The following is a 115,343-nucleotide window of genomic DNA, read 5'->3' as shown; positions in this document are numbered from 1 at the left end:
CTCAATTAGCTCATCACTTTTTCCATCAACTAAATTTACTTTTATCCCTGTATCAGATTCAAAATCTTTAAATAATTGCTTATCTATATCATAATGTCTTGATGAATAAACATTGACAATTTTCTCTCCTGATCCGGTTTCTTCTCCCTTAGCTTCCTGATTTTTTTGTCCACACCCAGCTAAAACTCCCATAGATACTAAAGCAGTTAATGTTAAGGCTAATAATTTTTTTCTTTTTAACATTTTCTTTTCCCCCTTAAATTTACAAATAATTAAGCTATTTTTTATAACAACTTAAAAAATTCACTTTATCTTTATGTATATTTAATAAATTTAAAAACCTCAAGAATAATGATATCGGTTATCATTTTTAAAGTCAATGATTTTTAGTATTATTAAATAATTATTTTCATTTAATATATATTATCACCTTTTTTTCATTAAAATTATATCCTTTCTAAATTTAATAAACTTAAAGGGCAATGAACTTATTAGCTCATTGCCCTATTATTTATAATTTTAATTGTTTAATATAACATCTGAATTGAAACTAGTTGAATTATTTAAATAAATTTTTAATTTTTCAATTCTCTTCTTATTTGTTTTACAAACTTGGAAAGAAAGATTGTCATATTCAATCATTTGATTTTCACTTTGCGGAATATTTCCTATTAAGTTAACAACAAAACCACCAATAGTCTCTATATTTTGACTTTCAAGATTTAGGTTTAAATAATCATTTAACTTATCTAATGTTAATAAACCATCAACTACATAGGTATTATTATCTATTTTATCTATATAGTTTTCTGAATCGTCATACTCATCTAATATATCACCCATAACTTCTTCAATTAAGTCTTCTATAGTAACAATTCCAGAAAAACCACCATATTCATCTATTATTACAGCCATATGTTGCTTACTATCTTGAAGCTCTTTAAATAAATCATCTATAGCTTTATTTTCAAGAACAAAGTAAGCTGGACGTATTAATTGATCTAATTTAATGTTATCTACTCCAACCTTTACAACGGCTTCAAAGAAGTCTTTTAAATAAAGTATTCCTACTATATTATCCCTAGTTTCATTATAAACAGGAACTCTTGAAAATTGCTCACTTATAAGTTTCTTAGCAATTGTTTCATTTGGAGTTGTTGATTTTATAGCAAAGACTTCTCCCCTAGGAGTCATAACTTCTTTAACAACTTTATGATCAAATTCAAATATATTATCTAACATATCCTTTTCAGTTTTATCGATTACACCACTCTCTTGTCCAATACTTATCATGGATTTTATTTCATCCTTAGATACAGTTTCTTTATCTTCAGACTTATTTAAACCTAATATTTTTATAAATAAGTTTGTTGAAGCTGAAAGAATCTTTACAAATGGTGTTGATATTTTAGAAATAACATTGATTGGTCTTATAGCCATTAAAGCAATTTCTTCTGGCTTTTGTAATGCAATTCTCTTTGGAAGTAATTCTCCAAAAACTAAAGTTATATAAGACAAAAGCACAGTTATAAGTATAACTGATATCTCATTACCATAAGGAATATTTAGCTTGTACATGAATTGCGCTAGAGTTTCTGAAATGCTAGTGGCTGCTGATGCACTGGCAAAAAATCCTGCAAATGTTATTCCTATTTGAATAGTAGATAAAAAGTTGCCAGGTGATTTTAAAACCTTTTTTAATAAAAGGGCTTTTTTGTTCCCTTTCTCTGCAAGCATCTTTATCTTAGATTTATTTACAGATACCATTGCCATCTCTGCAGCTGCAAAGAACGCATTAATTAAGATAAGAACTAATATTAGAATAATTTTTGGTAAAATACTGGGACTCGGGTCCATTCTTTAACTCCTCCTCTAAAAAAATGAATTTTCTTCTTTATCTTATAGATTAATTTGAAATAAAATGTCATATAAGATAACCAATTTTAGACCATAATACCACACTGGTACCTTTTATTCAATTATATAATATGCACAATTTAGCCTAAATTATACTAAATAAATAATTTAAGTCACTTATCTTATTTATTACATATATTTGAAAAATAATACTATAATATTTAACTTTTAAGCCCTTTTCTACATATGATAAAGAAGGCAAATTTAAGCTTTAATATTAAGTAAGGTGATTTATTGTGAAAGAAAATTTGAATCTTTTTAAATTTCTTTTTGGAACAACTATTCTTTTATGTTGTTGCAGTAAAGATATAATCTTAAATTCCATAAGATACACAAAAACAACTTTTAAAGCTAAAATTCACAAAAATAAATAAAATAAGTTTCTGTAAGATAAATATATTAACTAATAATTATTATTGATTTTTTTATACTATATAGTATAATTTAATTAAACGATATGAATAATTTATTGGGAGGTATGGATTATGAGTTTAGCAAAATTAATAGACGAAAAAAGAAAAGCTAAAGCTAGAGCTGAAAGAAATAAAAAAGCTAAAGTTGCTGTAACCGGAGCTGCCGTTGGTACATTAGCAGGAGTATTAGGTGGTTTACTATTTGCTCCTAAATCTGGAAAAGAAACAAGAAATGATATAAAAGAGGGTTCAAAAAAGGCTGCTCAAAAATTAAATGATAAAAGTGTTGAGTTAAAAGAAAATTTAAATACACAAGTTGCAAAAGGAAAAGAAAATATTTCTGATGCAAAAAGTAAAATAAAAGAATATCTTAATAGTAAGAAATGTAAAAACATTGAAGAGGCTGTAGAAGAAAACTTAAATGTTCCTGTTGAGGTTGCAGATGAAGCTACTTCTTTAGAAACTGAAGAAGTTAAAGAATCTAACTAATAATTATGTATATAGATTTAAATTTTATTTACCTATTATTAGCTTTATTAGGTTGTGTGGCTATTGTTTATTTGATACTAACATTAAACAAAGTTTTAAAGTTAGTATCAAATATAAATAGTCTTTTAGATCAAAATAAGGACAACCTTACTAAGACTATTAACGATTTACCTACAATAGCTAATAATGTGAATGATGCTTGTCAGAACATTAAGGATATATCTGATGTTGCAACTGAAACTACAGCTGACTTAATTGTTGCTAAAGAGAATATAGAATCTAATGTTGAAACAGTTAAAGAAATTGCTAAGATAATTAATCAAGTTTTCTTTAAAAAATAAAAAAACTCATTCCAATCTAAATCTTTTAAGATTTTTTTGGAATGAGTTTTTTTAATTATCATGATCTTTCAAACCCTAAATTCTCAAAAAGAACTATAGATTTATCATTATAAGCTTCTAAATTAATTCTAGTAGCTCCTTCTACATCATCAACCATTTTATATGCCTTTGATATAAGAAGTTTGCCTAAACCCTGCTCTTGATATTTAGGAAGAAGTGCTAAATATTTAATCTCTTGAACTCCCGCTTCCTCTGAAAGACTTGGAACAATCATTATAGTTCCAATTCTCTCTCCATTTTCATTTTCAAGAAATACGCAACGATTTTTAAAATTTCCTTTTAAGCTATTTTCCTCTTTAAAAATCATTCTAATTGCTAATTGATAATCTTTAAAAACACCTGCTGAATACTGAATATATGCCCAGTTGTTCTCATCACCAATTCTAAAATCAGTAAATCTATATCCATCAGGCAGGGAAGTACTATAAATTTTTTCTAGTTTATTCTTTGCTTCTGAAGACTTTTTACTATTTTCTTTACTCTCCATTTTCAATCCTCCCTATAAAGCTTTATATTAAGGTTTTAGCATATTCCTATTTCTCTTATAATTTTACCCAATAATTTCATTTTATTAGTTACAACAATATTATTTTATATAACTACTTATACTAAATTATAGAATTCTTTTTGTAATATTTCCAGTAACTTATTCTTCATTTCTCCCCATTAATGCTTATATTAGATATATATATCCAATATATCCACTAATAATGTATTAGATAAAAAATAAGCCATATTAAAACCCTTAAATAAAAGTTTTAATATGACTTTAATACTTTTCTATATCTTAAACTATTTTCGAAATTAATCTGAATCTATATTTAACTAAAAATCAAAATTCACCTAAAACATAGCCCAATATTTAATATAATGTTTTTCCTGTTGAATCAATATATGAATATGTTCCTTCCTTATCTACTAAAATAACATCCTTTGATATAACTCTTATATCATTATACTCTTCTTCTAAAATTACACTTCCGTCCTCTTTAAGTAAACCTTTTTTCCCCTCTTGATTCACAGAAACTATTAATCCACTTGAATAAACCTCTAAGGCTGAGTAGTCTTTCTTTTCAAGATTTTTAATTTCTTCACCCTTAGTATTTATAACAGACATATATTTTGATTCTCCATCTAATATATCAACTACTGCTAAGCCACTATCACTAAATCCATTTATAGATACTTTATTCTCAAAGTTTATCTTAGTTTCTACTTCTTTCCCATCTTTATCAATTATTATATGCTTATTATCTTTTCTAGCAAAAGCAACCCCATTATTCATTGCTGTTACTCCATCAAAGTCTGGCATTATTGCCCAAGATCCCTCTTTATTTAAAAATCCTATCCCAGACTCATCTAATCTTGCTGGAGCTACCCCCTCATTCATAGAGCCAACATAGAAATATTCTATTGGCACTATAATTTCTCCTTTTTCATTAAGTGCTCCACAAAGATTACCCTTTGATACAGGAATGAATCCCTCATTTATTTCTCCTATTGATGTGTATTCACAAGGGATTATCTCATTTCCCTCAGCATTTAAAAGACCATACATTTTATTCTTTTTAACTAATATATATCCCTCTCCAATATCCTTTATAATTTCATCATATCTTCCTGGTTCTACAATAACTTCACCCTTAGTATTTAGTATTCCAGTAGTTTTTAAAGTCTTACCAGATTGAGCTAAGCTTTCAATTGCTTCTGTAGTATTTTCATTAGTTAAAATCTCATTGGCTAACTTTTCATATCTTATAAGATTATTATTTAAAGGTGATAATACCCCATCTTCTTTTTCTACTAAGGTCTTACCCTTCTGGTTTATTATCTTGTAAGTATTTCCCTCCTTAACTCCAGCTATTCCATAAGAAAACTCACTACCTTTATCAAATTTAAAACCTATAGATTTTTTTCCCTTTTTATCTATATAAGCAACTTTTCCTTCATATCCTTTTTCCATAAATATTTCTCCATCTTCAGTGACTCCAAACATACCTGGTTTAGAATTGCTTAAAGATATTGAAGATTTATCTTCTGTTATAATATAAAGTTCATTATCTGAATCTTCCTTTGCACTACTTGTACCACATCCTGTTAATACTGAGGTGCATAATATGGTAGCCATAGCCATGAAGCAAATATTTTTTAGTCTCATACTAAAATCCCCCTTTAAATATCTACTTATTATTAATTAAACACTCTCTTTAATTTTCCTCTCAAAATATCACAGAATATATTTTATGTAAAGTTATACTTATAAACATATTTTCTTCTTTCTTTTGCTCCAAACATATATCCGTGATTATTTATTAAAAAGTTTAATGTAAGATGATTAAAAGTTTTAAAAGAATCAATATTGCATATATGCCCACAATTTTTTATTACAACAATATCTTCTTCTGGTACAAACTTTTTTATAGTAGGAAGAAAAACATGGTCTTGATCTCCCATAATAAAGATTTTCTTTACATTATTTTTTACATACTTATAATTCTCTAAATGTTCCCTCATAAGCTCAACCCATCTAAAACATTCATTTTTATCTAACTTTTCAGCAGCCTTTAAAAATATATTTCTTGAAAGCTTATGATTTTTACATGGCATTGACATATAAGCTACAATTTTATAAAATATTTCCCTTGGAATAATATTCTTTGTAACTAAGGCTAAATTCAAGAAAAATTTAGACTTTAAGTTCATACCTACAATTCCTCCCCCTAATATCATAGAAGAAACTCTATTAGGGAAATATTTTTCAAATTGCATTCCAACTATAGTACCAAGGGATATACCTAATACGTTTACTTTTTCTATATTTAACTTATCTAATATCTCTACAATATCTTCACAAATATATTTAAAAGATATTTCACCTTTAGTTTTTTTCATATTTTTCAAAGTGTAATTTTGTGAATTTCCATGGCCATGAAGGTCTACTAAAAGTAAGTTATAATTTTCTGACAGTACATCTATTTGCTTTTTAAATATATTTAAATTTCCACCTATTCCATGAAGCATCAGAATCCATTCTTTATCTTTATGGAGATATTTATTATTTACTACTTTATAATATAGCATTTATATTGCACTCCTTAATACTCTGATTTAAAAACTTTCACATTCATCTTATGAGTTAATAGCTTACTCTCTTTAGCAGAAAAATTTTAAGTCATATATTTTTAGGGGTATCAAAATAAAGTTTTATTTATTATTTTGATACATTCCCTTTTAAAGCTATTTTAAATTACGTCTAATTATGTTTCTTAAATTCTATCACCTTTTCATGCACTATATTCTACTGTCTATGGATATTTGAATAAAATTTTACACAGCATTAACATTGTTTAAACCTAAGCAATATTACCTTATTGTAATCAAGGTTATTTCTGGTCTATTCATAATTCTCATTTTAAAAAAATCATTTCCAAGCCCTCTACTTAAAATCATAGATGAATCTTTTTCTATGAAAATCCCCTTTTTTCTCTCCATTAAGTTATTAAATATATATCTATTTATGGCTCTAGTATATCCTGAAAAAGTAATGTCACTTCCCCACTTTACATAGGCCTCAAAATTTATTACATCATTTGCTAGCACAATATTAAATTCACTTCTATTAGGACTTCCTAATTTATTTACTACATCTTCTTTTGAAAATATCTTTTCCTTCTTAAATCCTTCTTTAAGAGAAAAAGACTTTATTTCATCCTCTATGTAAATTCCATAAATATTTAACTTATCTTCCTTTTTTATAAGTGAAACCTTACTATTATTTAAAAGTATCACCCCTATATCCACTAACCCCTTTAAATAATCTCTATATTTTTCATACTTTTTCCCAATTAAATTTTTGCATCCTTCTATAGAATAATAAATTGGATAAAAGCTCCTTAAATTTTTGCATAGTTCTAAAAAAACAAAATCCTTATCTAAGGATGAAGTTAACATATTCCCAGTTGTAACAATAATATCTGGTTTTAAAGAATTTATTTTTTCTATAAGCCTATAATTTTCACTTCCAAAGGTTTTTCCATATAAATTATTTAAATGTAAAATCTTAAATCCTCTAAAGGAATTAGGAGTTTTTCTAGTAAATAATTCATATTCATTTATAAAAATACTATTATTTTCATAGACTAAATAAGTGGTAGCAGCAATTCCTAAAATTGAAGTTATCTTTGCCAAATCTGAAATCTCATTCATATGAATACTAATCCTTTAAATTTTTGCTCTTATATTTTATATATGAATATAAAAATATAATTAAAACCCCTCAATTTATTTACTTTTATTTCTTTTATTTCCAAATATTGGTTTTTATGGTATGATTATCTTAAGATAGGAGGTGTCCTTGTTGCAAATTTAGTTAAATTTAATGAAATATAGTACCTAAGGCAACATAATATATTTATGAATTTATTATCTGAAAGCAATATATCTACATTAAATAAAAAATCACACTTAAAAATAAAAAATTTAATACTCTTTTCTGTAATAGTTTTTTTATGCTCTTATTTTTTAACCAATTACCTAATTTTCAAAGCTTATATTCCTACTGGTTCTATGAGACCTACAATAATGGAAGAAGATGAAGTAATTGTGAGTAAAATTTACACTAGTATAAATAGAGGGGATATCTTTGTATTCAGTCATGAATCCTCCGAAGAATTGCTTATAAAAAGAGTTGTTGGTCTTCCTGGCGAAAAAGTTGAAGTAAAAGATGGGCTTTTATATGTAAATGATGTTTTTATTGATGAACCTTATGTGAAAAATAACGAATCAATGAATAAAACTTTTTATGTTCCTGAAGGAAACTACCTATTTTTTGGTGATAATAGAGCAAGATCAGAAGATGCAAGAAGATGGGAAAATCCCTATGTTCCTAAAAAAAATTTAGATGGGAAAGCTCTTTTTACTGTATACCCTAAAGACAGAATTGGATTTTTAAAATAAATCTCTATTTTAAGCTATTGTTGATTTTCAATTAATAAACTTAGTTAAAAATCAACAATAACTTAAAACATCTCTAAAACTTTAATCTTACTTTTCATTTATAAAAACAATAGTCATATAAATTGCATATATGCTTAAAACCAGCATTAATGCAGTAAATACTGACATTAGCATTTTCATCCAATATATATAAGATGAATTTTTCTCTAAGTTTTCATTTACTCCCTCTTTTATCTGTTTAACACATTGATTTACTTCTATTTTTTCATCTTCATTAAGTTTCGCTCCATTTTTTTCATTATTTTTGGATAAAACATATTTTTCAACTTCAGGCAAAACTTCTTCTATGTTATATCCCTTAGTATTTGCTAAAACATCTAAAGTCATCATTTCTTCTGGAGTTAAAGAATTATATTTATAATAAATATTAGGAACTCCTGTTAAATTCTTTTCCTTAATATAGTCTCTATATACCTTCCCTCTTTTAACAACCTTAGAATTTATATCCCAACTTGAATTTAAATAATAAAGATCATAAACTCTAAAAGTTATAGGTACCAATATTAAAATTAATAAAAATATTTTTGCTAGTATGCCAAACTTTTCATTCACCATAATAAAGCCTCCATTAATTTTCAATATATAACAAAAAGTCCTATAAGCTAAGGGATACTTATAGGACAAATGCATATATATATGAAATATAGGGAAATTAGGTTTATGCTTTAACCTGTTAATATTATATTAACATACTGTTACTTATTATTCAAGTATTTTTTCAAAAATTAAACATTTTTTGATTCTAATTCCTATAAATAAAGGAAGTTTTTTTATTTAAGCTTTCTTTTCTATATTTCACAAGTGAACTACTCTCCACTTATAGAAGTGGGAGCTTCCTGGTCAATATACCCAACGGTACAAGTTTTCTCAAGCTAACCCCGTCGTACCAACGTTTTATACAAAACTAATATATGACTTTAATATAGAAGATTATATGTTAGTTTATGTGAGGACTTTGGAATCCTTCTCTCTTTACAGAATGTTTTTTTGCTGTTCTATTATGATTTTTTCCTTCTTCGCTAGTTATTGGAGTTTGAAAGTTACATTTCTCCATTCTTGCTACCTTATTATCTGGTTGACTATCCTTTGGCATAAATATATTCCTCCTTAGTTAGTTAAATTCAATTTTATTTTTCTCATAAAAAGAAAATATTATTATGGTAAATAATGAAATAACACTAATATAAATATTCTCTTTTAAATTATAAAATTAAATTTTTTATGTATAATAAGTTTTTTATCTTTAAATTATTAGTATAATATCTTCATAAAAATCTACAAAATAATTAATGTTTAAGTAGAATATATTTTTCAAACAAATTTTATTTTAAACTATATTTATCTTTATAAAATATATCAGAAGAATCCTTATATACTCCAATTACTAATACTTCATCAAATCTTTTTAATTCCATTGCCTCCTGAGCTTCCATATCTAAATTTTCTCCTTCTTCACATAAGTAAGCTATGGCATAAGCTTCTCTATCATTAAAGTTAACAGTGTCTATTATAACTGGGAATTTAACTATGTCCTCTCCTATTAACATATCTACTGACCTAAAGGCATCAGAAATATCCTTAGCACTTTCACCTCTATCTCTAGCCATATTTATAAACCAATTTTCATATTCCTCTATGGTCTTCTTTGGAACTTCAAAATCTTTTAAGGTTTTATCATTATGAAAATAAGTTTTTAAATCTTCTTTCTTTATTTTCGTATTACTATTTCTAAACTGTTTATACTTATCTTTCGATTGTATTGTTATATCTCTTTTCTCATTTTCTTCAACTTCAATTTCATTATCAATAAAATTTATGGCAATTTCATTTCCTTGTGCTCCACAAGCTATTAAGTTACATACTAAGATTATATTTATTAAAATTAGGCTTACCTTTTTCATAAATTCACCTCAGTATATTTTTACCTTTTTACCCAAACTCTATTCAAATAAAAAAACTCAAAAGAAAAAGCTTTAAAAATAATAAAAAGCTGTATAAAAACAACTATAAAACTTATAAATATATTCCGAGAATTACTGAATTTCGCTAAGAATTTATAGCAATTACTCCGAAGATTTTACTAAAGCGAAAAACTCCCTTCGGTCAAACAGTTTCGCTTCTTAACGTAAAATCTTCTACGTAATAGCTTAAATTCTAAAGCTTATTCAGATATTCTCTTCATACTATTTATAAGTTTTAATGTAAGTTATTTTTTATACAGCTTATTAAAATCTATAAATATATATTTAACTTAATTAGAGGATTATTAAGAGTAATAAAATTTTATATTTTAAACAACACTGGAGATAGTATTAAAGAGTATAACTCTTTAAAATAACCACTAATTAAGTTAAAACAAGCAAATTTATTATTTTTTATTTATAACTTTCTCATAGATAAAGTGTGAGAATAATGAGTTTGACCATGCAAACCAATCTCTTGTAAACTTAGTAGGGTCATCTACATGGAAACCTTCATGCATGTATCCAGTCCCTGCATCAGTTTCTTTTAATAATTTAATTAACTGATCTATTTCCTCTTGATTATTTGTTGTTAACCCTTGCATTGATAAAGCTATGTGCCAAATATACTGATCTGGAGTATGTGGACTTCCAATTCCTTTAGCAGCTTTTCCTTCAAAGAAGAATCTATTATTTTCACTTAATATAAACTTTCTAGTATTTTGGTAAACTTCATCTTCAATTCCTTTGTACTCTAAATAAGGAATTGATAAAAGGCTTGGTACGTTAGCATCATCCATGAAGTTATAGTTACCCATGCCATCAGTTTCATATGCATAAACTTCTCCAAATCCTTCTTTATAGACTTTTCCATGTTTTTCTATAGCATTATCTATTTCTTCTCTTAAACTATCAGCTTTTTCTTTAAGCTCTTCATCCTTATAAACCTTCTCTGCAATTTCTGAAATATATCTTAAGGCAACTACAGCGAACATGTTTGCTGGAATTAAGTATCCATATTCACACGCATCATCACTTGGTCTAAATCCTGACCATGTCATTCCTGTGTAAGTAACTGGAGTTCCTAACCCTTCATGGCTTAAAGTGTCAGTTACTGAACAATTTAATCTTTGGAAGCTATAATCTGATTTTTCCCTATGATATTGCTCCACTCTCCAAAGATCTATTATCATGTTGAAAGCTTTTTTAATATCATCATTAAAGAAAGTTTCATCGCCAGATTCTTTCCAATACTTATGTATTAATCTAACTGGATAACATAGTGAATCTATTTCATACTTTCTTTCCCAAACCCAAGGACTATCCTTAGTTATATCATTGTCCCATTTTTGTCCATTAGGCTCTTTATTAAAGGCATTTGCATATGGATCTATGAATATACATTTTATTTGTCTATTTATTAATCCAGTAAAAATAGCCTTTAATTCTGGATATTCCTTAACAAATGGTAAGTAATGCTCTACTTGAGAAGTGGAATCTCTAAGCCACATTGCAGGAATATCACCAGTAATTACAAAGGCATCTCCCTCTGAAACCTCTACAGTTGTATCCATTGTATTTATAAAGCAATTATAAAATAATTCTTGTAACTTCTTGTCCTCTATTTTAGCTGATAAATCTTTACCAATTTTTCTTACAATCTCTTTTAATTCGTTAGTTGATAAACTCATTTTCTTTACCCCCAAGTTCAAGTATTTATTATTTAGTTATTTCCTAAATTAAAACTAAATTTTAATTTAATGTGCTTCTTAAGTTATAATTAAAAACTAAGTAACTTTTTAATCAACACTAATTAAAAACTAAATTTATTTAAATTCTATGCTTTACTATTTAACTAAAAGTTGACTTAATTTTATAGAATTCCTAAGCAACTTCAGATACATTGTATACCATTTCATCTTTGTAATAAATATACTTTTTTAAAGTTCTTTATGTTTCTAAAATTTATCACTTAAATCTAGAAACTAGACAAGTTCAGAATAAACAACTTATAAATAAAACTTATAAATAAATTTCGAGAATTACTGAATTTCGCTAAGAATTTATAGCAATTACTCCGAAGATTTTACTAAAGCGAAAAACTCCCTTCGGTCAAACAGTTTCGCTTCTTAACGTAAAATCTTCTACGTAATAGCTTAAATTCTAAAGCTTATTCAGATATTCTCTTCATACTATTTATAAGTTTTATACACATCAGTTTAAAAAATATGTTTTTTGTATAAAACTATATTATAATTAAAATATAAATATTTTATATAAAACTATTGAAAGGAGTAATTGAAAATTATGTATAGAACATTATTAAATCCGCAAATAGACTTTGTATTTAAAAAGATATTTGGTACTGAAAAAAACAAGCCTATATTGATTAATTTTTTAAATGCAGTAATAAAGCCAACAACTCCAATAAAAGATGTAGAAATTAAAAATAACGATATAGATAAAGATTTTTTAGAAGATAAATTTAGTAGATTAGATGTAAAAGCTACAACTAGCAATAAGGAACATATAAATATTGAAATTCAAGTAAAAAATGAATATAACATGATACAAAGAACTTTATACTACTGGAGCAAAATGTACTCAGAACAAATACAAAATAGGGACAACTATAGCAAATTAGAAAGAACTGTTTGTATAAATATATTAAATTTTAAATACTTAAAGAATGATAAGTATCATAATGCATATAGACTAAAAGAAATAACTTCAAATGAAGAACTTACAGATCTTCAAGAAATACATTTCATTGAATTACCTAAGTTTAATGAAATAGGTAATAAAGAAAATGTTGATATTGAAAAAATGGATGCCTTAGAAAAATGGTTAGAGTTCTTAGTTGAACCAGAAAGTAATACTGTAAGGCAGCTAGAACTGAGTAATGAAGAAATTAAACTAGCAAAATCTGAACTATATAGACTTAGTATGGATAGTAAAGAAAGAGAACAATATAATATGCGTGAAAAAGCTATATATGATAGAATATCTGCCTTAGAAAGTTCAAAAGAAGAAGGTAAATTAGAAGAAAAATTAGAAGTAGCTAAAAAACTTTTAATTGCCAATGTAGATATTGATATTATAAATTCATCAACAGGATTAAGTAAAGATGAACTATTAAAGATTAAAAATAGTCTTAAATAAAAAGTAAAGAAAATTATTCATATTCTAATTCAATATAAATTACTAATAAATATTCATAAAAAACAGTAGATAGTTTTGTGTAAAAACAAAACTATCTACTATGCTAAATATTTTAAGTCTCATATTTAATTCTTACGCTCTAATATTCTTAAGTAAAATTATAACTTTTTAGCTATTAAGAACTTTATTTTTATTCCTTGTTTTGAGAACATTTCTTCATGCTCTGTTACTACATTATATTCATATCCACTATTATGTAGATCACGAGTTATGTAAGTTATCTCAAAATTACACTCTTTAAAATACTCTAAAGATTCTTCAAAAAGCTCATCATCATCAGTTTTAAAATGAATTTCTCCGCCATCAACTAGGAAATCTCTATATTTTGTTAACTGTCTTGTGTGAGTTAATCTTCTCTTCTTGTGTCTATCTTTAGGCCATGGATTACAGAAGTTTATATAAATTCTTTCTATCTTGTCATTGCTATCTAATATAGTATCTATTAAAGCAATCTCTTGAGGCATTAATTTAACATTATCTAAGGCTTTATTTTTCTCCTCATATGCTTTTTCTATATTTCTTTTAGCTAAAACAAGAACTTCATCTTTTATGTCTATTGCTATATAGTTTATATTTGGATTGTCAGAACCATGTACAGCCATAAATGTTCCTTTTCCACATCCTAATTCTAAATATATTGGGTTTTCTGTATTTTTAAAAGTATTTTTCCAATTACCTTTATTCTCTTTTGGATTAGCTACAAAGAAGTCACATGCTTCTAATTCTGGTCTAGCCCAAGGCTTTCTTCTCATTCTCATCTTAAAATCCACTCCATCCTTTAGTTTCAGAATTATTATACAGATTTATATGAAGTATATCAACCTTAGGCTTTTCCTAACCTTCTAAAATTTATATATAATCCCTAATTACCTCTTAAAATAATCTTTCATCTAAAAAAATCAACAAACCTTTAAACAAAAGTCTATTATAAAAATTATATAATTTTAAAGAACTCCTTTGGAATATAATTTATGAACTGACTTATTTCATTTCTATGTCCATATTTCCCTTGAGAATTATAAGTTATTACTAACCTTTTCTTTGCACGAGTTATTGCCACATAAAATACTCTTTTTTCTTCTGCTAAATTTCCTTCTTTAATAGACATATAAGAAGGAAATGTGTTATTTTGAATCCCTGTTAAAAATACAGTATCAAACTCTAAGCCCTTTGCTTGATGCACAGTTATTATTGGTATCCTAGGCTTTTTAGTTCTATTTATTATTAAAGATTCTAACTCTCCATTAGAAAGACCTGTTATTCTTATAATATCTAACAAGGCATCTCTATTACCTTTACTCTTATCATCTAAATCTCTAAATAAAGCATATAAATCTCTTAATCTATTTAACTTTTCTTTATTTTCATCTCCAGCATACATACTCTTAATATTAAAGCCATTCATTACACAGGCAACTAATTCGTAAGGTCTTTTGCTTTCTGCTATTTGAAAAAGCTCATTTAATTTTTTGCTAATAGCCGTAAATGCTTTTAGATGTTTTGACATTAAAGCCATTCTTTCCATTGAAGTTTCCCTTATCTTTTCATTTATTGCCCTAACTAGAAGCTCACCTGTAGCAATAATATCATCCATAGCATCATGGCTTGGCTTATGTTTAGTATCATAAACCTTACTTAGATTTTCTAACTTATAATTTATATTTCCAGGATAAAATCTTCTATATATATCTAAAGTATCATAAAAAGTTTTAAACTTAGGCTTTCCTAAATTACTTCTTTCAAGCTCACTGCATAGGATATTTATATCATATTGAACATTGTGACCTACTATTATAGAATCCTTAGAATACTCCACAAATTCTTTTAAAACTTTTTCTTTGTCTTCTCCAATTCTTTGAAGCATTTCATCTGAAAAACCATGAACATAATAAGAATCCTTAACTGATTTCTTATTCTTTAGAAACTTTTCAAACTTATCTACTACTTCTCCCTTCTTATTTAATTTTATGGCTGCTATTTGAATTATCTCATCCTCTGTAACATCAACCCCTGTACTTTCCACATCAAAAACTATTATATTCTCTTTTTCAAACTCATTTATTAGTAGAGAAAATTTTTCTCCATATTTTAATACAAGAGGATCTATATAATCTGCTAATCTTATGCCAACCTCTTTGTACTTATAAGATTCTATAGTCTCTAAGGTTCTCATACCAATTCCTGTTGGAAGTCTATTAACTATTCTCTTTAAACTTAAAGAATCATATCTATTAGCTATTAATTTTAAAAAGGCTAATATATCTTTAACTTCTTGTCTCCTAAAAAACTTAAATTGATCTACAAGTATAAACTCAAAATCTGCTCCCTCATATCCACCGATTTGATAAAGCTCTTCACTAAGTCCTATATTATAGTTATTATCCCTTGTAAGAACACATACTCTTTTTAAATCTTCACCCTTTTCACATAGCTTATTTACATAATCAAAGATAAACCTAGCCTCTTCTCTTAATCCTCTAGTTTCCTTTAATAATATTTTCTCACCATCTTCTTTTGATTCTGCTAAAATACCATCTTTATACATAGTAGAAACTTTACTAGAAAAAGCATTGTTCAAAAATTCTAAGGAAGCTTTATTTAAATTTTTGGTTGCCCTATAATTCTTAGAAAAAACAATTTCTACAGGATTATATTTTTCTTTAAATTTATTAAAAATTATTTCTGGATCAGATCCACGCCAACTATATATGGTTTGAAAGAAATCTCCACATATAAGAACATTGTTTCCTTCAAAAATCTTCTCAATTATTGAATACTCTATAATGCTTGTATCTTGAACCTCATCTATATTTATATACTTAAATTTATTTTTAAGAGCCCTAACAACTTTTTCATCCTTAAATAATTCCTTAGTAAGTATTATTAAATCATTAAAGTCTAAAGCATGGTCCTCTCTAAGCTTAGAATCATATAGTGTTACTAATTCATGGCCATGAAATTTAATATAATTTTTAAGATTTAAATTTAAGTTTCCTTTGTTAGTACAAACTTGATTTATTTTTTCTTCTCTAAATTTAAAAATTTCATCAATTACAGTTTTATATTCATCTAAAACTCTATCCTCTAAAGTTTCTATTCTTGCTCTTTCAACCTTTATAAAATCAATAACCTTTTGAATTTGCATATTAGTAGCCATTAAATTGCTTGTAGCATAGTAATAACTTAATTTACTTATAACTTCCCTACAATCATCTTCATCAAATATTGTGAAATCTGAAAAAATATCTGTATTTCTCTTTGCATAAGTTCTAACTACATCAAAACAAAAGCTATGAAAAGTTCTTATGGTTATATCCTTCGCCTCTCCCCCAACTATTTTCATTACCCTATCACTCATCTCTTTACATGCCTTATTAGTAAAAGTGATACATAAAATTTCTGAAGGCTTTGAATTTTCATTTTTTATTATGGAAGTGACTCTCTCTGCTAAGGTATTAGTTTTTCCTGTTCCAGCAGAGGCAAGCAAAATAATATTATTTTTTTGTTCATTTACAACCTTTTGTTGCTCTTCATTTAAATTAATCATAATAGCCTTCCTTTCCATATAAAATTAGCTAAAAATTTTATTTATATATTATTAATTTTAAAATAAAAATCTTTATAAATAAAATTATATTCTTACATATAAAAAGGTTAGTTTATATTTATTATAGGCATAATTATGTATTTATTAAAATCTATGAACAATTGTTATATTTGATATATTTTTAAAAATGTAATAATCCCAAAAATTTCACAACAAATTTTATAAAATGTAAAACCATAATAAAATAAAAAAAAGGCGTGTATCAAAATAATTTTTTATAAAACTTACAAACATTATGAAGAGAATATCTAGATGAGCTTTAGAATTTAAATTATTACGTAGAAAATATCACGTTAAAAAGCTGAGACTGTTAATTCCTTAGGAATACAATCTCACAAAGTTCGATTGCATAAGTTCAATACTCCAAATTGAAAATTTGGACTTTCACTTAAGTTTCGAAGCTTTAGTGATATTTTCGAAGTAATGATTATAAATTCTTAGCGAAATCTAGTAATTCTCGGAATATGTTTGTAAGTTTTATTATATTTTGATACAACCCCTTTTTTATTATGAATTAAGCTTTGCTACTTCAAGCTCCTTTTCTCCTACACTTTCTTTTTTCTTAGAATAAACTAATTTATAAAGGACAATTCCACAAATTAATCCTATTACGCAAAGTGCTATCATTGATAAGAATATAAGATTATATCCCTTTATTCCTGGATGTGAATCAAGAAGTCCTCCATAGTAAGAGTTTATAAACATATCTGGTACATATCCTATAAATGAAACTATACCAGCTGCAATACCTGTATATTCTCTTGGAACTCTAACTTCATCAAGTGGTGCAAAGAACACACCCTTCATTCCAAGTAAAATTATTGATAAGATTAACATATTAATAAGCACAGGTATTATAAATGCACTTTTTCCTGGCATAAATACATATACTAAAGTGAATATTATTGATAAAGTAAGTCCTATTATCATAAATTTAATAGTTGAATGCATTTTATCTGCAATAACCCCTGATATAGGTGGAGCAAGCATCATAATTACATAACTTCTGATTATTCCTATAAATGCTCCTAAGGCTACTGACATACCAAATATTTCAGTTACATAAGGTGTTAAGAATGCAAGTCCTGAAAATGCTGCATAAGTTGTAAATACTAAGGCTGCTACTAACCAAACTTCTGGCATTTTTACAACCTTCTTTATACCATGAACAATATCTCCTCTTGTTTGTTTATTTATTTCCTTTTCTTCTTTAGAATCATCTAATAAGAAATAAGCTATAATTCCAATAACTATAAGTGCTACTGAGTAAAATATTATTATTGATCTAATTCCTAATAAACCTTCTCCAAGTTTTGCAAGCATTCCTAAAGCTATAAATGAAACAACTGTAGAAGCTGCTCCTCTACCCCCTTCTAAAATACCAAATAACTTACCTTGCTCTGAACTATCTCCAAGCATTCTGACAGCCTTAACCATAGTTGGCCAAAATGTAAATACTGTTGTTATTGCCCAAGCTCCATTTATGATTAAACATACTGTGTATGATGGTATTGTTGCATACCAAAATCCTAAAAGCCCTGTGGCTATAAGAGAAAATGGAACTAATATCTTATAAGAAAATTTATCTGCTATAACTCCACCAGGTATATATAGTAAAAAGTTAACTATTCCATACATACTTGTTAAAAAACCCATTTGAAAATTTGTTAAATGAAAAGCTTGTTGCATTGGTATATAAAAAACCTCTCTTAAATAAGGTAATCTATAAATAATTCCTCCACCAGCACACAAAACTAAAAGAGTAATCCATTTTTTAGCGTTATTATTTTTCATCCCTTTCTACCCCCTCTTTTGTTATTTCATCTACCATAGTTAAAATTTTATTTCTTAAATCTCTATAAAAAATAAATTATTAAACCCTTATTATATTTATTTATTTTTACTTTCTAAAACTTCTTTTAAAATATTAGGATAATTGGTTATTATCATATCAACGTTTAAATCTATCATTTTTTCCATATCTTTTTTCTCATTTACTGTGTACACATTTACTTGTTGAAAATCTTCATGGGCATCCCTAACTATTTCTTCTGTTATACTATTAAATTCAGGATGAAGTGCTGAAGAACCAACTACCTTACAATAATTATGTGGTTCAAAAATACAATCCCAATAAAGTATTCCTGTTTTTATATTTTTATTAAGTCTTATACATTTTCTTATTGAATAGTGATCAAAGGATGATATTATAACTCTATCCTCAAATCCATAATTCTCTATTTCTTTATATACCTTTTCTTCTAAACCTTCATAATGTATTATGCTATTTTTAAGCTCTATATTTATAAGTTTGTTATTATCCTTCATAAAATCAAAAAACTCTTTTAATGTAGGTATTTTTTCTCCCTTAAATTCATCAGAAAATTTTATTCCAGCATCTAAGTTACATAATTGTTCATAAGTAAAGTCCTTTACATACCCACTTCCATTAGTTGTTCTATCAACTTCTTCATCATGAATTACAACTGGAACTCCATCCCTTGTAAGATGAACATCCATTTCTATACCATCACAGTCTGCTTCTATTGCCTTCCTAAAAGCTATCATAGTATTTTCTGGATACAATCCACTTAATCCTCTGTGTGCTACGTTTAATATTTTTTTCATAGTTATTCCTCCTATACTTTTTCGATTATTACTGGAATTATATTTGAAGTTTATAGTTCCCTAAAAATAAATAAAGCTCAACCTAAATAATTTTAAGTTGAACTTTCTCTCAACATCTCTTAGTCTAACTTAATTTTGTCTTAAATGTTTAGTTACAATTTCATTATAACAGTTATGAAAACATTTACTAAAAATTCAAATTTATTTATATGTTAAAAAAAGGTACTATTTTCTTAAAATTTTACCTCTGAAATTATGTATGATTTTTAAATAATAAAAAATCTTTGTATTTTTTATTAAAATTTGTATTTTTAATACAAATTTTCAAAGAAAACTCATTATTATAAGGACATAAAATAAATTTTATGAATTAGAAATATTATTTTATCTTTCTTTAATTTCTAAAGTATTATAGTAATTTTTTTCTTTCCCATAAAAATTATTCTAAAAAAATAAAAAGTTTCTCTTAAAAACAAAAATAGTACAAGTAACTTTTATTACTTGTACTATCTTTCTTAAAACTATTTTCTAATACAATATTATATAGTTAAAACAGAATTAACAGAAATAATTTAATTTATATTTTCCAACAAAATATTATATTATTATACTAAAATCCAAATTTTACTTTCCACAATTAAAATTTTAAATCACTTTACATAGCTTCTATTTCTAATCCAAAATGATCTGATACAACTTCTTTATTTTTTCCATTAAATATAACCCTACTATCATAAACTTTTGTATTCTTATTAGTAAAAATTATATCTATTCTTAGTTCTCCAGTGTTATCTTCCCATCCAGCTATATTTTTATTAACTGTAACACCAGAATCCTTATTTTCCGCTAAATCATAAGTATCAATTAACCCATTACTCTTAAGAAAATCATATCCTTCATTCTTTAAAAAGGCATTATTATTGAAATCCCCCATAAAGAAGGCTCTATTTTTGCTTTCCTTAGCATGTGCAAGTAAGTTTTCAACCTGAAATGTGAAGCTTTCCTCTTTATCATGCCACCATCCCATGTGACAAGAATAAAAATCTATATTTTCATTTTTAATATCTATTGTTGCTTTTACTATTTTTCTTGATCTCCAAAAAGTTTTAGAGTGACTTTTTGATATATAAAAGCTTTCACTATTTACTATTTTATGCTTAGTTAATATGCACAAACCTTCCTCATATATATCGTATCCAATATGAGAGTAATCCCAAACTAGGTGGTATTCTTCTCCACCTAGTTTCTTTATTTCTTCAATTAATACTAATCCATAATTATCTTCTTTTAAATTTCCTTCTTTAACACTAGCCTTAATACTTTGGCTAGCCTCTTGAAGAGCTATAACATCATATTTCTCTTCAACTATTGTTTTTGCTAAGTATTTTATTTTGTATAATTGTTCTTCCTCTAGCCAAGAATGACAGTTTAAAGTAAGTAATTTCATTTTTAATCTCCTAAATACCTAAGATATCTTGAATATCTGATTTTAACACATCTGCTTTAGGACCATATATAGCTTGAACCCCTTTATCTTTAACTATAAGACCTAAGGCTTTATTATCTTTCCAAGCTTTTTCATCTCCAACATTTTCAATCTCTTTAACAGTAACACGAAGACGAGTCATACAAGCGTCTACATCTACTATGTTTTCTTTTCCACCTAGTAATTCAATAGCTTTAACTGCTAACTCATCCATTGAAGCCTTGCTATTTGATGAAGGTTTATTTGCATTTTCATCTTCATTATCAATATAGTTACCCATACGTCCTGGTGTAGCTATTTTGAATTTCTTAATTAGGAAGCTAAATACAAAGTAATTTAAGAAGAAGAATACTACTGCAACTATTATAAAGTTTATTAAATCCTTAGTTAAGCCTGCATTTATCATAAGTGGTGAACGAGTTACAAGCTCTATGAATCCAAAAGCATGAACCCTTAAGTTTATTATATCAGCTATGGCAAATCCTAAACCTGCAATTACTGCATAAACTACATATAATATTGGTGAAATAAACATAAACATAAATTCAATTGGTTCAGTTACACCAGTTAAGAATACTGCTATGGCTGCTGAGAAAAATACTGATTTATATTTTTTCTTCTTATCTGGATCAACATTTTTATACATAGCTAATGCTACCCCTATTAATGAAGCACTTGAAAGTATTACTTGTCCAGCTTTGAAACGAGCAGGTACCACTGACCCTATAAGTTGATTGTATGAGGTTATATCTCCTGCTTGCTTAAAGTTATTTAAATCAGTTATCCAAGCAAGCCATAATGGATCTTGTCCTGCAACTACTTGTCCTGCTGTTGGACCTGTAAGTATATGATAAACTCCACCAAGCTCTGTATAGTTTACTGGAACTGTAAGCATATGGTGTAATCCAAATGGTAATAATAAACGCTCTAATGTACCATATAAGAATGGTGCTATTATTGGAGCTGTATCCTTAGATGTAGCTATCCATTGACCAAAAGTATTTAATCCGTATTGTACAAATGGCCATACAAAAGAAAGTATTATTGCTGAAATTGTTGAGCCTATTATAACCATGAAAGGTACAAAACGTTTACCATTGAAGAATGCTAATGCATTAGGTAATTTATTATAATTATAGTACTTATTATATAATGCTGCTCCTAAGAACCCTGAAATAATACCAACAAATACACCCATATTAAGTGCTGGAGCACCTAACACTGAAACAAAGTAATCTTTAACTAAAAGTGTTTGCCCTGTAAAGGATTGAACTGTAGCAGTTGAGTCACCAGCTAACATAGCATTGCTTACGCTAAATATTACACCAGTGATTCTATTAATAAGAACAAATGCTATGGTACCTGCAAAAGCTCCCCCAGCACGTTCTTTAGCCCAAGATCCTCCTATTGCAACGGCAAATAGTAAGTTTAGGTTACCAATTATTGCCCAACCTATATCCTCCATAACTCTCGCTATAGTTTTTATGAAATCTACATCAATGTAAATTCCCATTACTTTACCTATTGAAATCATAAGTCCGGCAGCAGGCATTACAGCAACAACTACTAATAATGCCTTACCAAACTTTTGCCAGAAATCAAAAGACCCTAATTTAAACTTCTTCATTCTCAAAATCCCTCCATTTATTATTCTTATAATATTCATTCCAAGGTTATTGGTTATATAAACTCCAAATATTAAATTTTTTCTTTATATAGATCTAGCTAAAATACAAAACTAAAAATCAATCTTAAGTTTATTTTAATCTTTTTATATTTATTTTTATTTAATATAAAAACCTCTAAAAAAACTTAGATTACATTCATTTCTAAAGTTTTAATTTAAATTTTTAGAATTATTATAAATAAAAATATAATAATCTCTTTAAGAAAGCTTATATACTCTGCATTCATAAGGTTTTAATGTAAACTCTGTTAAGTTTTTATGTTCACAAACCTCATAATTGTTAAGAATTAAATCCTTAGAATTAAGTTTTTCTTTCTCATACATGTACTTGGCATTTTCTCCAGTTAAATTAGCCATTATCAAGAACTTTTCATTATTTAAAGTTCTTGTATAAGCAAAGATATTTTCATCCTCTTCAAGGATTAAATCATATACACCATAGATTAAAGCTTCATTAGACTTTTTAAGTTTTATAAGCTTTTTATAGAAGTTTAAAACTGAATTTTCATCCCTTTCTTCAACTTCTACATTTATTGTTTTATAATTTTCATTAACTCCTATCCAAGGTTTTCCACAAGTAAACCCTGCATTCTCACTTGAATTCCATTGCATAGGTGTTCTTGAATTATCTCTTGAAGTTACCCAAGCTTCTTTTAATGCTATTTCCTCTAAAACACCACTTTCAATTCTTTCATTGTAAGTATTTATAGTTTTAACATCATCATACTCAGATATGCTATGATATTTAACATTTGTCATACCAAGTTCTTGCCCTTGGTATATGAAAGGGGTTCCCTTTTGTAAGAAATAAATTGCTCCAAAAGCTTTTGCACATTCAGTTAAATATTCCTTGTCATTTCCCCAAGTTGAAACAACTCTAGGTATATCATGATTTTCAATGAAAAGTGCATTCCATCCTTTACCTTCTAAAGAATTTTGCCAATTTGTTAAAACATCTTTGTATGCCTTCACATCAAATCCTTGTCCCTCTTCATAATTCCAAAGATTAAGATGCTCAAATTGGAATATCATATTAAATGTTCCCTCATCTTCAGCTACCCAGTGATCAGCTTCATTGGCACTAACTCCATTTGCTTCTCCAACTGTAACTATATTATACTTTGAAAAAGTTTCTTCTTTTAGTTCTTTAAGATGAGAATTTATTCCCTCTACATTCATATGCTTTTCAAAGGATGAAACATATTTAAGTCCCTCTGGATTATCCATATCCTTAAGACCCTCTTCTTTTTTTATGTGACTTATGGCATCAACTCTAAACCCATCAATACCCTTATCAAGCCACCAGTTTATCATTTTATATAGTTCATTTCTTACCTCTTTATTCTCCCAGTTTAAATCTGGTTGCTCTTTAGCAAATAAATGTAGGTAATACTCTTCACTATTCTCACAGAATTCCCAAGCTGAACCTTTAAATATACTTTCCCAGTTATTAGGTTCCTCATCCCCTTTACCTTCTCTCCAAATATACCAATCTCTTTTAGGATTATCCCTAGAAGATCTTGATTCTATAAACCATGGATGTTCATGACTAGTATGATTTATTACTAAATCTATAATAAGCTTCATCCCTCTATTATGAACCTCATTAAGCAATTCATTAAAATCATCCATAGTTCCAAATTCATCTAAGATATCTTTATAATCACTAATGTCATAACCATTATCATGATTCGGTGATTTATACATTGGACATAACCAGATTAAATCAATACCTAAATCTTTTAAATAATCTAATTTAGATATTATACCTTGAATATCACCTATACCATCACCATTAGAATCCATAAAGCTCTTAGGGTAAATCTGGTAAGCAATTAATTCTTTCCACCACTTTTTATTCATATTTTCTCCTTATGTTTACGTATATTAATTGAATTTTAAATTCGAACTTTGTGCAAACGTTCGCCCAAAATTCAAAAAAATTTGTTTTTTAGAATCACCTAAAAAACAGATTTTAAAATAAGGCTAAAATCCAAAGTTTGCTAAGCTCCTTTGAATTAAGTCTCTATTTTTCCTATTGGCTATCAATTCTAAGATTCCAGCTTATTCAAGCTGTCATCAAGAATTACTAAGCACTAGATAAATTCGGCTAAAATTCAAAATTCGCTAGGCTCCTTTGAATTAAGTCTCATTTTATATTTTTATAATATCAGATAATTAAACCCTTTACAAAATTGATTTAAGAGAAAATTTATATTATTTTCCCTATTTATCTTTTATTTTCTCTTATATACTTAAATTCTTATGCAAACGTTTGCCCAAGTTCCATGAGGAATTCTATCCTCTATCAATTAATTCAGTATCTACTATACAATATTTTTTTCTACATACTAAATTTCCATTTAAATAATCTATAAGCAGCTTAGTTGCCTCATACCCTAACTCTCTAGCATTAATATCTATAGATGAAATTGGTGGATTTTGATATTTAGTCATAGGTGTATTATTAAAACCTACTATTTTTACTCCTTCAATTCCCTCTTCATTTAAAAATTTATTTGCCCCTAAAGCAAGTAAATCATCTGTTGTAACAACTATCTTAGGAGTTCTTTTTGATATTATCTCCCTCATAGCCAAATACCCACATTCTTCTGAAAAATCTATCCCCTCAATAACCATAGTTTTATCATAATTTAAATTATTTGCCTTAAAAGCATCTTTAAACCCACTTAATCTATCTTTAGAAACATTCCAACTTTTCTTTCCCCCAATAAAAGCTATGTCACTTTGTCCATCTTTTATAAATTTATCAACTAATTTAAACATTGCTTGAAAATTATCATTATCAACCCATAAAACATCCTCTTCATCTGGTCTTCCAATAACTACAAAAGGGAAATTTATGTCTTTTAAATATTTTATAGTCTTGTCCTCTTCTCTAACAGATAATAAACATAATCCTTCTAATAGATTATTACTTGAAAATTCCTTTATAGTCTTTAGTTCGTCCTCATCATTTTTACTAAAAGCATACATGATATAGTATCCATTTTCCTCTGCTGACATACTCATACCTCTCATTGCTTCTACGAAAAAAGGATTTTTAAATGAATCATCTGCCTCATTAGGTAAAACTACCCCTAATATTTTTGTTTTATTGTTAACAAGACTTCTAGCTATTGCGTTGGGTTTATAATTTAATTTTTTTATAGCCTTATTTACTTTTATTTTAGTTTCTTCACTAATTTTGGGGCTATCAGATAAAACTCTTGAAACAGTTGAAGGGGCTACATTGGCTTCTCTAGCCACATCTTTAATTGTAACTTTCACAAAATCACTCCTTCACACTTTAAAATATACCATAAAATCCTTCTGCAATCTACAAAGTGATTTAATTAAGAAAATACCACTAGCTAAGCTAGTGGTATTTTTTAATTCGATTATAATTTATTTTTTTATTAATAATATAAACTTTCTTTCCTTGTATAAGTGATGAATTCTTGTTAAATTTGTATTTATACTTGATTATTTAATTGAATTAATCTACATAAAATTTAAAAAATTATTTAAAAAGATATCAGAAATTATAAATCCTACACTACTAAAAATAAATTTCATATTTATTAAAGAAACAATAACCAAAGTTGCTGGATATACATATATAAGTTTTTCTCTTGATTCTATAAAAGTATTTAGTAAACTATACAACAATACTATTAATAATATTACACTAAATAATTTTAATACTAACCATGGTAATAATCCTAAAATTAAAGCTATTGATGATATTATCTTTAATAATACATTAAATGTTGAAATTATAAATAATATATTTAATATATTTGTTTTACCAAAATTATCTTTTATAATAAATTTAAAAACAATATAAATTATTCCTAATAAAAGTGCATAATTAAGTATATAACTACTTAGACTTAAAACATAAAGTTTTCCTGTAGGAAATAAGTTTTGCATAATCATATTAAATTGATTTTTAAATTCAATAGAATCATTAATATTCCAAGAAGATGATCCAGAAAATTTAGCTATTGTGCTAGGTATTGATTTAATCAAATTAAAACTACTTGATCTTAAGAATAAAACTGTTATTAGTGGCATAATTAATGTTGTTATTAAAATATATATTATTTTATTTTTAGATGATAAATTAATATTTCCATTTTTCATTGTGTTTATTGGACTAAAAATTAAATTTATTATAAGTTCTTTAATTTCTTTTGTATCTATTTCTTTATTCTCCTTATCCGCACTTAATTTACATCTATTCCCACACTCAGGACAAAAAACTGATTCTTCTGGAATCTCCTTACCACATTTTGAACAATACATAAAAGCCCCCTTATTTTTATGAAATATACCTAATTTAATTTATCTAAATATTTTATATTAGTTAATTCATAATTTCCACTTATGTTATTAAATTTAAATTCATAGAGAACATTAAATAACTTTTCTTGTTCTTCATCATTTTGTTTTATATTATATCTTTCAATTGCCTCAACAGTACCACTTAACTCTTGTTCATTTAATAGATTAATTTTCTCAATTTTTATATCTATTAACTCTTCTCTTATACCATCATTATAAAATTGCTTTACTACACTCTCCTGTGCATTATATAAATCTTCTCCTGGGTACAAATATTTTTTAATAGCTTCGAAATTATTGTTATTAACTGCAACTGTAAAGTTATAGGTGTAATCTTTCACCAAATTTTCAACATTATAATATAATTCACTATAATCATTATCAAAGTTGCTTGAAACTTTTCCAAATTTATCTTCTTCTTTGTTATTTTTTATTTCATATTCATATAATTGACTATCCAAATCAATATATAATTCTTTCCTTTTTCCTACTTCAACCTCATCAGATTTAAATATATTATCTCCTTGTTTAATCTCAATACTAATCTTTGTATTATATAAAATTGGTCCTATATCACTTAATTCATAAACTTTTTTCCCAGTATTTTTTCCATCAATATATACTGTAGCTTCTTTTGATTTTTCACTTGTTTTTAAAGTGACATACTTAAGCTCATTTCCCATTTCATATATAAATTCATTGTCATAAAGGCTAAAGTTTTCTATTAAATCAACTGTTTCAGTTTGCTCTAAGCTAACATATTCATTATTAAACTTATAGGATAACTCATATTCTCCTGGAACCAAAGGACCAACCTTTAGATTAAAATCCCTTTTATCTGATTCACACATTTCCTTACCATTTATAAAAAATTTAACTCCCTCAACCTTTGAATTTACATTTATAAATATAGGATTTATATAAACCTTAATTTTATTTAATCCCAAGAAACCTTTTTTTGAATTTTTAATATAAAACAATTTTTTTTCATTATCAGCATTTAAATTAAGCATATTACTTAATTCATCATTTTTATTAATTAATTTAGAATCTCTAATTAAGTAATTTATTGTTTCATCTAAAGCATCTAGATTCTTATTAAAATAATCAATAATAACTTTTGCACCTTCCTCATCTATTTTTAGAGATGAGCTTTCTGTATCTAATAAATCAATTAATTTTTGCTCATTTTTATCTAATATAGATACTTTAAATTTTTCAATAACATTTTGAGGATTACTCATATAAGCTCCTAATTGCTTATATGAAAAAAATAAAATCCCAAATAAAATTAAAGAAATTAAAATTAATTTATTACCCCTACCTTTTAGAGGTGATTTTTTGTTTTTTTCTCTATTATCATAAATATTCTTTTCACATTTCAAAGGTTTCTCTGTAGACTCTTTTAATTCTTCATTTGAATTTTCTAATTTTTCTTTTTCATAAGTTTTAACATCAGTTTCATTATTATTTAACTCTTCTTTAACTTCCTCTATTTTTGCTCCACAGATTAAGCAAAAACGGTCATTCCCTTCAATAATTCTTCCACAAGATTTACATTTTCGCAAAAAATCCCCCCCACTATTTAAATAATAAATCTATACACACTTTAATATTTTATTAGACCGTATACATAATTATTACTTTTAAAAATAATAATATTTTTACTCTATATACTTTATTATTAGTGTTTTTTTCAACAAAAAAAGCTACATCATTATTTGATGTAGCTTTTAAAATTATTTCATTAGTTTACATATATCATTTGTGAAGTCTACAGGATCTTCAATGCTTAATCCTTCAACAAGTAAAGCTTGGTTATAAAGTAATTTTGTATATAGGTTAAATTTATCCTTATCATTTTCAAGGGCATCCTTTAATGAGTTAAATACTTCATGATTTGTATTAACTTCTAATACTTTTTGTGCTTTAACTCCTTGATTATTAGGCATAGTACTTAATATTTTTTCCATTTCTATTGAAACTTCACCTTCTGAAGATAAACATACTGGATAATTCTTTAGTCTACTTGAAGCTTTTACTGCACTTATTTTTTCTCCTAAAGCGTCCTTCATAGCTTCAAATATACCCTTGTTTTCTTCATTTTCTTTTTTGTTTTCTTCTTCTGATTCTATTCCTAAATCACCACTAGATACTGATTTAAATTCTTTTTCTTTGTAGTTCATAAGCATTTTTATTGCAAATTCATCTACATCCTCTGTGAAATAAAGAATTTCATAACCTTTGTCTAATACCATTTCAGTTTGTGGCATTTTCTCTATTCTTTCATTTGATTCACCAACAGCATAGTAAATATATTTTTGGTCTTCAGCCATTCTTTCAACATATTCAGCTAGGCTTACCATTTTCTTTTCTTTAGATGAATAGAACATTAATAAATCTTTTAATTCATCTTTATTCATACCAAAATCATCATAAACTCCGTATTTTAACTGTCTACCAAATGATTTATAGAATTTTTCATAACTTTCTCTATCATTTTTCATCATAGACTCTAATTCATTTTTGATTTTAGTTTTTATATTTTTAGCAATACGGCTTAATTGTCTATCATGTTGAAGCATTTCTCTTGAAATATTAAGTGATAAATCTTGAGAATCTACTATACCTTTTACAAATCCAAAGTAATCTGGTAAAAGCTCTGAGCATTTTTCCATTATTAAAACACCATTTGAATATAATTCTAATCCTTTTTCATATTCCTTAGTGTAATAATCATATGGTATATTTTCTGGAATATAAAGAATTGAATTATAGCTTATCATACCATCAACACTTATGTGCATATGTCTTAAAGGTTTATCAAATCCAAATCTTTTTTCAACATAAAAATTATTGTAGTCATCATCAGTAAGTTCATTTTTATTTCTTCTCCATAAAGGAACCATGCTATTTACTGTTTCTTCTTCTACATATTCTTCATGCTCATTTTCTGTTCCCTCTTTAACTCTTGATTTAGTAACATCAAGTTTAATTGGGTATCTTATAAAATCTGAATATTTCTTAATTAATGATTTTAATTTATATTCTTCTAAGAATTCATCATAATTTTCATCCTCATCGTTTGCTTTTAGGTGTAAAATTATATCAGTTCCAAAAGAATCTTTCTCAGCTTCTGAAATTGTGTATCCATCCACTCCATCTGATTCCCATTTATATGCTTTATCTGCTCCAAAAGCTTTTGTTATTACTGTTATCTTATCTGCAACTAAGAATCCTGAATAGAATCCAACTCCAAATTGTCCTATAATATCAAAGCCATCTTTGATTTCATTTTCTTTTTTAAACTGTAAAGAACCACTCTTAGCTATAACCCCTAGATTCTCATCAAGTTCCTTTTCTGTCATACCAATACCTTTATCTGATATTGTAAGAGTTCTTTCTTCTTTATTTGGTTTTATTTTTATATAATAATCATCTTTATTGAAAGTTAATGAACTATCTCCCAAAGTCTTATAATAAACCTTATCTATTGCATCACTAGCATTTGAAATTAATTCTCTTAAAAATATTTCCCTGTTTGTATAAATAGAGTTAATTACAATGTCTAATAGTCTTTTTGATTCTGCTTTAAATTCTCTTTTTTCCATTTTGAATTATTCCCTCCCAAAACAAAAAACTTCTTTGTTAGCACTCTAATATACTGAGTGCTAATCTCTATTTTTATATATAACACTTTTTGAAATTAATGTCAATATTTAATCCAAAATGAGATTTTAACCTTTTTAATATTATTTTTAATAGCAAAATAGGTGTATAAAATTAACTTTATTTCCCCTACAAAGATTATAAAAATAATATTTCTGTAGGTTTTATAGTTAATTTAATACACCCATAAATTTAAAGTCAAACTCCTATATATTTAATTTTCAAATAAAAAGTCTTAAATATTTAAATATGTACTTATCAAATTGATATTCACTTAAATTTTACTTCCACAATAAGGGCAATAATTATAATCTCCCTCTACAGTTTTTCCACAATTAGGACAAACTTTTTTCACTGCTCTTTTTCCATAAACTTGCCCCTCTTGAATAAGAGTCATATCTTCTAGATTAACTTCATTAATTTCTCCCTTTTCTATGGCTTTTCCTTTTTCCTTTGAAATTTCATATATTGAGTTACATCTTTTACACATAACATAATACTTTTCATTCCATCTAAAAATAGGAATAAAGAATATATGAAAATACTCATAACTCTTTATTAAAGCTCCCATAGTTCTTGTTGAACAAGTTTTGCAATATATATTTTCTAATTGTTTTACTTCTTTTTGTTTATTTTCAATTCCAAATATACCAATAAAAAACATGCCATTCTCCTATAAATTTTATTATTACTTAAATATCATATTAGGATATATTTTTTTCAAAAATTCATCTGTATATTTCTTATCAAGAAATCTATCTAATGCATTTTTAGCTTTTATACCATTCATCCTTGCTACTTCTCTCCTTACAGCTAAAGATGATATTATTATATCTGGTATTAAAAGTACTAAAAATATTACTGTGATTATTTTTACTGTTTGAAAAGAAAATAGTCCCATAAACCTATCGAATAATGGATAAATATCCTTTAAGAAAAATACTCCAAGAATTCCCCAAAAGACAGAATATTCAACACTTGTTCTTCCATGTATGCTTAGAGCTTTACTATTATACTCCCAAGAAACACTACCAAACACCTTTTCTTGAACCCAAGAGCATAAATATTCAAAGGCTCCCCCAATAATTGCACTTATAAAAAATATTATTATTCCATTATAATCAATAAATCTATAAAGTAATAATGTAAGAGCAACTCCTCCTATGCCATATACAGGACTAATTGGTCCATAAATTAATCCTTTTCTACTTTCAAAGTGTCCATTTCTTACATAACACCAAATCATTTCTACACAATATCCTAAAATAGATCCAATGGTAAATATCCATATTATTTTATAAATATTTATGGTACTACTAATATCCATACTATCTCCCCCTATATTAATTTATATAATAATATAACTTTCATAAAAAATTTATCTATAAGTGAATATTAAGTATTTTGATTAACCGTCCAAAAAAACACTTGCTTTAAATAAATTAAAGTAAGTGTTTTTTAACTTTTATTTTATTCGTATCCATTTACTATAACCTTAAGTTCTCCTGTGTGTGGATCAATTACAAGTCCATGCACATTTACATCACTAGGCATTAAGGGATGATTTTTTAATGATGTTACACTTTCTTTTACAGATTCCTCTACACATCCAAATCCATGAAGCCATTTTTCCACATCTATTCCACAATGTTTGATAGTTAAGATTGTCTCCTCTGATATCCCCCTATCTTCCATTTTGCTTATCATATCTTTAGAATTTAAATTACTCATACCACAGCCATGATGTCCTACAACTAAAACATCTTCTGCATTAAATTCATAAATAGCAACAAGTATACTTCTAACAATACTTCCAAAGGGATGCATTATTGTAGCCCCAGCATTTTTTATTATCTTTGCATCTCCATTTTTTATATTCATAGCTTTTGGCAATAACTCAGTAAGCCTAGTATCCATACAAGATAAAATTACTAATTTTTTCTCTGGCTTTTTAGTTGCTTTATATTTCTCATATTCCTTATTTTCCACAAAACTCTTGTTAAATTCTAAAATCTCTTCTAGTCTTCTCACATTCTTTTCCATACTAAATACCTCTAAATAATATTTATTATTCTTTTAAATTAATTATTTATACTACTATACCACAAAGATTTAATTATATCCTAAAAAACTTTTTATATAAAAAAATTGATTTAAAGTCTTTACTCTAAACCCACTTAAAAATTCTCTCTTTATCACTTTTTATCTTCATTTAATTATACAAGTTGAATATATTAACTTATCTATTATTGTTTAATATTAATAAATAATACCCCAGTCCTCATATCCCTTATTTATTATATCTAGATATCTTTTATCTGGAGTTTTATCTCCTTTTTCATTCATAATATAAGCAAAAGCTTCATATGAAATTCCATTTATATCTTGTACAATAAGATCAATCTTCTCATATAAATCTGGATATTCTTCATACTTATCTAAATTCTTTAAATCATTTAGAGAAATTTCATAAATTGCACCATAAACCTTTTCACCTTCACAAGGTATTATATCTGCATATTTATTATAAACTAATTTATAATTATTAAGATGTACACTTATCATAGGAATAGCTTCTGGACATCTTTTTTTCATTTGATCTAAACATAAATTACTTCCATAAGCAAAATAGACCATATACCCTCCACCTTTTCTTAAATATCACTACATATTATTCCATAATAACTATAATACGTTAATTAATTTTAACATAATATAGCAAATTAACTCTACCAAAATTTAAATTTCAGTAAAGTTAATTTCTTTGTTTTATAAAAATCTATGTAATATTGCCAAATACTACTTCTTGATAGATTTAATATATGATCTATATTCCTATTTTAATATCTTTTAACACATAAAATAAGAATATAATTTTTAACTTATAGTTTTAATAAGCTTTTTACACTCATCTTCAATTTCTTCTATTGATTTGTGAATGTAGATTGCATTTCCACAAGCATATATATTTTTGCTTGAAGTTTCTAAATTTTCATCTACAGCTGGACCAGTTGTCCTTGGATTTAATTTAAGTCCACTTCTTAAGGCAACTAATCCATCTGAAATCATTGGATAAGCAAAAATTACTGTATCACATTTTATATTTTTCTTTTCATCGCCATTTTTTATGGTTACAGAGCTTACTCTTCCTTCTCCATGTATAGAGACAATTTCATATCCAGGGTATAAATTTTCACTTAAATCAAAAACTTCATTTTTATTTTTATCTGTTATGATTCCAGAAACCTTAATATTATGCTTTTTTAAATCCTCTTGAATCATATAAAGAGTGCTATCTCCTACTATGAAGATATTTTTTCCTGGAACCATATTTTTAATTCCAAAAATCTTTTTAGCCATTCCTACAGTTAAAACTCCTGCTGTACGATCTCCTGGAATTTGAACTGCATTTCTACTTTTTTCTTTTCCACCATTAGCAATTATTATGTTTTTACCTTTTATTTTCTCTACACCATATTCACTGCTTGTACAAAGTATTTCATTTGAATCTTCTATTTTTAAAACCATAGTATTTAATTTAACATCAATATTAAGCTCATTAAATTCTTTTAATAAACTTTCTTTATATTCTATACCTGTTAAATTACCCTTTTCGCTTATATTGTAATCAGCTGAATTTAAAGCTCCACCTAAAATTGGATCTTTCTCTACTAAAAGAATATTTTTTATTCCGTCCTTTTTACCATTAATAGCTGAAAGAAGGCCTGATGCTCCTCCACCAATTATAATTAAATCATATTCTCTCATAGTCTTAATCCTCCTTAAAACCAATTACTGGTGAACCTTCACTATTTTTATTTATATCACTTATGTCTATTCCTAATTCTCTACTTAGTATTTTACTTATAGGAAGTGTACATCCAACACCTTGACATCCTCCCATTGAAGCTCTAGTTCTTCTCTTAATAGCATCAACTGTAAGAGCTTTTATAGGTCTATGAATAGCTTCTACTATTTCTCCTTCAGTGACAAACTCACACTTACAAACCATATGTCCATATGCAGGCTTTTCCTTTATTAATTTATTTTTTTCTTCTAAAGAAAGTTCTGCAAATCTAACTATCTTCTCTCTAGTTTTTTTGAAGTTTTTCTTTTCAACTAAATCTAATCTTTCTTTAATCATATTAACCACATATACTCCTATTGCTGGAGCTGCAGTTAATCCTGGTGAATCTATTCCTATAACATTAATAAAGTTTTTAGCATCCTCTACTTCTTCTATTATGAAATCTCCCTCTTTAGTCTTAGGTCTTATTCCTGAGAATGTATTTAAAATTCTAGCTACTGGTAATTCTTCAAGGGATTTTTTGCTCTTATCTAAAATTTCATCTATACCCTCTCTAGAGGTTTCTAATGTTTTTCCTTCTACTGCATTAGGACCTACTAAAAGATTTCCTTCTGCCGTTGGAGTTACTAAAACTCCCTTACTTAATTTATTTGGAACTTGAAATAAAGTTTTATTAATCATAGCTCCTGCTACTTTATCAAATAAACAATATTCCCCTTTTACAGGATTTATTTCTCTCTTAGTCATGCTTACAAGATTATTTAAGAAAGCTCCTTCTAATCCTGATGCATTTATTATAAGTTTTCCACTTACTAATTCTTTATTATTTAAAGTTACTTTATACCCTTCAGATATTTTTTCTATACTAGTGACCTTTGAGTTTAATTTAAATTCAACTCCATTTTCTGCAGCATTTTCTGCTAAAGCTATTGTCATTTCATATGGACTAACTATTCCAGAAGTTTTTACATTTAAAACTCCAACTATTTCTTTATTTAAATTAGGTTCAATGTTTAAAGCTTCTTCTCTAGTTAATATTTCAAGGCCTTCAACTCCAAGCTTTTCTCCATTCTCTTTTAAACTTTCTAAAGTCTTCATCTCTTCATCTGAAAAAGCTAAGATAAATGCACCATTTCTTTTAAAAGGAAATTGTAAATCTCTTGATAAATCATCAAAGATTTTATTTCCTTCTATGTTTAATTTAGCTTTTAAAGTACCTATTTTTTCATTATAACCTGCGTGTACTATACCACTGTTTCCCTTTGATATTCCCTCTGATACATCACTATTTTTTTCAACCACTAAGACATCTAAGTTATATTTTGATAATTCTCTAGCTATAGAGCATCCAACTACTCCAGCCCCTATTACTATAATATCTCTCATACTGTATCTCCTTTTAAAACAAATTTTACTTTAATAAAAGATTATATTTTCCAAGTTAACAACACTTTTACTAATAACTTTATATACCTAAAACTCTCCCTAGCTTTAAACAGAATTTAATAAAATCTATTAAGCTTGTCTAAAATTTTAAAGTACAAATTTTCTTATAGCCTCTGCAACGCCTCCATGCTTATTGTCTGCTGTTACATAATTTGCAACATCTTTCACTGAATCTATAGCATTTCCCATGGCAACTCCAGTTCCAGCCCAAGTTATCATTGATAAATCATTTTCGCTATCACCTATACACATTACTTCCTCTTGAGAAACGCCTAAATATTTTGCAAGCATTTGAACAGCTTCTCCCTTTGAACTTCCATTTTTCATTATTTCAAAGTTATCATCCCAAGAAGAAACAACTTCTAAATCAGTTGTACAAGCTATTAATTCTTCTTTTGCTTCTTTTAATTTATCTTTAAATTCTTTTTCTACACAAACACCCTTTAATATTTCTCCCTTATACTTTTTGAATGCTTCATCTAAGTCCTTAACAACCTCTAATCTCACTTGTTTATCCTTAGGTAAGGTTTTATTTAAGACCTTATAAACATGATCTTCTGGTAATTCTACTGTTGAAACAATTCCCCAGTTTGTATTTACATATGTAAATAAATTATTTTTCTTAGTTATTATATTAAAATCCTCTAAATCACTTTGTTTAAGAGGGTTATTATATATTTCTTCGTCATTCACTCCTCCAATATAAGCTCCATTACTAGCTATAATTGGAGTTTTTAAACCTATTGTGTCTGAGTACATTCTTGCACAATCATAAATTCTTCCTGTAGTTATGGCTACTATTACTCCCTTTTCTACAGCTTCTTTTATTGCATTTTTATCTTCTTCTGCAATATTTTGCTGATCCATAAGTAAAGTACCATCCATATCGATGCATATTAATTTTATACTCATACTAAACACTTCTTTCTTTTGTATATTATTTCTTTCTGCATTTTTATTATAAATCTATGTCCTAAATAAGTTAAATACTTGTTTTTTATAATTATAATAATTTTTTACTTATATATTTAATAATAAAAATAAATTGATTATATAAAAAACATAGAAATTATTGAAAATTCTATGCTTTTAAGCTTTAAATCTTTTTATTTTATTTCCACATCTTCAAAAATTGTATTTGCACTTGTCCATTGTTGAAATCTAATCTTTACTACAAGCCCATATAGACCAAAAGTTATTACAATGAGTATCCACCAAAATATCCAATGTCCTATTAATTCCTTAGGATTACCTATAAATTTTAATCTTTTCCCACAAATAACTGTATGTTTACAAGTAGCTTCATACTTCATGCAAATAATCCATGGGTATGCCAATCCTAAAGTTAATATTCCTAATAATAAACATTTCAAATGATGAACAATTGAATTTTTAAATGTATTATCAAAATATGAGTCATATTTTTCTTTATTTAAAATAATTGATGATTTATAGGCCATTTTAATTCTCCTTTCCTTCATTAATATTCTTCCTTACCTAAACTTCCAGATTTTCTAAATATATTATAATTTATTTAGAAAACTTATCAATAAAGTCTAATTATCAATATTTCTAAAATAGATTTAAATATAAATCATATGAAAAATATATAATTAAATATTAATCAATATCTTAAAATTAATGCATATATGTAAAAAGCATAGAAAACTTTTTAAGTTCTCTATGCTTCTTTATATAATATTATTTTATTTCTATGCAACTTGGAGTACACTATCCACAGCTACCCATTTGTCTAATGTTATTTTATTCCCTGCTCGAAAGCAAAAAATCTATTTTCATCATATTTTTTTCTAATCTCTCTTAGCTTGTCCTTGTTTTCTCCATAATATTCTTCTTCATAATCCTTAATGTCTTTAAAAGGAAAGTTTATAAATGATCCAGTAGTTATGCTTTCTATGTATTTAAAATTATTTTTAATCCATTTTATATTTTCTTCTGCAAAGATATCATCTTCCCAAACAGATTGTATTCCCATAATAAACCTTGCATCCCTATAGTAAAAAGCTGATGAATTCTTGTGAACATCTTTTACTGCTCCACCAAGTCCATAAAAGGATATGGCAGTATAATATGCTCCCTCTGCTCTATTTGAAACTATATCTATAAGTTTTTCTATTTCACAGTTATCATAATCTCTAAATACAAATCTTCCTGTTGATTTATATTTTTCATAAGGAGGATGACTATATTCAATTTTTCTATTAGCTTCTAAAACTCTCATGTAACTTAAATTAAAATTAACCCTTGTTGGCAATTTAAATGGAAGTAATATTTCATTAGCTTCTTCTTTATGTCCATAAAATAATCCTGTAATCTTAACTCCAATTCCCTTATCCTTTGAATTGTAGATAGCTGTTTTTAAGTTAATTCTCCTATCTAAGTTTTTGAACTTTTTTTGTAATGTTCTTATTACATAAACAAGTTCTTCTTTTTCCGCATTAGGGTAATCTATGTCTATTAAAGTTGCCATTTCTATTTTTTGAGGAATTTTAAAGGTCATTGAAACAACCACTCCAAAATTTCCACCTCCACAACCTTTGGCAGCCCAGAATAAATCAGAATTATCATATTCATTAGCTATAACAATTTTCCCTTTGCTATTTATAAACTTTACTTCTAGAAGATTGTCACATCCAAGCCCAAGTAATCTACTTGAATAACCCCAACCTCCACCAAGAGCAAATCCTACAACACCAACTGTAGGGCATCCCCCTCCTGGAAATGGATATCCTAAAACACCTAAAGCTTCATATATTTCTTCATTTTTAACGCCACCTTCTATAGTAACTTTCATATTTTCTTCATCAATGATTATATTATTCATTTTACTTAAATCTATTACCAATATATCATTTTCTATGGAGTATCCTTCATAGTTATGACGTCCAACTCTTATTCTAAATGGAATATTATTTTCTTTAGCCCATTCTAAAGCATTTTTTACATCATCAATATTATTACAAAAAACTATCCCTAAAGGATATTTTTTTATAGCTCTATTCCAAGATTCTATACTTTTTTCATACTCTATATTTTCTCTAGTTATTAAATCACCAGTCAATTTAGAAAAATCAACCTTTTCCATACTCTCACCTTCTATAATAAATACTCTATTTAATGATGATATCATAAGTTCTTTATTTATAAAATAAAAAAAATAAGTGAAAGATTATAACTTTAGTTAATTTAACTAAATTAATCCTTCACCTTTTTTATTTATATAAGAGAATTATCATAAAAGTTTCCCATAACCTCAACAGTTGGTTGTATATTTACAAATGCTTCTGGGTCTATATCCATAACATTTTTCTTAACAATTAATAATTCATGCTTTGAAATTACTGTGGTAATTGAGCTTAATGGTTCATTAGTATATCCACCATAAAGATTTCTACCAATTGTAACTCCTCTCATTTGACTCTTAATTAAACTATCAACAACCTCTTTTTCTTTTTTAGTATAAATTGTTACTGTAAGCTTGTATTGTTGAATGTAAAATAAGTCTATAACCTTAGTAGTTACATAAATTGAAACTAAGCTATATAAAGCTAATTCCCATCCATAAACTAATCCTGCAACTAATAATATTATTCCATTTACTATAAATCCTAGTTGACCAACTGACTTTCCTGTCATTTTTTGAACAACTAAAACTATAATATCTGTACCTCCAGTAGAGAAGCCTGCTCTAAAGCACATTCCAACTCCAGCTCCCATAAGAACTCCTCCAAATATGGAATTTAAAAGTTGGTTATTAGTAACCGCTCTTGTTGGAATAACCCCTATAAAAAATGATAATGAAATTATAGAAAGAAAACTATAAAGGGTAAATTTCTTTCCTAATTTTCTATAGGATAAATAAGCAAGTGGTAGATTTAAAATTAAAACCCATGTTGAAATATCAATGTTTATATTGAAAAAATCTCCACCAATAGATGATAATAGCTGTGATACTCCTGTAACACCTGATGAATAAATATGTGCAGGTGTTAAGAAAAAGTTAACCCCAATTCCAGCTAAAGCCCCAAAAAGAATTATAGCAGTAATTCTATAGGCTACCTGATAAATTCTTCCGTTCTTTTTATTCACTGAATTCACTCCGTTCAAAATTATTTTTTCATTATAAATTATTGCTTGTGATTTTGCTTAATTTATTATATCACCAATAAAATTCTTTTAAAGTGTTTTATTTACTCTTTTTGCAATTTATGATATTTTGTGCTTTTTAATATCTATTTGTTATTTTATATACATTTAAGTTTAAATATTAATATTCGATACTAGTTTATTATTTGTATCTAAAGAAAAAATTTACGAAACAAAGTGAATTATTCTCTATTTTATTTAACTAACTTCTAAAACTTCTTCTTTATTCTTTTCAAAGAATGATTTTAAAACTAAACCTAATCCTAAACCAAATAGGGCTGGTAATACCCATCCTAACCCCTCTGAATAGAAAGGTAAATTTTCAAAAATCCTGTTTAAAAATTCTATATTAATACCTGTACCACTTAAAGCATGAATAACACTAACTATTGTTGTAAATGCTATAGTTGTAGTATATACCACTGAGTTTCCTTTTATATATTTATCTAATATTGCTAAGGCAATAAGCATTATTGCCATAGGATAAATTGCATTTAAAACTGGAACTGATACTGCTAATATTTTATTTAATCCCATATTAGCTAAAACCATACTTGTTAATGTTAATATTCTAACCCAAGAAAGATAATTTATTTTTTTAGTCAAAGTTTGAAAGTATTGGCTACAAGACGTAATAAGACCTACGCAAGTTGTTAAGCAAGCTAATGTAAATATTACCGCTAATAAAATAGCTCCTGGTTTTCCAAAAATATAAGTGATTATATTACTAAGAGTTTGTGCTCCATTTTCAGTTAATCCAAATCTTCCACCACTAGTTGCTCCAAGATGAGCAAGCATTGAATATATTACTATTAATAATCCTCCAGCAATTATTCCTGCTTTTACAGAGGTTTTTACAACAAATTTTTCTTCTTTTACTCCCTTAGACTTTATTACAAGAGCTATTACAATTCCAAAGTTTAAGGCAGCTATTGTATCCATAGTCATATATCCATCTAAAAATCCACTTATAAATGGTGATTCTTTATAAACTCCTGTAACCTCTCCATATGCTCCTAAAGGTTTAAAAATACTTGCTACGAAAATTAATCCTATTAATACAAGTAAACTTGGAGTTAATACTTTCCCCATTCTATCTACTAACTTTGCTGGTGATAAAGATAGCCAGTATGCAACTGCGAAAAATACAAAAGTATATATAAATAATGCTAAATTATTAGATATAAGTCCTTCTGGTAAAAATGGCGCAACTGCCATCTCAAAGGGAAGACTTCCTGCTCTAGGTATTCCTAAACCAGGTCCTATTGAAATATAGATAAGAACTGTGAAAAACGTTGCAAAGACAGGATTTACTCTACTTGCTAATGCATGTAATCCTCCTGATTTCGCCACAGCAATTACCCCTAGTACTGGAAATCCTACTGCCGTAACAAAAAATCCTAAAATAGTAATCCAAGTAGCATTTCCAGCCGCTTGCCCTAAGAATGGTGGGAAAATTAAATTCCCTGCTCCAAAAAATAATGAAAATAACATTAAACTTACTAATAATAAATCTTTTCTTGATAAATCTTTCATAAACAATGACCCCATTTCTTTTTTTTAACTATATTTTTTCCGTAAAAATATAGTTTTTAATTATTTAATCGCTATAAAAAATTATAATTTCTCCTTCTATGTCCATGAGAAAACCTCCTTTAAAAATAAAAAATACCCCGTCCCTATAAAAGGGACGAGGTTTAATCGCGTTACCACCCTAATTCTATAAATATAACCTAAAAAAATAGATTTAATTTATAGCACTCTTAAAATACGTACTAAATAATACGCTTTTCCTATAACGGTGAAAATCCGATAAAACTTACTAAAATATAGCTTCAGCTTTACTTCTCCGAGATGATTTTCAGATATACCTTGAACATTGACTTTCAGAAACTTGTCAACTCTCTGTGGATCAATAAATATGCCCTACTTTTTCTCTTCATAGAATTTAATTTTGAATTTATAAGTATATTATCTCTTATTTTTCCAGCTGTCAACCTTAAGTGTATTTTTTATTTATTTTTCATTTTTTCCCATAATACATTAATAAAAAATAAATTATACCGAATTTTCTTTTCCAATTTAAAATAAAATTTAACTAAAAATTTTTTTCTAAAATTATATTAATACATGAAAATAATAAATATTTTCGTGGAATATTTATTTTAAACTCTCCCTTATAAAATATAAAAAATAAAAGGTACTATATAAAAATAAGTTTATTACTATATTTTCATACATACCTTTTATAGCTTATATTTTAATATATTATTTAAAAAGTTTTTTATATTTATGACCTATTTTTCCTGTTAATAAATCTCTTAATTCATCTACCAATGAATCCTCTAAATCAATCTTTCTTATTATTGAAGCCTGTCTTCTGTTGAAATATATTATAAAATAGTTTTTAGTCTCTATTACCTCATAAAATTTATAATATTTAATCTTGCTTTTACCTTTAAATGCTGTGCTTTTAATCACTAAAATGTCATCAAAAAATTCTAAAGTTTCTATGGATTTTAAAACGCCAGCTTTATCAGCCTTTTCCCTTTCCCTAATTTGAAATTCAATTTTCACAACTATTGCAAATAAAGTTATGATTAATAATATTAACCAATAAATTAAAAAGCTTTTTAATTCAAAAATCCTATTATTATAAGAAACAAATCCAGCCATTAAAGCTGTAATTACTATAATAGCAGGGATTGTAAATTTCTTTCTTAAGAAAGTTGCTATGTACAAAAATCTACTATAATCTTTTTTATTTATAGATGTCTTTATTGTGAATAATTTTTTGTCACTCATTCCTTAATCCTTACCTCTTCCATTAGTATATGTAGAATATTTTATCAAAATATATAAAAGTAATAAATACAAAAATTATAAAGTTAAATAAAAAATATGTAAAAAGAAAACCTATAAATACATCCAGAGAATTATATAATCTTTTTTAAATATTCTCTTCATAATATTTATAAGTTTATCTTAAATTTCTTTTAATATAATTATGTATTACCTGCAACAAACATTACATGGATCACTTTTACCACTTTCAGCCTGTGTTCCACTGTATATTTTTTTACTTCTTTTTAAGGTTGTACAATTAGATCTTTTATGATAGCTTTTTCCACCACTTGTCCAATAAACTATTTCTCCTGAACTAGCTGTTTTAGGTGTTGAATCTCCTGAAGAATTAGCTAAATTTGATGGATCACCAGAGGATTTGTTTGTATTCTTGCTGTTATTATCTGATGTACTATTACTATTTTCAACCGCTTTATTTTTAGAGTTCTCTTCTGATTTTTTTGATTCTTCCTGTGCGATTTTAGCTTGTTCCTCTTTTTTAGCTCTTAAATTATCTAACTCTTTTTGTTTATCTTCTACCTCTTTACTTAAATCATTATTTTCATTTTGTAATTTATCTACTTCTTCCTGAATTGATTTAAGCTCTGTATTATTTTTTAAGGAAGGTATTTTATACTCTAACTCATCAACTTTAGGAGCTACTTCATTAAATTCCTTTGAATAATCTTTAACCATAAGATTAGGCGAAATCCCTAAAATCAATGCTAATATAAGAGCTATTTTATGAGTTTTTATAAATTTTATAATTTCTTTTATCATATGCTCCTACTCCTAATTCAAACTTTGTATTTCTTTATTTAATGAATTTAATTTATTTTGTAAATCTTCATTACTTTTAGTTAAATCCTCTTTTTTAGAATTTAAAGCATTGGTATCATTACTTATTTTTTCATTTAAGGAATCATACTCTTTTTGAAGATTATCATACTTCTCTTTAATAGAAAGATATTCACTATGTGTTTTATAAACTCGTGGCTGTAAAAAACTAAATACAATAGCAAAAACCATAGTAAAAATAAAGAAAGTTCCTATTTGTTTAAGAGCTCTTATTACAAAATTCTTTTTAACTTTTTCATCTGTAATTTGCATTTTTATCCCCCTCTCAATACCACTAACATTTTATCATAATTTATACATATTTTTATTATAATATACTTTTAAAACTTTTTTTGTAATAAAATGGATTGTACAATTTACTTTTTTTATAAAACTTCTTTTATGGTCTATAATATACTAATTATAAAAAAAATGAAAAAGGTGCATCTAAAATCTTAATAATGTAAGATTTTATGCACCTTTTTTAATATTATATCTCTTAAGGCTTATAATAATTAACTTCTTCTTTAAGTTTTTCTATTGATTTAACTTTTATTTTACCTGAATTATAATCAAGAATTCCTTCTTCTATTAATTGATTTATTATTCTATTTATACTTCTAATATTAGAACCTACTCCTTCAACTAATAAATCCTTAGTAATTCCTAAATTATTTTTATGAAGTGTATTTAATATTATGTACATTACCCTATATCTTAAATTATAAAAGGCATTAACTCGTTCTCTTTTGCAACATTCATAATTTCTCTCTGCTATAAGCTTACTTATAAATAATGAAAATTTATTATCTAATTCTATCCACTTAATAAAAGACTCTTTGCTTATCTCTAAGGTCTCACATTGTGATAGAGCCTCCACTGTAGTAACTACTTCCTTATTAATTAAGGCTTCTAGTTCACCAAATATTGTAGCTTCACTATCAATATCTTCTAGATATATAGCTCCTGTAAAATCACAATGATATGTTTTAATTTTTCCCTTTAATAAGATATATACAAAATCACAATTCTCATTTTGAACTAATAACTTTTCTCCATATTTAAAACTTCTATTCTTTAATTCTTTTTCAATTTCCTTTGGACAGTTATTTATAAACTCTATTAATTCATAACTCTTCATACATAATCACACCCATAAAAATAGTTTTATCTATTATAGTGTTAATTTATTTTCTCCTTGCTCCTTAAAGCTTGCATACCATTCTAATAAACCTGATATTGATAAGATTAATTGAATAGCAACTAAAATTAACATTACATAGTATCCATTTAGTATATATATAATTATAAATAATATGTTACTTAATATCCATAAAATCCAATTTTCATATAACTTTTTACTTAACCAATATTGGGCTACTAATCCAAGTACTGCAGTTAAACTATCTAGAATTGCATTTTGAGCATGTAATATATTTATTTCTACATATCCCCAAACTGCCCAAGCTACCAATATAATTATAGTCCATAATATCTGTCCCTTTTTAGTTAACCCTGATGTTACTACATTGTCCTCTTGATCTGAATTTTTAACCCAATAGTGCCAACCAAATATGTTGAATCCAACTTGGAAACATGCTAACACAGCTAATGCATATAATCCAGTATTGTAATATATGTATAAATATGCTACTACTGTTATTATCCCAAATATAAAATTGGACACTTTTTCTCTAGATAATAACCAAACATTTATTATTCCCATTACTGAAGCAAAAATTTCTATAATACTTGAGTTTATTGAAAATCCCACTAATAAACATATAGCACATGCTACTACAACGAATATTGGGCTACAAGTATATGAAGTGAATTTTTTCATTAATTCCATAAATAATATCCTCCTAAATTTAAAATATTTCTCTTAAAAATTCTTTATAATCATTTGTTCTTGATAGCAAAATACTAAATATTTTTTATCTAATATCTCTTTAAAAATTCTTTTACTATACTTGTACATTTCTCTGTAATACTCTGGAAATTTGCCATAGCTTCTTCATGAGTTATTTCAGCTTCTGAATAAGCGGCAGCTAAACAAGGTACACCAGAAAAACCTAATACTTTTATTCCACAATGATTAGCTACTATAACTTCTGGAACTGTAGACATTCCTACTACATCTGCTCCTAAGGATGCAGCCATTAAGGTTTCCACTGCTGTTTCATAACTTGGACCTGAAAACATTGCATATACTCCCTCTTTTAAATTTATATCTAAATCTTTAGCAATATTTTTAACTTCTTCTCTTAAATCTTTGTCATAAGGATAAGCTAAGTCTGGAAATCTTTCACCAAACTCTAATAAATTCTCTCCTATTAAAGGATTATCTCCAGTGAAGTTTATATGATTTCTTATTAAAACTAAATCTCCAGCTTCAATAGATTCTTTAGCCTGTCCTGAACAATTAGTTACTACAAGAGTTTCAACTCCTAAAAGTTTCATTACTCTAATAGGTAATGTTATCCTTTGCATTGAGTGCCCCTCATAATAATGGCATCTTCCTTTCATAGCAATAACTTCTCTACCATGTAACTTTCCAATTATTAAAGTTCCTTCATGCCCAGCAATAGTAGGTACTGGGAAATTAGGTATATCCATATATCTATAATATTCTGCCTCTTCTATTTCATTTGCCAAATCTCCTAATCCAGTTCCTAAAACTAAGCCTATTTTAGGAGAATATTTACTTTTAGATTTTATATATTCATAAGCTTCTTTAATTTCTTTTGATAAGTTCATTTTAAATTCTCCTCTCAATGTATTTCTTACAAGCTTATTATCAAATATTAAGTAAATGTTTTCAAGGACATTTGTCCAAGACTTTCATATAGGTTTTATACTAAAAAATATACCTTTTAAACTAAAAGTATTTTTAAATTAATAAAAAATCCTTGGAAATAAGAGATAGTTCTTTTTTTCTTATACTTATTTTAAAATTTCTTAATACAAAATAAAATTCTTACATATACTTCAATTAAAAATAATTTAAAAATAAAATAAATTTATTATAGCGAACAATATAAACTATTGATATTTGAATTTTTCGTGATATAATAAGTGTATTAAATTTTAACTCGTATATAATCGGTAATATGGTCCGAAAGTTTCTACCTGCTAACCGTAAAATAGCAGACTACGAGGAGTTGTACTATAAATTCTAGTAATTCTAGTTTTTAAAGCAACACCTCTAAAAAGGTGTTGTTTTTTTATTAAGTATAACTTCCTAAAAGTTATAAGAAACCTTTCTTTATATGAGTTTTAAGATTTAAAGTATATTATTCCAATAAAAAATTCTCTTAAAATACTTTTTAATAGAACTCATATTTTTTTAAACTTATAGGGAATTTTTATTTTGGATATAAATTTAAATCTTAATATGTAAATTCTAAAAAAACTATAAGGAGATGAAATTATGGAAAAGCAAAACTTAAAAAACACGGAAGTTAACTTAATCTATGGAGTAGATGATGATTTAGATTTGCCCAAAAAAGTTCTCTTTGGACTTCAACATATATTTGCTGCTTTTGGTGGAATTATAGTAGTACCCTTAGTTATTGCAACTTCTCTTGGCTTTGATAGTAAAGTAACAACAGCCTTAATAAGTGCTTCTATACTTGGTTCTGGACTAGCTACAATTATTCAAGCTAAAGGAGTTGGCAAAGTTGGAGCAAGAGTGGCCTGTATTATGGGTACTGACTTTACCTTTGTATCACCTGCAATTTCAGTTGGCTCGGTTCTTGGATTACCTGGAATAATTGGAGCTACAATACTTGGATCTTTATTTGAAGTTATTTTAAGTTTCTTTATAAAACCTTTAATGAAATTTTTCCCACCACTTGTTACAGGTACAGTAGTTGCCTTAATAGGATTAACTTTACTTCCTGTATCAATTGATTGGGCCGCTGGTGGTGCTGGCTCAGCTAATTATGCTAGTTTAGAAAACTTAGCTGTGGCTATGTTTGTATTAGTAATAACTCTTTTACTTAATAACTATGGAAAGGGTATGATTAGTAGTGCCTCAATACTTATAGGTATAGTTGTAGGATACATAGTTTGTATTCCTCTTGGACTAGTTGACTTTACTCCTGTAAAGGAAGCAAGTTGGCTATCATTCCCTAAGATCCTTGAATTCGGAGTAACTTTTGATGCTAAAGCAGTTATGGCCTTTATACCTGCTTACTTTGTAGCCACAATAGGAACTGTAGGATGTTTAAAGGCTATTGGAGAGACATCTAATATTGATATTGGTGATAAAAGAGTGGCCGCTGGAGTATTATCTGATGGTGTAGGAAGTGCATTAGGTGGACTAGTAGGTTCTTGTCCCAATACTTCTTTTAGTCAAAATATAGGTATTATTTCTCTAACTAAGGTAGCTAGCCGTCATGTGGCTGTAATGGCTGGAATACTATTAGTTATCCTTGGATTCTTACCTAAAGTGGCTGTCATAATAACAGGGATACCAAATCCAGTTTTAGGTGGCGTAGGTATAATGATGTTTGGAACAGTTGCGGCAGCTGGTATTAGAACACTAAGTAATATAAAACTTACAGAGCGTAATCTTTTAATAATAGCTATTTCTATGGGACTTGGACTAGGAGTTACATTTAGACCTGATGTAATTCACAACCTTCCAGAAGCAATTAGAATGATCTTCTCTTCTGGAATCTCAACTGGAACAATAGCTGCCTTAATCCTAAATGCAGTATTAAAAGAAAGCCCAACATCAATGGAATTTGAAAATATGTATGATGAAGAAACAAAGGCTAGTTAAAAAGTTTTAAAGTTAATAAATATAATAATCTTAACTATTCACTATTAATAAATAAAATCTAATTAAAAACTAAATATATTTTTATTACATAATATACAAATAAAACTTATAAATAAATTCCGAGAATTACTGAATTTCGCTAAGAATTTATAGCAATTACTCCGAAGATTTTACTAAAGCGAAAAACTCCCTTCTGTCAAACAGTTTCGCTTCTTAACGTAAAATCTTCTACGTAATAGCTTAAATTCTAAAGCTCATTCAGATATTCTCTTCATATTATTTATAAGTTTTATTTTAGTTTTAATATAAACATATTTTTAATCTATATATCTGAAGTTTTTCATGCTTATGTCTAATACTTTAAAAGAATGGGTAACTGACCCTGTTGATATAAAATCAACTCCCGTTTCAGCTATTTCCCTAATATTATCTAAGGTTACATTTCCTGAAGCTTCTACCTCTGCTCTATTATCTATTAACTTGACAGCTTCTTTTAAAGTTTTTATGTCCATATTATCTAACATTATTATATCCGCCTTTGCTTCTAAAGCCTCATTTAATTGCTCAATGCTTTCAACTTCAACTTCTATTTTTCTAACAAAAGGAGAATTTTTTCTTGCTAGGGAAACTGCATTCTTTATTCCACCTGCTGCCTCTATGTGATTATCCTTTATCATAACACCATCATTTAATCCAAACCTATGGTTAGTTCCTCCCCCAACCTTCACTGCATATTTCTCAAAAATCCTCATATTAGGAGTAGTTTTTCTTGTGTCTAAAAGCTTAACTTTTGTTCCTTCTAATCTTTCAACAAATTCTCTAGTAAGAGTTGCTATTCCACACATTCTTTGCATATAGTTTAAAGCTACCCTTTCTCCCATAAGAATTTTTTTTGCATCTCCAAAAACCTCACCAAAGTGTTGCCCTTTTTCAACTTCCTCTCCATCATTTACTGAAAAATTAACTTCTACATCTCCTAAAATCTTAAAGACCATTTTGAAAACTTCTGTACCTGCTATTATCCCTTTTTCCTTAGCTATAATATCAACCTTAGCTATTTTATGATCTAATACTACTGACTCCGTTGTTATATCTCCATATTGTAAATCCTCATTAAGAGCTCTTCTTACATTCTCCTCCACAAGTAACCAATTCATCCTTAATATCTCCTCTCAGCCTACAGATTTCATCAATTAATATTTTCCTATTTAACAATCTGTATTTATCTAAATCTTCACATTCTCTTTCTTCTATAATAAGCTCTAAATCATCTATATAACTATTAATTTCTAAGGACCCTCTTCTTGAAAAAACCAAAGCTTCTAATAAAGAATTACTAGCAAGTCTATTAGCACCATGAACTCCTGTACAGCTTGTCTCACCAAAAGCATATAAATTTTCCATAGAAGTTTTTCCATTTAAATCAACCTTAATTCCTCCCATGAAATAATGCTGAGCTGGTGCTACGGGTATTGGCTCTTTACTTATATCAATTCCTTCATCCAAGCACTTATTATATATATTAGGAAACCTCTTTTTTAAAAAACTCTTTTCCATAAAGGACACATCTAAAAATACATTATGAGAATTTGTTTTTTTCATTTCTTCATATATTTTTTTAGCAACTATATCCCTTGGTAATAACTCATCTACAAATCTTTCTCCATTACAGTTTAGGAGTTTTCCCCCTTCTCCCCTAACAGATTCAGAAATTAAAAATCTTTTTTCCTCTGATTTTTTTGAGAAAAATGCAGTAGGGTGAATTTGTATATAAGAAAGGTCCTTGATTTCTATATTATTTCTAATTGCAACCCCTATGCTATCTCCAGTTATGATTCTTTCATTAGTAGATTTTTTAAATAAACCACCAATTCCACCTGTGGCTAAAATCACCACTTTAGCATAAATACTTAAATTTTCTCCCTCTTTATTAAATAAAGCCCCTATACATCTATTATCCCTATGATATATATCAACCATTTCACATTCTTCTATTATTTTTATATTTTTTCTTCTTTTCACATTTTCCAAAAGAATATCTTCAACATGCTTTCCAGTGATGTCTTTGTGATAAACAATTCTATTTATTTCATGTGCCCCTTCTTTTGTAAAAAGAACTCCATTTTCATCCTTTTCAAAATTAGCCCCTAAATCAATAAGTTTATTTATATTATCCATTGATTCTTCAACTAAAACCCTAACAGAATCAATGTTATTTTCATACTTTCCAGCTTTTAAAGTATCTTCAATAAATGACTGGAAATCTTCTTTTCCTCTAGCTACTGCAATCCCCCCCTGAGCTAGGGAAGAATTGCATAAATTAACTGACTTTTTTGAAACCATAATTATTTCTAAATCTTCTCTTAAGTTTAATGAGGCATATAGTCCTGCTACCCCACTTCCAACTATCAATACATCAGCTACCCTTTTCATAGTTTTAGCCCCCAAGTTTATGCATATTTTTTAATGAATTATATGCCTTTAATCTTAAATCCTCATCTATTTCAATTTTATTTTCCATTTTTAAAAGACTTTCATAAAGATCCTTTAAGGTAGTCATTTTCATATTTCTACAAACCATCTTTCCATATGGAATATAAAATTCTTTTTCCTCTCCATTTTTTCTCAACTGATGAAGTACCCCTTCTTCTGTTATTATAATAAATTTTTTATTTGAAGAATTATTTACAAAATTTATTATTTCACTAGTACTTCCTATGAAATCAGAAATATCTCTTATCTCCTTACTACACTCTGGATGAGCTACTGTTAAAATTCCTTCATGCTCACTTTTTAATCTTAAAATTTCTTCTTTTTGAATAGCTTCATGAACTATGCAAAAGCCATTCCATAATATAAACTTTTTATCCGGTGTTTTTTCCTGAATATAAGACCCTAAATTTCTATCAGGTAAAAATATAATTTCTTTTTCTTCTAAATTATTTATTATGTTCTCAGCATTAGATGAAGTACAGCAAACATCAGATAATGCTTTTACTTCAGTTGAAGAATTTATATAGCAAACAACCTTGGCATTTGGATGTTCCTCTTTCAATTTAGCTAGTCCATCTGCTGTAGCCATGTCTGCCATAACACAGCCTGCTTCCATAACTGGTAATATAACCGTTTTTTCTGGTGAAAGTATCTTTGCACTTTCTGCCATAAATTTAACCCCACAAAAAACTATTATATTTTCTTCACAATCCTTTGCTATTTTACTTAAGTAATATGAATCGCCTACATAATCAGCAATTTCCTGTATTTCAGGAATTTGATAATAATGTGCTAATATGATAGCCCCCTTCTCTTTTTTTAACTTTAATATTTCATTCCTTATATCCATTTTGTCTCCCTCAATTTATGTATTTTAATTTATAATATCACCATATTTATACAATTTCAATAAAATACGAATATTCATTAACATTATATATATATTGTTTTCATTTTGTTAATTATAATAAAAAAAGACTGTATAAAAACACCTTAAAAATAAAGAAGCTATACCAAAATAATTTTTGATAAAACTTACAAACATTATAAAAACAATATTTAATAATTCTCCAAATATGTTTGTAAGTTTTATTATTATATTTGATACAGGCAATTTATTTCTTAGTTCTTATACAATCCTTATAAATAAACTTAAATTATTTATTATAATGCTTTATTAAAGCTTGAGTTCCTAAGTCCCCGAAACCTTCTCTTTCTAGATCCTCATAATTCTCTAAAACTTTACTTAAAATATCTAAATTCACATTATCAGCTAAAGCTTCCTCCTTAGCTAATTTCATATCTTTGATGAAATGTTTTATAAAGAATCCTGGTGCAAAATCCTCCTCTAAAATTTTAGGAGATACTAATTCTAGTTGCTTACTTCCAGCAGCTCCAGTAGATACTGAATCAAGCATTTTTTTCACATCTAATCCTTTATCCTTGGCATATGCCATAGCTTCACAAACCCCTGATATAGCCCCTGCTATCATTATTTGATTTGCTAACTTAGTATGTTGACCAAAGCCAGCTTTTCCCTCATAGTGAATATTAGTTCCCATTGCTTGAAAAATAGGTAAACAAGCTTTATAATCCTCTTCTTCTCCTCCAACTAAAATAGTTAAAGTCCCATTTTTAGCTCCAATATCTCCACCTGTAACGGGAGCATCTAAGGCTTTTAACCCTTTTTCTTTTGCTTTTTCAAATATTTCAACTGCTAACTTTGGACTTGATGTTGTCATATCAATAACATAAGTTCCTTCTTTAACATTTTCAAGTATTCCATTTTCTTCAAAATAAACTTCTTCAACATCCTTTGGAAAACCTACTATGGTTATTACTGCATCACATCCAGAAACACACTCTTTTATAGTGGGATAAAAATTTGCTCCTTCTGAAATTACATCTAAAACTTTTTCTTTATTTCTAGCAAAAATAGAAACCTCAAAGTCATTTTTCATAAGGTTACGAACCATTGATTTTCCCATTATTCCTACACCAATAAAACCTATTTTCTTCATAAACTCTTTCCTCCTAATATTAAATCCACTTAAGTTATCTATAAAAACTTCTAAACTTTATCTATAACATAATAATCTGTCTTTATTCTAAATCTAAATATTATTTATCAAATAATCCTCCACCATTGTTGCTCTTTCTTCCCCCTTGAACAAAGCCAATAGTTTTTTGAGCTCTAACATTAGCTTTAGTATTCTTCCCTTTATTCTTTTTTTCTTCTATTAATTTTTTCATCATTTCCATGTTCTTGTTCATTACAAATTTCTCCTTTTATTTTCATAATATATAATAAATTTTAATATATTCTTCAAAAGAAATCATCCTAGTTTAAATAGCTATGTTGAATATCCTAAACAAAACTTAATTTTTAAATTATCTATTATTTAATCTTAACATTCACTATTTCAGGTCTATTAAATAATCTTGTTATTTTAGTACTGTTTCCAAGGCCTCTACTAATAATAAGTTTATTTTTATTTCCGTGCATTCCTTCAGTGTATTTAGGAAAGAACCCTTGTCCAGGTGCAACTAATCCTCTTTTTACTATAGGAATTCTAAATTGACCTCCATGTGCATGACCAGAAAACATTATATGAAAATCATATTTTGAATATTCTGCCTCAAAAAGTTCTGGATAATGACTTAAAACAAATTTTAATCCCTCTAAGCTTTCTAATCTTTTAAAAAGTTTATGGGAATCCTCATATGCATAGCTTCCATTAATTTTTTTAAGTGAGGAATGTAAATCTCCCTTTGGCTTTTCAAACATACCTAAAATATTTACTTTCACTCCATTTAAACTTAAAGTTATAATTTCATTTCTTAAAATTATAACTCCCTTTGACTTTAGACTTTCAAAAATATATTCAGCTTTTTTGCACCTTTGTTCATTGTTTCCTGAGATATAAACAACTTTAACACACTTACTTAAGTCACTTAAAAAATCTATTACACCCTCCATATTTTTAAGACTTGAATCTATCATATCTCCAGTGGCAACAACTAAGTGTGGCTTTTCTTTTAATATTAACCTTTTAAGTTTTTCATTATTTTTTCCAAACTCTTTTCCATGAAGATCTGATAAATGAACCACATTTATATCTTTCTCAATTCCACAATCAACTTCATAATTAGTTGTGCTTATTCCATTGTTTTCATAATAAAAAAATCCTGTTACTAAGGCTATACCTAATGCGCCTAATAAAATCTCCATAATATCACACCTATACTCTTAATTAATTTCAGAATAATATTTTTATTTATCTTATTAATTTTTATTAAATTTGGCTCTTTATTATTTTTAATTTATAAAATTCTAAGGTTTTATATACTTATAATCTTATAAAATATTTTTATTCTATCACAAATAATTACTTAAGTCTTTAAATATATTTTAGTTAAAATAAGCATAAAATTTTTTCATATAAATACAAATAAATTTATAAACCTTGTATACATTAAATTCATTATTTGTTAATATTTTAAAGTTTAACTCACTTTTATACACAACTAAAAAAATTTCATATGAAAACTTTTAAATACTATAAATGTTAAATTTGTAACAAATATTTAAAGTGCTATAATTTTACATAATGAAAGGTAAATTATTATTTGGCCAAATAATATATTTTTATTCTAAAAATTTAATAGTTAAACTTATATTGTTTAGGAGTGATTTAAATGAATAAAAATCTTGAAGCAAACAGAAACAGGACTCTTTCTGAAGGAATACATAAAAATATAAAGGTAAGAGCACCTAAAATTGATAAAACAGCTATAAGTCCTTATGATCGTTATTGTGATGGCTACGGAATGCCAGGAGCTTATGGTAATGGATATGTATCAGTTCTTAAGGTTTCCGTTGGTACAGTTAAAAAGACTGACGATATATTACTAGATGGTATAGTTTCTTATGATAGAGCTGAAATAAATGATGCTTATGTTGGACAAATTAATATGCTTACAGCTTCATCATTCTGTGGGGTTGCAGGTCAAGTTTGGGGACATGATTTAGCAACACATGATTCAATTGCTAATGATGAAATCAAACCTTTATATGAATTAAAACAATTTGATGGAACTCCACTTAAAGTTTATGATGCTAAACCTTTATTAGAAGCTGGTATAGAACTTTTCGGTACAGAAAAAAATAGACGTTTTACAACTGCTCCAGGTGCCCATGTAATATGTGCAAATAAGAGTGCTACAGCTTATAGACCAAAGGAAAATAGACCTTTAAAAGAAGGAGAAGCTTATGGTGTATGGTCATTTATAGCCTTATCACTATCAAATGATAGAGATCACTGTGCTGATTTATTCATAGAAGATGCAGGACTTTGGACAAAGAATGATAATCCAGAAGACTTAAAGAAATTCCTAGAAGATCATAGAAAAGCTGTAACTTGGTCAGTAGTTGAATGTGGTAGAGATTCTCATGTTGTTTTTGAAAGAACTTACATAGGTTTTGCTTATGTAATAATGAAACCTGGTGAAATTGGAAACGCTTTAACTTGCGCTCCTTATGTAACCTTAGCAAGAGATGCTGTTCCTTCTGAAGGTTTCCCAAGTTTAAATAGAATTTCTCTTTCTCAATGGTTAGATGATATGAATTTTGATTCTTTAGTTAATCCTAGTAAAAAATAATAAATAATAATTTCTTAAAACAAAATTATTCTAGGAGGAGTTATTATGAATGATAATAAAAAATTAGGTGTAATTGCTCTTGCTGGGGTAGTAATTAGTGCTATGCTGGGTGGAGGTGTTTATAACCTTCCCCAAAACATGGCCCAATCCGCTTCTGCAGGTGCAATATTAATATCTTGGATAATAACTGGGATAGGAATTTGGTTCATAGCTAACACCTTTAGAATCCTTGCTGCTGCAAGACCTGATGCCACAACAGGTATATATACCTATGGTGAACTTGGTTTTGGGAAATTTACAGGATTTTTAATGGCCTGGGGATATTGGATATGTAACTCTTTTGCAAATGTTGGCTATGCCGTACTTTTAATGGATTCACTAAACTACTTTTTCCCACCTTACTTTAAAGGGGGTAATAACTGGCTTTCAATAGCATGTGGATCTCTTGTCCTTTGGATTATATTCTTTATAGTATTGGCTGGTGTTAAACAAGCAAGTGCTTTAAATGTAATAGGAACAATAGGAAAATTATTACCTTTAGCAATTTTCTTACTAGTTTTATTATTCTCATTTAGATTTTCTACATTCTTTACTGACTTCTGGGGATTAAAAACAGTTGCAAAAGTTCATGATACAAACCTAGGAGGAATATTGCCTCAAGTAAAAAGCACAATGCTTGTAACTTTATGGGTATTTACTGGTATTGAAGGTGCTGTTGTTGTTTCTGGAAGAGCTAAATCTCAAAAAGATGTTAGTAAAGCAACATTTTTAGGATTTATTACTTGTCTTTTAATTTATACACTACTTTCATTATTACCACTTGGTGTATATTCACAAGGAGAAATTTCTAAAATGGCTCCACCATCAACAGCTGCAGTATTAATGGATTTAATAGGAAACTGGGGAAGCGTAATAATGAACCTTGGTGTAATTATAGCAATATTAAGTTCTTGGCTTATTTGGACTGTAATGCTTTCAGAATTACCTTTTGCAGCAGCCCAAAGCGGAACATTCCCAAAAATATTTGCTAAAGAAAATAAAAATGAATCACCTTCATTTTCTTTATTAGCATCAACAATCATTATGCAAATAATATTAATACTTGTTCATTTTGCAGGTAATGCATGGAATATGATGCTTAGTATAACAAGTGTTATGGCACTTCCTTGTTATCTTGTTTCTACCTTATATTTATTTAAGATAACATATAAAAATGAAAACTATCCAACAGATATCTTTGCCAAGAGAAAATATGCAATGATTACTGCCATATTAGGATCAATTTATGGTGTTTGGTTAATTTACGCTGCTGGAATCAACTATATGCTTATAGCTATAGTTATATACGCTTTAGGAATTCCTGTATTCATAAAAGCTAGACGTGAAACTAGTCCTAATGAAAAAGAATTTACTAAGGTTGAACGTTACTTTGCAATAGTTTTGATAATACTTGCCTTAATAGGCTTAGTATATTTATTTAAATTTATGTAAACTACTCACATATCAAAACCCTATCCAAAAATTTAAAAGACTTTGGTGAATTTTGAAGCTTGATTAATAAATCAATATCTCAAAATGAACCAAAGTCTTTTTAGCCTTCTTATAGTTATAAAAAAGTGTTTTTTTTAACCTTCAATAAACCTTACAAACAGTATGAAGAGAATATCTAGATGAGCTTTAGAATTTAAATTATTACGTAGAAGATATTACGTTAAAAAGCTGAGACTCTTAATTTTTTAGGAATACAATCTCACAAGGTTCCATTGCATAAGTTCAAGAATCCAAATTAAAAATTTGGACTTTCACTTAAAATCTAGTAATTCTCTGAATATGTTTGTAAGTTTTATTATCTTTATAAGAAAAGCTATATCAAATATAAAATTTGATATAGCTTTCATATATTCTTACAAATTATTAAACTAATTTATTTAGAACTGATTCACCAATTGTTCCTTCTGGCATTTTTAATCCAAAATTATCAGCAATTGTTGCTCCAATAGTTGCAAATGTTTTTGGAGTTTCTAATTGTCCATGACCTTTCATTGATGGTGAATAAGCTAAGAATGGTACATACTCACGAGTGTGGTCTGTTCCAGTGTATGTTGGGTCATTACCATGGTCAGCTGTTATTATTAATAAATCATCTTCATGTAACTTTTCTAATACTTTTCCTAAGTTAACATCGAATTTTTCTAATTCTTCTGCATAACCTTGAGGATTTCTTCTATGTCCCCATAAAGCATCAAAGTCAACTAAGTTAACAAAGCAGAATCCAGTAAAGTCTCTATCCATTATTTCTAATGTTTGTTCCATACCATGAACTGAACTCTTAGATTTATTTCCTTCTGTTATTCCTTCTCCATCAAATATATCTTTTATTTTACCAACTGAAATAACATCAAAGTTGTTATCTTTTAATTCATTAAGAACTGTTCTTCCATATGGTTTAAGAGCATAGTCATGTCTATTACTTGTTCTTTTGAATTCACCTTTTTTAGTTCCTAAGTAAGGTCTTGCTATGATTCTTCCAACTTTCCATTCGTCTTTAAGAGTTAATTCTCTTGCGATTTCACAGCATCTATATAATTCTTCTAAGCCAAAAGTTTCTTCTTGACCACAAATTTGTAAAACTGAATCTGCTGATGTATAAACTATCATATCTCCAGTTGCAATTTGATGTTCTCCTAATTCATCTAGGATTTCTGTTCCACTAGCACTCTTGTTTCCTACTATTTTATGACCAGTTCTTTCTGTTAACTCATCTAATAATTCTTGTGGGAATCCAGTATCTGTGAAAGTTTTAAATGGCTTAGTTATGTGTAAACCCATCATTTCCCAGTGCCCTGTCATTGTATCTTTACCAGCACTTGCTTCAGCCATTTTAGCTTGGTATCCTATTGGATTCTCAACTGGAGCTACGTGTTTTATTGGGTGTAAGTTTGCTATACCCATTTTTTGAAGATTAGGTATATTAAATGTATCTACTGATTCAGCAATGTGTCCTAATGTATCAACATTAACATCTCCATATTTTTCTGAATCATTCATTGCACCTATTCCTAATGAATCTATTACTATTGTAAAAATTCTTTTATATTTGCTCATTGTTAAAACCCCCTAAGTGTATTTCCGTATCTATTATAATTTTTAAGATTTTATCTTATGCATTAAGCTTTAATTTCGCTAATAACTAGTAATTCTAAAGCTAAATCAAAAAGATTTTACTAAGAATTACTAAGCTATTAGATAAATTTAACTAAAATTTATAGGTCCCTTAAGCTCCTATGCATTATTTTTCATTTTATCTTCTTTAATTAAGTTTCTTATTCCTTCTATTCCTGCTTTTATTGCAAGTTCTGTATCATGTACTTGAGGATTATCAAGTCCTTCTTTTTGTCTTTCTTGGTTAGCTATAGTTAGGAAAACAGCTCCAACTCTTACTCTTAAATAGCTTCCTACTATAAATAATGCTGCACCTTCCATTTCTGATCCTAAACATCCACATCTTTTCCATGCTTCCCATTTGTTTAATAAATCATAGCTTACAGGTTTAGTTTCTGGTGAGTGTTGTCCATAAAAAGAGTCCTTTGATTGAACTACACCAGTGTGGTAAGGAACTTTTAATTCTTTTGCTCCTTTAACTAAAGCATTTATTACATCTAAGTTTGCTACTGCTGGGAATTCTATTGGAGCATATTCTCTTGAAGTACCTTCTGCTCTTATAGATCCAGTTGCTATTATAAGATCTCCACCTTTAACGTTTAAATCTATTCCTCCACAAGTCCCTACTCTGATGAAAGTGTCTGCTCCACATTTAACTAATTCTTCTAATGCTATTGCAGCTGATGGGCCACCAATTCCAGTTGAGGTAACGCTTACTTTTTCTCCATCTAAATATCCAGTATATGTAACATATTCTCTTTTATCTGCTACTAACTTAGCATTGTCTAAGTATTTTGCTATTTTAGCACATCTTTTTGGATCTCCAGGCATTATTACATATTTTCCAACTTCTCCTGGTGCTACGTCTATATGAAATTGTTTGTCTGAACCTTGTGTATAAATCATTTACATTTCCTCCTAAATCCTTGTTTCCTTATAACAATTTTAAACTTGTCTACTTAGTTGTCTATTTTATATTTATATAATACTACACTTTTTAGAAATTATCAAACGTTTACAGAAAATTTTTTAAATTATTTGTTGGTTATTAATATAAAATCTTTTATAATTTAAGTAAATAATACTTTCTCCTACCCCAACTTGTTTGTAACTTGTCTATTTTTAGGAAGGTGATTATAAATGGAAATATTAACTGTAAATAAACATAAAGAACTCTTATATGTTACCGTATACGATAAACTTTTTAAGATGATTAACGAAGGAACTTTCCCTGAAAATAGTAGACTTCCTTCTGAACCGGAACTAGCTAAAAGATTAGGTGTTAGTAGAAGTACACTTAGACAAGCTTTAGCCCTGCTTCAAGATGATGGATTAATAAAAAACATTAGAGGTAAAGGAAATTACATAATTAAAGAAAATAAAACTGATACAACAGGTTTAGAAAAAATAGGACATCCAGTCTATAAGTGTTTAGATTTAGAGACAAATAATATTGAATTAGATTTTAAAATAGATCCCCCCTCAGATTATTATAAAAAGATATTAGGAGATAATTCTGTTGCAACGGTTTGTATTGATAGATGGTATTTAGATGATAATTTAGCCCTAGCTTATTCTTACACAATAATATCTATTGAGGCAATTTCAAAATTTAATATAGATCTATCAGCTAAAAATAATTTATTGAAATTCATTGAAGAAGAATCTTATAAAGAATGCTCAAAGATAAAAAGTACTATTAAATTCACTCCATCTGGTAACTTCGTAACTAAGCGTCACCCAATTCCAGATGAAAGTCAATTTTATTTAATTGAGGAAGCTATATATTCTAATTCAGAACTTCCAGTTATTTTTAATAAGCATTATCTCCCAATGAAACACAGCACCCTAAAAGTAAATCCTATGAAATAATATTTCATAGGATTTATTTTTATTAAAATGCTGTAAAACCACCATCTACTGGCATAAATATTCCAGTTACATTACTTGCTTCTGGTGATGATAAGAATAATATGACATCGGCAACTTCTTCTGCTCTTGCCACTCTATTTTGAGGAGAAGTAACTTTTCCTGATACTATTCCCCCTTCAATTTTAACTCCTGCCTTTTCAGCAGATTCCCTTTTATTTTTCAAAAATTCTAAAGCTTCATGATACATTGGAGTATCTGTAGTTCCTGGATTCACTGCATTTACTCTTATACCATATCTAGCATAATCCAATGCCATATTTCTAGTAAGTCCATTTAATCCATGTTTAGATGTTACATAAGCAGAATGTCCTGGAAATCCAGTTAAACCTGCAACAGAAGAAACATTAACAATAGCTCCTCCTTTATTTTGCTTTATCATCTCTTGAATTCCATAATGAGAACAATGAAATGCTATCATTATATTGCAATCTAAAACATTTCTAAACATCTCTTCACTCATCTCGTGTACTGGTGCTGGTGTTCCTGTAATTCCAGCATTATTTATTAAAATATCTAAGCCACCAAATTTTTTAATAGCAGTATCTATTACTTTCTTACAATTTTCTCCTTCTCTTAAATCACATATTAAAAACTCAACATTAGAAGTTATTTCTCTAATTTCTTTTAGAGTTTCTTTACTCATCTCTTCTTTTCTATCTGCTAAAACTAATTTAGCTCCTTCTTTAGCTGCTCTTAAAGCCACAGCCTTTCCTATTCCTCCAGCTGCTCCTGTAATAATCATTACTTTGTCACTAAATCTTCCATCAATTATTTTACTCATAAACTTCTGTTATTAAAAAATATATTTATATTTTTTAATAACAACTCACCTCCAATAAACCAATTATATTATTAAGTAATATATACTCTAATAAATCTAATGTCAACACTTCTTAAAAGGGCTTATTTACTCTAATTTGCACATTTTTATAATAAATATTTGCCCCCTAACATATCTTAAAATTTAACTCTTTATTAAAGTTCTTTTGTTAGTGAATATTTCTTATAATTAGACTAATAATAAACTTTAAATTATTTAATTATAAACTTATTAAAACCAAAGTTTTTGTAATTGATTAAGGAATAAATAAGGGTCATCGTAATAATAAAGTAACCTAAATTTTACTTTTTTTATGATATACTAAATTATTGTAAACAAAATTTATTAGTAAGGAGATTTAAAAGATGAAAAAAATAAAACACAAAGGATTTCTAATAGCTCTAGTTTCTGCACTAATTATAAGTTCATCTTTCATTGCTTGTGACATGAAAGGTAACAAAAGCAATGTAGAAAATGAAAAAGCTAATTTAGAAAATAATACTCAAAAAGATGAAGCTTCTAGCAATAAGGAAAATCCTACAGATAATACTAGTGAAAAATCAAATTCAAATGCTGAAGCTACTAAGAATAGATTTGAAGGGTTAAAAACTACTTCTGAAGATATGAATATTCCTGTTTTATGTTACCATGATGTAACTCCAAACAATCCAAATAATAATGAACTTTTAGTAAACCCTGAAAAATTCAAAGAACAACTTCAATATTTAAAGGATAATAATTATACACCTATAACTTTAGATGAACTTTATGATTATCTAAGAAATAATAAACCTATTCCTGAAAAATCTGTTGTTATAACTCTTGATGATGGATATAAAGGAAACTATGAATATGCTTATCCTTTACTAAAGGAATTTAAATTTCCTGCTACAATATTTGTAATTTCAAATTATGTTGGAGCACAGGATTATATGACTGCTGATCAATTAAAAGAAATGTCTAATAACGGTATAGAAATAGAAAGCCATACTTTTAAACATGATGACTTATCTACATTAGATGAAGCTAAACAACTTGAAACTCTAAAAGATTCTAAAGTAGCTTTAGAAAAAATCATTGGAAAACCTGTAGATTTTGTTGCTTATCCTTTTGGAAGATATAATTCTAGTACTAGAGTTGCAGCAGAAAAAGCTGGATATAAATTAGGTTTTAATTTAAATGGAAACTTTACTGACAGAAAAGACAATAATTTTAACATGGATAGAATTTATGTTAGTAATAATGATTCCTTACAAAAATTTGAAAGTAGATTAACTGGTAAATAATTTTTATTCAGAAAAAATAAATAACTTATTCTAAATGAAAATCTTAAAGCTCTAACTGGAAATAAAATTTCCAGTTAGAGCTTTAAAATAATCAAATTTAAATAAATTTTTAGTTTACTTTAATAATTACATTATTGTTCTAAATAACTTACCCTTTCGATCTTCTCCCAATGATTTTTTTTAGTTCTATATTTAAATATAGCAACTATTCTAAATATGGAACACATTTGTCTATAACCAAAAGCTTCTAAAAAACTAAATAATATAAGTTTAATTTTATCTTTAATTCTTAAATTTATATTAAAAAAATATTCCTCTGAAAAAATTGATGATATAGATATTAAGGAACTATAAAAAATATAAATACACATAAAAGTAATAAAAAACTTTAAATTTATAAACCCAGTAAAATAAGATATAAATAAAAATACAACTCCAAATACTTCAATCAAGCAAGATAACATTTCATAAATAAAATAATATAAAAATGAAAATACTCCTACTACGCCATATTTTATATTTAAAAAAATGTATTTATGCTCAGCTAAACTTTGCATAAGCCCCATATGCCATCTTTTTCTTTGACTTTTTAAATCCTTAAGCTTTTCAGGCGCTTGAGACCAACAAATAGCATTTGGTATATATTGTATACTATATTTATTTTCATTCTTTTTATTAAATGAGTGTAACTTCATAACAAGTTCCATATCTTCGCCAATACTATTAGAATTATATCCTCCTACATTTATTACAGAGCTTTTCTTAAACAATCCAAAAGCACCAGATATTATAAGATTTCCATTAAATTTATTAAACCAAACCCTTGTTGTCCAAAAGACTCTATAGTACTCTATTATTTGAAAAATAATTAACCATTTTTTAGGAAGTCTATTCTTCTTAACTACACCATTTTCTAATAAAACATTATTGGAAATTTTTACATTTCCCCCAACAGCTATTGTATTTTCATTTTCAATAAAAGGAACAACTATGTTGCTTAAAGAATCCCTTTGCAATACAGAATCTGCATCTAATGTTAGAAACAATGGATATGTTGAAGCATTGATACCCATATTTAAAGCATCTGCTTTCCCCCCATTTTCTTTGTTTATCAAAGTTATATTTACCTTCTCAATCCCTTCATAAATATCAATTATTTTCTTACAATTTATTGATTTTCTAATAGGCCTCTGGATCTTTTTTAAGCTAAACCTATTAATTAATACTTCCAAGGTTTTATCCTTAGACCCATCATTAACTATTATTATTTCATATTCTGGGTACTCTAATGCTAATAAAGAATCTATACATTTTAAAATAGTTTTTTCTTCATTATAAGCAGGAACTAAAATAGAAATAGGTGTATAATTTTTCTTATCATAAATATTTATTGTACTATTAAATCTTTTCTTTAAATTAAATTCATATAAATCTATAATTGAATATACAGTCGATATAAAGAATATTACTGCATAAATAAATATATAATACATAAAAAATAAATTTATAAAATCAACTATTTTTTCTAACATGACAAAGTAATTCTTTCCTCCTTATAATTTAAAATTTTATTATATAAGGTATTATTTTTTTTCTGTAGAACATATAATAAAATTTCTTTAGCATACATATCTTCTTGATTTAAAACTTCTTCAATGATTTCCTCAGTACAGTTATTTTCTAAAATACTTGATGCCGAATTTAGTCTAACGTACCAATTTTTATCCTTAAGAGATTTTTTTAAGCTATTTTCAACTTCAAAGGAATAATACTTAGAAAGACTCTTTGCCGCTATTGCTCTTTCTTCCCACCATTTAGATGCTAATAGTTTAATCAATTCCACATAAGCTTCATCATAATAATTCTCTTCAAAATATTTTATTATACTTATCCTTACTTCCCTATTACTTTCAACTTTTAATTTCATCAAAAGAATTTCTTTAAAAAAATCATTTTTATTTTTAGAAAAGCTATTTATTATAAGGCATTGCATTTTAGTATTTAATTCATTTAAAATCCTTGCCAGTTCTTTATTTATTTCATGACTATTTTTAAATTTATCAATAATCTCAATAAAAACCTTATTATTTATATATATCCTATTTTTAGACATATAGATTAAAGCCTCAATGAATTTATCTCCTTTACCAATATTAGCTATTGAATTTAGAGCATTATATCTTACATAAATAGATTTATCATTTAAGCATTCCATTAAAAAATTTTGTATTTTAAAAGAATCTATTTTATATAATCCTAAATTAAATATAAAATAACACTTTCTTATTGAATCCTTTTTTGCATATTTTTTAATTTCATTTTCTATTACTTCTAAAAAGTTATACATAAAGATGGATATGTCATATTTAACTTCTTGATTATTACTTAATTCTGAAATTATTCTATTAAAAGCTTGTCTACTTTTATTTTTTTTTAAAATTTTCTCCACATATAAAATTTCATCTTTGGAAAGCTTATTATTGTTGGTTACTTTTATAAGCTGTTTTTTTATGACTTCTCTAATCTCTTTCTCTATTTTGTCTACTTTTTTCTCTCTTCTTTTAGTAGCTCTTTTTTCAAATTTTATATATATTATTGATATAAATATTACATATATAAAAAGGATTAAAGAAAAAAATATATATGATACTATTTTCATATTTCCTCCTTATTTTTTATTAAACTCTTCTTTAAGCATATAATAAGACTCCTTAAGCCTTTCATGATATTTAGGCTTTATCCATGAAGTCAAATTAAACCTTTTAGAAGCTATTCGTGAACTTTCTCCATTATTATTTTTTATTGTGACACCAACATTTATATAATCTATTTTCTTAGAATCAAAAGAAAATGTTTTATAAAAATCATCTATTATACTTTTAGTTGATGGATCCTTAAAATTTAATAAACCCCATGGAATTCTAAGTTCTATATAATTATTATTAATATAATAATCAGCAACTGAGTTAAACTCTTCACTTTTAGGATTTCCATTTCCTAAAACTAACTTTCCTGTCTCATAAGATTTAGCATCTTTAAATGTATTAGTCACCTCAGAATAACTTTTTTCTTTAGAAGGAAGCCTTACTACTGAGAATCTTTCACCATTTTTTTGTACATCAATTTTATTAGGATCTACCTTTAATTCATTTCTATTTTCTATAAACTTAAATGTATCATAATATTCATGGACTAATACCTTACTATCTTCTTTACCTAAATCTATTATGAAATCTACATTATTTTCAAAGGTTAAACCTTTTTCATTATATTTATTAACTCCAGAATTAGGAGTTACATCCAAATCAATGTATACCCTATCCTGTTCATCTATAGGTTTATTAAGTTCTACTAGAAAATATAAATATTTTTCATCATATTTCATAGAAAGATTTACTCCATTATTACTTCCCAATATATCGTTATATCCCCATTCATTTATACTTTCATCTGGATAAGAAGTTTCCTTTTCATCCCCTGGCTCAAAGGAAATAAGTCCAAAATTTTGACTAAATACTTGAGCATTACTCCAATAAGCACTCTTATCTAAAATAAATAACTCTTTTGTGTTCCAAGATGATCTATACCAACTATCTTGCCATTCAAATAATATTCCTCCTACACATCCAGATTCTTTAATTGCTTTATATGTTTCTATTAACATATTTCCCTGCTCTTTTTCAGTTATATATCCATTTTCATCACTTTTAATAAAGTCACCAGCCATTCTTCCTGATGGAACTGAATACTCAGATATAAGGACAGGTACACTATGATACTTATTTAACTCAGTAAAATATTGATGTAAAATATCATTATTTATTAAAGAATCATTCTTTAATATAGAAATGTTATAAGATGCCATTATTCCAGATTTAAACTTCTCTGTTTTTTTAATATTTTCAATATCAATAAATCTTTTTTCTTTATTCTTTTTATTTACATATCCATCTCTTACAAATTTCATTATGTCATCTTCAACTGAAACAAAGCTTATAATTCTTTGTTCCTTATAGTTTTTACTCTCATATTCTACTAAATAATCAGCTAAATAACTTAAATACTTTTCTGTATCCGAAGCACCAATTTTACTCTGTATATACTCTCCATTAAATTCTGGTAAATCATTCATTATCTCAGAATAAATAACATCATCATAAGCCAATTCATTTCCTATAGTATAACCAATCACATATTGCGAAATATTAGTTTCATAAATTTTTTTAGAATTACTGCTCAAACTTGGAATCTTATTACCATGTATTGCATCCACAGTTGTTTCTATGTTTTTTTTTAATTCATCTGAAACTTTTTCTCCTTGAATATCTTCTCCATCATCTATTGCTACTTCATTTAATGATATTCCTTGCAATAAATAAAGTGGTTTCTTATTATTTAAGTTAAACTCATATAAAGCTTCATAAAAGTCTTTATTCATAAGTCCTTGAACTCTTAAACAATTTAAATTTAATTCCTCTATATCTTTAAACCATCTAATATAGTCTTCCTTATTGGCTTTAAAATCTCCTGGAAAGCTTCCAGGCTTAGTAGAACTAATATTTATTCCATTTATACTAACCTTATCATCTCCTGCCAAAACTTCCTTACCAATTATTTTTGAAAGAATATTAATATCCTTTTTGTTATAAGCCATTTTCCCTATAAAGTTAATTCCTATTAAGACAAAGAAAAATGTAAAAATACTAAAAATTAAAAATTTCTTCATTTATATTTCTCCTTTACTCTGTCCATTTATAAAGTTTTTCTATATTTTCATCCATCCATCTTCCCCTATTTATTAAAAATACCTTAAGCATTTCTATTTCTTCTTCATAGGAAGTTGCCATGTTTTCTGTTGATTTGAAAAGACCTGTATTATTCTTTAAATATTCGTCTAACTTTTTAGGATCATCCTCAAACTTAGAAAAATCATTTCTATAATCTTTAAACATCTCAAATTGATTACACATATATATAGGCCAAACTTCAAAATTTCTCTTAGGAGCTTCTCCTAACATTTTCACAGTATTATCTATAAAATCAATTAAATACTCATCACCTAAATAAGTCTTTCTAAGTAATTTATATCTATTAACTACCTTTTCAACAAAATTTTTGTCTTCCATAAGCCTATCAAACCAAGCAGTTCTATTCATATAGAAGCCTTTATAATCATAATAAGGACTTAAAACATCACTATTTCCCATAGAAGCATTAAAATCCCATACTGGCCCAGCCTTAATCTTTTCTCCAAAGTCTTTATAAATATAGGTACTTAATATTCCAGCATCTGTATTATTAAAGAATTCATTTATAATATAATAATCTACAAATGTATCTACATCTATGTACTTTTGATATCCAACACTCTTATTATTAAATTCATTAGAGTATAGACTTCTTTCAAATATACTTATGGCCTTGTTTATATAATTTTTCTGCCCTTCAGTTAAACTCTTTTTAGGATATGATGCTAAAATAGGATAATCATATAAATATGCTTCTTTTCCATAATTATTAAAAATAATATCCTTTTCCTTAGGATTATTTTTTTCAACTATAAAACTAGTCTCACTCCTTGATGGATTACTTTTTGAGATATTAACACGATTTTTATTTCTCTTTATCTGTTCAATCATAAGAAATACTCCCTTATAGTGATTGGCACTTACCGTTTTCCCATCATCAACTATAAATGCTTCACAAAATTTAGCTCTTGGAGCATACTCCATTATTTTCCCAGATATACTGTAGGCCATATAATTTCTCAAAAGGGACTTGTCCTCAAAAGGAGCATTTAAAATCCATTCTGATTCCTTTGGCATACCCAATATCTCTTCGTCTTTTTTATTTCCACTCTCATCAATCAAATCTATGCTATATTGTTTTTTAGGTACTCTCCTAGTAGTATTTCCTCTTATTTTTATTTGTATATCGGATTCTAAAACTGGTTCATCATTTAAATTATTTATATTTCCTTCTGAATCATATATTTTTATAGTTCCTTTTATACTCTCATTCCCATTTATTTTTTCTCCATTGGTGTCTATAACTACTAGTGGGAGGTTATAACCTTCTTTTTTTGTGCTTTCCATTTCTAAAGAATATTTATTGACTTCAGCTTTACTATTTACTGATTCTTTCTCTTTAAAGGTTTCACTAGTACATCCAATGAAAAAAATAAATGATAATATCTGAATAAATAATATAAAAATTATTCTTTTCAACTTCATATTAACCCAATGTTTCTCCATTTTGAGCAACTATATTAACTGCTGAAACCCCCTCAATTGCATATAACTCCTTTAAAAGCCCTCTATCGTCATCCTTTTTTATCTTTATTTGATAAACTAACTCTATATTATTTCCTGTTGAATTTTTAGCTCTTAATTGGCCAGATTTAAAAGCCTTAAAAACGCAACTCATCATATCTTCTTCTTTTTCTCTTATTCCTCGTATTATTAAAATATATCTGTCTTCTTTTCCTAACCCACCTATACTTATTAAAAATATTATTACACTTAAGAATAAAACTCCTACTATAGCTATTACATAACTTTGTGTTCCTACACATATTCCTGTTGAAATAGCCCAAAATATGTACATTGTATCTCTAGGATCCTTAACTGCAGTACGGAAACGCACAATAGATAAAGCTCCAACCATACCTAAAGATAATGCTATATTACTTCCTATAACAATCATAACCATACTTGTAATTAAAACCATCATAACAAGTGATACGTTAAATTTTTTGTTATACATAACACCACTATAGGTTGTTTTATAAGTTACAAATATTATTAAACTTATAATTAAAGCCACAAATAAAATTTCAAATGCTTTAAATGCTCCAATTTCACTACTATTACTTATTAAATAATCATATAATTTTTCTTTCATCCTATTTACCTCTCATTTCTTAAGTTTAAGCTAAGTAATTTTCAAAAAATCTTCTTGAAGCACAATATTTACTCATGGATTGATTTACTGCCTCTCTTCCATTAACTATTTGAGATATCCAGCAAAAAAAATCACCATCATATTTTACCTCTAAAAGTCCATCATAATGAGTAAATACAGGTGTTAAAAACACCTCTTCAGAAAACAAATCAAAATCAGTTTCACTAGCTCTTATATTGCTATCTAATGTAACTCTTATACTATTTTCTTCATGTATATATGCTCGTCTATTATATTCTACTAAAACAACAGGCTGATATTGTCCTATTGTCATTATGTTATAAGCAGCTTCTGCAATTGGACTATTATATTTTAATAAAACATCATACTCCTTATTTATTAAAGCTATTGCATCTTCTCTACTTATACTTAAAGTTTCCTTTTTTTGATTAATATTAAATTTTCTTTTTATTTCCAATTTAACCAATTGACAATCTGTTCTATATATCCTAAGTCTAATTTTTTTTCTAACCTCCTCTCCTCCAAGTTTGGCATAATAATCACAATTATCTATGGAATCAAAATATAAACTTCTAATACTGTATCCATAACTTCCATTATTTTTATCTGGAATCAGTATCTTTTTTAATAAATTTTCTAATTTGTAATAATCAAATTCGCTTATTACATATTTTAATTCTCTCCTGTTTACAATCATCTTAGGCTCCTTTCTTGTTTTTATATAATTAAAATAAATAGCTTTATTTTCCCAAAAACGGTCGTTTTTAGGAATACAAAGCTATAAATGTAATAATTATTTAAATATATTCTTTTAAGTCAATAATCTGGAAATAAAATTAGAATTTTAATGATAGCTTTAAAGATATAGAATATTTATAAGTTTGAATCAAAAACGACCGTTTTAGGGAATGATTAATTAAAATTTACATAATTAATTTTTAGATTTTGTTAAGATATCTGTAAATCGTGGATTTACTAACCTTTGTTAATTCTGTTATCTCTGATATTTTATACTTTTTACTATTATACATTTGAATGGCTAAATTTATATCTTGTTTACTTTTAGGAGGTCTTCCCCCTTTTTTTCCTCTTGCACGTGAGGCAATAAGTCCTTCAATTGTACGTTGAGAAATAAGATCTCTTTCAAATTGACTAATACCTGCAAAAATAGTAAACATTAATTTTCCTTGAGGAGTCGTAGTATCAAGCCAAGATTCTTTAAGCGATTTAATATTAGCACCTTTTTCTTCGACTTTTTCTACTATACTAAAAAGTTCTTTAACACTTCTACTTAATCTTGTAAGATCAGTAATTATAATAATATCTCCTATATTAAGAGAAGATATTAATTTATTAAGTTCTGGCCGCTCATTTTTTATACCAGATATTTTTTCAGCAAAAATTTTATCACAATTAACAGAATTTAATATATCTAATTGTCTGTTTAAATTTTGTTCCTCTGTACTTACTCTTGCGTATCCCAATTTCATTAAATCACCTATTAAATTAATTTTTACTCAAATTAACATATATAATTTTATATTACAATTAAAATTAAAAAAATTCAATATGAAATTATTATTAATAAATAATATTTTGTATTTAAAAATATTTTAACATAAGATTAAGGCTTAGGTAAATATTACATAAACCTTAATCAATATCTTTTTAAGCAACTTCAGTGTTTGGAACCAATAAGTTTACACTATCTATTCCTTTAAAATTTATAAGGTTATCTATTAATAAATTTTCTTTAGATTTTGATGTATTTATTTCATAAACTAATTCAAATGAATCACTTAATATATTTTTAGCTTTAATATTAGTTTTTATTTTCTCTTTTGAGAATATTTCTTCAATATTATTTAGATTTACATTTTGTCCTCTTATTACAAGTAATAATTTATTATCCTTTAATCTAAGCTTACTTGTAGTAATCATTAAAATAGATAGTATTATTGAACTTACTCCACATAAAAATATAGCTCCTGTAGCTGATGCTAGTCCAGCAAATATACTCCAAAATATAAAACCTATATCTCTTGTATCTTTTACATTTGTTCTAAATCTTACTAAAGATAATGATCCTAACATCCCTAATGAAACAGCTAAATTTATCTGTACTAATTCCATAAGCACAGTTGTAATAAATGTTATCATTATAAGTGTTGTATTAAACTTCTTATTATAATTTAAAGTATCGTATGAAGCTTTATATGTAAAATAAATAATTGTTGAAAAGATCAAAGATATAAAAATAGTTTTTAAAATTACATTTGGATTTTTTGCATGTTGAATTAATGAAGTTAAATCATTTATATTAAAATTTCCACTTAAAATTTGACTCATATTTATGTTCCTCCTAAAATCATTTGTATTAATTAATAATAATATGTATTTAATAATTGTCTTGAAGTACCAAATTTGCTTGGTGGTTTTCCAACGAAATTACATTTAGATAAAACTTCTTGTAATTGTTGGAATAAAAATCTATCATATTTAACTTCTAAGATACTTTTATCTCCTGGTAATCCTTTTTGAAAATTTATATTTTTATTAAATAGATCATAGTTGAAGTTAGTAAATCTTAGATTATTATCTAATGTAACTCTGGTATTGAAAAATTCATGTGTAAAAGCTCTTCTGTCATATTCAACCATAGAAACTGGTCTATATGATTTACTCTTCATTAAATTAAATGCGTATTCATATAAAGGATTGTCTTTATAGTTCAATAAAACAGAATATTCTCTATTTATTAACCTAATTGCATCTTCTTTAGTGATAGTTATACTTTCCTTTAATTCTCTTTCAAAATGCTTTCGTTTAATTTCAAATTTAGCAAATTTGTCTTCTTCATTATAAATTCTTACTCTTATACGCTTTCTCTTTTCAGTTTTTATTTGCTTTTCTCTAAAATCTTCATTGTCTATACTATCAAAATATATACTTCTTGTTTTATAGCCATTATAATCTCCGTACTTATCTGGAACCAATATTTGACTTAAAGAATTTAATAAATAAACTCTATCTGTACTTGAAACTAAAAATTTCACTTCTTTTCTAGATACTGATAACATACTCTCCCTCCTTTCTCATTAATTAATACAAAAGTATTTTTTATTTTGTGTACCTTTTTAATAAAAAAAGGCATATATCAAAATAATTTTTTTATTTTACTATTTTGATACTGCCTATTTTAATTTTTTTATTTTTACCTAATCATCATCTGAATCATTTAAATTGTCACTTGAGTCTTTATCATCACTAATTTCTTGTTTATTATCATCTTCATCATTATCATTTTCATATTTATCATCTTCATAAGTATCATCATCATTTAAATCACTATTTACACTTTTACTATTCTTATCCTGTTCTTTTTCCTTATTATCATGATCATCTTTATCATTTTCTTTATCCTCTGTTTTATCATCATCGTCTACTTCATCATCTTGCTCTATTTCATTGTCAGAATCTATCTTATTATCATGATCTTTTTCACCATTTACATCATAATCTTCTTCATCATCTCTTAAATTTATATTCTCTTCGTTCAATCTATCAATAAGTTCATCTATAGTAATATTTTTCATCTGTTCCTCTGAAAATCTATTATTTAACCTTTTATTAATAGAATATTTCCCCAAACTAATACCAACTTTCTTAGCCTCCTCATGGTCTCCTTTGTCTCCTTGAATATAAACAATTTTAAAATCATTGAAATTTTCATTTATTACCGCTTTAACATTATCCTCAAATTCAACATTTTTATTTTCTCCTAAGAATGAAAATCCAACTATAAGTGAGTTTTTATCTTCAAACTTCTTATTCTCTTTTAAACTTGTTTTAATTAGTTTAAGTGCATCATCTAAAGATTTATTTTTTATTTTATCAATATCTAAACTCTTTGCATCATCATTTAATGCCACTGCATTAATTACAGTATTATCTTTATTAACCTCAATTGAAAAACTTGGATTAATATCAAATGTTAATAAGGCATATGGTGTATTTTTATTATTGACATTTATAATTCCAGAAACAATACTAATAAATATTAACGCTGCAGTAACTATTGGAACAGTCCAAATTTTTATAATTTTATTTACTTTTTTATTCACTATAATATCATCATCTGTAAAGAGAATCGCTTGTCCAATATTTACATTTTCTTTTCTCCTTATTTTTAGCAATCCTCCACTTTCATCCATAACTATTATATACTTATCATGTATATCAATAATTACTCCTTTATAATACAAAGTTATTCCCCCTTATTTTTTTATCCAGAGTATTATATTCCTATATTTCTTAAAGAAAATTACTATAACTGATATTATAAATAATTTATTTCTCTTTAAAATTCTTTCTGTAACTACATATTTTAAGGAAATTTTTTTTACAGGTAATCTTCTCTTTTCATACATAAATGTAGTTACTTCTGAATCATGGCTAACTTGCTCTGAAAGATTTATGGAAAATGTTCTTGTATCTCTATGCTTAGGAGAATTATTTATTAAATCATCAAGTTTAATTTTAAATAACAATATTTCTTTTTTAAATTTATGTATTTCTTTAATAAGTTCATCTTTATTTTCGATGGGATTATGTACTATATTAGTGATATCTATTCCTAAATCCTTTAAATACTCCACAGAAATCATTTCCCTATATTTCTTTTCCTTATTTAAATAATTCTTTATTCTACTCTCTATTACTAATTTCGCAAATGAATGAAAGTTACCTTTTTGAGAATTATATTTTTCTACAGCTTCAACAAAGGCTAATATTCCCAAACTAAATTCTTCATCATTTTCAATAGATACATATCTTCCAGTCAAGTTAGAGATTGTATTTAGTATAAATCTAATATTCTCTTCAACCAGTTCATTTATATCTTTATTTTTTAAAGTAATATTTATCATAATAATTCCTTTCTATATCTATATAAAACCTAATTAAATAATATAAATAAAATAATAATTTACTCTTATAAATCTCACATAGATATGTTTTTTCTAATAAAAAATTATAATAAAAATTTACTTTTTTTCCAATAAATTAATTGAATATTCAAAAAATAGTTACAATTTTATTTGTATTAAAAAAGGAAAATACGTATTTATATATCCTTTAATTAAGTGATACTAACTTTAAATACATATTTCCCAAATCTCTTATTTGTTTTTATTATTTAACTGTTTCAATGCTTGTTTTAATTTTTCAGGTATAGGTACTCCTAAGGCTGCACAATTTTCTAATATACTTATACCCTCATTTGTTATATAGAAATAAGCTATCATTGTTCTAAACATCCAAGTTCCATTACCTAATAACCTATCTAGCATAACAGCAACTAAAAGAACTATTAATATAAGACCTTTTTTAGCTATTCCTTTCAATCCTATATTTGAACATAATTCTTTATTTTTACACCCTTTAATTATTCCAGTCAAATAATCTAAAAAAATAAATACTAATAAAGTTATTAGTGGAATATCCCATGCACCAAATATCCAAGTGAATAAAGTTCCTAAGGATACAATCCCCCACTTTATATAATTTATTATATTCTCCATAAGAACTATACCTCTTAAACTTAATTTAACTTTTGTTACCTATATCAATATATAATATTTATAATTCTCTTTAATTGTCCTTATTTTTCAAATATACTTTCACTAATAATATTTAATTCATAATCACATTTTAAAATTTTTAAAAGAGTTTAATTAATTCTCACCTTAATAGAACTTATACAAAAAGAATACATGAAATTTATATCAAATTCCCTAAATATTTATTGATTCATCTTCTCTTAATATAAGAACTATAACTAAATCTTTTTAACAAAGTCAGCCTTAACAAAACCGTTTTTACCATACTTAGTTGTTATTCTATACCATCCAATATAATCTGAGTCTACCCAATCAATTCTAAATATTTCTCCATCATCTATAATTGCAACTACTTTTGAATCTGTAGTTCCTCTCTCCCTTAAATTTAAGAAATCACTTACATTGTAGGTAGTAGCCATTTGAAATTTTTCTACATATTTAGAACTTACATAGCCAGTAATATTTTTGTATTCAATAAGATACCATCCTAAATAATTAGAATCTACCCACTTTATCATAAATTTCTCTCCGGCTGGTATCTTCCCTATAATCTTAGAGTCTATCTCCCCTTTTTCTCTTATATTAAGATAAGTTGATACATTCTTAGTGGTAGCATTATACAATTTAAAATTATTTTTTACATCTAATATTTCTTCTTTAAATTCATTCATATCACAATTTCCTGATACACCAGCTACATTTCCTTTATCTGAATATTGAAACCCAATCCAACTACTCCAAACTCTATTATCCTTTGGTGCTTTTACTCCATATTCAGCTATCCAAAGGGGATAAACTCCTAATCTATTATCTAAATTATTATTTGCAAAGCTTGTATAAGTGTAAACAACAACCTCTCTATTTGTTATCTTTCTTACTTCTTCTAAGAATTCTATACACATAGTGGTTAGTTCATATGCACTTCTACCCTCTGTTGTTTCAACATCTAAGGCTAATTTACAATCATAATCAGTAGCCCCTATCTCATTTAAATAATCAATAAAATAGTTAGCTTGTCTTTTTGCATTTTTATTAGGCTTAAAGAAATGATAAAAACCAACCTTTAAGCCCTCAGCTTTTGCTCTTTCATAATTTTGTTTTGCATATGAATCCTTAAAATAGTCTCCCTCTGTTGCCTTAATATAAACTACTTCAATCCCCTCATTTTTTACACTTTTAAAATTTATATTACCTTGCCAATTTGACACATCAATTCCCTTTAAATTATTACTATTTCTTCCTTCCATAAATTACTCCTTCTTTTGTATATTTTTTTATATTACATTCTATGATTTTCTTTACTAAAGCTACATAACTTTAATTATTCTTTTTAAGTTTTTATTTATTAAACCCTATCTTCATAATATAAAAAGTAAATCACTTAAAATTTGTAAACTTATATTTTATTTTTAAAAATTATTTGACAGAAGCTTATAAAAGATATAAAATTAATTCATACAATTTAATTGTACACAATTAAATTTAACAAAATGAATTCAGGAGGGTTTTATTATGAAACAAAATGGAAATGAAGTGTTATTAAAATTACAACAAGGAGAATTAGATGCAGTTCTTGTTTATAAAAAACTTGCTGAACTTGCTAGTTCTGAAGAAGAAAAAAATGTTTTATTAAGCATAGCAGCAGATGAAGGAAGACATGCCTCAATAATAAGAGAATATTCAAAAGAGATTTTAAAACCTTGCAATAAATCATCTGAAGAAATAGAAGCTGCTTATAAAAACTTAGGTAAAGAAAAAGTTTTTGAAATGCTTATAAATGCTGAAATTAATGGTGGCCCAGTATATGAAAAACTTGGAGAAGAATTCCCTAGACTTAAAGAAATAGCTAAGGATGAAATAAAACATGGTAATTTATTAAAAGGATTAATAGGAAAAAGCAATCTAAACTAATTTAGATTGCTTTTTCTATAGTGTTAAATAATCTTTAGGATTACTATATTATAAAATACATCCTAGTATTTAAAGTTTATTTAATTTACTTCTTTACTAGCAAACTGACTATTATAAAGACTTTCATAATAACCACCTTGCTTCATTAACTCTTCATGAGTTCCCTGTTCAATTATATTACCATCATTCATTACTAATATTAAATCTGCACTTCTTATAGTTGAAAGCCTGTGAGCTATAACAAAGCTAGTTCTATCCTTCATTATATTTCTCATGGCCTTTTGAAGTAATAATTCTAATCTAGTATCAACTGAACTTGTGGCCTCATCTAGTATTAATATAGCTGGATCTTTTAAAATTGCTCTAGCTATGGTTAAAAGTTGTTTTTCTCCCTGAGATACATTTGAAGCCTCTTCATTTAATAACATATTATATCCACCAGGTAATGTTTTTATAAAATGATGAACATTTGCAACCTTTGCTGCCTCTATTATTTCCTCTTTAGTGGCATCAAATCTACCATACCTAATATTATCATAAATAGTTCCATTAAATAGCCAAGTGTCTTGAAGAACCATACCAAACATAGATCTTAAATCTTCACGTTTCATATCTCTAATATCAACACCATCTATTTTAATTGAACCTCCTTGAACATCGTAAAATCTCATTAAAAGATTAATAAGAGTAGTTTTACCTGCTCCAGTTTTTCCAACAATGGCAACCATCTGACCACTTTTGACATCTACGCTTAAATCTTTTATAAGTGGCTTATCTTCCTTATATCCAAATTTAACATGGTCAAAAGTTACATCTCCCTTTGGCTTCTCAATTTTTATAACATTATTAGGATCTTTAACCTCTTCTTCTTCCTCTAAGAATTCAAAAACCCTATTAGCAGCAGCCACTGCTGATTGTATTGCTGATGATAATTGAGTTACTTGAGATAAAGGCTGATTTATTTGCCAAATATAACGTATAAATGCTTGAAGATTACCAACGGTAATTCCACCACCTATAGCTATTATAGAACCTACTACCCCTACCACAGCTATTCCTAAATAAGTAACAAGACTTATTAAAGGTGACATTATACCAGATATAAATTGAGCTTTAAAACCTGTTTCTCTTAACTCTTCATTTACCTTTACAAATTCATTTAAAGCATCATCTTCTTTTCCATATAACTTTAATTCATTAAAGCCTGTGTACATCTCTTGTACTTTTCCATTAAGATTTCCTAAAGCCTTTTGTTGACTATTAAATAATTTCTGAGATTTAGAAACTATTATCTTTGTAATTAAAATACTTAAAGGTATTATTAAGGTTGCAATTAATGCTAGCTTAATATTTATTGAATACATCATTATTAAAGCTAATCCTACAGATAAAAATGCATTTATTACCTGTACAAAACTTTGCTGCAATGCATTAGAGATGGTATCTACATCATTAGTGATTCTACTTAATACATCTCCATAACTATTACCATCAAAATATCTTATTGGAAGTTTATTTATTTTTTTCTCAACTTCATTTCTAATATTTTTCATGGTATTTTGAATTGCATTAGTTAATAAGAAACTTGCTATAAGAGTTGATCCTGTACCACCTGCATAAACTAAAAATAATAAGATTAATACCTTAAAAATATAATTAAAGTTAACTGAAGCTCCAGAAACTCCTCTTATAATTCCCTCAAAATCCTTAGTTAACTGAGTTATTATTAATCCTTCTGTTCTTGGTGCTATGGCAGTGAAAACAGCTGCTGAAATTATAAATAAAATAGCTCCTAAAAAAGCCCACTTATACTTACCAACAAAAGGAGAAATCTTTTTTACTACTGATTTAAACTTATTCATTTGCTAACTCCTCCTCTGTAAGTTGTGATGTTGCTATTTCATGATAAATAGGACAATTTTTTATTAATTCCTTGTGAGTTCCTATTCCAACTACTTCCCCTTCATTTAGAACTATAATCTTATCTGCATCCATTATAGAACCTATTCTCTGAGCCACTATTAACACAATAGCATCCTTTGTTTCAGATCTAAGTTCTTTTCTTAAGATTGCATCTGTTTTGAAGTCTAAAGCTGAGAAACTATCATCAAAAATGTATATATCAGGCTTTCTAACAATTGCTCTAGCTATGGAAAGTCTTTGCTTTTGTCCACCAGATACGTTAGAACCACCCTCTGTTATTATCTCATCAAATTTATTAGGCTTATTTGAAATAAATTCATAGGCCTGTGCAATTTTAGCTGAATCCTCAACCTCTTTATACTCTGCATCTTTCTTACCAAACTTTATATTATTTGCTATGCTACCAGTAAATAAAAGAGTCTTTTGAGGAATGAAACCTATTTTTTTACGTAGATATTTTAAATCATAATCTCTTACATCTACTCCATCTATTTTTATACTTCCCTTAGTAACATCATAAAACCTTGGGATTAAATTTATAAGTGTACTCTTACCACTACCTGTACTTCCTATAAAGGCAATAACTTCTCCCTTTTTACCACTAAAGGATACATCTTTAATTACAGGCTCCTCTCCATTTGGATAAGTAAAAGATACATTTTCAAACTCTATTGTTCCCTTGTTTTCTGTATCCTTTATTCCATTTTTAGGACTTTTTATTATTGGTTCTGTATTTAAAACTTCCATAATTCTATTAGCAGAAACCTGTGCTTTTGGATACATTACAAAAACCATAGAAAATAGCATTATTGAAAACATTGCATGGAATAGATATTCAATAAAGGCAACTAATTGACCAACTTGAAGTGTTCCTACATTTATCATCTTACTAGATATCCAAAAGATAACTATAATAGCGATATTAAGTAGGAAAAAGAAAAGTGGTTGAGATATTGCCATAAGTTTATTTAACTTTTTAGCCACCTCTGCATAGGACTCATTTGTTTCATCAAATCTCTTCTCCTCATACTTTTCATTTCCAAAGGCCCTTATTACCCTTATACCAGTTAAATTTTCTCTAGATATTCTATTTAACTTATCTAACCTTTTTTGTAACTTTTCTGATAAAGGTTCAGAAGTTTTAGCTATTAATATAACCCCTAAAATTATTATAGGAATTACCACTGCTAAAACTAAAGATAAGGAAAGGCTTGTTTTAAGTATCATTACTAAACTTATAGTAAACATAACTGGTGTGATTAAAGCCATTTTTAGAAGTGTGTTTGTAAATTGTAAAATAACAAAAGGATCGTTTGTAGTTCTTGTTATCATAGAAGAAACTCCAAACTCATCATATTCTGTATGGGAAAACTCTTGAGCTTTTTTAAATATATCATTTCTAATATCCTTAGTTATTCCCGTTGAAATCTTAGATGAACAATATCCAAGTAATATTGTTCCCATAACACCAACTATAGAAATAACTACTATTACTAGGCCCATTCTTTTGATATAAGAAATATCATTATTTATTATTCCAATATCTATAACTTTTGCCATAATAGTTGGAATTCCAAGCTCAACTAAAGCAAACCCAAATACTGATATAACATTTAAGATAAAAATTGATTTGTAGTTCTTTAAATATTTTAGTATTAGTTTCATTGCTATATACCCCTCCCTTTCTCAAAATTTTTTATAATGTAATTATTAATTATACCAAAACTAACTCTTTCTCATAAGTGTATTTTTAGTTATTTATATGTTAATTTTTTTCATATTCTTTAATTAATATATTTAATCTTCAATTTATAAGTTCTATTAAATATTATTATACTAAAAATATATTTTTAATATTTATAGTATAATATTTTAAATTTTATCCATATTGATTTATATTATATTTTAAAAATATTTGAAATACCAAAATAAAAAATAGACCATAATAACTGCCCCCAATTTTTAAGAGGTTGCTATTTATCATGGTCTATTAAATATACTTACTATATTTTTATTTTAATCTAAGATTATTATGCTTTTAATCCTCAGCACTTTTTACTTAGATAATTCCATATTCTTTTAATAATTTTTCTATGTCAGTTCCTGCTATTTGTTTCATTACTTTTCTCTTTGCTAAAGGTGGTAAATCAAGTTTTGGTTTTTCACCATCTAATAAACATACTCCAGCATTTAATAAGTAACGAATGTCATATCTTGATGCATATACCTCAGGTACTCCCTTTTCAACTCCAGTTAATACATATACTGCTTCCATAGCTGTACGTCCTGAGTATTCAATAGTAAATACTGTATCTCTTCCTGGATCATCTAAAGTTTCTGCAAATTGTCCAAGGAAAGCAAAGTTAACTGCATTCTTAGGAACAACATAAGGTCTGTCTCCAAATTCACGAGGCATAAATTGTGAAGTTATAAATGGCATCATTACAGGAATTGCTGTACAAGACTCAGCAAGTTCTTCAATTTCATCAACTGGAACGCCTATATGGAATAACCATTCCTTTGTAATTTCCTTACCAGTACAATCTCTCATAGGTTTCTTAATATAATCACCCTCAACATCTGAGAATAATCCATATACCCAAACTACTACATCTTTTTCTGGTTGGCCATAATATTGTTCTTGACGATTTATAGTCCAACTCATTAACCATGAAGAGTCCACAGCTGTAACTATTCCTCCTGTTACAGTCTTTCCTCCATATGGTGAACGTTTAGTTATTTTTTCAATGTATTTTGGTACACGTTCATCATGGCAAGTTACTGTACAAGATTCCCAGTTTGATTTTTCAGTGTCAGTACAGAATTTATCTGGATGTCCAAATTCATCTGATTGTTTAGCAATATTTCTCCATAATTCCCAGCATCCTTGTGGTTCTTTATTAAATGGAGCAGGAGTATTATCATCACCATATCCTGAACCTTCTGTCATAGAACCATTAGTTATGAATACTAAATCATTTTCAGTTAAGTTTACAGAAATATCTTTTCCGTTTTTATCCTTAGCAACTATTTTTTTAGCCACTTTTTTATCATCGCTTATGTCGAATTCTACATTTTCAACATGTACTCCATATTCAAACCTAGCCCCATTTTCTTTTAAGAATTTAACCATTGGTTTTACAAAAGATGTATATTGATCATGTCTTGAGAATTGCAGTGCTGAAAGTGTTGGTAATCCACCAACATGGTGTATAAATCTATTCATATATAATTTCATTTCTAAAGCACTATGCCAGTTTTCAAAGGCAAACATAGTTCTCCATAATGTCCAAAAGTCTGTATTTAAAAGTTCTTCAGAGAATATTTCATCAATTGATTTATCTTGAAGTTCTTCATCTGGTATAAGAACAAACTCTGCTAATTCCTTAGCTAAATCTTGTCCTAAATTAAATTTAGCGTTGTCATATCTTTCTCCATTTTTATGAGTTATACGACAATTACTATAGTTTGGATCATCATAATTTGTGTAGAAAAAATGATCTAATACTGTCATATTTGGATCTTCAGTAGATGGAAGTGAACTAAATAAACCCCATAAAACTTCAAAGTGATGTCCCATTTCACGTCCACCACGAGCTACATAACCTAGATTTTGAAGTACTTCTCCATCTAAAGAGCCTCCTGGAAGATCTAATTGCTCAAAAAATGTTATTTTGCTACCATCCATATGTGCATCTCTAATTAAAAAACATCCTGCTGCTAATGCGCCTATTCCAGTACCAATTAAATATGCACTTTTATTTTCAATTCCTTTAGGTTTTCTAGCATGTACTAATGCATGATAGCTTCCATTTGTTAAAGTAAGTCTGTCATCATGTGTTTTAAGTTTCATAAAATCCCCTTCTTTCTTAAAACTAGCTATAAGTTTTCAAAACAAATCTTAGCCCTTTTTAAATCAATCCTTGATTAATAAGTTATAATCTTATGAATATAAGATTTTATTTACTAAGTGTAAGTTTTAAAAATAAATCTAACTTCCTTTAAATCTATAATATAACCTTTTACCATATATTTCATTAGATAAATAAGGGGAGTGTTCAAAGTTCAAACACTTAAACACATCTGACTAAAAATTAGGCATAACTCTCTTTGTGCCTAAATTCCTAAAGATTTTTTAAAAGAGTTAAAAGATTTTTATTAATCATTAGGTTATTTCCTGATTAATTTATTAATCCTATAAATTATTTCTCACCAATTTTATTAAACTCTTCACTACGCTGAAGTGATAATTTTATATTTCCATCAAATAATTTTCCTATTCTTCTTATGATGGCATCTGGATCTTCCTTCATTCCAGAGGAAATCCATTGAATTACCATTTCTGTAAGTGCACATTGATAGAAGGTTGCTATTAGTTTCATATCATATTCAGAAGCATTTATTCCATGGCTTAACTTCTTAACATACCTCTCCATCATGTTTCCTGAAACATTGTAAATATAATTGACCAATTCTTCCCTCTGCATTGAATTATATACATGATAAATTACTTTCTTATTTCCTAAGGCAAACCTTGTTGCTAGTACAAAGCTTTCCTCCCAAGACATGGTATCATTATATTCATCTATAACATTTTGAAGCTCAGTTTGAAAAAGTTCAGATAAAAGCTCATACATATCTGAATAATAATAGTAGAAAGTATTTCGATTAATTCCACAAGCTGATGCTATATCTTTTACAGTAATCTTATTTAGCGGTCTTTCATTTAACAACTCTATAAATACGCTACGAATCATTTTTTTAGTATATTGCTGAGCCAAAAGAATCTCCCCCTTTTGATTTCTATTAATAAATTATAACATTAACTTTATATTTTTTCATAAAATGGATATTAAAAAAGTACATATCAATTAAGACATGTACTTACTATAAAATTAATTATTTTCTTTTATAAATAATAGGATCATCATATCCAAAGGTTCTTTTTCCATTGACCTCTATAGTTTCAGATACCTCTAATTGTTTTTCTGAAAAACGTTCAAATAAAGTAAATTTCATAATAGGAGAGAAGTTACTAACACTTCCACCTTCCCAGAAATTTTCTTTAAACACATAAAAAGCAGGAGTAAATTTTTCAGATATTTTAAGATCTGAATAATCTATTAAATTCATATTTTCATAATTAAAAGATTTTTTATCATAACCTTCTGGAATTTCATAAGAAGTAAGCTTTATTCCTTTTGTTTCTTCTGTAAACAAAAATAGATGTGGTGATGCATGTGTTTTACCATTAGAAGTATAATAGCTTTCTTCTAAAAGAAATTTCCCTTTAAAATTTTCCGGCAAATTTTTTATCTTATTATTACAAACTGTATTAACATGTTCTGCAAATGGAAAATCCGTAACTCCATTATTTTCAAAATCCTTGAATTGTTCAGAGTTATCAAAATTTCCAATTAATAAGCTTAAAAAACAATCTAAATTACTCATATTTTACCCTCCATACAATTTAATAATTTTAAATAACCAATTTAATTAAGTATACTATCTTTTTTGCTTACTGTCATTTACTTATAATAACTCTAAACTCCTTTTGTTACCCCCCATAGTAAAAATTATCCTTTAATTATTAAAATATATTAAATTTATATTTTTCTTAATAAATAAAGTACTGATGAAAAATCATTTCCGCTATTACAAAAATAATCATCATTCATTGAAATTCCAACATTCATAAGTTCATCACCCTTAAATTCTTTTTCATAAGGATAACTCAACTTATAATCCCCATCTTTGTCTAATCCAAATAACTTTACTCTTTCCTTTCCTTCATTGGCATGATTTAAAAGCTTATAACATCCAAGAATAATAGTCTTCTCATCATTTGATTTAACCATCCAAGCGGAAATATTATTGTTATATGGATTCTTTATTCTATAAAATTCACCAAATTGAAAAACTTCTCTATTTTCTTTATAAAACTGTATTTGCTTCTTTATTTCTTCTTTCTCAACATCTGATAACTTATTAACGTCAAGCTCATATCCCAAGTTACCAAAATATGCTACATTTGCTCTTGTTTCTAATGCAGTTTCTCTAAATACTTGTTGATTTGGAGATTCTGATACATGACTTCCCATAGATATTAAAGGATAAACTAAGGAGCTTCCATATTGGATTTTTATACGTTCCATAGCATCAGTGTTATCACTAGTCCAAGTCTGAGGTGCATAGTATAACATACCTGGATCAAACCTAGCCCCTCCACTAGAACATGATTCAAAAAGTATATTAGGGAATCTTGTTGTCAATTTATCATATAACTTATAAACATTTAATATATACTTGTGATATACAGTACCTTGTAAATTTGCTCCTTTATCCTTGCTATAACATTCAGTTATATATCTATTCATATCCCATTTTACGTAGGAAATATTATAATCAGAAAGTAACTTTTCTATCTGGTTATATATATGGTCAACTACTTCATCCCTAGAAAAATCTAATGTATATTGATTTCTTGTATGGGAAGGTTTTCTATTAGGAGCATGAATAATCCAATCTGGATGAAATCTATAAAGTTCACTATCCTTATTAACCATTTCTGGTTCAATCCAAATACCAAAGTCCATACCAAGTTTATTTATATACTCTATTATTTCATTTAATCCATTAGGAAACTTTTCCTTATTTACAGTCCAATCTCCTAGGCCAGCATTATCATTATTTCTTTTTCCAAACCATCCATCATCTAAAACAAAAAGTTCTACTCCAAGCTTTGAAGCATTTGTAGCTAACTCTTTTATTTTTTCTTCATCAATAGAAAAGCTAAGTGCTTCCCAACTATTTAAAAGAATAGGCCTTACGCTATTTTTCCATTTTCCTCTCATTAAGCACTCTCTATAGAGACTATGATATACTTGACTCATGTAATTTAGTCCCTTATCAGAGTAAACTATAACTACTTCTGGAGTATAAAATTCTTCATTTAAATTTAAAGGCCAGCTAAATATCTCAGGATGAATTCCCATCATAATTCTAGTTTGATTATAAGTATCTACATCAATTTCTGCCATAAAGTTTCCACTGTAAACTAATGAAAATCCTATAACTTCTCTTGAAAACTCATCTGTATTTGGTCTCCTAAGAGCTAAAAAAGGATTAAACTCTGCACTGCTAGCTCCTTTTAAACTATAAAATCCTTGAGTCCCTTCTTTAATGCTTCTATCATAAACATGTCTTTCTCTTCCCCATGCCCCATTAAGCTGAATCATATTATAATTAGAATCAGGTAAATCTAAATTAAAACTCATTGCCTTTTCTATATTTATAGTCTTATTACTAAGATTTAAAAAACTAGCACTTCTTGTAATAACCGCCCTATCTTCAAATATAGTAAAATAGAGCTTTAATTTACTTTTTATTACCTCATCTAATAATGTGATTTCTAATGTTGTTGCATCTTCTTTGTTTTCAACATAGGTTTGTGGTAGCCCTTTTAATTTTAATTTTCCTTCAATTATTTTATGACTTTCATATTTAAAGTCTGAAATTTCACTACCATTTTCTTGTTTTATTAAAAATGCTCCCTTCCTAAAATCAGAAAGACCAAAGGTTGGATATTCTTGCCTAGTATTCTGTAAAGAAAATTTGTTATCCCCTTCATATACATAAGCAGCTAAAGGTCTATAAATACCTTCAAACAAATGATTATATGTTTTATAGGGATCTATTTTTTTACCAAAATATAAATTCCCAACATGTCCATTAGGTAGAATATGAATAATATAGCTAATTTCTTTATTATATAAATGAAATTCCTTCAATTCTTTATGAAAAATAATCGGCATTTTAATTCTCCTATCTAAAAAGTATTTTTAAAGTTTTCCTCCTGAAGTTGCTATACCCTCAATAAATTGTTTTTGGAAAATAATATAAACAACTAACATAGGCCATATTGCTAATACTGATGCTGCCATAAGTTGAGGATAATTTACAGAATAAGCACTTTGAATTTTTGATAATGCAGATGATAAAGTAGCCGCATCTGTATTTGAGTTAACAATTAATGGCCACATTAAATCTTTAAATGCAAATAATGCTGTAAATATGCTTAAAGCAACTAATCCTGATCTTGCTAAAGGTAACATAACTTTAAAAAATGTTTGTCCTATATTACATCCATCTAAGTATGCGGCTTCCTCTAACTCCTTTGGTAATCCCATAAAAAATTGTCTTAAAAGGAAGGTTCCAAAGGCACTAACTAGTCCTGGAAAAACAAGGGCAAAAATAGTATTTCTCATGTTAATCTGATCTATCATTAAATATTGTGGAATTATAAAAACTTGCGCTGGAATCATCATTTGGAATAAAACTAATCCAAACAGAAAATTTCTTCCTGGAAATTCTAATCTTGCAAAGGCATAGGCTGCCATTGCACTAAATAAAACTGAGCAAATCACTCTAAAAATCATCATTAAAAATGTATTTATATATAATGCTAAAAAGTCATTTCCCTTTATAACTTCTATATAATTCTCTATTCTCCACTGACTTGGAAAAATAACAAAAGGATTCATCTGAGTAGATTCTGTTACTGATTTAAATGATGTTAATACCATCCATACAAAGGGTAATATCATGATTATTGCTATAATAATTAAAAATAAATGCATAAATATTCTAGATATTTTCTTTCCTTCCATTTAACTCACTCCTTATCTACATGTAATTTACCCATTTCTTCTGCAACTTCATTTGGATAAATGTAAATATTAAAATAATAATTAATAATAATATAATGATTGTTGATCCATACCCTTTATCTGAATACTTAAATGCATTATTATAGAATAAATAAACAAGTGATACTGTTTTATCGTAAGCAGGGCTTGTTATATCTATCATCATATAAATAACATCAAACACTTGCATAGACTGAATTATATTTGTAACAATTACAAAAAATAATGTTGGTGAAACTAAAGGAAGTGTTATATTGAAAAATTGATTTACAGAGTTAGCTCCATCAATAGTAGCTGCCTCATAATAATCTTTTGGTATTTCTTGAAGTCCTGCTAATATAAGTACCATACTATATCCAATAGTACTCCAAACCCCAATAATTATTATTGAGTATATAGCTATTTTAGGGTCGTTTATCCAATCTATCTTAGGAATTCCTATCTTTCCAAGCAAATGATTTATTAATCCAAATTGTGTATTATATAACCATTTCCAAACCATTGTTATAGCAGCTGGTGTGACTACCATTGGAATAAAATAAATAGTTCTATAAATATCTCTTCCCTTTATCTTTTTATTTAATATTGTCGCTAAAATAAGTGCAATGATTACGTTTAATGGAACAACAAAGAATGTATATTTTAAAGTATTAATAGTTGCTTGCCATACTTGCTCATCACCTAGTAATCTTATGTAATTTTCAAATCCTATAAAAATATCATTTCTACCAAAATCACCACTTTTGTAAAAACTCATTTTTAATACTTGAAATATTGGTATAATATTTAGAATAATTAACCCTATAATAGTGGGAGCTACTAAAAAATATCCCCAAATCCATTCCTTTCTCTTTCTATTAGGAACAAAAAGTCTTTTAAATAAATTGTTTTTTCTAAGTTCCATAATTATTTCTCCTTATATTTAATAAAAAAACAATAGCTACTGTTTATTTTCACTATTGTTTTTTCATTTTAATTTACTTTTCTTGATTCAAATAGTCATTCATCATTTTAGCAGTCTCTTTACAAGCTTCTTCAGCTGACATATCTTGAAGATATGCTTTCTTTAAAATTTCAGTAGCCTTATCTTCCCATTTAGCTGTAGAATTAGAGTATGGTCTTATTTGAGCATAATCTAACATATCTACAAATGCTTTTGTATTAAAAGTAGTATTGTTCTTTGCCCATATATCAGCAGCTCCATTATATGCTGGAATTGCTATACCTAATTCACCTTGTTTTTCTTGTCCTTCTTTTGAGCTTAAATATTCTACCCATTTCCAAGCTTCCTTTGGATGCTCTGTTTTAGCTGAAATAGCATTACCTAAACCATTGAATATTGTTGCTCTTTTTCCATCATTTGAGGAAGGTAAAACAGTAACATCAAAATTTTTAGCCATATATTCATTATCAGCAAAAGAACCTAAATTCCAAGAACCAAAGAATCCCATAGCTGCTTGTCCATTTTGTAATGCCTCTGCTCTTTCTTTGTCATTAAAAATTTTAGGAGATAATCCTTCTTTAGAAAGATTAAAATAATAATTCATAGCCTCTATAGTTTTAGGGTTATCATATCCTGACTTCTTGTCATCAGTTATAATATCTCCACCATTTTGATATACAAAATTATAATATCCCTCTTGATTATGCAATGGTGCCAATACTCCAAATTGGCTTCCATCTGCCTTTGTTAATTTCTTTGAAACCTCATATAATTTATCCCAATTCCAAGTTTCATCAGGATAAGGTATTTGAGCTTCATCAAACATTTTCTTGTTATACCATAATCCAATAGTATCAAAATCCTTTGGAATTGCGTATTGATTATCATTTATGTTGTAAATTTCATTTAACCCCTCTGGGAAGTTTTTCAAATCAACTACTTCACTATTTTTAATATAATCATTTAGACTAAGTAACATTCCATTTGATCCATAACGATGAATTTCATTAGAGTGCATCCAAAATGTATCTGGTAATGATCCCCCAGTTGCAGCTGCTTCTAGCATTGTCCAATAATCATTCCATCCTATTACCTGTATATTAATCTTTGTGTTTGGATTTTTACTTTCAAATTCATCAGCTAACTTACGTAAGCCTTTTTCTTGTCCTGAATCCCATATTGCATAGGAAAGTGTTACAGTTCCATCATTAGATTTACCAACTTTCTCCTGACCTTTACTACCACACCCAGCTAAAAATAAAGTACATAAGCTAAGAGCTACTAGTTTAAACCTCTTTCTCATTTTTGTTCCCCCTTAAAACTTTTATAATTTAAGTTTATTAATTTTTAATAATTTGTAACTATACTTAAATTTTACCATTGAAAACGTTATTAAAGAATGTTATTATTGTTCTTAAATATATTAATATCTGTACTTTTGTAAAATCATCATATATTTCATATTTTTATAATATATTTTGGAGGTTAATTATGCCTAAGTTTGAAACTTATGTATTTAATAATGAAAATTATATAGATTTAAAACCAATTCAATTCGGTTCTGAAAAATGCGATCCATTACACTCAGTAGGCCCAACAGTAAAAAACAATTATTTATTTCATTATGTTATATCTGGTAAAGGGAAATTTTTTTCTGTTGATCCAAAAACATTTGAAAAAAAATATTATGAGGTCTCTCCTGGTGAAGGATTTTTAATCTGCCCAAATGAAATATGCTCATATCAATCTGATGAAAATGATCCATGGCATTATATGTGGATTGAATTTAATGGAATAAAAGCAAAACTTTATATGGAAGAAGCTGGTCTAACTCCTGCTAATCCTATATTTAAACTTAAAGAAAGCATAAACTCTCTTAAAATCATTGAAGAAATGAAGTCTATTATCAGTAATAACAAAAAAAATCCTAGCTTTCTAATAGGACATCTATACCTCTTTATTAATTCTCTAATAGAATTCTCATTAAATAGTACCTTAAATGAACTTGATACTCTAAATGAACTATATATCCGCGAAGCATTAAATTTTATTGAAGAAAACTATAATCGCAATATTTCAGTTGAAGACGTATCAAATAGATGTAATCTAAGTAAATCATATTTTACTCGTATATTTAAAAAACATATGAATACAACCCCTCAAGAATTTTTAATTCAGTATAAAATGTTACAAGCTTGCAATTTATTAAAAGATAAAAGTTTATCTATTTCTCAAGTTGCTGAATTATTAGGTTATTCTAATCAATTTAATTTCTCAGTAGCCTTCAAGAAAAAATTCAATTTATCTCCATCTAAATGGAGAACAACTTTTATTAATAATATTTCTTAAATATAATAATTCTCTTAATTTTCCTAATTATCTTAATTGACTTTTTCTATCTCTTTTATAAAATCAAAAAGAGAAGGTAATAACCTTCTCTAAATATTAATTATTGAAAAAATGTCTTTTAACATTATACTCAATAGTTTTTATTCCAAACTTTTCAAATTTATATCTCATATAATTTATTTTTTCATCTTCATGTGTAGATACAATCATTTGATATTTATCAAATTGATTTCGTAGTACTTCTATTAAAGATGCTATATTCACATCATCCATAGTTTGAACAGGATCATCAATTAATATAGTATTTAATATATCTACCTCTTTATTTCTAGCTAAGTATAATTGATTTATAACAAGCAAAAATGCTATTGTAAAGGCTGATAGTTGCCCAGAACTAAATGTATTAACAATATCATGTTGAGATTCATTAGAATTAGGTGTAAATACTAAATTATCTGTATTCTTATCTTCTTTAATAAAAACCCCTAAACCGCCTTGATATGTTTGTATTATCTTACCTGTATATATATATAAAGGTACTTCTATTGTACTAACAACATCTTCTTTAAAAGTTTTAATTGTCTCCTTATATATTTTGTCCAAATTTTCTAATCTAGTTTTTAGTTCTTCCATTTTTATCAACTGTTTGATTTTATTATTAATAGTAACTTTTTCCTTAGAATCTATTAAACTTAACTCTCTTTCAAAATATCTTTTTTTCTTCTTAGCTCTATCAAGTAATTCATCTATGTTATCATCGAATATACTTCTTTTATTTAATATTAAAGAATATCTATCATATATTTGAGTATCTAATAAATATTCCTCTTGCGAATATTCCTTTATCTCTTTTATAAACTTAGATTGCAAAGACTTCTTTAAATTGGTTATAGCATTTGTATTATCACTTTTTACTATTCTTATTATTTTTTCTAATTCATTAATACTATCATAATAATTAATATAATCTTTTAACACTTGTTTATTCTTATATTTTCGCATTAGTTTTAATTCATTATCAAGATCAGAAATACACTCTTCTAACTCTGTTATATTTAATTTTTCTTGACAACAATTCATAAATTTTATTAAATGTTTTTTAACTTTTTTCTCCTTTTCTTTATTATCTAATGATATTAATTTCTGTAACTCACTAATATTGTTTTCTATTATGTCTTGTAATTGTTCAGCGCTAACAAATTTAGTTTTACATACTGGACACATATTTTGTTCTATTTCATCAGTACTAGCTTTAAACAATTCATTTAATTTATCTATACTATCTTTAAGTTTTTTTATCTTAACCTATTTATTATCTAATTGTTTATTATCTAAAACTATTTCTTTTATATCTAAAATAAGTCTATTAAGATCTAATTCAAGTTTTAGACTATCATTTAAAAACTTTAAGTCATTAATTACCTTATCATCTTCAAATGAAAATCCACTTATTTTTTTAATTATATTACAAATATTTTTTTTAGAATCTAACTCTTCTATTCTTTTTTTTATATTATTTTCATAATCTAAATTAATATTATAATCAGATAAAACTATAACATTACTAATCTCCATTAATAAATTTTCATTTAATAGCTTTTCTATTCTTTCATTATTTTTTCTTGCTATAAATACATTGTAATTTTTTATAAAATTAATTAAGTTTTCTAATTCAACTAAAGGCTCTCTATTTTTTATATTATAATCTTCTTTATCCCATTCTATATTATTATTTCCTTCAAAAACAATTATATTAGATTGATATTCTGAATCTTTACTTTCTACATTAAACAGTGACTTAATATCTTTTTTAATTTCTTCTCTCTTTAAATCAATTAATTTACTGATTGAATTATTTTTTTTACTATCTAATAAATCTTTTATCTTTTTATTTAAATCAATTTCATTTTCAATTTTCATTAATATATCAAATATAGACTTTCTTTCTAGCAAACTTTTTTTCAAAAAATTGGAACTATTGTCTTGACTTATATAATAAAAATAATTAAAATACTCGCTATTTATCCCTAGTTTTTTTTGTAAAAAATCTTTTAAATTATCTATTTTATTTCCATAATTATTATTATTAATTTTATTTAAATCAATACCTTCATTAATCCAAAAGCTATTTATACTTTCTTTTATATCTTCTTCTTTATTTTTACCATTCTTTTCAATTCTTTTTATAATAGTTATTACATCATTTTTTTCTTCATTGATAAGTTCTATAGCAATAATAGCACTATCTCTATTTTTATATATTAATAAATTATCCTTAACCTTTTTATTACCTTTATTTATAGGAACAATTCTCTCTATTTTATCGCAAAATGATAATTCAATTGCATCAAATATTGTAGTTTTTCCAAATCCATTTGGCCCACTTAATGCTATTAATCCTTTATCTAAATTAAAATTTACTAAAACTCCCGTTTCATTTTTTATACATTTAAAATTCTTCATATATATTTTATTAATATAATACTTCATGAGCTTCATCCCCTAATAATTTTCATTTGAAATTTCTAACAAAATATCATCATATTTTCTTTTTATTTCTTCTTCTGTAGGATTTCTTAAAATATCATTGAAATTTTTATAATAAGTATCATTTTCCAAGTCTATGCTAACTAGAGTATTTACTATATTTTTTTGATCATTATCTAATATTTTATTTATTCTTTCTCTTAGGATAGGTAACTTTTCATTATCGTTGAAATTATATACTAAAAAAGGAATTTTAATGTATAGCTTAGAAATAATATCATATATTAATTCGTTTTCTTTAAATTCACTATTAAAATTTTCTTCTCCTTTTTTATTCTTCTTATAATTTCTAAAGTTATCCTTATTGGATAGAATATCTAAATATTTTTCAATTTCAATCTTCTCTATTAATTTTTTTTGTTCTTCAGTATATAATATTACATACCTCTTAAAAAAATATGGTGATTCTTCAATATCATATATTTTATTGCTTAACTCATATTCATCATTCACTGAATCTACTTTCACCAAAAGTATTAATGAAGTATTTTTTTTATAATCACTTCCAACTCCATACTTCTTTAATAAATCAATATTCCAATAACTTTTTATTATTTTATCAATAATTCCATCTATTAAATTATTTGTTATAGTACTCATATTTACATCAATTACTAAATAATAATCTTTTCTGTCTAATTTGTTTATACTTCCAATAAAACCAATCTGATTTATATCATTAAATGCATCTTCAACTCTATATTCATTTTTTTTAAATATATCTTTTAATACATTTATCACTCTAATTCCCCCTTGACTTCTTTCCATCGCTTTATAGCTGAAACTCTATTCTTGGTATAATTGTCTATTTCATTAAATCTTCCACTTAAATTATCTTCAACAACTTCTTGCAAGTCATCTTTATCTATATTGAAATACTTATTATATTTTCTAATATCAGATATGCTAATATCTTTTGTTATAAGAATGTCTGCATCTCTCAGCATATCTTTATTATCATTTTCTTCTCTAAATAATTTTTTAATAAATGGAATTTCTTCATCATCTAGATTTGCAATTATCCAATAAGCATTATTTTCTTTTTCAATTCCTATGCTGTATTTTTCCATTCTTCCAATTTTATGATTTTCACACATACATCTAAATATAGTCTGTTTTATTTCTGATTCAGATGGAAAATCAAAGCAACTCTTACGCTTAACTATGCTAATATTATTCAAAAACTTTTTAAACTCTTCTGGTTTTAATTCTTTTATTGCTTCCAGTTCATTTTTTAAATAGCACTCTTCATCACATTCACTGCATTTTTCACTGTCTTCTCTATCACTTTTATATTGAAAGTAATGGGTATGTAATTTTTCTTTAAATTTATATTCAATATATTCCGCACTATGTCCCCATTCATTTAAATCCTCATTTAATATTTCAAAAAATTCTTCAAATAAAATATCTTTATTAGAATTATCTTCTTTTCTTTTATCTATATGTTTATTTACTATAACTCCTAATTTACACTTTTCTTTTTCTAAATAACTATCATTAATTTTATATTCTTGATCGATTAACTTTTTATGAATTTCTTTTAATTGATTATAGATTTCATTTTCAATTTTATTAATACTATTAAATACTTCATTATATTCAAATAATCTCTCAAAAACTTCCTTGTATTTTTCATCTTTATCAAAATAGTTATTGTTTATTTCATCTAATTTGTATATTAATTTATCTATACATTCCCTACGCTTGTCTTTTTTGTGCTTATCTAAATTAACTTCATCCATGTAAGAAGCCAGAATCTGTATTGCACCACCTTTTTTCTTATTCCTAAAATCAATTTTTTCTTTATCTTTCAATTCAATAATTTCACTCTTTAAAGATTCAAAATATGCTTTAATTGATTCTTTTACGCTATCTTTAGACGTTTCTATTTTATCTTTTTCATTGACATGAAAATATCCAAAAATCTTATTTTCTCCCTTATGATCATATTCTAATAACTTTAAATATAAATCTCTAACATCTTCATCTTTAATTTTGCTTTCACCACTTTTTACCTGATTAAATGATTGATATTGGTTATTATATTTTATTGCAAAATCTTCCATATACTCTAATTCAATACTATATCCTCTTATAATTTCATATACATCTTCTGCTTTTATTTTTTCTTTTGCCTCTGTAATATCACTTATTAGTTTGTTTATTTGATTAAGAGTATAATATATTGCAAGTACCCCTTGATAATCGTAACCATACCATGAAGCTATAGCTTCAAACTTATGATAAAACATACCTCTCCCACCTTATTTTTCTTAATAGGATTATTTTACATTGTTTTTCATAAAAATACAATTTATAATAATAAAACCATTTCATTATCCTCAAAGCATGAATTTATTTGTAATTTTCAATAAAATTTTTAATATTTTACATCATCTATATTAAAATATTTTAAATTCAATACTTTCCTATACTAAAAATATATGCTCATATTTATTTATTAAATATTGCTCTGTATCCTTTTCTTTAAGTGTATAATACTTACCAAGCTTTATCTTTTCTTACATTGCCTCCCCTAATTTATCTGTCGTAATATTAATTATCTTTTCATCATTTTCATTATAAATTCCATAAATTGCTCCTTCTAATTTATAACTATCATTAGGCATTTCTACTCCAAAATCTTTTCCACTCTTACTAAGTAGTACATTACCTAACTGTTCTTTATTTCCTAATGTAACTTCTATAGTTTTATTTGCTTCAATAACAACTTTTTTAATTTCACCTTTATTAAAATATCCATTTGGTGCTGTCACTTCTGATATTGTTACAGTTGTTCCTTCTGGTATATCTTCTATACTCGCAATTCCATTAGAATCCGTTATAATTTCTTTACTCTTACCATCATACTCAAATCTAAGTTTTGCATTTGCTAATGCCTTTCCTGTATCTTCATCAATCTTTTTTACCTTAATATTTCCTAACTTGATTACATTTATATTTAAATTTGCACTCATTGAACTTTCCATATGAAATTCTGCTAAACTTTGATAGTTAGGCTTACGATAAACTATGGATGTTCCAACCTCATTCTTAGGAATCTTTATATAACTAATAACTCCAGATTTAGAATTTTTATTTGCTGTAATTTTTAAAGTATTTCCTTCAAGTAATATATCAGTATCAGTATTATTTGACTCTAATTGCATTTCTCTAATAATACCATTCTTATCTTCTAACTCTATTGTTTCTCTACTCTTTATTTCAATATCCTGTTTATTCCATGAAGGTAATATATTATGTCTATTTACTTTTGCAAGTATTTCTGCTTTTCTTTTATGATAATTTGGAAGTGTTGTAGATATAAATTTATCACCTAACTTCTCCCATATCATTATTTGAGTTAATGCATAATCATATTTTGATTGATTTGTATCTGTATATCCATAGTAAGCTATTTTAGATAATATATCTTTCTTAGAATCTATATACTCTTCCGATACATACCCACCTCCACTAGATGTTGCAATTCCAGGTTCTATACAAAATACGGTCTTACCATCTACCTTCATACGGTAAATCTTATGATTAATTTTTTTATTTGTAATTGGACTAATACCTACATAATTAAATCCTGTACTCTCACTCATATCTAAATCACTTACATAAACTGAAACTACTGATGTAAATATGGTAGTTATTATGGTTATAAAAGCCATAATAAAACTCAGAATCTTTTTAGGTATTTTTAATTTTCTCCTCATGAAACATCATCCTTTCTTTAATATATTTTTATATAAAAAATAGACATCGAATATATAAATTTCAACGTCTATTTTTATACATACTTATTTAATTATATTAATGCTTTTCCGTTTCTCCAGTTACATCTTATATAAGATATAAATTCATCCTTAACCTCTAAGTTTTTTCCATCAACATGATCAACTATTAAAATTTGAGGAAGTATACCAGTCTCTTCTTCGATTGATTTAATTTCATCAAATATAGTTTTATACATCTGATTCACTGCTTTTAAATCAGACTGTGAAAATTCATTTTTATCTATATCACCTTCTGGGAAATAGACCTGACTTGGTTGATCAAAAAACATAATTAGTGGCATAGGTGAATTTTCTTGCTTAGTAAAGTACCTAAGAAAGCTAAGGAAAAGTGATATATGGCATGATATCCAATTAGCTCCACTTCCCATTTCGTTTAAAAATATTTTTTCATATTTATTTTGATATTGATATAAATCAAATGTTCCATCTACCAAACCAAAATTAAGGTTTATAGGTCTATATTCTTCCTCAAAATCTAGTGTAAGAGCTAATCGATTCATATTATCCGATAAAAACGTCTGAGCCTTTGCCTTCTTTACATCTAAATCATATCTTTTAATCTTATCTTCTAAAGATGATATTAATTCATTTAAATTTTCTATTTCCTCATCAATATCTTCAAATAACCCTACATCAATCATATTCGCATATAATTCAATTTTAGCTTTAGCATAATTTACTTTTTCCCTTTTAGAATTTAATTCATCTGATTTTATATATTTTTTCTCAATTTCCTTAATCTGCTTTGATATACTTTTTATCTTATCTGATATATCTGAAGCAATTCCTTTCAATTTTCTTATATCCTCAGAAAAATTATGTGTATATTTATTAGTAATTTCTAATTCCCTATCTAACCATTCCCCTGCTTCTAATAATAATTTATCTTCTTCTGAAATAATTTCACAATTATTTCCGCATAATGGACAAGAATATTCGTTTTCACAAATTTCAAATACTTTTGTTTTTTCTTTTAATTCTTTTAGTGATTCAGTAAAACTTTGACCTCTACTACTTGCATCATCTAAATTATTTATTTTCATTAAAATACTTCTTTCCTTATCCGCTAAATCTTCTAATTCTTTTTTTAATAGATCATATCTTTCAATTATCCCATCTTCTTTAAAAAGTTGAGCTTCATCAAATTCAGGCAAATTAGATGCGAGTTTTTTCATCTTATTTAGATTTATATTTAAATCAATATGATTATTCATTAATGAAAAATAATCTTCTAATAATGGTTTTAATATATTTTTTAAATATTCACTACTTTTCTGATTTTGCTTTTGTTTTTTTAACTTTCTATTTAATTGATTCTTTAAACTATTAAGTTCTATTAAGCTACTATAGTATTCTTGTCCAATCATTCCTGCAAAAATAGGGAACTGATCAATTATATCCTTTCTTTTATAAGACTCTGAAAATCTATAAAATAATGCAAATTTACTTGCAATCAAGTTCTGATGCTGAAAAAGATATGATATCATATTTCTTAAAGATGCCTTCTTACTTTTTCCTTCTTCTTCAAAAACAATATTGTTTACATGTAAACCCAGTGCCGACTCAATTTCATACTGAGCATCCTTAATTGACAATAACGGCATATCTTTAAAATAATCTAAATCTATTTTATCTATTGGAAAATCTATATCTTCTCTTGATATATGCATTTTCCCTCCATGTTCCCAATTATATCTAGCAATTACATAAGTATATTTATCTATTACCATTGGTATAACATAAATATATGCAAATTCTGTAATCTTTCCCTTTGGAATAGTACATCTTGAACTACATAAACAATAATCCATTATTTCAACAAGAGCACTCTTACCTGTTTTTGATTCACCAGTAACAATGTTTACTCCTGGTTCCATATTAACTCTTCTAACATCTCCTGATTTATTAAAGATCATAATTGCTCTCATATAACTTCTCATATTCTATCACCCCCTAAAAAATAATTTAAATGATCCTCATTTGTTTTTGAAAAGATAATACCTAAATAATATGCAGCTCTAATCCAGTTTTTAATTTCTCCTTTATAGTTCAAATGATTTATTGGATCTGAAATCAAAAATACTTTATTTTCTTCTAAACTTATTTTATCTTGTGAATATAGAATTATTATAGCCTTTTTTGATAGCCCTTTAACATCCTCAAAGCGCTTTATATATCCTGCCAAATCAGATTTCCCTGAAATCTTCTCATTATTCTCCATATCTTTAGGCTTATTAAATAAACTTTCAATTCTACTTGTCTTATTTACAGAAAGAAGTTTCTTCCTTGAATCTGAATATAACAAAATAGGTAATGCCATAAATAATATTCTTATTTCACATGGTTTGTCATACCCTGATAGAAATGCTCTAAATAATAGCGCATAAAAATGTGAATTCATAGATAAAATCTCTATATTTTTAATACTCACTTTCTTTCACCTACATCCCAACTAAATTCTTTATCATCAACAATAGTATGTATAACTCCTCTTTGAAAATAATCTTGATTTTTAATTATTGATCCAAAATCTTTTGCTTCCCATCTCATAACATCATTATATAATAATTGTGAATTATCAATTTGTTCGTCTCTACTTTTATTTTTACTTAAAATTACACTATCACGTTTTCTATATTTTAAATTTTTTAATAAAGTATTTTTATATTTTGGCAAACTACGATTATACAAAAAATCTTCTTTAAAATATTTAATAATTGTCATATTTGTTTTCCAATAGTCTGATATAGCATCTTGAATTACATCCTCATATTGAATCCTTTTTATTTCTTCAACAAAATTTTTGTTGATTAATGCTTCTTTTTCATCATCAGAAACTTCTTCATCAGAAAATATATCTGGTAATGGTTTCTCTCCACTATTTGAATAAGCTGATGATTCCTGTTGTAAAATCTTATCAAAATCTTGTCTACTTAATTCCCATCTATATGGTGGATACTTTACAAGTGCAAGTATCCTTCCAAGTAATGCATCAATATAATTATCCCTATTTTCTTCTGGAATATGACCAACATAACAGTCAAACTCATTTGATATTCCAGAAATTTTTCTTTGATTATGTTCTATTGTAAATCTAGATAAAATAATCTTTAGTCTATCTTCATCATAGAAATCTTTATCAAATATTTTATTATAGAACTTTCTAAAAGTTTCTTCATCATCTTTTTGATCCGATCCAATTTTTAATAATAAGGATAATTTTTCATTCTCATCTTTGTTATTCCAATCATAAAATGGCGATGTCAAATTTATTGATGATGTAGTATATAAAACCAAACTAGAAAATATTGATATTCTCTCAAAATCTATATACCAATTAGATAAAGTTTTCCAAAAATCTATATTCCTATCTGAAAGAGAATGCTTACCAAAGTGATGCTTTACCTCTATTTGAAAAGAGTCTTCAGGTTTCTCTGAAATTAAACTTACATCTCCATTAATTTCTATTTGTATTTTATCCCCATTTTTCATATTAAAACAATTTCTTAGTGCAATATAATATTGGAAAACATCTCCTGCTTTTTTTAAAGTCGCATCATTTACAGCTCTACTCATAATATAATTTCACCCACTTTATAATAATACACAAATATTATACTATATTATTGCTAATATTACATATTATTGGTATATATGACACTCTTATTAGGTTTTATTGATAAATATTGTTTAAAAATTTAATTAAATGACCAATAAAATAAATTTATAACAACTAAGTTATTATTTAGATAAAAAAGCAATAATGGATATAAAAATTTTAATCCTTTATTGCTTTTATTTTATCTAACATATTTATTTTTAATATATTTTCGTATTTCCACACTCCATATATATAACTACAGACACGTCAAAATATCTCTTCAATTCTTTATTTCTTATTTTATTACCCTCTGACCTAAATATTATATGTCTATGAAAATGGCTAAAATTTAATATTTCTATCATTATTTGCGACATATCAACGCTACAGTCTCGATATGAGAGGTATTAGGAAACATATCCACTGGTTGAACTTCTAAAGTTTTATAGCCATTATCTTCTAATACTTTTAAGTCTCTTCCTAAAGTGCTTGGATCACAGCTTACATATACTATTTTTTTAGCATCTATATTTGTTATGGCATCTAGTAATTTTTTATCGCACCCTTTTCTTGGTGGATCTACTACTACCACATCAGCCTTTACTCCCTTATTTATTAAGTCTGGAATCACCACTTCTGATTCTCCAACGAAGAATTCTACATTCTCTACTTTATTTTCCTTTGCATTTATCCAAGCGTTATCTATGGCCTGTGGAATTATCTCTACTCCATAAACCTTTTTAGCCCTTTGTGATAGGAATAATGTTATTGTTCCTGTTCCACAATATGCATCAAATACTTCTTCATTTCCTGTAAGATTTGCATATTCTAAAGCCTTACCATATAAAACCTCTGTTTGAATAGGATTTACTTGGAAGAATGATAATGGAGATATATTGAATCTAAAGTCTCCTATGTAATCTGATATTGTATCTTCTCCCCATAGAGTTTTACTTTCTAAGCCTAATATTACATTAGTTTTCTTTGAGTTTATATTTTGTATAATACTCTTTATTCCAGGAATATTTTTAACCATTAAGTCTACAAACTCTTCTTTATGAGGAAGTTTTTCTCCATTTGTAACTAAGACAACCATAACCTCATTAGTTGTAAAACCTCTTCTTATCATTATGTGTCTTACTATTCCCTTTTCATCATACTCACCATCTACATTATATGGTCTTATATTAAATTTCTCTATCCACTCTCTAGTAAGTTTAACAACCTTATCTCCTATTTCATCTTGAATTAAGCAAGATTCCATGTCGATAATATCATGACTTCTTGGAGCAAAGAATCCTATTTTAACCTCTCCATTAATTAACCCTATTGGTAACTGAACCTTATTTCTATATCTCCAAGGCTCTTCCATTCCTAAAGGATATTTAACTATGCTAGGATCTAACTTTCCAATCTTGCTAACACAGTCCTTAACTCTATCCCATTTAAAATCTAATTGTGCCTTGTAAGAAGCGTGCTGAAGTTTACATCCACCACATCTTTTATAAATAGCACAAGGTGGATTAACTCTTTCCTCTGAAGCTTCTAATACTTCCATAAGTTTTCCATAGGCAAAATTTTTATTAACCTTAACTATTCTTACTTTAACCTTTTCGCCCTTTAAAGCTCCCTCAATGAAAATTGGGTATTTATTATCAATTTTAGCTATTCCTTCACCCTCATATCCTTGAGAGATTATATCAAAAATATATTCTTTATTCTTTTCAACCATCAACTAAAACTCCCTTATATATTTAATCATCTATTCTATATGTTTTATTTCATAATAACTAACTTTTAAAGTTTATCATATGAAATTACCTTTTACAACGCACTATTAATAAGCTTTTTCTACTAGATTAAGTTAAAATACTCTTAACTTCCTCACCTATTATCTTTATTCCCTTTTCTATCTCTTCCTCTGAAAGCCTTGTAAAACCAATCCTTAAGGTATCTCTCTTCTCTCGCCCTTTAATATTATGTCCCTCTAAAGAAAACACTCTATTTTCTTTTTCTAGGTAAAGGTCCTTATCTATATAAAATAAATCTCCAGGCATAAAGAGAACTCCCCTATCATAGCACCTTTTTAAAAGCTCTCTTGTATCAACGCCTTTTATTTTTAAGAACATATAGAGTCCACCTTCACCCCAAATTTCTGCTTCTTTAATATATTTTTCTATAATCCTCTTAGTAAATTTATATTTTTCCTTATAAACTTTTCTAACTTTCTTAATATACTTTTCAAAGGCTCCACTTATCATGAAATCATAAAGAATTCCTTGATCTAAGAAGGAGGTGTGGATATTTCTACATCTTTTTACGCTTTCTAATATCCCTATTATTTTCTTATCTCCATATACCCATCCTATTCTTAAACCTGGAAATAATATTTTAGAAAAACTTCCTATGTATATTACTCCATTACTTTCTCTATCTAAGGATGCTAAAGGAATAGTTGGTGAACTTTCATATAAAAGCTCCTCATTAAAACCATCCTCTATAATAGGAATACCAGCATCTTTTAAAATATTATATACCTCTTCTCTTTTTTTAATAGATGCCACAACTCCTGTTGGGTTATGATATGAGGGAATTAAGTAAGAAAATTTAATCTTTTCCCCAAATTTTTTAATTTTTTTATTTAAATCCTCTATGTCCATGCCATCTTTGGTCATTTTAACTCCAATAATATTTAGTTTGTGAGTCTTCATTATTTTTAAAGCTGTGTTATGAGTTGGATTTTCACAAAGTATATAATCTCCCTCTTTTGTAAATGCAGAAAGCATCATATCTAGTCCTTCTGTAAATCCATTAGTTACTATTATTTCTTTTTCCTCTGAATAAGCACCCTTTTCTTTCATATAATCCTTTAAATAATCTATAAAAGGTTTATATCCCACAGCATAACCATAATTAACTATTTTATGTTTTTCTAAGGCAATTCTATTAGAAAAGGATCTCTTTAACTCCTCAATATTAAAAAGATTTCCTGGAGGAGCTATACTTTTAAAAGAAATCATTCCCTTTTCCCACTTCTCTTCACTTTTTATAATATCTAAACTTTCAGCTAATACTCCATATTCATTAGTTTTATACTTCCAATCAATATTCCACTTATTATCCTCTTTAATTTCAGAGTTTTCTTTCTTCATTGATGAAACATTAGTAGATTTCTCATTAGAAAATTCTTTTTTTACAAAAGTTCCCTTACCTTTTATGGTTTCAACAAAGCCTTCACTTTCTAAAATTTCATAAGCAGACATAATAGTATTTCTTCCTATTGATAAAATACTGCTAATCTCTCTTGAGGAAGGCAGTTTACTTCCTTCTATTAAAACGCCTCTATTAATAAGCTCCCTAATATACCTTGCTATTTGTATATACTTCTTCTCATTTTCATTAAAAGTTAAATTCTTAAACATAACTTCCTCCAAAGTAAATTCATAAAAAACCTTTCTTTTAAGATAAAACTTATTTTTAATTACATAATTTTAAAAATTAAATAAAATCTCTTTTTGCTCCACGCTTTCAACATTAAACTAAATAAATTCTATCATATATTTTTTTATTCAAACAACTATATCCATTCATAGATTCAAATTCCAGTATAAATAAACTCCTTTTTACACATTATATATACTGTTGGTAGTTCCAACAAAGAGGTTCTTAATTTAAGGAGGAATTTATTATGAAACACAATTCAAGTATCGGATGTACAGTTCATGAATGTAAGTACCATTGTAATGAGGACAATTATTGTACTCTAAACAAAATCGAAGTTGTAAAGCACACTGCTGAAGCATCTTCTACAGAATGTACTGATTGTGGAAGTTTCGAAAGAAAATAATAAATTTTCACTCTAACACCAAAAAGGAGGCTATATTTTAGCCTCCTTTTCCAAATTTTTATGTTGAATTATATTATTTTAAACTTTACTTTATTAAATTACTTAGCAAAACTTTACAACTTAATTTTTTCTATTTTAATTACATAAATGAAAAAAATAAGCTTTAAATTCTTCTAGAACTTTTTAATTACTATTACTATTTTAATTACATAAGTGGAGCAAATACTCTTATTATAGACCTTAAAATTCTAGTAGGAACTTTAACCTTAGCACAATCTTCTAAAGTTATTCTTTGACATTTTTCTAAAGTTTTTAAGAAATCATCTTTTATCTGTCCTACAGATTTAGTTTTATATAGCCAAACTCCACATTCAAAATGAAGATATAAACTTCTATAATCCATATTAATAGTACCTACTATTCCTATTTCATCATCAGAGACAAAGGTCTTTGAGTGAATAAATCCTGGAGTATATTCATATATCTTAACACCAGATTCTATAAGCTGAGGATAATAGGCCCTTGTAACTATATGAGCATACCATTTGTCCTCAATGTGAGGAGTAACTATTCTAACATCTATTCCACTTTTAGCAGCAAGAGTAAGCGCTGTAACAAGCTCATTATCAATAATAAGGTATGGAGTATTTATATAAACATAGTACTTTGCCTTATTTATAATATTTAAATATACATTTTCCCCTACTATTTCATCATCTAAAGGACTATCTCCATAGGGCTGAACATATCCATCACTTTCAAATTCATCTTCATGATGAAAATATGGGTAATATTTTTCATACTGCTCTTTTCTTTCACTATAGAAATTCCATATTTGAAGAAACATAACTGTTAAATTCCAAACAGCATCCCCCTTTATCATTATGGAGGCATCCTTCCAATGTCCAAATCTAACAATTTCATTTATGTATTCATCAGCTAAGTTTATTCCCCCAGTAAACCCAGTATGCCCATCTATAACAGTTATTTTTCTATGATCACGGTTATTCATTCTTAAGGATAAAAGGGGTACAAAAGGATTAAACACCATACATTTAATTCCCTTAGCCTCTAAAACTTCATTATATTTATATGGTAAAGTACCTAAACACCCCATATCATCATAAACGAATCTAACCTCTACCCCTTCTTTAACCTTTTCCTCTAATATTTCTAAAATAGAGTCCCACATAACACCTTCATGTACTATGAAATATTCCATAAATATGTAATGCTTTGCTTTTTTCAACTCTTCTTTTAATCTTTCAAAAAACACTTCTCCAGGAGATAAATACTCTGTTGTAGTATTTTTATATACTGGAAACTGAGAGTAATCAGCTATGTACCTTGATTGATTAGCTATACTTTTATCTTGTTCTTCTAACTCATCTAAAACTTTTCTATCATTATATAATAAATGTGCTGTTTCATCATAAGAAGCTTTTATTTGTTTTCTAAACTTTTTGCTTGTCTTATTTCCACCAAATATTAAATAAAATAATCCTCCAAAGACAGGAACTAATAATACAGGAACCGCCCATGCTAATTTATAGGATGGATTATCTTTTCTACTAACAATATAAATAAATACTACTATACTAATAAAGATAAACAGAAAATATACATATATGAAATCTTCGCTTACTTTCCATATTGCCCCCATAAGTATAACAAACTGTATGAATATAAGAAATCCAACTATAAATGCTCTACTTAGTAGTTTTTTCAGAAATTTTTCCATTTAATCCTCCTTAACTTTATCAATCCAATTTACCTCTTTAATTTTTTATATTAAAAAAATCTTCTTAATTCTTTTAAGAAATGAGATACTAAATAAATTAATGTCTAATATTAATTTAAACCAGATTTAATTCTAATAGTAAAACTATTATCTCTAATCTCCTACATAATATTAGTCCATTAACTCCCATCCCTTTATAGCTACCTTGTAATAGAGCCCTCTAGGTGTAAACTTACTAACAAAATATAAAAATTTATTACAAAATCCAGGAATAACTATTACCTTTAATTTCTTATTTATATTTTTCAAACTTATTTCCACCACTTCTTTTGTACTCATCCATCTTACAAAACCTTTATTTTGCAATTTACTCTCTTCCATGTTTAACTTACTATGAAAATCTGTTCTAGTAAATCCAGGACAAAGGCATTGAACCTTTATATTATTCTCTAAAAGTTCCATGGCTAAACATTGAGTAAAACTTATTAAGAAAGCCTTTGTTGAACAATACATTGCTGAACTTGGAAATACGTTAAATCCAGCCATAGAGCTAACATTTATTATGTATCCCTTATTATTTTCTTTCATCTTCTTGCTTAAGCTATGACAAAGTTTCATAGTAACTAACATATGAACCTTTGCCATATCATACTGCTTACTATATTCATCCCTTGTAAAGGAATCATCAGCTCCATATCCTGCATTATTCACTAAAAATTCTATGTTATCTTTTTTCTCTAATCTTTTTATAAAATCATCTAGTTTATTATCATCAGTTAAATCTAAAATTTCTACATGTGTCTTAACCTTAAAATTATTCTCTATCTCTTCTGCAACAGTTTTAATTTTTTCAACTCTTCTACCTACTAATATTAAATCATATCCTTTTTTAGCTAGTTGAAAAGCATATTCCTTCCCTATTCCACTAGTTGCTCCAGTAATTACAGCAATCTTACCTAACTCATTCATTTTACTCCCCCTTATATTCCACAAATAATTAAACTATTTTTTAATAACCGCCTAACAAATTCTAAATATCAAATTTAAAATAATAATTTATTTTAAATATTTATTTTCTTATACCTTTTTACTTAACACAAGATTTTTATCATCATACTAATAAATATATATAATAGTTCCTTTAAGTACTTACTATAAAATATCATTTATTTAATTAATTTTGAAGTGATTTATATTAATTTCTTAAGAATATATTTTACCATATAATTAAAAAGCTAGAACCTAAAATTTAATATTTTAGTTCTAGCTTTTAATAATTATTTTTTATAAAAAGTTTCACATTCAGTTGAAGTAGATGTTGTAGCTTCTGGTCCAAAAACTTGTATATCAGTAGAAGTACAAGTCATTCCAACATTATATGTACAATTCATAGCATAGCATTTTATTTTATGATCTACATCTTCCTGACTATCTAGTGCTTGCATTATTGTTCCAGCATAATTAGTATTAAATGCACTTTTAATTGCATTAACAAAGGTTCTTGGTGCAAAGGTATTGCAACAGGTTTCTTGTTTATTCTCTGCACTCTCTCCATCAACTTCAATAGTCAAAGCTGAACACATTCCATTAACATAGTTAACACAATTATGAGCTGAACATGCTAATCTTGTCATATTCAAATCCTCCTCAAAATATTATTTGAGGTTATTTTTTGTATTTATATTAAATTTATACTATAAAACTATATTAATCTAATAATTTTAAATAAAAAAAGAAGCACTCGATGGTATCAGTCATCAAGTACTTTTTCATCTTGGAATCAGTTGCCATTTGATTCTACTTATATTATTTCATAAGCACTATCTAATATACACTATTTTCTTTTACTTGTCATAAAAATATTGTTAACTTTTTGTTAACAATATATTTTTATAGATTTTATTTAATATAATTTATTTTTATCTTTATTTTATTTTAAAATATTTACATTTTTAAACTCTCAATCTTTTATTAACATTTTATTAACAATTAAACTTCTTTAAAATCTACTCATTTTTCCATTTAAGATTATAATATTTTATCTAACTTTATAACCTTTCAAAATTTATATTTTTAATTAATAAAAATATAAACCAAAAAATTTTTATATTAAACAACAAAAACATACTCTCATAAATATTTAAGTAATGAGAGTATGTTTTCATAAAAAAATAGGTAGAATAATCTACCTATTTTTATAATCAGTTATAAAATTATTTTACAACTTCAACTTTTACTATGTTAGTGTTTCCTTCGTTAGCTGGTACACCTGCAACAACTACAGCAGTGTCATTAGCTTTAACGAATCCAGCATTTTTAGCTATTTCAACAGCGTTTTCCATTGTAGCATTTTCAGCAACAACTGGGTAAACTCCGAAGCATAAAGCAACTTTCTTAGCAACTCTTTCATTTGGAGTTACAGTAACGATTGGTGCATCTGGTCTGCATTGAGATATTCTCTTAGCAGTAGCTCCTGATTGAGTTAATGAAACTATAGCAGCTGATTTTAACTCGTGTGCAGCATTACAAGCAGCTCTTGAGATAACTCCTGGTACAGCTGGTATATGTTTTTTAGCTTTTGATGAAGCTAATTCGTAGCTTAACATTTCTTCTGATTTAGTAGCTATTTTAACCATAGTTTCAACAGCTTCTACTGGCCAGCTTCCGTTAGCTGACTCACCACTTAACATGATAGCATCAGTACCATCTAAGATAGCGTTAGTTACGTCTGAAACCTCAGCTCTTGTTGGTCTTGGGTTTCTCATCATTGAGTCTAACATTTGAGTAGCAGTTATAACTGGTTTTCCAGCATTGTTACATTTTTCGATGATCATTTTTTGAACTGAAGGAACGTCTTCCATTGGTATTTCAACACCAAGGTCTCCTCTAGCTACCATGATACCGTCTGAAGCTTCGATGATAGCATCTATGTTATCAACACCTTCTTGGTTTTCGATTTTTGAGAATATTTGTATATCAGCTCCACCGTTAGCAATTAATACTTCTCTTATAGCTTTAACGTCTTCTGCTTTTCTTATGAATGAAGCAGCAACCATGTTAACGCCCATTTCACAACCGAATATTAAGTCAGCTCTATCTTTATCAGTCATAGCTGGTAATTTTATTGATACTCCAGGAACGTTAACTCCTTTGTGAGTTCCAACTAATCCAGTGTTTCTTACTACACATTTAACAGCGTTTCCTTCTACAGATACAACTTCTAATCCAACTAAACCGTCGTCTATTAAGATAGTATCTCCAGCTTTAACGTCTTTAGCTAATCCAGCATATGTAACTGAACACTTAGTAGTGTCTCCTATTACGTCTTCTGCTCCAGCATATATAGTAAATTCAGTTCCAGCAGTTAATTCAACTTTGCTTGGCTCGAATTTTCCAGTTCTTATTTCAGGTCCTTTAGTATCTAATAATATAGCTACTTCTTTACCTAATTTTTTTGATATTTCTCTTACTTTAACCATTCTTCCTTTATGTTCTTCATGGTCACCATGTGAGAAATTGTGTCTTGAAGCGTTCATACCTGCTTCGATTATTTTTGTTAAGATTTCTTCGTTTTCACTAGCTGGTCCGATAGTGCATACTAATTTTGTTCTTCTCATTTAAAAAACACTCCCTCGTAAAAAAATTAACCCTAAGTTTAAAATATATAATAAATAATAAATTTAAAAAATTTATTATGTCATTAACTCAAATTATTTGTTTATAGCGTTAGCCATTTCGTAAAGACTTTCGTCAAAGCTTCTTTCTATATCTAAAGCTTCATCTATATCCATATCGAATATTCTATTTTCTTTAATTCCTATAACTTTTGAAGTTTTTCCTTCTAATAAAACTTCTACAGCTTTAGCTCCCATTCTTGATGCTAATACTATATCATCAGCAGTTGGTGATCCACCTCTTTGGATGTGACCTAAAATTGTAGCTCTAGTTTCTATACCAGTTACAGATTCTATTTCTTTAGCTAATTCAGCTGATCCTCCAACTCCTTCAGCAACAACTATTATGCTGTGAGTTTTTCCATTTGTTCTACCTTCTAAGATAGTTTTGATTAATTCATCTTTATCAAATGGCATTTCTGGAACTATTATAGCTTCTGCTCCACCTGCGATACCAGCATATAAAGCAAGGTCTCCACAGTTTCTTCCCATAACTTCTACGATAGATACTCTTTCGTGTGAAGTTGATGTATCTCTTAATTTGTTTATAGCATCTACTACTGTGTTTAATGCAGTATCAAATCCTATAGTGTAATCTGTGTAAGATAAGTCGTTATCGATTGTTCCTGGTAATCCAACAGTCTTAACTCCTAATTTTGAAAGAAGTTTAGCTCCCATGAATGATCCATCTCCACCTATAACTACTAAAGCTTCAACACCGTAAGCTTTTAATATTTGTGCAGCTTTTTCTCTTACTTCTTCTTGTTTGAATTCTAAACATCTAGCAGTTCTTAAGATTGTACCACCTCTGTTTATGATTTCTGAAACAGATTTTCTATCCATTTTGAATAGTTCTCCATTTATTAATCCAGCGTATCCTCTTTGAACTCCCATTACTTCAAGTCCATGGTGTAAAGCCATTCTTGTAACCGCTCTTAAGGCAGCGTTCATTCCTGGTGCATCTCCACCACTTGTTAAAACAGCAATCTTTTTCATAATATTTTCCTCCTCTACACCACTTGGGACAAACTAAGTCCCAACAGTGTCAAATATTACCCACATTTTTAAGATATTATTTATATATGTTAAATGTTTATCAATTTTAAACTATTTTAAATTTTATTCTAATTTAAATTTTATCAAAAATTTAAATACCCTATGCAACTTTATTAATACTATTCTACCACAATTAATTGTACTTAAAGTAGTGCTTATTTTCAACCTTTTTGTGTAGAATTAAAGAAAAAAAACTCGATATATGATAATTTTTTCAATTATTATTATGCTCTAAAATCTTTTTAATATTTAATTAAATATAAAAAATTCTAAGTTAAATTTCACTATATCTCATCCTTAAAACAAATCATAAATTTTAATATAATAAATTTATGTAATTATTTTAAAAAAATTTTATTTTTTTTAATTTTAAGAAAATTTACAAATTAATTTTAGCACTTTTTAAAAAAAAGTCCACTTTTAAAAAGACTGTTACTAGTGCTTCATTTAAAATATCTCCCTCAAACTCAATAAGTAATCGTTAATACCCATTCTATTAAAAAAATATTTTATACTCTAGTTTTCCTTCTAAAGTGGACATTCATTTCCTATTTTATTTAGTTTTAACAAATTTTAAGTTTAATATTATAAGATTAAATTTCAATCTTTATGAAAACACTTAAACTTTTCTTTCATCTCTGAATTATAATATTAACCTTCAACTACTTTTACATTTCCTTCTCCAAATTTGCTAATTAAAAAGTCTATTACATCTGTATCTAAATCAACCCACATATCTCTGTTTAATCTAAAAGATGCTTTTTCCTTTGCTGCAAATATATAAACTGGAGAATCACCTTTATATTGTGATAATAAAACTCTTAAAGGCTTAACTATCATATTAGCTTTTTCTCTATCTTCAACCTTTATATACACCTTTGAAGAATTTATTAATTCTAGTGGTTGTATATCTTCACAAAGTATTTTTGGCTCCTCATCTTCCTTTAGAGAAACTCTTCCCCTTATTAAAACAAAGGAGTCCTCATTTACTAGTGCATTACATTTTTCTAAGGTTTTAGGGAATATAACACATTCTAAATAACCAGTTAAGTCCTCTACCTTTGCAAACGCCATAAGAGTATTATTTCTAGTTACCTTTCTAGAAACATTAGTAAGAATTCCCCCTATAATCACTCTAGTTCCATCAGTTAAAGAACTGTCTAAGACTAAATCTTCTAATTCAACATTTTTTTGCTCATTTAAATTCTTTTGAGCTTCTATTATTTTTTCTATAGTTATTGATGTTTGCTCCTTTAAAGGCTTTTCATAATCATCTAGTGGATGACCACTCATATAAAGTCCTGTCATTTCCTTTTCCATAGCAAGCATATATTTCTTGTTGAATTCCTTTATGTTTGGGTATCTTATTTCTAAGTTTGATTCACTCTCTTCTTGAAGTGCTCCAAACAATGACATTTGCCCATCTATGTTTTTCTTTCTCTGAGAATATACTCCATCCATTATTTTTTCAAAAACAGATAGTAATTGTGATCTATAAACCTTTAAGCTATCAAATGTACCAGCTTTTATTAAACTTTCTACTGATCTTTTATTTACAATACTTAAGTCTATCTTGTTGCAAAAATCCATAAGGGAAGTGAATCTACCCTTTTCATCCCTTGATTTAGCTATGTTTTCTACAACATTTACCCCTACATTTTTTATAGCTCCCATACCAAATCTTATAGTATCACCCTTAACTGTAAACTTAGTATAACTCTCGTTTATATCTGGTGGTAATACCTGAATTCCAAGCTTTTCTGCACTTCTTATATATTCAGATACCTTATCACTGTTACCCATAACAGAGTTAAGCATAGCAGCTAAAAACTCTACTGGATAATATCTCATAAGATAAGCTGTCTGGAATCCTATTACGGCATAGGCAGCAGCATGACTTTTGTTAAATGCATAGGATGCAAAGTCCATCATAGAGTCAAATATTTTATTAGCTGCCTCAGCTGAAATGCCATTTCTTAAGCAACCTGGAACCTCTATATTTCCATTTTCATCTTCAATTCCATAAATGAAGTTCTTTCTCTCTTCTTCCATGACCTTATGCTTTTTCTTAGACATAGCTCTTCTAACAAGGTCACTTCTTCCCATGGAATATCCTGCTAATTTTCTAACAATCTCCATAACCTGCTCTTGGTAAACCATAACCCCATAGGTTACATTTAATATATTTTCAAGTTCAGGAACTATATATTCTACTGACTTTGGATCTCTTTTACCACTTATATATCTTGGTATTTCCGCCATAGGACCTGGTCTATATAATGATATTCCCGCTATGATATCCTCTAAACAGTCTGGCTTAAGTTCTTTCATGAAAGATGTCATTCCTGCTGACTCTAACTGGAATACCCCTACTGTATTTCCTTCACCAATCATTTTATAAACTTCTTTATCATCAAAGTCTAAATTATCTAAATCTATTTCTACTCCTCTGTTATACTTGATCATATCCACAGCATCACGCATAACAGTTAAGGTTCTAAGACCTAAGAAGTCCATTTTTAATAAACCAAGTTCCTCAAGGGTTGTCATATCAAATTGAGTTACAATGGATTCATCATTTTTTTGAAGTGGAACATACTCAACCAAGGGCTTAGAAGCTATAACTACTCCCGCAGCGTGAGTTGATGAATGTCTTGGAAGCCCTTCTAGCCTTCTACTTACATCAATAAGTTCTTTTACTCTCTCTTCAGTATCATATATTGTTTTAAGCTCTGGATTTAAATCTAAAGCCTTATCTATTGTTATCCCAAGAACTGTAGGTATTTGTTTGGCTATTCTATCAACCTCTGCATAAGTGTAATTCATAGCTCTACCTACGTCCCTAATACAAGCTCTTGCTGCCATTGTTCCAAAAGTTATAATCTGTGATACATTATCGTGACCATACTTTTCAACAACATAGTCTATAACCCTTTGTCTTCCCTCATAACAGAAGTCAGAATCTATATCTGGCATACTTACTCTCTCCGGATTTAAGAACAATTAGTGTTTATCTACAAGCTCTTTATCTTGTACTCTGGAAGTTTCCTTCATTTTAATCAAGTAGTCATTTCTACTTCAGTTTGGACTATATCATCATATTGAATACATTCTTTTTCCTATGCATATATAATTTAGCATCGGTATACATTAACTTATATAAATTCAAAATCGAATTCTTTTCGTATATTTTAACATACCAACACTCATGAAACTTTCTAGAATCTTTAACTATTTTTGCTTTTATACTTTTTTGATTTAATAAATTTGATAATTGCTTAGCCATGTTTATTGATCCTGTAGATATACTAACATTTAAATATTTATACTCCTTAATATCTCCATTAGACAGTTTATTCTTTGTTGTATTTATATACACACTTCCATCACCATCAAATATTCCTCGTATAAAATCACCAATAAAGCTTTCTTCTACATTCAACAAAAATACATCTTTACTTTTTCTTTCAGTAATACCTATTTTCTGTATAAACTCAACATCATATTTATTTGTGGTTATAAAACTATAGCTTATTTTTGCATCTTTGAATTTTTTACTCTTATATTCATATATCTTTTTATTTAAGCAATAGC

Annotated in this window: 97 protein-coding genes, 1 pseudogene, 1 riboswitch and 1 other annotated feature (2 of these 100 running past the window's edge); of the genes and pseudogenes, 12 read left to right on the top strand and 86 right to left on the bottom strand. The window is 27.1% G+C overall.

Annotation, left to right across the window (positions count from 1 at the left end):
• A protein-coding gene (locus tag GOM42_RS02515; protein WP_057230680.1) for a Fe(3+) ABC transporter substrate-binding protein crosses the window boundary here: on the bottom strand, window positions 1-243 show its beginning. It extends 810 nt beyond the left edge of the window; 243 of the gene's 1,053 nt are visible here — the first part of the coding sequence; its start codon is at window positions 241-243; its stop codon lies beyond the left edge, outside the window.
• Between the two features lie 276 nt (window positions 244-519).
• The gene (locus tag GOM42_RS02510) at window positions 520-1,857 is read right to left on the bottom strand and encodes a hemolysin family protein (protein WP_057230679.1); all 1,338 of its coding nucleotides are present in this window, start codon (window positions 1,855-1,857) and stop codon (window positions 520-522) included.
• A gap of 545 nt (window positions 1,858-2,402) precedes the next feature.
• Between GOM42_RS02510 and GOM42_RS02505 the strand changes: the two genes are divergently transcribed.
• Together GOM42_RS02505 and GOM42_RS02500 are read left to right on the top strand one after the other, a co-directional pair.
• A complete protein-coding gene (locus GOM42_RS02505; protein WP_003449994.1) occupies window positions 2,403-2,819 on the top strand; it encodes a YtxH domain-containing protein in 417 nt (138 codons plus the stop codon).
• A gap of 71 nt (window positions 2,820-2,890) precedes the next feature.
• The gene (locus tag GOM42_RS02500; protein WP_003455310.1) at window positions 2,891-3,160 is read left to right on the top strand and encodes a hypothetical protein; all 270 of its coding nucleotides are present in this window, start codon (window positions 2,891-2,893) and stop codon (window positions 3,158-3,160) included.
• A 58-nt stretch (window positions 3,161-3,218) separates the two neighbouring features.
• Here GOM42_RS02500 and GOM42_RS02495 read toward each other — a convergent pair whose 3' ends face one another.
• The 4 genes from GOM42_RS02495 to GOM42_RS02480 form a co-directional block, all read right to left on the bottom strand.
• Window positions 3,219-3,707 (bottom strand): GNAT family N-acetyltransferase, encoded by a 489-nt coding sequence (locus GOM42_RS02495; RefSeq protein WP_003455413.1) that lies wholly within the window; start codon window positions 3,705-3,707, stop codon window positions 3,219-3,221.
• Between the two features lie 375 nt (window positions 3,708-4,082).
• Complete coding sequence (locus tag GOM42_RS02490; protein WP_057230677.1) at window positions 4,083-5,378, bottom strand: WG repeat-containing protein; 1,296 nt, start codon at window positions 5,376-5,378, stop codon at window positions 4,083-4,085.
• 83 nt (window positions 5,379-5,461) lie between these two features.
• Entirely contained in the window at window positions 5,462-6,301 is an 840-nt protein-coding gene (locus GOM42_RS02485) for an alpha/beta fold hydrolase (RefSeq protein ID WP_057230674.1), read from the bottom strand.
• 282 nt (window positions 6,302-6,583) lie between these two features.
• Window positions 6,584-7,426 (bottom strand): hypothetical protein, encoded by an 843-nt coding sequence (locus tag GOM42_RS02480; RefSeq protein ID WP_057230673.1) that lies wholly within the window; start codon window positions 7,424-7,426, stop codon window positions 6,584-6,586.
• Window positions 7,427-7,633: 207 nt separating this feature from the next.
• On the opposite strand from GOM42_RS02480, the gene lepB reads away from it, so the two are divergent.
• Window positions 7,634-8,176, top strand: coding sequence for a signal peptidase I (gene lepB, locus GOM42_RS02475; protein WP_057230671.1), 543 nt, complete (start codon window positions 7,634-7,636; stop codon window positions 8,174-8,176).
• 87 nt (window positions 8,177-8,263) lie between these two features.
• Here lepB and GOM42_RS02470 read toward each other — a convergent pair whose 3' ends face one another.
• From GOM42_RS02470 to GOM42_RS02455, 4 genes are all read right to left on the bottom strand, one after another.
• Complete coding sequence (locus GOM42_RS02470) at window positions 8,264-8,791, bottom strand: hypothetical protein (protein ID WP_057230669.1); 528 nt, start codon at window positions 8,789-8,791, stop codon at window positions 8,264-8,266.
• Between the two features lie 382 nt (window positions 8,792-9,173).
• Window positions 9,174-9,329, bottom strand: a complete 156-nt coding sequence (locus GOM42_RS02465) for a hypothetical protein (RefSeq protein ID WP_003450198.1) — start codon at window positions 9,327-9,329, stop codon at window positions 9,174-9,176.
• A 229-nt stretch (window positions 9,330-9,558) separates the two neighbouring features.
• Window positions 9,559-10,137 (bottom strand): hypothetical protein, encoded by a 579-nt coding sequence (locus GOM42_RS02460; RefSeq protein WP_003455233.1) that lies wholly within the window; start codon window positions 10,135-10,137, stop codon window positions 9,559-9,561.
• Window positions 10,138-10,604: 467 nt separating this feature from the next.
• Window positions 10,605-11,888: a glycoside hydrolase family 125 protein gene (locus GOM42_RS02455; RefSeq protein WP_057230667.1), complete on the bottom strand. Its 1,284-nt coding sequence runs from the start codon at window positions 11,886-11,888 to the stop codon at window positions 10,605-10,607.
• 613 nt (window positions 11,889-12,501) lie between these two features.
• Here GOM42_RS02455 and GOM42_RS02450 point away from each other — a divergent pair.
• Window positions 12,502-13,359, top strand: coding sequence for an Rpn family recombination-promoting nuclease/putative transposase (locus tag GOM42_RS02450; RefSeq protein ID WP_174208574.1), 858 nt, complete (start codon window positions 12,502-12,504; stop codon window positions 13,357-13,359).
• Window positions 13,360-13,517: 158 nt separating this feature from the next.
• Here the strand turns inward: GOM42_RS02450 and trmB are convergent, their stop codons facing one another.
• The 28 genes from trmB to GOM42_RS02310 form a co-directional block, all read right to left on the bottom strand.
• Entirely contained in the window at window positions 13,518-14,177 is a 660-nt protein-coding gene (trmB, locus tag GOM42_RS02445) for a tRNA (guanosine(46)-N7)-methyltransferase TrmB (RefSeq protein WP_004457615.1), read from the bottom strand.
• 176 nt (window positions 14,178-14,353) lie between these two features.
• Window positions 14,354-16,966: a 3'-5' exonuclease gene (locus GOM42_RS02440; protein ID WP_057230665.1), complete on the bottom strand. Its 2,613-nt coding sequence runs from the start codon at window positions 16,964-16,966 to the stop codon at window positions 14,354-14,356.
• A gap of 567 nt (window positions 16,967-17,533) precedes the next feature.
• Window positions 17,534-18,820: an MFS transporter gene (locus tag GOM42_RS02435; RefSeq protein WP_011009800.1), complete on the bottom strand. Its 1,287-nt coding sequence runs from the start codon at window positions 18,818-18,820 to the stop codon at window positions 17,534-17,536.
• A 96-nt stretch (window positions 18,821-18,916) separates the two neighbouring features.
• The gene (locus tag GOM42_RS02430) at window positions 18,917-19,654 is read right to left on the bottom strand and encodes a glycerophosphodiester phosphodiesterase (RefSeq protein WP_011009799.1); all 738 of its coding nucleotides are present in this window, start codon (window positions 19,652-19,654) and stop codon (window positions 18,917-18,919) included.
• A gap of 655 nt (window positions 19,655-20,309) precedes the next feature.
• Window positions 20,310-21,101 (bottom strand): endonuclease/exonuclease/phosphatase family protein, encoded by a 792-nt coding sequence (locus tag GOM42_RS02425; protein ID WP_057230663.1) that lies wholly within the window; start codon window positions 21,099-21,101, stop codon window positions 20,310-20,312.
• A gap of 10 nt (window positions 21,102-21,111) precedes the next feature.
• Entirely contained in the window at window positions 21,112-22,767 is a 1,656-nt protein-coding gene (locus GOM42_RS02420; protein ID WP_252597692.1) for a PTS transporter subunit IIBC, read from the bottom strand.
• A gap of 258 nt (window positions 22,768-23,025) precedes the next feature.
• A complete protein-coding gene (locus GOM42_RS02415; protein WP_057230662.1) occupies window positions 23,026-24,690 on the bottom strand; it encodes an alpha-glucosidase in 1,665 nt (554 codons plus the stop codon).
• 435 nt (window positions 24,691-25,125) lie between these two features.
• Complete coding sequence (locus GOM42_RS02410) at window positions 25,126-26,118, bottom strand: LacI family DNA-binding transcriptional regulator (protein ID WP_025648411.1); 993 nt, start codon at window positions 26,116-26,118, stop codon at window positions 25,126-25,128.
• Window positions 26,119-26,331: 213 nt separating this feature from the next.
• Entirely contained in the window at window positions 26,332-27,138 is an 807-nt protein-coding gene (locus tag GOM42_RS02405; RefSeq protein ID WP_057230660.1) for a zinc ribbon domain-containing protein, read from the bottom strand.
• A gap of 29 nt (window positions 27,139-27,167) precedes the next feature.
• Window positions 27,168-28,745 (bottom strand): zinc ribbon domain-containing protein, encoded by a 1,578-nt coding sequence (locus tag GOM42_RS02400; RefSeq protein ID WP_110035024.1) that lies wholly within the window; start codon window positions 28,743-28,745, stop codon window positions 27,168-27,170.
• Window positions 28,746-28,916: 171 nt separating this feature from the next.
• On the bottom strand, window positions 28,917-30,788 hold the full coding sequence (htpG, locus tag GOM42_RS02395) for a molecular chaperone HtpG (RefSeq protein ID WP_057230656.1): 1,872 nt from the start codon (window positions 30,786-30,788) through the stop codon (window positions 28,917-28,919).
• 332 nt (window positions 30,789-31,120) lie between these two features.
• Window positions 31,121-31,510 (bottom strand): zinc ribbon domain-containing protein, encoded by a 390-nt coding sequence (locus tag GOM42_RS02390; protein ID WP_057230653.1) that lies wholly within the window; start codon window positions 31,508-31,510, stop codon window positions 31,121-31,123.
• A 24-nt stretch (window positions 31,511-31,534) separates the two neighbouring features.
• Entirely contained in the window at window positions 31,535-32,173 is a 639-nt protein-coding gene (locus GOM42_RS02385; protein ID WP_057230652.1) for a putative ABC transporter permease, read from the bottom strand.
• A gap of 143 nt (window positions 32,174-32,316) precedes the next feature.
• On the bottom strand, window positions 32,317-32,889 hold the full coding sequence (locus tag GOM42_RS02380; protein WP_011009793.1) for a carbonic anhydrase: 573 nt from the start codon (window positions 32,887-32,889) through the stop codon (window positions 32,317-32,319).
• 216 nt (window positions 32,890-33,105) lie between these two features.
• Window positions 33,106-33,483, bottom strand: a complete 378-nt coding sequence (locus GOM42_RS02375; RefSeq protein ID WP_057230650.1) for a gamma-glutamylcyclotransferase family protein — start codon at window positions 33,481-33,483, stop codon at window positions 33,106-33,108.
• Between the two features lie 240 nt (window positions 33,484-33,723).
• On the bottom strand, window positions 33,724-34,614 hold the full coding sequence (locus GOM42_RS02370; RefSeq protein WP_057230648.1) for an FAD-dependent oxidoreductase: 891 nt from the start codon (window positions 34,612-34,614) through the stop codon (window positions 33,724-33,726).
• Between the two features lie 4 nt (window positions 34,615-34,618).
• A complete protein-coding gene (locus GOM42_RS02365; RefSeq protein WP_057230646.1) occupies window positions 34,619-36,040 on the bottom strand; it encodes an NAD(P)/FAD-dependent oxidoreductase in 1,422 nt (473 codons plus the stop codon).
• Between the two features lie 147 nt (window positions 36,041-36,187).
• The gene (locus tag GOM42_RS02360; protein ID WP_057230644.1) at window positions 36,188-37,012 is read right to left on the bottom strand and encodes a Cof-type HAD-IIB family hydrolase; all 825 of its coding nucleotides are present in this window, start codon (window positions 37,010-37,012) and stop codon (window positions 36,188-36,190) included.
• A gap of 194 nt (window positions 37,013-37,206) precedes the next feature.
• Complete coding sequence (locus GOM42_RS02355; protein ID WP_003455446.1) at window positions 37,207-37,560, bottom strand: hypothetical protein; 354 nt, start codon at window positions 37,558-37,560, stop codon at window positions 37,207-37,209.
• 299 nt (window positions 37,561-37,859) lie between these two features.
• The gene (locus GOM42_RS02350; protein ID WP_057230643.1) at window positions 37,860-39,206 is read right to left on the bottom strand and encodes an FAD-binding oxidoreductase; all 1,347 of its coding nucleotides are present in this window, start codon (window positions 39,204-39,206) and stop codon (window positions 37,860-37,862) included.
• A 131-nt stretch (window positions 39,207-39,337) separates the two neighbouring features.
• Window positions 39,338-40,210 (bottom strand): YitT family protein, encoded by an 873-nt coding sequence (locus GOM42_RS02345; RefSeq protein WP_003455426.1) that lies wholly within the window; start codon window positions 40,208-40,210, stop codon window positions 39,338-39,340.
• Window positions 40,211-40,465: 255 nt separating this feature from the next.
• A complete protein-coding gene (brnQ, locus tag GOM42_RS02340; RefSeq protein WP_057230641.1) occupies window positions 40,466-41,803 on the bottom strand; it encodes a branched-chain amino acid transport system II carrier protein in 1,338 nt (445 codons plus the stop codon).
• 147 nt (window positions 41,804-41,950) lie between these two features.
• Window positions 41,951-42,219: a binding site (T-box leader), on the bottom strand.
• 316 nt (window positions 42,220-42,535) lie between these two features.
• Window positions 42,536-43,072: a YcxB family protein gene (locus GOM42_RS02335; protein WP_057230639.1), complete on the bottom strand. Its 537-nt coding sequence runs from the start codon at window positions 43,070-43,072 to the stop codon at window positions 42,536-42,538.
• Window positions 43,073-43,279: 207 nt separating this feature from the next.
• Entirely contained in the window at window positions 43,280-43,891 is a 612-nt protein-coding gene (locus GOM42_RS02330; protein WP_110035025.1) for a hypothetical protein, read from the bottom strand.
• Between the two features lie 12 nt (window positions 43,892-43,903).
• On the bottom strand, window positions 43,904-44,221 hold the full coding sequence (locus tag GOM42_RS02325) for a hypothetical protein (protein WP_003455561.1): 318 nt from the start codon (window positions 44,219-44,221) through the stop codon (window positions 43,904-43,906).
• Between the two features lie 226 nt (window positions 44,222-44,447).
• Window positions 44,448-45,089: a Crp/Fnr family transcriptional regulator gene (locus tag GOM42_RS02320; RefSeq protein ID WP_003461323.1), complete on the bottom strand. Its 642-nt coding sequence runs from the start codon at window positions 45,087-45,089 to the stop codon at window positions 44,448-44,450.
• 33 nt (window positions 45,090-45,122) lie between these two features.
• Window positions 45,123-45,800 (bottom strand): nicotinamide riboside transporter PnuC, encoded by a 678-nt coding sequence (pnuC, locus tag GOM42_RS02315; protein WP_057230636.1) that lies wholly within the window; start codon window positions 45,798-45,800, stop codon window positions 45,123-45,125.
• Window positions 45,801-45,889: 89 nt separating this feature from the next.
• Complete coding sequence (locus GOM42_RS02310) at window positions 45,890-46,708, bottom strand: purine-nucleoside phosphorylase (RefSeq protein ID WP_011009785.1); 819 nt, start codon at window positions 46,706-46,708, stop codon at window positions 45,890-45,892.
• A 315-nt stretch (window positions 46,709-47,023) separates the two neighbouring features.
• A riboswitch (purine riboswitch) is annotated at window positions 47,024-47,125 on the top strand.
• A gap of 256 nt (window positions 47,126-47,381) precedes the next feature.
• Here GOM42_RS02310 and GOM42_RS02305 point away from each other — a divergent pair.
• The gene (locus GOM42_RS02305; protein WP_057230633.1) at window positions 47,382-48,740 is read left to right on the top strand and encodes a nucleobase:cation symporter-2 family protein; all 1,359 of its coding nucleotides are present in this window, start codon (window positions 47,382-47,384) and stop codon (window positions 48,738-48,740) included.
• Window positions 48,741-49,057: 317 nt separating this feature from the next.
• Here GOM42_RS02305 and nadC read toward each other — a convergent pair whose 3' ends face one another.
• The 6 genes from nadC to GOM42_RS02275 form a co-directional block, all read right to left on the bottom strand.
• The gene (gene nadC, locus GOM42_RS02300) at window positions 49,058-49,897 is read right to left on the bottom strand and encodes a carboxylating nicotinate-nucleotide diphosphorylase (protein ID WP_057230631.1); all 840 of its coding nucleotides are present in this window, start codon (window positions 49,895-49,897) and stop codon (window positions 49,058-49,060) included.
• Complete coding sequence (locus tag GOM42_RS02295) at window positions 49,854-51,173, bottom strand: L-aspartate oxidase (RefSeq protein WP_057230629.1); 1,320 nt, start codon at window positions 51,171-51,173, stop codon at window positions 49,854-49,856. The genes nadC and GOM42_RS02295 overlap by 44 nt, the downstream gene beginning before the upstream one ends.
• Before the next feature lie 4 nt (window positions 51,174-51,177).
• Window positions 51,178-52,083 carry a quinolinate synthase NadA gene (nadA, locus tag GOM42_RS02290; protein ID WP_004457430.1) on the bottom strand — a complete coding sequence of 302 codons (906 nt, stop codon included), beginning with the start codon at window positions 52,081-52,083 and terminating at the stop codon, window positions 51,178-51,180.
• Window positions 52,084-52,390: 307 nt separating this feature from the next.
• A complete protein-coding gene (locus GOM42_RS02285) occupies window positions 52,391-53,254 on the bottom strand; it encodes an NAD(P)-dependent oxidoreductase (RefSeq protein WP_049040046.1) in 864 nt (287 codons plus the stop codon).
• A 100-nt stretch (window positions 53,255-53,354) separates the two neighbouring features.
• Window positions 53,355-53,507 carry a hypothetical protein gene (locus GOM42_RS02280; protein ID WP_165489661.1) on the bottom strand — a complete coding sequence of 51 codons (153 nt, stop codon included), beginning with the start codon at window positions 53,505-53,507 and terminating at the stop codon, window positions 53,355-53,357.
• Between the two features lie 124 nt (window positions 53,508-53,631).
• The gene (locus GOM42_RS02275; RefSeq protein WP_057230627.1) at window positions 53,632-54,465 is read right to left on the bottom strand and encodes a metallophosphoesterase; all 834 of its coding nucleotides are present in this window, start codon (window positions 54,463-54,465) and stop codon (window positions 53,632-53,634) included.
• Between the two features lie 467 nt (window positions 54,466-54,932).
• Here GOM42_RS02275 and hdcA point away from each other — a divergent pair, with 467 nt between their 5' ends.
• Window positions 54,933-55,895 (top strand): histidine decarboxylase, pyruvoyl type, encoded by a 963-nt coding sequence (gene hdcA / locus GOM42_RS02270; RefSeq protein ID WP_003450230.1) that lies wholly within the window; start codon window positions 54,933-54,935, stop codon window positions 55,893-55,895.
• 45 nt (window positions 55,896-55,940) lie between these two features.
• Window positions 55,941-57,386, top strand: coding sequence for a basic amino acid/polyamine antiporter (locus GOM42_RS02265; protein WP_003455623.1), 1,446 nt, complete (start codon window positions 55,941-55,943; stop codon window positions 57,384-57,386).
• 423 nt (window positions 57,387-57,809) lie between these two features.
• On the opposite strand, the gene GOM42_RS02260 is transcribed toward GOM42_RS02265, so the two are convergent.
• Window positions 57,810-59,000: a phosphopentomutase gene (locus GOM42_RS02260; RefSeq protein ID WP_057230625.1), complete on the bottom strand. Its 1,191-nt coding sequence runs from the start codon at window positions 58,998-59,000 to the stop codon at window positions 57,810-57,812.
• 177 nt (window positions 59,001-59,177) lie between these two features.
• Window positions 59,178-59,963 carry a uridine phosphorylase gene (udp, locus tag GOM42_RS02255; RefSeq protein WP_057230623.1) on the bottom strand — a complete coding sequence of 262 codons (786 nt, stop codon included), beginning with the start codon at window positions 59,961-59,963 and terminating at the stop codon, window positions 59,178-59,180.
• Window positions 59,964-60,197: 234 nt separating this feature from the next.
• Between udp and GOM42_RS02250 the strand changes: the two genes are divergently transcribed.
• On the top strand, window positions 60,198-60,929 hold the full coding sequence (locus GOM42_RS02250) for a GntR family transcriptional regulator (RefSeq protein ID WP_057230619.1): 732 nt from the start codon (window positions 60,198-60,200) through the stop codon (window positions 60,927-60,929).
• 22 nt (window positions 60,930-60,951) lie between these two features.
• Here the strand turns inward: GOM42_RS02250 and GOM42_RS02245 are convergent, their stop codons facing one another.
• Window positions 60,952-61,770 (bottom strand): SDR family oxidoreductase, encoded by an 819-nt coding sequence (locus tag GOM42_RS02245; RefSeq protein WP_003455277.1) that lies wholly within the window; start codon window positions 61,768-61,770, stop codon window positions 60,952-60,954.
• A gap of 404 nt (window positions 61,771-62,174) precedes the next feature.
• Here GOM42_RS02245 and GOM42_RS02240 point away from each other — a divergent pair, with 404 nt between their 5' ends.
• Window positions 62,175-63,095 (top strand): polysaccharide deacetylase family protein, encoded by a 921-nt coding sequence (locus GOM42_RS02240; protein WP_003478913.1) that lies wholly within the window; start codon window positions 62,175-62,177, stop codon window positions 63,093-63,095.
• A gap of 131 nt (window positions 63,096-63,226) precedes the next feature.
• Here the strand turns inward: GOM42_RS02240 and GOM42_RS02235 are convergent, their stop codons facing one another.
• The 13 genes from GOM42_RS02235 to GOM42_RS02175 form a co-directional block, all read right to left on the bottom strand.
• A complete protein-coding gene (locus tag GOM42_RS02235; protein WP_057230617.1) occupies window positions 63,227-64,627 on the bottom strand; it encodes a glycosyltransferase in 1,401 nt (466 codons plus the stop codon).
• Window positions 64,621-65,754, bottom strand: a complete 1,134-nt coding sequence (locus tag GOM42_RS02230) for a HEAT repeat domain-containing protein (RefSeq protein ID WP_057230615.1) — start codon at window positions 65,752-65,754, stop codon at window positions 64,621-64,623. Before GOM42_RS02230 ends, GOM42_RS02235 begins: the two co-directional genes overlap by 7 nt.
• Before the next feature lie 9 nt (window positions 65,755-65,763).
• Window positions 65,764-67,821, bottom strand: a complete 2,058-nt coding sequence (locus tag GOM42_RS02225; RefSeq protein WP_057230613.1) for a hypothetical protein — start codon at window positions 67,819-67,821, stop codon at window positions 65,764-65,766.
• A 13-nt stretch (window positions 67,822-67,834) separates the two neighbouring features.
• Window positions 67,835-69,328: a CotH kinase family protein gene (locus GOM42_RS02220; RefSeq protein ID WP_003478918.1), complete on the bottom strand. Its 1,494-nt coding sequence runs from the start codon at window positions 69,326-69,328 to the stop codon at window positions 67,835-67,837.
• Between the two features lies 1 nt (window position 69,329).
• Entirely contained in the window at window positions 69,330-69,998 is a 669-nt protein-coding gene (locus GOM42_RS02215) for a DUF4956 domain-containing protein (RefSeq protein ID WP_057230611.1), read from the bottom strand.
• Between the two features lie 25 nt (window positions 69,999-70,023).
• Window positions 70,024-70,716, bottom strand: a complete 693-nt coding sequence (locus tag GOM42_RS02210; RefSeq protein WP_057230609.1) for a polyphosphate polymerase domain-containing protein — start codon at window positions 70,714-70,716, stop codon at window positions 70,024-70,026.
• A gap of 241 nt (window positions 70,717-70,957) precedes the next feature.
• A complete protein-coding gene (locus GOM42_RS02205) occupies window positions 70,958-71,509 on the bottom strand; it encodes a recombinase family protein (protein ID WP_003478921.1) in 552 nt (183 codons plus the stop codon).
• Window positions 71,510-71,687: 178 nt separating this feature from the next.
• Window positions 71,688-72,368, bottom strand: coding sequence for a DUF4956 domain-containing protein (locus tag GOM42_RS02200; RefSeq protein WP_003473840.1), 681 nt, complete (start codon window positions 72,366-72,368; stop codon window positions 71,688-71,690).
• Window positions 72,369-72,400: 32 nt separating this feature from the next.
• Entirely contained in the window at window positions 72,401-73,099 is a 699-nt protein-coding gene (locus GOM42_RS02195; protein ID WP_057230608.1) for a polyphosphate polymerase domain-containing protein, read from the bottom strand.
• A gap of 138 nt (window positions 73,100-73,237) precedes the next feature.
• A complete protein-coding gene (locus GOM42_RS02190; protein ID WP_057230606.1) occupies window positions 73,238-74,284 on the bottom strand; it encodes an anti-sigma factor domain-containing protein in 1,047 nt (348 codons plus the stop codon).
• 12 nt (window positions 74,285-74,296) lie between these two features.
• A complete protein-coding gene (locus tag GOM42_RS02185; protein ID WP_057230604.1) occupies window positions 74,297-74,947 on the bottom strand; it encodes a sigma factor in 651 nt (216 codons plus the stop codon).
• A 252-nt stretch (window positions 74,948-75,199) separates the two neighbouring features.
• Window positions 75,200-75,601, bottom strand: coding sequence for a phage holin family protein (locus GOM42_RS02180; RefSeq protein WP_057230600.1), 402 nt, complete (start codon window positions 75,599-75,601; stop codon window positions 75,200-75,202).
• 257 nt (window positions 75,602-75,858) lie between these two features.
• On the bottom strand, window positions 75,859-76,887 hold the full coding sequence (locus GOM42_RS02175) for a GH25 family lysozyme (protein ID WP_057230598.1): 1,029 nt from the start codon (window positions 76,885-76,887) through the stop codon (window positions 75,859-75,861).
• A 265-nt stretch (window positions 76,888-77,152) separates the two neighbouring features.
• Between GOM42_RS02175 and GOM42_RS02170 the strand changes: the two genes are divergently transcribed.
• Entirely contained in the window at window positions 77,153-77,551 is a 399-nt protein-coding gene (locus GOM42_RS02170; RefSeq protein ID WP_057230596.1) for a ferritin family protein, read from the top strand.
• Window positions 77,552-77,631: 80 nt separating this feature from the next.
• Here the strand turns inward: GOM42_RS02170 and GOM42_RS02165 are convergent, their stop codons facing one another.
• The 9 genes from GOM42_RS02165 to GOM42_RS02125 form a co-directional block, all read right to left on the bottom strand.
• A complete protein-coding gene (locus GOM42_RS02165; protein ID WP_003455479.1) occupies window positions 77,632-79,413 on the bottom strand; it encodes an ABC transporter ATP-binding protein in 1,782 nt (593 codons plus the stop codon).
• Window positions 79,406-81,139 (bottom strand): ABC transporter ATP-binding protein, encoded by a 1,734-nt coding sequence (locus GOM42_RS02160; RefSeq protein WP_003455354.1) that lies wholly within the window; start codon window positions 81,137-81,139, stop codon window positions 79,406-79,408. Before GOM42_RS02160 ends, GOM42_RS02165 begins: the two co-directional genes overlap by 8 nt.
• Before the next feature lie 394 nt (window positions 81,140-81,533).
• Entirely contained in the window at window positions 81,534-83,327 is a 1,794-nt protein-coding gene (locus GOM42_RS02155; RefSeq protein ID WP_003450039.1) for an oleate hydratase, read from the bottom strand.
• Window positions 83,328-83,676: 349 nt separating this feature from the next.
• Complete coding sequence (locus tag GOM42_RS02150; RefSeq protein WP_003455253.1) at window positions 83,677-84,255, bottom strand: TetR/AcrR family transcriptional regulator; 579 nt, start codon at window positions 84,253-84,255, stop codon at window positions 83,677-83,679.
• Window positions 84,256-84,373: 118 nt separating this feature from the next.
• A complete protein-coding gene (locus GOM42_RS02145; RefSeq protein WP_003455657.1) occupies window positions 84,374-84,925 on the bottom strand; it encodes a hypothetical protein in 552 nt (183 codons plus the stop codon).
• A gap of 155 nt (window positions 84,926-85,080) precedes the next feature.
• Entirely contained in the window at window positions 85,081-87,288 is a 2,208-nt protein-coding gene (locus tag GOM42_RS02140) for an alpha-galactosidase (RefSeq protein WP_252597691.1), read from the bottom strand.
• Between the two features lie 27 nt (window positions 87,289-87,315).
• On the bottom strand, window positions 87,316-88,143 hold the full coding sequence (locus GOM42_RS02135; protein WP_003455248.1) for a carbohydrate ABC transporter permease: 828 nt from the start codon (window positions 88,141-88,143) through the stop codon (window positions 87,316-87,318).
• Window positions 88,144-88,159: 16 nt separating this feature from the next.
• Window positions 88,160-89,086, bottom strand: a complete 927-nt coding sequence (locus GOM42_RS02130) for a sugar ABC transporter permease (protein WP_110035026.1) — start codon at window positions 89,084-89,086, stop codon at window positions 88,160-88,162.
• A 73-nt stretch (window positions 89,087-89,159) separates the two neighbouring features.
• Complete coding sequence (locus GOM42_RS02125) at window positions 89,160-90,428, bottom strand: sugar ABC transporter substrate-binding protein (protein ID WP_252597690.1); 1,269 nt, start codon at window positions 90,426-90,428, stop codon at window positions 89,160-89,162.
• Between the two features lie 188 nt (window positions 90,429-90,616).
• Here GOM42_RS02125 and GOM42_RS02120 point away from each other — a divergent pair, with 188 nt between their 5' ends.
• Entirely contained in the window at window positions 90,617-91,474 is an 858-nt protein-coding gene (locus GOM42_RS02120) for an AraC family transcriptional regulator (protein ID WP_003455537.1), read from the top strand.
• 96 nt (window positions 91,475-91,570) lie between these two features.
• On the opposite strand, the gene GOM42_RS02115 is transcribed toward GOM42_RS02120, so the two are convergent.
• The 10 genes from GOM42_RS02115 to GOM42_RS02070 form a co-directional block, all read right to left on the bottom strand.
• Entirely contained in the window at window positions 91,571-92,734 is a 1,164-nt protein-coding gene (locus tag GOM42_RS02115; protein ID WP_110035027.1) for a hypothetical protein, read from the bottom strand.
• A gap of 45 nt (window positions 92,735-92,779) precedes the next feature.
• Complete coding sequence (locus tag GOM42_RS02110) at window positions 92,780-93,964, bottom strand: ATP-binding protein (protein ID WP_158276377.1); 1,185 nt, start codon at window positions 93,962-93,964, stop codon at window positions 92,780-92,782.
• Window positions 93,965-93,976: 12 nt separating this feature from the next.
• On the bottom strand, window positions 93,977-94,762 hold the full coding sequence (locus GOM42_RS02105; RefSeq protein WP_003455516.1) for an ABC-three component system middle component 1: 786 nt from the start codon (window positions 94,760-94,762) through the stop codon (window positions 93,977-93,979).
• Window positions 94,759-96,276, bottom strand: coding sequence for an ABC-three component system protein (locus GOM42_RS02100; RefSeq protein ID WP_110035029.1), 1,518 nt, complete (start codon window positions 96,274-96,276; stop codon window positions 94,759-94,761). Before GOM42_RS02100 ends, GOM42_RS02105 begins: the two co-directional genes overlap by 4 nt.
• 270 nt (window positions 96,277-96,546) lie before the next feature.
• A complete protein-coding gene (locus tag GOM42_RS02095; RefSeq protein ID WP_242122196.1) occupies window positions 96,547-97,749 on the bottom strand; it encodes a SpaA isopeptide-forming pilin-related protein in 1,203 nt (400 codons plus the stop codon).
• A 92-nt stretch (window positions 97,750-97,841) separates the two neighbouring features.
• A complete protein-coding gene (locus tag GOM42_RS02090; protein ID WP_003455562.1) occupies window positions 97,842-99,770 on the bottom strand; it encodes a DUF3732 domain-containing protein in 1,929 nt (642 codons plus the stop codon).
• Window positions 99,767-100,261 (bottom strand): three component ABC system middle component, encoded by a 495-nt coding sequence (locus GOM42_RS02085; RefSeq protein WP_110035030.1) that lies wholly within the window; start codon window positions 100,259-100,261, stop codon window positions 99,767-99,769. The genes GOM42_RS02090 and GOM42_RS02085 overlap by 4 nt, the downstream gene beginning before the upstream one ends.
• Window positions 100,258-101,406: a hypothetical protein gene (locus GOM42_RS02080; protein ID WP_003455647.1), complete on the bottom strand. Its 1,149-nt coding sequence runs from the start codon at window positions 101,404-101,406 to the stop codon at window positions 100,258-100,260. The genes GOM42_RS02085 and GOM42_RS02080 overlap by 4 nt, the downstream gene beginning before the upstream one ends.
• 389 nt (window positions 101,407-101,795) lie before the next feature.
• Window positions 101,796-103,163, bottom strand: coding sequence for a 23S rRNA (uracil(1939)-C(5))-methyltransferase RlmD (gene rlmD, locus GOM42_RS02075; protein WP_110035031.1), 1,368 nt, complete (start codon window positions 103,161-103,163; stop codon window positions 101,796-101,798).
• A 127-nt stretch (window positions 103,164-103,290) separates the two neighbouring features.
• Window positions 103,291-104,853: a PLP-dependent aminotransferase family protein gene (locus tag GOM42_RS02070; protein WP_061414392.1), complete on the bottom strand. Its 1,563-nt coding sequence runs from the start codon at window positions 104,851-104,853 to the stop codon at window positions 103,291-103,293.
• 266 nt (window positions 104,854-105,119) lie between these two features.
• On the opposite strand from GOM42_RS02070, the gene GOM42_RS02065 reads away from it, so the two are divergent.
• The gene (locus GOM42_RS02065) at window positions 105,120-105,278 is read left to right on the top strand and encodes a DUF1540 domain-containing protein (RefSeq protein WP_003479004.1); all 159 of its coding nucleotides are present in this window, start codon (window positions 105,120-105,122) and stop codon (window positions 105,276-105,278) included.
• Window positions 105,279-105,483: 205 nt separating this feature from the next.
• Here GOM42_RS02065 and cls read toward each other — a convergent pair whose 3' ends face one another.
• From cls to GOM42_RS02030, 7 genes and pseudogenes are all read right to left on the bottom strand, one after another.
• Window positions 105,484-107,019 (bottom strand): cardiolipin synthase, encoded by a 1,536-nt coding sequence (gene cls, locus GOM42_RS02060; RefSeq protein WP_252597689.1) that lies wholly within the window; start codon window positions 107,017-107,019, stop codon window positions 105,484-105,486.
• A 171-nt stretch (window positions 107,020-107,190) separates the two neighbouring features.
• Window positions 107,191-107,988 (bottom strand): SDR family oxidoreductase, encoded by a 798-nt coding sequence (locus tag GOM42_RS02055; RefSeq protein ID WP_110035033.1) that lies wholly within the window; start codon window positions 107,986-107,988, stop codon window positions 107,191-107,193.
• Window positions 107,989-108,296: 308 nt separating this feature from the next.
• Complete coding sequence (locus GOM42_RS02050) at window positions 108,297-108,653, bottom strand: DUF1540 domain-containing protein (protein WP_003479007.1); 357 nt, start codon at window positions 108,651-108,653, stop codon at window positions 108,297-108,299.
• Window positions 108,654-109,232: 579 nt separating this feature from the next.
• Window positions 109,233-110,636, bottom strand: coding sequence for a pyruvate kinase (pyk, locus tag GOM42_RS02045; protein WP_011590151.1), 1,404 nt, complete (start codon window positions 110,634-110,636; stop codon window positions 109,233-109,235).
• 93 nt (window positions 110,637-110,729) lie between these two features.
• Entirely contained in the window at window positions 110,730-111,689 is a 960-nt protein-coding gene (pfkA, locus tag GOM42_RS02040) for a 6-phosphofructokinase (protein WP_003455617.1), read from the bottom strand.
• 711 nt (window positions 111,690-112,400) lie between these two features.
• Window positions 112,401-114,749 (bottom strand): annotated as a pseudogene (dnaE, locus tag GOM42_RS02035) (DNA polymerase III subunit alpha); the annotation flags it as partial.
• 88 nt (window positions 114,750-114,837) lie between these two features.
• On the bottom strand, window positions 114,838-115,343 hold the 3' portion of the coding sequence (locus tag GOM42_RS02030) for an LAGLIDADG family homing endonuclease (protein WP_004457554.1). It continues 274 nt past the right edge of the window; 506 of the gene's 780 nt are visible here — the last part of the coding sequence; its start codon lies off the right edge, out of view; it ends in the stop codon at window positions 114,838-114,840.

Source organism: Clostridium sp. 16K-1-R1 (assembly GCF_023921145.1).
Classification (GTDB): Bacteria; Bacillota; Clostridia; order Clostridiales; family Clostridiaceae; genus Sarcina; species Sarcina perfringens.
The sequence above is the reverse complement of the archived record's forward strand: the minus strand, read 5'-3'. Positions and strand labels throughout refer to the sequence as shown.

Coding starts and splice junctions, on each gene's coding strand:
- GOM42_RS02510 (WP_057230679.1), bottom strand. CDS start 1,857: ATGGACCCGAGTCCCAGTATTTTACCAAAAATTATTCTAATATTAGTT.
- GOM42_RS02505 (WP_003449994.1), top strand. CDS start 2,403: ATGAGTTTAGCAAAATTAATAGACGAAAAAAGAAAAGCTAAAGCTAGA.
- GOM42_RS02495 (WP_003455413.1), bottom strand. CDS start 3,707: ATGGAGAGTAAAGAAAATAGTAAAAAGTCTTCAGAAGCAAAGAATAAA.
- GOM42_RS02490 (WP_057230677.1), bottom strand. CDS start 5,378: ATGAGACTAAAAAATATTTGCTTCATGGCTATGGCTACCATATTATGC.
- GOM42_RS02485 (WP_057230674.1), bottom strand. CDS start 6,301: ATGCTATATTATAAAGTAGTAAATAATAAATATCTCCATAAAGATAAA.
- GOM42_RS02480 (WP_057230673.1), bottom strand. CDS start 7,426: ATGAATGAGATTTCAGATTTGGCAAAGATAACTTCAATTTTAGGAATT.
- lepB (WP_057230671.1), top strand. CDS start 7,634: ATGAATTTATTATCTGAAAGCAATATATCTACATTAAATAAAAAATCA.
- GOM42_RS02470 (WP_057230669.1), bottom strand. CDS start 8,791: ATGGTGAATGAAAAGTTTGGCATACTAGCAAAAATATTTTTATTAATT.
- GOM42_RS02465 (WP_003450198.1), bottom strand. CDS start 9,329: ATGCCAAAGGATAGTCAACCAGATAATAAGGTAGCAAGAATGGAGAAA.
- GOM42_RS02460 (WP_003455233.1), bottom strand. CDS start 10,137: ATGAAAAAGGTAAGCCTAATTTTAATAAATATAATCTTAGTATGTAAC.
- GOM42_RS02455 (WP_057230667.1), bottom strand. CDS start 11,888: ATGAGTTTATCAACTAACGAATTAAAAGAGATTGTAAGAAAAATTGGT.
- trmB (WP_004457615.1), bottom strand. CDS start 14,177: ATGAGAATGAGAAGAAAGCCTTGGGCTAGACCAGAATTAGAAGCATGT.
- GOM42_RS02440 (WP_057230665.1), bottom strand. CDS start 16,966: ATGATTAATTTAAATGAAGAGCAACAAAAGGTTGTAAATGAACAAAAA.
- GOM42_RS02435 (WP_011009800.1), bottom strand. CDS start 18,820: ATGAAAAATAATAACGCTAAAAAATGGATTACTCTTTTAGTTTTGTGT.
- GOM42_RS02430 (WP_011009799.1), bottom strand. CDS start 19,654: ATGAAAAAAATATTAAACGTAGCACACAGAGGATTAAGTGGATTGTAT.
- GOM42_RS02425 (WP_057230663.1), bottom strand. CDS start 21,101: ATGAAATTACTTACTTTAAACTGTCATTCTTGGCTAGAGGAAGAACAA.
- GOM42_RS02420 (WP_252597692.1), bottom strand. CDS start 22,767: ATGAAGAAGTTTAAATTAGGGTCTTTTGATTTCTGGCAAAAGTTTGGT.
- GOM42_RS02415 (WP_057230662.1), bottom strand. CDS start 24,690: ATGAATAAAAAGTGGTGGAAAGAATTAATTGCTTACCAGATTTACCCT.
- GOM42_RS02405 (WP_057230660.1), bottom strand. CDS start 27,138: ATGTATTGTTCAAAATGTGGTAAGGAGATTCCAGAAGAATCAGTTTTT.
- htpG (WP_057230656.1), bottom strand. CDS start 30,788: ATGGAAAAAAGAGAATTTAAAGCAGAATCAAAAAGACTATTAGACATT.
- GOM42_RS02390 (WP_057230653.1), bottom strand. CDS start 31,510: ATGTTTTTTATTGGTATATTTGGAATTGAAAATAAACAAAAAGAAGTA.
- GOM42_RS02385 (WP_057230652.1), bottom strand. CDS start 32,173: ATGGATATTAGTAGTACCATAAATATTTATAAAATAATATGGATATTT.
- GOM42_RS02380 (WP_011009793.1), bottom strand. CDS start 32,889: ATGGAAAAGAATGTGAGAAGACTAGAAGAGATTTTAGAATTTAACAAG.
- GOM42_RS02375 (WP_057230650.1), bottom strand. CDS start 33,483: ATGGTCTATTTTGCTTATGGAAGTAATTTATGTTTAGATCAAATGAAA.
- GOM42_RS02370 (WP_057230648.1), bottom strand. CDS start 34,614: ATGAGAGAATATGATTTAATTATAATTGGTGGAGGAGCATCAGGCCTT.
- GOM42_RS02365 (WP_057230646.1), bottom strand. CDS start 36,040: ATGAGAGATATTATAGTAATAGGGGCTGGAGTAGTTGGATGCTCTATA.
- GOM42_RS02360 (WP_057230644.1), bottom strand. CDS start 37,012: ATGAGTATAAAATTAATATGCATCGATATGGATGGTACTTTACTTATG.
- GOM42_RS02355 (WP_003455446.1), bottom strand. CDS start 37,560: ATGGCCTATAAATCATCAATTATTTTAAATAAAGAAAAATATGACTCA.
- GOM42_RS02350 (WP_057230643.1), bottom strand. CDS start 39,206: ATGGAAAAGGTTGATTTTTCTAAATTGACTGGTGATTTAATAACTAGA.
- brnQ (WP_057230641.1), bottom strand. CDS start 41,803: ATGAAAGATTTATCAAGAAAAGATTTATTATTAGTAAGTTTAATGTTA.
- GOM42_RS02335 (WP_057230639.1), bottom strand. CDS start 43,072: ATGAGTGACAAAAAATTATTCACAATAAAGACATCTATAAATAAAAAA.
- GOM42_RS02330 (WP_110035025.1), bottom strand. CDS start 43,891: ATGATAAAAGAAATTATAAAATTTATAAAAACTCATAAAATAGCTCTT.
- GOM42_RS02325 (WP_003455561.1), bottom strand. CDS start 44,221: ATGCAAATTACAGATGAAAAAGTTAAAAAGAATTTTGTAATAAGAGCT.
- GOM42_RS02320 (WP_003461323.1), bottom strand. CDS start 45,089: ATGAAGAGTTATGAATTAATAGAGTTTATAAATAACTGTCCAAAGGAA.
- pnuC (WP_057230636.1), bottom strand. CDS start 45,800: ATGGAATTAATGAAAAAATTCACTTCATATACTTGTAGCCCAATATTC.
- GOM42_RS02310 (WP_011009785.1), bottom strand. CDS start 46,708: ATGAACTTATCAAAAGAAATTAAAGAAGCTTATGAATATATAAAATCT.
- GOM42_RS02305 (WP_057230633.1), top strand. CDS start 47,382: ATGGAAAAGCAAAACTTAAAAAACACGGAAGTTAACTTAATCTATGGA.
- nadC (WP_057230631.1), bottom strand. CDS start 49,897: ATGAATTGGTTACTTGTGGAGGAGAATGTAAGAAGAGCTCTTAATGAG.
- GOM42_RS02295 (WP_057230629.1), bottom strand. CDS start 51,173: ATGAAAAGGGTAGCTGATGTATTGATAGTTGGAAGTGGGGTAGCAGGA.
- nadA (WP_004457430.1), bottom strand. CDS start 52,083: ATGGATATAAGGAATGAAATATTAAAGTTAAAAAAAGAGAAGGGGGCT.
- GOM42_RS02285 (WP_049040046.1), bottom strand. CDS start 53,254: ATGAAGAAAATAGGTTTTATTGGTGTAGGAATAATGGGAAAATCAATG.
- GOM42_RS02280 (WP_165489661.1), bottom strand. CDS start 53,507: ATGAACAAGAACATGGAAATGATGAAAAAATTAATAGAAGAAAAAAAG.
- GOM42_RS02275 (WP_057230627.1), bottom strand. CDS start 54,465: ATGGAGATTTTATTAGGCGCATTAGGTATAGCCTTAGTAACAGGATTT.
- hdcA (WP_003450230.1), top strand. CDS start 54,933: ATGAATAAAAATCTTGAAGCAAACAGAAACAGGACTCTTTCTGAAGGA.
- GOM42_RS02265 (WP_003455623.1), top strand. CDS start 55,941: ATGAATGATAATAAAAAATTAGGTGTAATTGCTCTTGCTGGGGTAGTA.
- GOM42_RS02260 (WP_057230625.1), bottom strand. CDS start 59,000: ATGAGCAAATATAAAAGAATTTTTACAATAGTAATAGATTCATTAGGA.
- udp (WP_057230623.1), bottom strand. CDS start 59,963: ATGATTTATACACAAGGTTCAGACAAACAATTTCATATAGACGTAGCA.
- GOM42_RS02250 (WP_057230619.1), top strand. CDS start 60,198: ATGGAAATATTAACTGTAAATAAACATAAAGAACTCTTATATGTTACC.
- GOM42_RS02245 (WP_003455277.1), bottom strand. CDS start 61,770: ATGAGTAAAATAATTGATGGAAGATTTAGTGACAAAGTAATGATTATT.
- GOM42_RS02240 (WP_003478913.1), top strand. CDS start 62,175: ATGAAAAAAATAAAACACAAAGGATTTCTAATAGCTCTAGTTTCTGCA.
- GOM42_RS02235 (WP_057230617.1), bottom strand. CDS start 64,627: ATGTTAGAAAAAATAGTTGATTTTATAAATTTATTTTTTATGTATTAT.
- GOM42_RS02230 (WP_057230615.1), bottom strand. CDS start 65,754: ATGAAAATAGTATCATATATATTTTTTTCTTTAATCCTTTTTATATAT.
- GOM42_RS02225 (WP_057230613.1), bottom strand. CDS start 67,821: ATGAAGAAATTTTTAATTTTTAGTATTTTTACATTTTTCTTTGTCTTA.
- GOM42_RS02220 (WP_003478918.1), bottom strand. CDS start 69,328: ATGAAGTTGAAAAGAATAATTTTTATATTATTTATTCAGATATTATCA.
- GOM42_RS02215 (WP_057230611.1), bottom strand. CDS start 69,998: ATGAAAGAAAAATTATATGATTATTTAATAAGTAATAGTAGTGAAATT.
- GOM42_RS02210 (WP_057230609.1), bottom strand. CDS start 70,716: ATGATTGTAAACAGGAGAGAATTAAAATATGTAATAAGCGAATTTGAT.
- GOM42_RS02205 (WP_003478921.1), bottom strand. CDS start 71,509: ATGAAATTGGGATACGCAAGAGTAAGTACAGAGGAACAAAATTTAAAC.
- GOM42_RS02200 (WP_003473840.1), bottom strand. CDS start 72,368: ATGAGTCAAATTTTAAGTGGAAATTTTAATATAAATGATTTAACTTCA.
- GOM42_RS02195 (WP_057230608.1), bottom strand. CDS start 73,099: ATGTTATCAGTATCTAGAAAAGAAGTGAAATTTTTAGTTTCAAGTACA.
- GOM42_RS02185 (WP_057230604.1), bottom strand. CDS start 74,947: ATGATAAATATTACTTTAAAAAATAAAGATATAAATGAACTGGTTGAA.
- GOM42_RS02180 (WP_057230600.1), bottom strand. CDS start 75,601: ATGGAGAATATAATAAATTATATAAAGTGGGGGATTGTATCCTTAGGA.
- GOM42_RS02175 (WP_057230598.1), bottom strand. CDS start 76,887: ATGGAAGGAAGAAATAGTAATAATTTAAAGGGAATTGATGTGTCAAAT.
- GOM42_RS02170 (WP_057230596.1), top strand. CDS start 77,153: ATGAAACAAAATGGAAATGAAGTGTTATTAAAATTACAACAAGGAGAA.
- GOM42_RS02165 (WP_003455479.1), bottom strand. CDS start 79,413: ATGAATAAGTTTAAATCAGTAGTAAAAAAGATTTCTCCTTTTGTTGGT.
- GOM42_RS02160 (WP_003455354.1), bottom strand. CDS start 81,139: ATGAAACTAATACTAAAATATTTAAAGAACTACAAATCAATTTTTATC.
- GOM42_RS02155 (WP_003450039.1), bottom strand. CDS start 83,327: ATGAAACTTAAAACACATGATGACAGACTTACTTTAACAAATGGAAGC.
- GOM42_RS02145 (WP_003455657.1), bottom strand. CDS start 84,925: ATGAGTAATTTAGATTGTTTTTTAAGCTTATTAATTGGAAATTTTGAT.
- GOM42_RS02140 (WP_252597691.1), bottom strand. CDS start 87,288: ATGCCGATTATTTTTCATAAAGAATTGAAGGAATTTCATTTATATAAT.
- GOM42_RS02135 (WP_003455248.1), bottom strand. CDS start 88,143: ATGGAAGGAAAGAAAATATCTAGAATATTTATGCATTTATTTTTAATT.
- GOM42_RS02130 (WP_110035026.1), bottom strand. CDS start 89,086: ATGGAACTTAGAAAAAACAATTTATTTAAAAGACTTTTTGTTCCTAAT.
- GOM42_RS02125 (WP_252597690.1), bottom strand. CDS start 90,428: ATGAGAAAGAGGTTTAAACTAGTAGCTCTTAGCTTATGTACTTTATTT.
- GOM42_RS02120 (WP_003455537.1), top strand. CDS start 90,617: ATGCCTAAGTTTGAAACTTATGTATTTAATAATGAAAATTATATAGAT.
- GOM42_RS02110 (WP_158276377.1), bottom strand. CDS start 93,964: ATGAAGTATTATATTAATAAAATATATATGAAGAATTTTAAATGTATA.
- GOM42_RS02100 (WP_110035029.1), bottom strand. CDS start 96,276: ATGTTTTATCATAAGTTTGAAGCTATAGCTTCATGGTATGGTTACGAT.
- GOM42_RS02095 (WP_242122196.1), bottom strand. CDS start 97,749: ATGAGGAGAAAATTAAAAATACCTAAAAAGATTCTGAGTTTTATTATG.
- GOM42_RS02090 (WP_003455562.1), bottom strand. CDS start 99,770: ATGAGAAGTTATATGAGAGCAATTATGATCTTTAATAAATCAGGAGAT.
- GOM42_RS02080 (WP_003455647.1), bottom strand. CDS start 101,406: ATGAGTAGAGCTGTAAATGATGCGACTTTAAAAAAAGCAGGAGATGTT.
- rlmD (WP_110035031.1), bottom strand. CDS start 103,163: ATGGTTGAAAAGAATAAAGAATATATTTTTGATATAATCTCTCAAGGA.
- GOM42_RS02070 (WP_061414392.1), bottom strand. CDS start 104,853: ATGTTTAAGAATTTAACTTTTAATGAAAATGAGAAGAAGTATATACAA.
- GOM42_RS02065 (WP_003479004.1), top strand. CDS start 105,120: ATGAAACACAATTCAAGTATCGGATGTACAGTTCATGAATGTAAGTAC.
- cls (WP_252597689.1), bottom strand. CDS start 107,019: ATGGAAAAATTTCTGAAAAAACTACTAAGTAGAGCATTTATAGTTGGA.
- GOM42_RS02055 (WP_110035033.1), bottom strand. CDS start 107,988: ATGAATGAGTTAGGTAAGATTGCTGTAATTACTGGAGCAACTAGTGGA.
- GOM42_RS02050 (WP_003479007.1), bottom strand. CDS start 108,653: ATGACAAGATTAGCATGTTCAGCTCATAATTGTGTTAACTATGTTAAT.
- pyk (WP_011590151.1), bottom strand. CDS start 110,636: ATGAGAAGAACAAAATTAGTATGCACTATCGGACCAGCTAGTGAAAAC.
- pfkA (WP_003455617.1), bottom strand. CDS start 111,689: ATGAAAAAGATTGCTGTTTTAACAAGTGGTGGAGATGCACCAGGAATG.